Raw genomic sequence first — 110,722 nt, 5'->3', positions numbered from 1 at the left:
TGCCGTCGAAGGCGAGCGCCGGCGGGTAGGCGCTCTGCAGCGAGCTGGCCGACGCGGCCGGCCACTGCGAGCCGACGCCGTTGCGGGCGAGGTCGTCGGAGAAGGCGACGGCGACCTCGGCGCTCGCACGCGCGCCGCCGGCGGCCGTCGCGGCGACCTGCAGCGTGTCGCTGCCGCTCGTGCGGCCGGTGCCCTCGACCTGCAGCGCGACCTCGACGCTGCCGGCGGCCGGCAGCTCGACCTCCGGCTCGGCGAGCCTGACGGTCGCGCCGTCGGGCGTCGTCGCCGCGAGCGTCACCGTCAGCGGCCGCTGCAGCCGGTTGGCGAGCGCGACGGTGAGCGGGCGCGCGAGGCCGGGCACGACGGCGAGGCCGCGTGCGGTCGTCAGCTCGACGACCGGCTCGACCGCGACGGTCGTTGCCGCCTCGGCGGAGCCGCCGCGGTGGGCGAGCTCGGCGCGCAGCTCGGCGCGCTCGCCGGTCGTCGCGTCGGGCGGCGGGGCGATCGTCGTCGTCACGACGCGCGCGGCCCCTGGCGCGAGCGTTCCGAACGCCTCCTGGCGATCGCTCGCGCTCCAGCCCGCCGGGCCGGCGACCGTGACGGCGCCGTCGCGCGCGGGCAGCTGGCCGCGGTTGAGCAGCGCGACCCGCACCGTCAGCGGCTCGCCGGGATGGGCCGGGCCGTCGGCCTCGAGCCACGCGACGACCGTGTAGGCCTCCGTCAGCGCGCGGCCGAGGGCGTCGCCGGCCTCGCCGGCAGCCCGCGCGACGGCCGTGCGCACGTCGTCCGGAACGCGCTGCCGCTGGGCAGCCGCCTCCAGCCGGCCGGCGTGGGCCTGCGCGACCCTCGCCGTGGCGGCGCCGTTGCTCGTGTTCGGCCGCTCGGCGCGCGCCTGCACCAGCGCCCGGTCGACCGCGCCGAGCGGCGTCCGCGCGGCCGCGCCGAGCGCCGCCGCCTGGCCGGTCGTGATGCGGCCGTCGCGCCGCCACGCCTCCAGCCGCTCGATCAGCTCGGCGAGCGGGGCGCGCGCCTCCAGCAGCGGCTCCAGCTCCGGGCCGGCGAGCGTCAGCTCGCCGTCGACGACGCGGGCGACGACCTGCTCGCGGGGAGCGAGCGTGCGTCTGACCGTCCGCGCGGCGCCGGTCGCGGGCATGTAGGTGACGGTCGCCGCGACCGCTCTGTCGCTCGGGTTGCGCAGCAGCGCCCGCCGCTCGCCGTCCTGGCGGCCGCGCAGCGGGGCGGCCGATCTGACGAGGAAGCGGAGCGTCTGCCCGCGCGAGGCTGGCGCGTCGAGCGCGACCCGGAAGCGGGCCGTCTCTCCGTCGAGGAGGGCGTCCTGCTCGGGCACGGGCGCGCCCCGCTCGTCGCTCAGCTCCAGCGCCGCGGTCGCCGCTCCCGCCCAGCGCGCGGCGGCGAGCCGCACGCTGCCGTCCTCGGCGCGGGCGGCGAGTGCCGACCAGCCGGCCGGCGTCTCCAGCTGGCGGACGCTCGGCGCGAGCTGCGCGGTGCGCTGCCGATCGGCCAGCGGGTAGAGCGCCGCGCCGCGGTTGCCGCTGCCGGTGTCCTTCGACCCGGTGATCACGAGCTGGCGGTTGTCGCCGCCGACCGCGGAGGTGCGGATCCCCGCGCCGCCGCGGACGACGATCCCGAGCCGGTCGGCTGCGTTGACCCAGTCGCCGGGCAGGTCGCCGAGCGCCGGGGCGGCGCCCGCGGCGGTCCAGATCGGCCGCTCGCCGGTGAGGCCGGGGATCTCCTCCAGCGCGTAGGTGAAGGTCGCGCCGGTGCCGCGGTCGAGCAGCAGCGTCATGCCGTCGGGGAAGGCGGTCAGCGAGAAGCGGCGATCGCCGATCGAGCCGGCGGTCGAGAAGCGGTCCTCCTCGCAGGCGCAGGTGCGCTCCCCGACCGCTCCGCCGGCCGAGCCGAGCAGGTTGCGCGGCGCGTAGTAGCTGAAGATCGGGTCGTCGGGGTGGGCGTCGCCGTGCGGGACGACCAGCGCGAGCGGCCGCACCGGGTCCCACGACATCGAGACGAAGGCGCGGCCGAGCCGCGCGGCGACGAAGTCGGAGTAGGGGAACTGCTTGACGCCGGCCAGCCTCGCCCGCTCGGCCGCGTGCTCCTCGGCGCTCGGCTGCGGCGAGGGGCCGAACAGCGTGTGGTTCCACCACAGCTCGGCGAGCCGCTCGATCAGCATCGTCTCGTAGCCGATCTGTCTCTGGCCGAGCAGCGAGCCGCTGCCGTGGGTCGCCTGTCGGCGCGCGACCAGCTGCAGCGCGCGCGACTCGAGCACGGAGGCGTCGGCGCGCTTGAAGCGGGTCGAGAGGATCGAGAGGTAGGCGAGGTGCTGGTAGTCCTTGCTGATCCAGTCCTGCCCCGCGGTCAGCGCGAAGTCGCCGTCGTCGGTCGCGAGCCGGCCGAGGATCTGCTCCCAGACCGTCTCGGTGCGGAACGAGTACGCCTCCGGCAGCGGCCGGCCGGCGACGCCGTCGAAGATCGCCGCGACGCCGACCGTCTCGTGCGCGACCTGCTGGTAGATCGGGTTGAAGAACCCGTGGTTCTCCATCGTCAGGTCGGGATGGAGGTTGACCGATCTCATCCACTCGCTCAGCGGCAGCCCGTCGACGAGCTCGGAGGAGGTCGCGTCGGCTCTCGTGGAGGAGGCGTTGAGCGCGAGCCGCTTGGCGGTCTGGCGCCACGCGTCCGCGTTCGGGTCGTCGGGGAACATGATCGCGGCGAGCGCGGGGGTCGGCGCGTTCCAGCCGTTGTCCTCGGCGCCGGTGTCGCCCTCCTCGCCGGAGGCGATCGGCTTCGTGATGAGGATGTTCGCCTCCCCGGTCACGACTCTGCGCACGAGCGCTCTCGTGTCGGCGTCGAGCCGGTCCCACAGCCGATGGGCGGCGAAGGCCCACAGGTAGGTCTCCAGCGACGCCTGCCACGTGCCGCCGCCCCACCGTCTGTACGGCGCGCCGGAGAGGACGTTCGTCAGCGCCTCGTGGCGGATCGACTCGATCGTGCGCTCGATCATCGTCTCGCGCGGGACGCCGCCGAACTCCTGCTGGCCGGGTCGGCCGGCGAGCAGCGTGACGTAGGCGAACGCGATGCCGCCGGCGCCACGGGGCTGGGTGACGCCCGAGCCGACGGCGTCGTAGCGGCCGGTCGCCGGCTCGGCGAGGTCGGACGGGCGCCAGTAGCTCTCGGCATGCGGCACGAACCGCTCGAGCACGTCGAGCGCGAGCGCTCTCTTGGCGGCGTCGTCGAGCGCCGGCGATGCGGCGGCGGTGGCGGCGACCGGGACGGTCAGCGCGAGCGCGATCAGCGCAGCGAGCAGGGCGAGCAGCCTGCGGTGCATGGGTTCTCCTCCGGGGTCGACGGCATCGCCCGCGCGGTCGGCGCGGGACGGGTCGATGGCTGGAAACGTTTCCAGATCGTGGTCGTCGAGCCTATGTCGCTCATGCGCCAGCTGTCAAGCAGGTCGGACGGTGGTCGTATGCGAGCGGACCTGCTCGTTTGATGTCGTTTGGGACCTTGGCGCGAGCGACGTCGGCCGGGATTCCCCGTTACGATCCTGGGAACGGTTCCAGCACGACGTCGTGCCTGACGAGGAGGAAGAGATGGAGCGCTGTTGCTTCACGTTCACGCTGCGGCCCGGGATGGAGGAGGAGTACCGGCGCCGGCACGACGAGATCTGGCCCGAGATGGTCTCCGCGCTGAAGGCGTCGGGGATCTCCAACTACACGCTCTTCCGCCGCGGCCGCGAGGTCTACGCGTACGCCGAGTGCGAACCCGACGCGGCGACCGCCTTCGGCCGCATGGGCGAGACCGACGTCAACCGCCGCTGGTCGGAGTGGTTCGAGGACGTGATCGAGCAGCTGTCCGGCGACGACGGCGAGCTGCGCTGGGCCGAGCAGGTCTGGCATCTCGACTGAGCCCGGACCGTTCGCGAGCTGGCGGATTGACATGCCGCGCGCGAACAGGATACGGTTGTGGAAACGGTTCCAAGACCGAGCTGACGTCTCGAGGAGGAGGAGAGAAGAGGTGCCCATGAACGATCCCCACGTGCCTGCGCGCGTCCGCGACGCGGCCGACGACGGGCGCGGCGACGCATCGCCGGCGCCGCGCCGGCGGCCCCGTGGCCGCGCGACCACGATCGGCCGCCGCGCGCTGGCGCTCGGCGCCTGCGTCGCGCTCGGCGTCGGCGTCGCCGCCTGCGGCAGCAGCGACGACGACGGCGACGCGACCGGCACGGCCGCCGCGACCACCGCAGCGACGACCCCCGCCGAGACCCCGACCGCGCCGAGAGAGGGCATCGTCGAGTTCGAGACGCCCGAGCCCGGCAGCGGCAGAGGGCTGAAGCTCGGCTTCATCGCGCTCGGCGACTCGGTGCCGTTCTCCAAGCTGGTCACCGACGGCATGAAGAGAGCGGCGAAGGCGGCCGGCGCCGAGCTGGTCGTCTGCGACTCGCAGCTCGACGGCCAGAAGGCGCTCGACTGCGCGAAGAGCTTCAGAACGCAGGGCGTCGAGGGCTACCTCAACTTCCAGGTCGACCAGAAGCTGGCCGGCGCCGTCTGCGCCGCCGGCCCCGACGGCCCGGTGATCGCGGTCGACATCGTCCAGGAGCCCTGCCAGATCGCCTTCTCCGGCGCCGCCAACGAGTACGCCGGCTTCATCGCCGGCGAGGCGATGGGCAGATTCGCCAAGGAGAGATGGAACTGCGAGTACGACGCGTACGTGTCGCTCGAGTCGACCGCCTCCCCCGACGCCTCCGAGCAGCGGATGGGCGGCTACCGCAAGGGCTTCCAGTCGGTCTGCCCCGGCGAGCTGAAGAACGAGAAGGTGCTCGACGCCGACCGCACCGACACGGCCCGCACGAAGATGACCGACACGCTCACGACGCTGCCGGGCCAGGAGAAGATCATCGTCGTCGGCCTCAACGACGACGGCATCCTTGGCGCGATCGCGGCGGCGAAGACGGCCGGCCGCGAGGGCGACATCTACGTCTCCGGCCAGGGCGCCGACCCGTCGGCGTGGTGCGGCATCAAGACCAACCCCAACTGGATCGCCGACACCGGCTACTTCCCCGAGAGATATGGCGAGATCGGCATCCCGTACCTGATCAAGGCGGTCAAGGGCGAGAGAATCCCCGAGCAGCTGCTGGTCCCCCACGAGCTCGTGACGGCCGACAACGTCGACGAGCTGTACAGCCCGAGAGGCTGCTGAGCGCGATGGCCGTCCCCTTCCTGCTCCAGGCACGCGGGATCCGGAAGGCGTTCGGCGGCGTCGAGGTCCTCCACGGGGTGGACCTCGACGCGCCCGGCGGCTCCGTCCTCGCTCTCCTGGGCGAGAACGGGGCCGGCAAGTCGACGCTCGTGAAGATCGTCGCCGGCGACTACCAGCCCGACGCGGGCACGGTCACCGTCGGCGGCGACTCCTTCTCCGCGCTCACGCCGCTGACCGCGCGCGAGCACGGCATCCGCATGATCTTCCAGGAGCTGGCCGACGCGCCGACGCTGACGGTCGCCGAGAACATCTCGCTCGGCCGCTGGCCCAAGCGCGGCCCGTTCGTCCGCTGGGACGAGATCCGCCGCCGCGCGCGCGAGGTGCTCGACCAGCTCGGCGTCGAGCTCGACGTCGACGCGCCGGTCGGCTCGCTGCCGGTCGGCGAGCGCCAGATCGTCGAGATCGCGCGCGCCCTCTCCGACCGCGCGCGCTGCCTGATCCTCGACGAGCCGACCGCCGCGCTCTCGGCGCAGGAGACCGAGCGGCTGTTCGGCTTCGTGCGCCGCCTGCGCGAGCAGGGGACGGCGCTGATCTACATCACCCATCGCCTCGACGAGGTCTTCGAGATCTCCGACCGCGTCGCGGTGCTGCGCGACGGCGGCGTCGCGCTGGAGGGGCCGACGGCCGACTTCGGCCGCGGCGACCTCGTCGCCGCGATGGTCGGGCGCGACATCGGCGAGGTCGCGCGCCCGGCGCCGCCGGCGAGGGTCGCGCCCGAGCCGGTGCTGCGCTTCGACGGCGCCTCGGTCGACGGCGCCTTCGACGACGTCGCGCTCGACGTCCGCCCCGGCGAGGTCGTCGCGCTCTACGGCAAGCTCGGCTCGGGCACCGCCGAGGTCGCCGAGTCGGCCTTCGGGCTGCACCAGCTGAGCGGCGGCGCGATCGAGATCGCCGGCCGCAGCGTCCGCCTGCGCGACCCAGCCGACGCGATCGCCGCCGGCGTCGGGCTGCTGCCCTCCGACCGCCAGCGCGAGGGCGCCTTCCTGATCCGCTCGGTCGCCGAGAACCTGGCGGCGCCGTCGTGGTGGAGCATGCGCCGCGGCGGCCTGTTCATCTCCGACCGTCGCGAGGCCGACGCGTACGGCCGCTGGCACGAGGCGCTGAGGGTCCGCTCGCGCAACGACCCGGCGCAGCTGCTCGGGACGCTCTCGGGCGGCAACCAGCAGAAGGTCCTGCTCGGCCGCTGGCTGGAGCGGAGATCGCGCGTGCTGCTGCTGATCGAGCCGACGCGCGGCGTCGACGTCGGCGCTCGCCAGGAGATCTACCGGGCGATCCGCGAGCTGGCCGCCGGCGGCGTCGGCGTGCTGGTCGCCACGTCCGACTACGAAGAGGTCGTCCAGCTCGCCGACCGCGCCGTCGTGATGGCGCGCGGCCGCGTCGCGGCGCGCCTGGCCGACGACGAGATCACGACTCAGAGACTGACCGAGGAGGTGGGCGGGTGACCCCCGTCGGAACGACAGGCGGCACGGCCGCCGCGACCGAGAAGCCGGCGGCGCCGGGCGCCAGAGCGGGGGCCGGCGCAAACCTGGCGCGCCTGCCCGACATCGCGCCGCTGGTGATCCTGCTGCTGGCGCTCGGGATCTTCTTCTCGATCAAGTCGGAGTTCTTCCTCAACTACGACAACTTCCTCAACATCCTCACCGCGGCGGCGATCACCGGCATCATCGCCGCGCCGGCGACGCTGCTGATGGTCGCCGGCCAGTTCGACCTGTCGGTCGGCTCGGGCCTGACCTTCTGCGGCGTCCTGATGGCCTACGTCGCCGACAAGCAGGGGATCTTCGCCGGCATCGTCGCGGCGCTCGCCGGCGGCGTGCTGCTCGGCCTCGTCAACGGCACGCTCGTGACGGTGATCGGCGTCAACCCGTTGATCACGACGCTCGCCACGCTCGCCGCCTTCGCCGGCCTGGCCCGCGTGATCGCCGACGGGCAGACGCTTCCCGTCAACGGCTTCTCGTCGCTGGGGACCTCACGTCCGATCTTCGACATCCCGCTGCCCGTCATCATCTTCGCCGTCGTGGTCGTCGGCTTCTACGTCCTGATGCGCTACACGGTGATCGGCCGCTCGATGTACGCGATCGGCTCCAACCCGGTCGCCGCCCGCCTCACCGGCCTGCGCACCGGGCGGCTGATCTTCGCCGGCTTCCTGCTGTCGGGCCTGTTCGTCGCGCTCGCCGGCCTGATCAACGTCTCGCAGCTCAGCGCCGCCTCGACCCAGGCCGGCAACGGGCTGGAGCTGTCGGTCATCACCGCCGTCGTGCTCGGCGGTGCGAGCCTCGCCGGCGGCCGCGGCACGATCGTCGGCACGCTCTTCGGCCTGCTCGTGATCGCGACGCTCAACAACGGCCTGACGCTGCTGAGCGTCAACTCCTTCTGGCAGGACGTCGCCCGCGGCACGCTGCTCGCGCTCGCCGTCTCCTTCGACCAGCTGCGCCTGCGGCTGACGCGCGAATGAGCGGGATCCTCGCCAGAGGCTCGGATCCCGTCGGAAGAACTCGCCTGGCGGCTCGCTCTTCCTGGCGGGGAGCGGCCCGATGAGTGCCGTCGTCTCCGTCGAGGCGATCCCGGTCGCCTACCCCGAGCCCAACGACCACGGCGCCGAGCGCCACCTCTGCCTCGTGCGGATCCGCGACGCGGAGGGGCGGGTCGGCTGGGGCGAGGCGGTCACGATGTGGCCGGAGGCGTCGCGGGCGACCGTCGAGCTGGTGCGCGGCCTCGGCGAGCTGGTCGTCGGGCGCGACCCGGTCCAGGTCGAGGCGATCTGGCGCGACCTGCGCGCCCACGCCTGGTGGTACGGCGGCGCCGGGATCGCCTCCTTCGCGCTCGCCGCGATCGACATCGCGCTGTGGGACCTGCGCGGGAAGGCGCTCGGCCGCTCGCTGCTCGACCTGCTCGGCGGCCCCGCCCACGAGCGGCTGCCGGCGCTCGTCTCCTCGCACGCGACGCGCGCCTCGATCGAGGAGGGCGCCGCCGAGCTCGCCGGCTGGGTCGACGGCCGCGCCGAGGGCGCCAAGGTCGGCTTCGGCAAGCGCGGCGAGGCCAACCTCGGCTTCGACCACGCGCGCGACGTCGCCTTCGTCGCGGCGCTGCGCGAGGCGCTCGGCCCGCGTGCGCGGATCATGATCGACCTCGGCGTGAGGGTGCGCTGGACGGTCGCCGAGGCGGTCGCGCGCACGCGCGCCTTCGAGCAGCACGGGATCGACTGGATCGAGGAGCCGCTCGGCGCCGACGACCCGGCCGGCTACGCGACGCTGCGCGCCAAGACCGAGACGCTGATCGCCTACGGCGAGCGCGAGTGGAACGTGCGCGGGCTGGAGCGGATCATCGCGTCGGGGACCTGCGACGTCGCCGGGATCGACCCCGGCCGCGCCGAGGGGATCACCGGCTTCCGCGCCGCCGCGCGCAGCGCCGAGGCGGCCGGGACGCAGGTCAACGCCCACTCGTGGTCGAGCGCGATCGTCCACGCCGCAAGCCTCGCGCTGTCGTGGGCGACGCCGTGCGCCCGCCAGCTCGAGCTGAAGCCGCTGCCCAACCCGATGCAGCAGGAGCTGGCCGGCGACACCTTCGCCGCGCCGGCCGACGGCGCCTGGCCGCTGCCGAGCGACCCCGGCCTCGGCGTCGAGATCGACGAGACGGTCGTCGAGCGCTTCCGGCTCGACAGATGAGAGGAGCACCGTGAGGAGACTGCGTCTGGGGGTGATCGGCGCCGGCTCTTGGGCGCTGTCGTCCCATCTGCCCGCGTTCGCGCGCCGCGCCGACGAGCTCGAGTTCGCCGCCGTCGCCCGCCGCGGCCGCGAGCAGCTGGAGCTGGTCCGCGACCGCTACGGCTTTGCGGTCGCCAGCGAGGACTACCGCGACGTGCTCGACGCCGGCGTCGACGTCTGCCTGATCGCCAGCCCGACCGGCCTCCACCACGAGCACGCGAAGGCGGCGATGGAGGCCGGCGCGCATGTGCTGGTCGAGAAGCCGTTCACGATCGACCCGGCCGACGCCTGGGACCTGGTCGAGACCGGCGAGCGGCTCGGCCGCCACATCGTCGTCGCGTTCGGCTGGAACTGGAAGCCGATGGTGCGCGACCTGCACGCGCTCGTCGCGCGCCATGGGATCGGCGAGGTCGAGCAGGTCAGCGTCCAGATGGCCTCGGTCACGCGCGCGCTGCTCTCCAACACCGGCGCCTACCCCGACGCCGCGCCCGAGTCGGTCCCCGAGCAGGCGACGTGGACCGATCCGCGCCTCTCCGGCGGCGGCTACGCGCAGGCGCAGCTGACGCATGCGCTCGGCCTCGCGCTGCGGCTGACCGGCCTGCGCGGCGAGGCGGCCTTCGCGCTGATGAGCGCGCCGCTGCAGGCGCCGGTCGAGCTGCACGACGCGATCGCCGTCCGCTACGTCGGCGGCGCGATCGGAACCGTCTCCGGCGGCTCGACCCACGAGGGCGCCGGCGGCGACAAGCACCAGCTCGAGGTCCGCGCGATCGGCTCCAAGGGCCAGCTGCAGATCGACGTCGAGCGCGAGATCGCGTGGCTGTGGACCGACCGCGGCCAGGTCGACGTGAGACTGGACGTGCGCGACGGCGACGGCGCGTACGACTGCGAGGGCCCGCCGAACGCGCTGCTCGACCTCGCGCTCGGACGCGACGTCGAGAACCACTCGACCGGCGAGCTGGCGGCGCGGACGGTCGAGCTGCTCGACGCCGCCTACCGCAGCGCCCGCACGGGACGGCTGGAGGCGGTCGCGCCGCGGCCCGGGGCGTCCGCCCGCGGCGACGGCGGCGGCGGCGCGGGTGCGCGAACCGGCAGCGCGGAGCCGACGGCATGAGCTGGGACCTCGGCGCCGGGCTGGAGGGCCGCGGCGCGCTCGTCACCGGCGCCTGCGGCGCGATCGGCCGGCACGTCGCGGCGGCGCTCGCCGCCGCCGGCGCCCGCGTCGTCGCCGTCGACCTCGACGAGGCGGCGGTGCGCGCGGTGGTCGCCGGGCTCGACCAGCCCGAGCGCCATCACGCGCTCAGCGCCGACCTGCGCGACCTTGACGCGATCGACGCGCTCGTCGAGCGGGCGGTCGGCCGCGTCGGCCGGCTCGACGTGCTCGCCCACGTCGCCGGCGTGATCCGCCGCGTCGCGGAGCTGGAGGAGGTGACGCCGGCCGACTGGGAGCTGCAGGAGCAGGTCAACCTGCGCGCGACCTTCTTCCTCGGCCGCGCCTGCGCGCGGGCGATGCGGGCCCACGGCGAGGGCGGGGCGATCGTCAACTTCACCTCGCAGGGATGGCAGAGCGGCGGCTACGGCGGCTCGGCCGTCTACGCGGCGATGAAGGGCGGGGTCGTCTCGCTCTCGCGCGGCATGGCGCGCACCTACGCGGCCGACCGGATCCGCGTCAACTGCGTCGCGCCCGGCATGGTCGACTCGCCGATGCTGCGCAACGGCCTGCGCGAGGAGCAGGTCGACGGCTTCGTCGAGAAGATCCCGCTCGCGCGCTTCGCGCAGCCCAAGGAGCTGGCCGGCGCCGTCGTCTTCCTCGCCTCCCGCCACGCCAGCTACGTGACCGGCGCGACGCTCGACGTCAGCGGCGGCCTGCTGATGCACTGAGGTGTCGCGGCGCCGACGGCGGGCGCCGCCCCGGCGGGCGGCGTGCCCGCCGCGGCGCCGGCTCAGGCCGCGTCGGCCGGCGGCGCGCAGCTCGGGCGCGCGACGAACTCGGTCGGGAGCAGCACGACCTCGGGCTCGCGCGTCGTGCGCTTGCGGCCCTGGTCGTCCTCCTCCTGCGCCTCCAGCTGGCTGAGCAGCAGCTCGGCCGCGTGGCGTCCCAGCGCGCGCGTGTCGCGGCGCACGACGGCGATCGGCGGCTGGTAGAGCTGCGTCAGCGAGATCTCGTCGCAGCTGACGAGCGAGAGGTCGGCGCCGACGCGGAGGCCGCGCTGCTGGATCTCGGCGAGCGCGCCGTTGAGCAGCTGGTTGCCGCCGGCGACGATCGCGGTCGCCGGCTCGGCGGCGTCGAGCAGCGCCTGCGTCGCCGCGCGGCCGTGGCGCGGCTCCAGCTGGCCCTCGACGACGGTGTAGAGCGGCTGCAGGCCGCGCGCGGCGTAGGCGTCCTTGAGCCCCTCGAGGCGCTCGCGCGAGAAGCGCATCGGCTGGCCAAGGATCAGCCCGACGCGCCGGTGGCCGAGGTCGAGCAGGTGGCCGACGGCGTCGCGCATGCCGGTGCGGTGGTCGGAGAGGACCGAGCTGGCGCGCCTGCCCGCCTCGCCCCGCAGCTCGCGGTCGATCAGCACGATCGGCGTCGCGGCCGAGCTGAGCAGCGAGAAGGTCTGCGGGTCGTCCTCGGCGGCGAGCGAGAGCAGCAGACCGTCGACGCGCCGCTGCTGGAAGAGGCGGATGTGCGCGCTGTCGAGCGCCGGGTCGTTCTCGGAGTTGGTCAGCAGCATCGAGTAGCCCTTGGCGCGCAGGGCGGTCTCCGCGCCAAGGGCGATCTGCGACTGCAGCGGGTTGGAGATGTCGCTGACGACGAAGCCGACCGACCTCGTCTCCTTGCGCCGCAGCGACTGCGCCAGCATGTCCGGCTGGTAGCCGAGCGACTCGACCGCCGCCATGACGCGCTGGCGCATCGCGGGGCTCACGTCGGGATGGCCGGAGAGGACGCGCGAGACCGACGACATGGCCACGCCGGCCAGATCGGCTACTTCGCGCATGTTCGTCCGCTGCGGGGCCATCTGAGCGAGCGATGCTACGAGGTTCTGAGGCGGTAGCGGTCCACGTACTCCCAATCGAGCTCCCAGCCGAAGCCGGGCTCGGTCGGCAGCGCGATCGCGCCGTCGACGAGCGGCGGCCGGTTGGCGATCAGGTTCCACCAGATCGGGTCGCGATCGGGGTCGAAGCACTCGGCGTAGCCGCCGTGCGGGATCGAGGCGAGCAGGTGGCTGGAGACCTGCGGCTCCTCGTGGTGCCCCATCTGCACGTCGAAGGCGCGCGCCATGCCGGCGACGCGGCGCCACTCGGTCGGGCCGCCCGACCAGGAGGCGTCGAAGTTGCAGACGTCGATCGCGCCCTCGACCATCAGGTCGCGGCAGCCGCCGGCGGAGAACTCGCTCTGGCCGGCGCAGACGCGCACGCCCGCGACCATCCGCACGTCGCGCATCGCGCGCCGGTCGTTGTGCCATTGGCACGGCTCCTCGAACCACAGCAGGTCGTCGTCGGCGACCAACTGGGAGAAGGCGATCGCGTCCCTGACGCTCCAGCCCTGGTTGGCGTCGGCGGCGAGCACGAAGTCCGGGCCGGCGGCGGCGCGCGCCTCCTTGAAGCGCTTGGCGTCCTCGGCCGGGGTGAGGCCGCCGACCTTGAACTTCATCCCGGCCAGGCCGCGCTCGCGCAGCTCGGCGACCTGCTCGGCGACCGACAGCGGGCTGTCGTAGTAGCCGCCGATCGAGATCATCGGGATCGTGTCGCGGAAGCCGCCCCACAGCCGCCACAGCGGCTGCCCGAGCGCCTTGCCGATCGCGTCCCAGATCGCCGAGTCGACGCAGGCGCAGGCGACGAGGCCGAGGCGGCGGTCGCGCAGGATGTCGAAGGTCGCGGGCCGCGCCAGCTCCCAGCAGCGCTCGACGGCGAAGCCGTCCTGGCCCAGCAGCGAGGGGACGATCTCGCGGTGGATGATTGCGTCGATCTCGAGCAGGCCGGCGTCCTCGTCGCCGGCGTAGGCCTCGCCGACGATCCCCTCCTCGGTGTGGACGCGGGTGATGATCGTCGAGCGATGGGTCATCTGGTAGTGGCTGCCGCGGTAGACGCGGCCGAGCGGGACCCGGATCGGAATCGTCTCGACGTGGCTGATGGTGAGCTTCGGCGTCGCCTGGACGCCGGCCGGTGCTGTGGAAGACGACAACGGGCCGGTTCTCCTCGCAGAATAGACGGGTGGACATCGCTCCCGGGAACGTTTCCAGCCTAGCGGATAAAGATCTGGAATGCGAGCCGGTAAGGTTTCTGGAAACGATTGTAGAATCACCGTCGCGTGCCGCCCGGCATGCGGTCGTCCACGAGCGAACAAGACGAGAGGAGGGGAGCGATGAGGCTTGCCAGCGCAGACTTCACCTGGCCCGGGCTGCGGCCGGAGTTCGTCTTCGACCTGATCGCCGAGCTGGGGCTCGACGGCGTCTCGATGGCCTTCTACGGCGGCGAGGGCGGGACCCCGCGCACGCCGCAGCTGATCGCGCAGGACCCGGAGCGCTGGGGCGAGCGGGTCGCCGGCGAGCTGGCGCAGCGCGGCCTCGGCGCCGCCGACGCCTTCTGCGTGCTGAGCGCGCAGCTGGCGCCGCTGGCCGTCAACCATCCCGACCCGGCCGAGCGGGCCGCCGGCGACGCGCTGTTCGAGCCGTTCACCCGCTTCGCCAGGCGCGCCGGCTCGACCGGCATCACGCTGCTGCCGGGCCTCGTCTTCGGCGGCGAGCCGTGGAGCGACGCGCTGGAGCGCGCCGCCGAGGGGCTCAAGCGCCGCGTCGAGGTCGCGCGCGCCGCCGGGCTGCGCTGCTCGGTCGAGCCGCACATCGTCAGCACCCACCCCTACGCCGGCTCGGTGATCGACACCCCCGAGAAGGTCCACGCGCTGCTGGAGCGCGTGCCCGGGCTGGAGCTGACGCTCGACTACGGCCACTTCAACGTGCAGGGGATCCCCGATCGCGAGGTGGAGCCGCTGCTCGCCCACGCCCGCCACGTGCACGTCCGCGGCGGCGCGCGCGGGCTCGTGCAGACGAAGTTCGCCGACAACGTGACCGACGTCGGCCGGATCCTCGACGTGCTGGCGCGCGAGGGCTACGACGGCTGGGTCGAGATCGAGTACGTCCACGACGAGCGGCCCGGCTGCTCCGACTGCGACCCGATCCAGGAGATCCAGCGCTTCCGCGACTTCATCCGGGCGCACGAGCGTGCGGCCGGCCGCACCCAGGAGACGACATGACCGCGAAGACCGCAGGCGGCCAGGCGGCCGCCGCGACCCCGCCCGACCGCGACGCGCAGCTGGAGATGCTGCGCGCGATGCACGAGATCCGCTTCTTCGAGGACGCCTGCCACCGGCTGTTCGCGACCGGCGCGGTGCGGGGCACCACCCATCTCTGCCAGGGCCAGGAGGCCGTGGCGGTCGGCGCCTGCCACGCGCTGCGCCGCGAGGACCAGATGACCTGCACCTACCGCGGCCACGGCGCGGTGCTCGCGAAGGGCGCGCCGCTCGACCGGTCGTTCGGCGAGATCCTTGGCAAGGCGCCGGGGCTGTGCGGCGGCAAGGGCGGCTCGATGCACCTGACCGACGTCGAGGCCGGCGCGCTCGGCTCCTTCGCGATCGTCGGCGGTCACCTGCCGGTCTCGGTCGGCGTCGGCTTCGCGGCCAGATACCGCGGGACCGACGAGGTCAGCATCTGCTTCTTCGGCGACGGCTCGACCAACATCGGCGCCTTCCACGAGTCGCTCAACCTCGCGGCCGTCTGGAGGCTGCCGGTCCTGTTCGTGATCGAGAACAACCTCTACGGCGAGTACTCGCCGCTGTCGAGCACGACGCCGATCGAGGTGCTCGCCGACCGCGCCGCCTCCTACGGGATGCCGGGGATCCGGATCGACGGCAACGACGTGCTCGAGGTCCACGCGACGATCTCGGAGGCGGCCGCCCGCGCCCGCGCCGGCGAGGGGCCGACGTTGATCGAGGCGATGACCTACCGCCAGAAGGGCCACTCGCGCGCCGATCCGGCGAAGTACCGCCCCGAGGGCGAGCTGGAGGCGTGGCTGAAGCGCGACCCGATCGTCCTGCACGAGCGCGCGCTCGCCGAGGCCGGGGTCCCGCAGGAGCGGCTCGACGAGATCAGAGCGGCCGCAGAGCAGGCGGTCGAGGAGGCGCTCGAGCGCGCGCAGTCCTGGCCCGACCCCGACCCCGAGACCCGACTGGAGCACGTCTACGCATGACCGTCGTCACCTACAGACAGGCGATCACGCGCGGCATCGCCGACGCGCTGGCCGCCGACGATGACGTCTTCCTCTTCGGCGAGGACGTCGCCCGCGCCGGCGGCGCCTTCAAGACGACCGACGGGATCTGGGAGCGGTTCGGCGACGAGCGCGTGCTCGACACGCCGATCTCCGAGCAGGCGATCGTCGGGACCGCGATCGGCGCCGCGATCCGCGGGCTGCGGCCGCTGGCCGAGGTGATGTTCGCCGACTTCGCCGCCGTCTGCTTCGACGGGATCGTCAACGAGCTGGCCAAGTACCGCTACATGACCGGCGGCCAGGTCACCTGCCCGGTCACGATCCACATGGCCAACGGCGCCGGCACCGGCTTCGCCGCCCAGCACTCGCAGCCGGCGGAGAACTGGTTCCTCAACACGCCGGGCCTGAAGATCGTCGTGCCGGGGACGGCCGCCGACGCCTACGGGCTGATGCGCGCCGCCGTCGCCGACGACGACCCGGTCCTCTACTTCGAGCACAAGGGCCTGTTCGGGCGCAGAGAGGAGCTGCCCGACGACGCCCCGATCGTGCCGCTGGGCGTCGCCGAGACGGTCCGCGCCGGCGAGCACTGCACGGTCGTGGCGACGCAGCTGATGCGCCACCGCGCCGTCGAGGCGGCCGAGCTGCTCGAGCGCGAGGGGATCTCGGTCGAGGTGATCGATCCGCGCACGCTCGTGCCGTTCGACCACGACACCGTCCGCGCCTCGGTCGAGCGCACCAACCGGCTGGTCGTCGCGCAGGAGGGCAGTGCCGGCGGCTCGTGGGGCGGCACGCTGATCACCGCGCTGCTGCAGGAGGGCTTCGAGCTGCTCGACGCCCCGCCGCTGCTCGTCTGCTCGGAGGAGACGCCGGTCGCCTACGCGGCGGCGCTCGAGGCGGCGTGGCTGCCGAGCGTCGAGCGGATCGCCGACGGGATCCGGCGCACGGTCGCCTACTGAGGAGCTGCGATGCCCGATGTCGTGATGCCCCGCCTCTCCGACTCGATGGAGGAGGGCACGATCGTCAAGTGGTTGAAGGCCTCCGGCGAGGAGGTCGAGCGCGGCGAGGAGCTCGTCGAGATCGAGACCGACAAGGCGAACATGATCTACGAGGCCGATGCCTCGGGGACGCTGGAGATCGTCGCCGAGGAGGGCGCGACGCTGCCGATCGGCGAGACGATCGCGCTGATCGGCGCGGCCTCTCCGGCCGGCACGTCCAGCGCGGGGGCCGCGGTGCGCGAGACCGCGAACGCGGGAGCGGCGGCGCCGGATGGTGGCGCCGCTTCGGCCGGCGCGCCTGCGGCGGGTGGCGGCGCCGCTTCGGCCGGCGCGCCGGCGGCGGGCGGCGACGGCATCTCCGCCTCGCCGGTCGCGCGGCGGCTGGCGGCGGCGCGCGGCGTCGACCTCGCGGCCGTCGCGGGCAGCGGCCCGCGCGGGCGGATCGTGAAGGCCGACGTCGCCCGCGCCGCGGAGGGCGCCGCCGCGCCGCGCCTCGCCGTCGCGCCCGCCCCGCAGGCGACGCCTGAGCACGCGGCCGCGGCGGCCGCGGCGGCTGCCGCTCCGCCGGCCGCCGCCGCTCCGCCCGCCGCCGCTCCGCCGGCCGCCGCTTCCGAGCAGCCGGCGAAGGAGGTGCCGGGTCCGGTCGTCTCCGGCGATGCCGGTTCCGGCAAGGGTGAGGCGACGACGGTCGAGCTGACGCGGACGCAGCAGGTGATCGCGCGGCGGATGGCAGAGTCGAAGGCGACGATCCCGGATTACACGGTCACGACCGAGGTCGACATGGAGGCCGCGGTCGCGCTGCGCGAGCAGATGAAGGCGGCCGCGACCGAGAGCCGGCGGGCGCCGTCGTTCAACGACATGGTCGTGAAGGCGGCCGCGCTCGCGCTGCGCGACTACCCGAAGGCCAACGGCGGCTACAGGGACGGCAAGTGGGAGCTGTACTCGCGCGTGAACGTCGGGATCGCGGTCGCGACCGATGACGCGCTGATCGTGCCGACGATCTTCGACGCCGACAGAAAGGCGCTCGGCGAGATCTCCCGTGACGCGCGCGCGCTGGCCCAGCGGGTCCGCGCCGGCAAGATCACCCCGCCCGAGCTGTCGGGCGCGACCTTCACGGTCTCCAATCTCGGCATGTTCGGCACGACCGAGTTCACCGCGATCATCACCTCCGGCCAGGCGGGCATCTTGTCGGTCGGGGCGCTGCGCGACACCCCCGTCGTCAAGGACGGGCAGGTGGTGCCGGGCAAGCGGATGAGCATCACGATCGCCGCCGACCACCGCATCCTCAACGGCGCCGAAGCCGCCCAATTCGTCGCCCGCATCCGCGAACTGCTCGAAACCCCCTTCTCGCTGGCGCTCTGAGCGCCGGCGCCGCGGTCGCTACTCGGGCAGCCGCGCGGCGCGCATGTCGACGCGCTCGCCGCGGAAGGGGACGCCCTCGGCCTCCAGCAGCGCGCGCTGGCGGGCGCCCTTCGCGAGCGAGCCGTCGGCGCGCACGACGCGATGCCAGGGGACGTCGTCGCCGTCCGGCGGCAGCCGCGACAGGACGGTCCCGGTGAAGCGCGGCGCGCCGGGCGAGAGGTCGCCGTAGCTGCGCACGAACCCCTCCGGGATCGCGCGGACCCGTTCGAGCACGAGCTCGGCGCGTGGTCGGCCGTCGGTCATCGGCACAGGGTAGGCGCACGGTCGGCTGGGCACGCGAGCGGACCGGGCGAAAGATTCTCGATCAAGTCAGTCGAGAAGGTGTTACGATCGTCTGCGGATGGCAAATACTGCAAAACCGATCGGTAAAGTCATGAATCGAGGGATCGGGACCGGGAACGCCTCGACGGACGCGCGATCGACGTGGGAGCCGGCGGCAGGCGTCGCGACGGCTTCCGGCGCGGCGCCGTCGGTCATCGGACTCGCGACCCGCCTCGGCTGGCTCGACGGCGGTCCGCTCGCCGAACCGGTCCGCTGGCTGCGCGAGGAGGACAACGTGACCGCGCTGCACGGCCGCAGCGCCGGCCGCCCGACCCGGCTGGTCGGCCTCAGCTGGATCGACGGCTACCAGGGCGTGCTCGCGCTGCCAGACGCCGGGATCGGCGAGCCGGCGCAGCTGCACGGCCGCCGGCTGGCGCTGCCGCGCCGTGAGCCCGACCGCGCCGGCCCCGACGTCGCGCGGGCCGCCGCCTGCCGCGGCTTCGACGCAGCGACCGGGCTGGCCTGCCTCTTCGCCGACGAATACGAGCTGACCGACGTCGCGGTCGCGCCCGGCGAGGCGCCGTACGCGGCAGAGACGGCGGCGCTGCTGCGCGGCGAGGTCGACGCGATCTACGTCGCGGGCACGGCCGGGCGCGCGGTCGCGGAGCGGATCGGCGCGGTCGAGGTCGTCGATCTCGGCGCCCATCTCGATCCGGCCGTGCGCGTCAACGCGACGACGCCGCGCGCGATCACGGTCGACGAGAAGCTGCTGCGGCACGATCCCGAATGGGCCGTCGAGCTGCTCGCCGCGCTGCTGCGCGCCGGCGAGTGGGCCGAGCGCCAGCCGCGGGCGATCGCCGACGCCTACGGCGCGGGCGGGATCGAGCAGCAGTTCCACGTCGACCTCTCCGCGCACAAGCTGGCGGCGCTGGAGGCCCAGCACGGCTTCCTGCGGCACCACGGCTTCCTCGCCGACGGCGAGGTCGACATCGTCGCGTGGGTCGATCCCGCCCCGCTCGCCGCCGCGCGCGAGCTGGTCCTGAGCGAGCGGGCGTAGACGCGTCCGCGCCGCCCGAGCGCGGCGCCAACGCACGGGCCCGGAAAGCGGGAGAGCCGGGCCTCGCGGCCCGGCTCTCGCACGTCAGGGGGATGTCGCGGTTGCCGCCTTCTACCGCTCCCCCGGCAGCTTCACCGGGTACATGCCGACCGGTCTGCTGAGGTCGAGCGCCGTCTCGACGATCCGCCGCTGCTCGGCGGCGTGGGCGGCGGGGTAGCCCTCCGCCGTCGAGGCGCGCTCGGGGCGGCCGATGTAGCCGAACTTCAGGTCGCGCGGCAGGATCTGCATCAGGCGCGGCGACATGTGCGCGCGGGCGCCCATGTTGCGCGGCTCCTCCTGCAGCCACAGGACCTCTCTGAGGTTCGGGTATCTGCCGACCAGTTCGAGGATCTGCGCCTGCGGGAACGGGTAGAGCAGCTCGACCCGGCCGATCGCGACGCCCTCGTTGTCTCTGCGCGCCTCGCTGTTGACGAGGTCGTAATAGACCTTGCCGGTGCAGAGGATCAGCCGGGTCACCTTCTGCTCGTCGACACGCGGCTCCGCCAGCACCGGGTAGAACTGCGTGTCCGACAGGTGCTCGATGCGGTTGGTCGCCTGCGGCAGCCGCAGCAGCGACTTCGGCGTCATCACGATCAGCGGGCGCTGCTTGGCGATCTTCGCCTGGCGGCGCAGCAGGTGGAAGTACTGCGCCGGCGTCGACGGGTAGGCGACGCGGATGTTGCCCTCGGCCGCGAGCTGGAGGAAGCGCTCCAGGCGCGCGGAGGAGTGCTCCGGCCCCGAGCCCTCGTAGGCGTGCGGCAGCAGCAGCGTGAGGCGGCTGCTCTGGCCCCACTTCGCCAGGCCGGAGACGATGAACTGGTCGATGATCACCTGCGCGCCATTGGCGAAGTCGCCGAACTGCGCCTCCCACAGCACCAGCGACTCCGGCGCCTCCTGCGAGTAGCCGTACTCGAAGCCCATCGCCGCCATCTCCGACAGCGGGGAGTTGTGCAGCTCCATCGGCGCCAGCGCCTGCGGCAGGTGCTGGATCGGGCAGTACTCCTGGCCGGTCTTCGGGTCGTGCAGCACGAGGTGGCGCTGCGAGAAGGTGCCGCGCTCGGAGTCCTGCCCGGTCAGGCGGACCGGGGTGCCCTCCTGCAACAGCGACGCGAACGCGAGCTGCTCGGCGTGGGCCCAGGTGATGCCGCCCTCGCTGCCCATCGCCTCGCGGCGCTGCTCGAGCGAGCGAGCCAGCTTCGGATGGATGGTGAAGCCCTCCGGCACCCTCAGCAGCGACTCGTTCAGCTCGCGCAGGCGGTCGGCGTCGACGGCCGTCGCGACCTCCGGGGAGGGCGTGCGGTCGAGCTTGTACTCGCCGGTGCCGTGCTCGACCGAGCTGGCCGCGGCCAGGCGCGCCTTCAGCTCCTGGTGCTCCTCGGTCAGCTGCTGCCAGATCCCGTCGGTGATCGCGTCGACCTCGTCCTGGCTGACGACGCCGGCCTCGACGAGCTGCCTGCCGAACAGCTGCGGCAGCGTCGGGTGCTTTCTGACGACCTGGTACATCTCCGGCTGCGTGTAGGCCGGCTCGTCGGCCTCGTTGTGGCCGAAGCGGCGGTAGCCGATCAGGTCGATCACGACGTCGTGGCCGAACTCCTGGCGGTAGGCGTGCGCGAGGCGCACGGCCGTCACGCAGGCGGCGACGTCGTCGGCGTTGACGTGGATGATCGGCACGTCGAAGCCCTTCGCCATGTCCGACGCCCAGCGCGTGGAGCGCGAGTCGTCTGGATCGGTGGTGAAGCCGACCTGGTTGTTCTGGATGATGTGGATCGTGCCGCCGACGGTGTAGCCGTCGAGCGCCTGCAGGTTGAACGTCTCCGCCACGATGCCCTGCCCGGGGAAGGCGGCGTCGCCGTGGAGGACGATCGGCACGGCGGCGTTCGTGTCCTGGTGGGCGAGCGCCCCCTCGCGGGTCGTCTGCGCCGCGCGCGTCGCGCCGGTCGCGACCGGCCCGACGAACTCGAGATGCGACGGGTTGCTCTCCAGGCGGACGACGACCTCCTCGCCGCCGGCGACCTCGAACGAGCCGCGCGCGCCGTGGTGGTACTTGACGTCGCCGGTGCCGCCGTCGGGGATCGAGGTGATCACGTCGAGCGTCGTGACGCCCTCGAACTCGGCGAAGATCGAGCCGTAGGAGCGGCGCAGGTTGTGCGCCAGCACGTTCAGCCGGCCGCGGTGGGCCATGCCGATCACGACCTCGCGGCCGCCGCGCGTCGCCGCGAGGCGGACCAGCTCGTCGATCATCGGGACCGTCATGTCGAGGCCCTCGATCGAGAACTGCTTCTGGCCGAGGTACGCCTTGTGCATGAAGCGCTCGAAGGCGTCGACCGAGATCAGGCGTCTGAGCAGCGTCTTCTGCTCGTCGGCGGTGAGCGGCTTGCGGAAGGCGCCGGTCTCGATCTTCTCGCGCAGCCAGACGCGCTGGCGGTGCGAGGAGATGTGCTCGATCTCGTACGCGATCGTGCCGCAGTAGGTCTCGCGCAGGTGCGGCAGCGCGTCGGCGAAGGTCTCGCCCGGGACGCCCATCCGCATGATCCGCGCGGGCAGCCGCGCCATCAGCTCCGGCGTCAGGCCGAGCGGCTCCGGGTCGAGGCCCGAGTCGCCGACCGGCTCGGAGCCGAGCGGGTCCAGCCGCGCGGCGAGATGACCGTGGGTGCGGTGGGCCTTGACGAGCGAGACGGCGGCCTGGACCGCCTGCAGCAGCTCCTCGCTGGGCGCGGCGGCCGGGGCGGCCGTCGTCGCCGGCGCCGCGGCGGGCGCGGCGGCGAAGTTCGGCTGCGGGGCCGGCGGCAGCGCCGGCAGCGCGACGCCGAGGTCGGCGAAGACGCCCTCGTAGAAGCCGTCCTCGCCCTGCAGGTACTGCTCGATCCGCTGCAGGAAGCGACCGGACTCCGCGCCCTGGATGATGCGGTGGTCGTAGGTCGAGGTCATCGACATGACCTTCTCGGCGCCGATCAGCTCGCCGATCGCGCCGAGGCCGACCGGGTAGGCGATCGAGCCGGTCGCGACGATCGTGCCCTGGCCGACCATCAGCCGCGGCACCGAGGCGACGGTGCCGATCCCGCCCGGGTTGGTGAGCGTGATGTTGCCGCCGCTGAGGTCGTCGGCGGTGAGCGTGTTCGTGCGCGCCTTCTCGACGAGCGCGTTGTAGGCGTCGAGGAACTGCTTGAAGGTGAGCTTGTCGGCGCCTCTGATCACGGGGACCATCAGCGTGCGCGAGCCGTCCTTCTTCTCGACGTCGACGGCGAGGCCGAGGTTGACGCCGCCGTCGTCGACGCGATGGGGCTTGCCGTCGATCTCGGCGAAGTGATGCGCCATCACCGGCAGGTCCTCGCCCGCTCTCGCGATCGCGTACGCGATCAGGTGGGTGAAGGAGACCTTCACGCCGCCGGCCTTCAGCTGCTTGCGGCGGGCGTCGAGCGTCGTCACCGTGAGCGTGCGGAACGAGGTCGCCGTCGGGATCGAGCGCGACTCGTCCATGTATCTGGCGAGCATCGCCGCGCCGCCCTTGATGACGGTCGAGCCGGCCGGCTTGGCGGCGACGGCGCCGTTGGTCGAAGCCCCACCGTTCCTCGCCGCGTCGAGCACGTCCTCCTTGAGGACCTTGCCGGCGCGGCCGGAGCCGCTGACGCGGTCGAGCTGGACGCCGAGCGCGGCGGCCGCGCGGCGCGCGACCGGCGAGGCGTTGCCGCTCTGGTCGACCGCGCCCGCGGCGGGCGCGGAGGCGGCGGGAGCGGGGGCGGCGGGAGCGTCCGCGGAGGGCGCCGCGGCGGCGGCGCCGGAGGTCGTCATGCGCGCGAGCACCTGGCCGACGGTGACGGTGTCGCCGGCCGCGGCGAGCAGCTCGGTGACGGTGCCGGCGGCGGGGGCGGGGACCTCGGCGTCGACCTTGTCAGTCGAGATCTCGACGATCGTCTCGTCGGCGGCGATCTGGCCGCCGGCCTCGACGTGCCATTCGAGGATCACGCCCTCGTTGACCGACTCGCCCATCTGCGGCATGACGATGTCGAGCGTCCGCGCTTCGTCCGGCGGCGCCTCGGCGGCGGCGCCCGGAGGCGCGCCCGAGCCGTTCGCGGCCGCCGCGCCGTCGCCCGGGGCGATCTCGGCGAGGACGGCGCCGACGGTGACGGTGTCACCCTCGGCGGCGAGGATTCTCACGACGGTGCCAGAGGTAGGGGCCGGAACCTCAGCGTCGACCTTGTCGGTCGAGATCTCGACGAGCGTTTCGTCAGCTTCGATCGAGTCACCCTCAGCTTTGTGCCATTCGAGAACGGTGCCTTCCGCAACCGAATCGCCCATCTGGGGCATGACCACCTGGACTGTGGTGTCCACGGACATCTCGTTGTCTGACAATAGCGATTCGCCGCTGTCGACCATGCCCCGGTGATCGGCGCTGGATTAGGAAGATTTAACAGTGTCGGCGCGCCGTCGTCGGCGCTCCTCCCAGAGGAACCCGAGCGTGCCCGCAAAGGGCCCGAGGCCGCCGATCACGGCGACCACGACGGCGAGCCAGAACGGGATCGTGCGGCGGCGCGCGGCGACGATGCAGAGCAGTGACATCCCGATCCACAGCAGGCCGTGCGCCCAGCCGAGGACTCTCGTCGCGGTGGCGTTCTCGGGGCCGAGGAAGAAGTAGAGGACGCCGGCGTAGACCGCCGAGTGGACGAACGACAGGACCTCGAGGAAGCGGAAGCTCGGGAAGCGGTGCGCGCGTGCGCGCGCGGGCACGCGCGAGAGCGGATCGGCCGGCGCGAGCTTCATGCCAGCAGCGCCGCCATCCGGCGCACCGTCTCGTCGGCCTCGGGCGGCCACGCGGCGACGTCGGACGGCCACCACGCGTGGGCGTCGTGCTCGTCGTCGGGCACCGCCTCGGCGCCGTCGGGGAGCCAGGCGAGGCCGACGAGGAAGGCGAGCCCGTTGGGCGTGTCGGCGAGCGCCTCGACCGTCAGCCGCTCCGGCACGACCGACCACTCCTCCTCCAGCTCGCGCGTCATCGCCTCGACCGGCGACTCGCCGACCTCGACCGCGCCGCCGGCGCCGAGCGTCCAGCGGCCGGTCCACGAGGCGAGCCACGGCGCGCGCCGGCCGGCGAGCCAGCGGCCCTGCGCGTCGCGCACGACGAGCAGGACCGAGACGCTGCGCGTCGCGTGGCTGCCGACCAGCCGCAGCGACCAGCGCGCCGGCTGCAGCACGAGCTGCAGGCCGCCGTCGCGCTGCTCGAAGGAGGCGAGCCGGGCGGCCAGGCCGTCGTGGCTCGGCGAGCCGCGCTCGCGCAGCTTCGCGAGCGCCGCGTCGGCGGCGGCGTCGTCGGCCGCGTCGGGGACGAACGCGTCCTCGCGCCAGACGCACGTCACCTGGTCGGGCGTCCAGGGGCCGCGCGCGAGCATGTCGTGGGTGAGCGCCACGTCATGAAGGCTAACCGGCGCGCGCGGCGGGGGCGGGACGAGCGGCGTGCGGGGTTGGGTGAGCGGCGCGCGAGAGTGGGGGGAGCGATGCGCGAGAGCGGGGGAGCGATGCGCGAGGGCGGGCGAGCCGCGCGGGGGCGGGTGGCGTGCGGCCCGCGGGGCGACCGTAGACTCGCGCGATGGAGCGAGAGCGAAGCCACTGGGGCTGGGGCTGGGAGGACGAGGCGCTCGGGGAGCGCGAGCTGCGCGAGGCGGCCGCCGGGCTGACCGCGCACCTTGGCTTCGGCAGCGCCGAGCCGGAGGCGCCGGTGCCGCTGGCGGCCGTCGAGCTGCCGGCGCCGCGGCTGCCGCTGCCGGCCGCCGGGCGAGACGGCCTCTGGTCGGCCGATCTGCCGGCGCGCGTCCGTCACACCTACGGCCGCGCCTACCGCGACCTCGTGCGCGGCTTCCGCGGACGGTTCGAGCATCCGCCCGACCTCGTCGCCCGCCCGCGCGACGAGGCGGAGGTCGAGCAGGTGCTGGAGTGGGCGGCCGGCGCCGGCGCCGCCGTGATCCCGTTCGGTGGCGGCACGAGCGTCGTCGGCGGGGTCGAGCCGCGCGTCGGCGACCGCTGGGCCGGCGTCGTCTCGCTCGACCTGACGGCGCTGCGGCGGGTGCTGGAGGTCGACGACGTCTCGCTCGCGGCGCGGATCGAGGCCGGCGCGCTCGGCCCCGACCTGGAGGCGCAGCTCGCCCCACACGGCCTCACGCTGCGCCACTACCCGCAGTCGTTCCAGCTCTCGACGCTCGGCGGCTGGCTCGCGACCCGCGCCGGCGGCCACTTCGCGACGCTCCAGACCCACATCGACGACCTCGTCGAGTCGATTCGCGCGATCACGCCGACCGGCACGTGGGCGTCGCGGCGGCTGCCGGGCTCCGGCGCCGGGCCGAGCCCCGACCGGCTGCTGCTCGGCTCGGAGGGGACGCTCGGCGTGATCACCGAGGCGTGGGTGAGCGTGCGGCGCAAGCCGCTCCACCGCGCCGGACGCGCCGTCCGCTTCGCCGACTTCCGCGCCGGCGCGCAGGCCGTCCGCGCGCTGGCCCAGGCGGGGCTCCACCCGGAGAACTGCCGGCTCATCGACGCCCGCGAGGCGGCGCTGACCTTCGCCGGCGACGGCTCGGCGGCGCTGCTCGTGCTCGGCTTCGAGTCGGCTCACGAGCCGGTCGACGGCCGCCTCGCCAGCGCGCTCGCGCTCTGCCGCGAGGCCGGCGGCAGCTGGGAGGAGCGGGCCGAGGGCGCGCGCGGCGGCGCGGTCGGCAGCTGGCGCGAGGCCTTCCTGCGCGCGCCGTACGTGCGCGACGTGCTGGTCGCCGCGGGGGTGCTGTCGGAGACCTTCGAGACGGCGATCACGTGGGAGCGCTTCGACGGCTTCGTCGCGCGCGTGCGCGAGGCGGTCGCGGAGCGGGTGCGCGAGCGCTGCGGCGCGGGGATCGTCACCTGCCGCGTCACGCACGCCTATCCGGACGGCGCGGCGCCGTACTTCACCGTCGTCGCGCCGGCGCCGCGCGGGGAGGAGGTCGCCTGCTGGGACGAGATCAAGCGCGCCGCCGGCGAGGCGATCCTCGCCGCGGGCGGGACGATCACCCACCACCACGCCGTCGGGCGCGACCACCGTCCGTGGTACGACCGCCAGCGCCCCGACCCGTTCGCGGCGGCGCTCGCGGGCGCGAAGGCGGCGGTCGACCCCGACGGGCTGCTCAACCCGGGCGTGCTGCTCGACCCGCTCCCGTCGGGCACGGCCGCGGGGCGGACGGCGCCGCCGTCGCGGGCGCTCTAGCCTGGACGGCATGTCCGACCTGAAGATCGCGATCCTTGGCCCCGGCGGCGTCGGGGGCTTCCTCGCGGGCGCGCTCGCGCGCGCGGGAGACGGCGTTACCGTCGTCGCGCGCGAGTCGACCGCCGCGCTGATCGCCCGCGACGGCCTCCGCGTGCAGAGCGTCGTGCTCGGCGACATGGTCGCTCGTCCGGCCGCGACGGCGCGGCTCGCCGACGACGTCGACGTGCTCGTCGTCGCGACGAAGGCGGCCGGGCTCGACGACGCGCTCGCGCGCGTCGAGGGCGAGCCGGCGCTGGTCGTCCCGCTGCTCAACGGCCTCGACCACCTGCCGCGCCTGCGCGAGCGGTTCGGCACGCGCGCCGTCGCCGGCACGATCCGGATCGAGGCCGATCGGCCCAAGGCGGGGGTCGTCGTGCAGACGAGCCCCGGCGTCCGCGTCGACCTCGCCAGCGCCGATCCCGAGCGGCGCCCGGCGCTGGAGCGGTTCGCGGCGGCGCTGACGGCGGCCGGCGTCCCGGCGCGGGTCGAGGCGAGCGAGCCGCAGGTGCTGTGGAGCAAGCTGGTGCGACTGAACGCGCTCGCATGCACGACCAGCGCGTTCGACCTCCCGCTCGGCGAGATCCGCGCCGACGCCGAGAAGCGCGCGGAGCTGGTCGCCTGCGTGCGCGAGACGGCCGCCGTCGCGAACGCCGACGGCGCCGCGATCGACCCGGACGACACCGTCGCCGAGCTCGACGCCGCGCACGCCACGCTCGGCAGCTCGATGCGGCGCGACATCGCCGCCGGCCGCGTCCCGGAGCTCGACGCGATCCCCGGCGCCGTGATGCGGGCCGGCGCGCGCCTCGCCGTGCCGACGCCGGCGGTCGCCGCGCTGGCCGCGCGGATCGCCCGCCGCGCGGGCATTCCGGCGCCGTCCGTCGCGTGAGCGCGAGCGCGCGCGACGGTCGTTGTCAGCATGCGAACAACCGCCGTTGACCGACGGATCTGACCAGTCAAGGATCTCTCTCCGGTTCAGCATGCTGAATCTGAGAGCTTTGGCGCGCACTATTCAGTTGTGAACCTTCGGACCTTGGCCTTGCGGCCGAGGGGCGCGCGACCAAGCATGGGCGGCGATGACAGCCTCGCTGCCGCCGTCCTGTCCACCCTTGGTGCGTCGACCGTTCTTCCCCCAACGCTCGACGCGGTGCACTGCGCGCTCCCCCTTCCCTTCGCGTAGGCACGCTGGCTCGGCCGCTCCTCCCGCGGCGGCCGACGATCGCTAGCGAGGGCGGACGACATGGTGCGCGAGCGTCGCAGGGCGGCCCGGGCGGGCTGCGAGCCCACCTGGGACCGACTGTGGCGGCGGCGTGCGCACGGGGTCGCCCATGCGCACGCCGCCGCTGTCGTCGAACGAGCGACGACGTCGAGGGCCGGATGAGCGCGCCGATGCCATCCGAGCCGTCCGACGCGATCGACGCGCGCGTCGTCAAGGCGCTGTCGCACCCGACGCGCCGGCGGATCCTCGAGCTGCTGCAGGAGCGCGAGCTGGCGAGTCCGGTCGAGCTCGCGAACGAGCTCGCGATCCCGCTCGGGACCGTCAGCTACCACGTCAGACGGCTCGACCAGCTCGGCTTCATCGAGCTGGCGACGCGCACCCAGCGCCGCGGCGCGATCGAGCACCACTATCGCGCGCGGGCCGCGCTCGACCTGCCGCGCCGGCGTCGTCGGCGCGCGACCGGAGAGGGGCCCGCGGCGATCGTCCGCGAGGCGCTCGACGAGGCGCAGGGAGCGCTCGCGAGAGGCGGCTTCGACGCCGTCGAGGCGCGCGCCGACGCCCGCGCGCTCCTGCTCGACGAGGAGGGCTGCGCGCAGGCCCGGGCGCTGCTGCGGTCGTTCGAGCAGACGGTCGAGCGGATCGAGCGGCGCAGCCGGCGGCGACTCGCGCGCGGCGCCGACGGCAGCGCCCGCGACGCGGTCGCGCTCGTCGTGCTGTTCGGGCGCGACGGCTGAGCCGGGCGGCTCAGGCGGACGCGGCCTGCGCGTCCGCTCGCCTGGCCGGAGATCGCGGCGCGCAGTCAGGCCTGGCGGCGCCGCCATGCGGCGGCGCCGTCGCCGTCAGCCAGCTCCCGCGCTCAGAAGGAGCGGCGCTCGACGCTGCCGCCGCCGACCGTCGTCGTCGCGACCGCGTCGACGACCTCCTCCTCGGCCTCTTCCAGCTCGCCGTCGTGCTGGCCGTCGCAGAGGACGCGGAAGTTGCCGGTCACGCCGCTGTCGGCGTGGATCGTGATGCCCGGCAGGACCTCCTCGCCCTCCTCGAAGCCAAGGCGCTCGAGGTCGAAGTGGGCGAGTCCGATCCCGTACGCGTTGTGGGTCGGGTTCTCGCGGTCGTGAGCGGCGATCGCCTGGGCGAAGCGCTCGAGGTTCTTGGCGATCTTGCTCGTGTCAGCCATGCCTGCCTGGCAGGGTAGCGCGCGCCCGCGGCGGCGTCAGCCCGCCCGCTCGATGATCTCGATCCGGTAGCCGTCGGGGTCGCGCACGAAGCAGAGGCGCGAGCCGCCCGCGCGCACGCGGTACGGCGGCTTCTCGGGCTTGATCCCCTGCTCGGCGAGGCGGGCGAGCGTCGCGTCGAGGTCGGGCGCCGTGATCGCGATGTGGCCGTAGCCGTCGCCGATCTCGTACGGCTCCGTGCGGCCGATGTTGTACGTCAGCTCCAGGCGCGGGCCGTCGCCGTCGTCGCCTGGGATGTTCATGAAGACGTTGATCGCCTCGTCGCGGATCGGCTGCCGGCGGACCTCCTCGAAGCCGAGCGCCTCGTAGAAGGCGACCGACCGCTCGATCTCGAGGATGCGATAGCAGGTGTGGATCAGGGGCATGGGCCGCAGGGTAGCGCCGCGGCCGCCGCGCGACCGTCGCCCGGCAGCGCGGTGGGGCGCACTAAGCTCGTCCCCATGATCCTCGAGCGCACGATGTCCGACGACTTCCTGACCAACACGTACCTGATCGCCGACGGGCCGGACGGGTCGGCGGCGCTGATCGACGCCGGCGGGAGACTCGGGCCGCTGCTCGACACGATCGAGCGCGAGCGCCTCACGCTGACCGCGATCCTCCTGACCCACCATCACGGCGACCACGTCGTCGAGCTCGACGACGTGCTCGCGCGCTTCCCCGGCACGCCGGTGCTGATCCACGCGCTCGAGCGCGAGCTGGTGCCGCAGGCGACCGGCGAGATCGTGCCCGGCGAGGCGATCTCGGTCGGCGGCCTCAGGGTCGACCCGATCCACACGCCCGGCCACACCGCCGGGATGGTCTCGCTGCTGGTCTCCGACGGCAGCGAGCAGCTCCTCTTCACCGGCGACACGCTCTTCAAGGGCTCGGTCGGCGGCGTCCGCGGACCCGGCCACACGACCTACGGCGACATCAAGACGTCGATCATGGAGAGACTGCTGACGCTGCCGCCCGAGACGCCCGTCCATCCCGGCCACACCGAGCCGACGACGGTCGGCCGCGAGCTGGAGGAGAACAGATTCGTGCGGATCTGGCGCGGGCTCGATCCGGAGGGCTCACAGCAGTGCACGGCGCTCGGCGAGCCGGCGACGCTGATCCTGCTCGGCGACGACTACGACGGCGGCCACAAGGCGTGGGTCCGCTGGCCCGACGGGAGCGACGACATCGTGCCCGGCTCGCGGGTCGAGGTCTCGCGCTAGCACCAGCTCGCCACGTCGCGCGCCCGCCTAAGATCGAAGGGGATGGCGCGCGACAGAATGCCCACATCCCGCGTCGGTCGCACCGCGCGGATCGGCAGACTCGCGGCCGGCCAGGCGATGCGGCAGGCCGCCACGCACGCCGCCAACGTCGGGCGCTCGAGAGAGGGCGCCCAGGCGGCGCTGGAGAAGCGCCACGTCGAGGCGGCCGAGCAGATCGTCACCGCGCTCGGCTCGATGAAGGGCGCGGCGATGAAGCTCGGCCAGGTGATGTCGTTCCTCGACGTCGGCCTCGTCCCCGAGGAGTACCGCGAGGAGTTCCAGGCGAAGCTCGCCAAGCTCCGCGACGCCGCCCCGAAGGTCTCCTTCAAGGAGATGCGCAAGGTGATCGAGGAGGAGCTCGACGACCCGCTGGAGGAGGTCTTCAGCCGCTTCGACGAGGAGCCGATCGCGGCCGCCTCGATCGGGCAGGTCTACCGCGCACGGCTCCACGACGGGCGCGAGGTCGCCGTCAAGGTCCAGTACCCGGGCGTCGCCGCGGCGGTCCGCGCCGACATGTCGAACCTCGGGCTGATCATGCGGCTGATCAAGCGGCTCGCGCCCGGCATCGACGCGAAGGGCGTCGCCGAGGAGATCCGCCTGCGGATCGACGAGGAGCTCGACTACGAGCTGGAGGCGCAGAACCAGCGCTCGCTGGCGCGGATCTTCCGCGGCCATCCCTTCATCGTCGTCCCCGACGTCGTGACGCGGCTGTCGCGCGAGCGCGTGATCGTGATGGAGTACGTCGAGGGGACCGGCTTCGAGGAGCTGAAGACGCGCTCGCAGGAGGAGCGCAACCGCCTCGGCGAGGTCGTCTTCCGCTTCTTCATGGGCTGCCTCTACCGCCACCACCAATTCTCCGGCGACCCCCATCCCGGCAACTTCCTGCTGCAGGAGGACGGCAGAGTCGCCTTCCTCGACTTCGGCCTCTTCAAGCGGATGGCGCCCGAGGCGGTCGAGTTCGAGCTCGCCTGCCAGCGGGCCGTCGCCGAGGACGACGCGGAGCGGCTGCACGAGCTGCTCGGCGGCTCGGGCTTCCTCCCGCACCCGGAGAAGGTCGACCCCGACGTTGTCATGTCGTACGTGATCGACTCGATCTGGTGGTACACGCTCGACGAGGAGGTCCAGCTGACGCCCGAGATCGCGACCCGCATCGCGATCGAGTCGGCCGACATGCGCTCGTCGCACTTCCGCGAGATGCGCCACCAGGACATACGGCCCGAGCACCTCTTCGGGCGCCGCATGGAGATGCTGACGCTGGCGGTGCTGTCGCAGCTGCGCGCGCGCGGCAACTGGTACCGGGTAGCGCGCGAGTGGATGTACGGCGACGACGCCGTCACCGAGCTGGGACGCGAGGAGGAGGCGTTCTATGCCTCGCGGGCCGGTCGGGCGTGAGCGCGGCGCTCCTGCGCGCGCGTCCGAGGCCGCGGCGGCGGGGGCGGCGAACGACCGCGTCGCGGGGGCGGCGGCGGGGCCGGGTGGCGCGCAGCTCGGGGCGTCGGCCGCCGACCGGCAGGCGCCGGGCGACGGCGGTCGGGAGCGAGCGGGCGGCGCACCGCTCGACCCGGGCGCGGCGGGCGGGCGGCGCGGGCAGCTGCGGGCTCTGCTGCGGCTCGGTGGGCTCGGGCTGTTCGTCGTCGTCCTCTTCCTCGTCGCCGCGTCGCTGTTCGGGCTCTCGTCGGAGGGCGTGCGCGACGCGGTCGACGGGTTCGGGCCGCTCGCGCCGGTCGTCTTCGTCGCCTTCTCGGCGTCGCTGACGGTCGCGTGCGTCCCCGGGCCGCTGCTCGCGGGCGCGGCGGGGCTGCTGTTCGGCACGGCGCTGGGGACGCCGACGGCGATCGTCTCCGCGACGCTCGGCGCGACGGTCGCCGCCGCGATCTCGCGCCGCTTCGGCGCCGGCGCGCTCGACGAGCTGTCGGGCAGACGGGTCAGCGCGCTGCAGGACTGGATCGCCGCGCGCGGCTTCCTCGCCGTCCTCTACGCGCGGATCCTGCCCGCGGTCCCGTACAGCCTCGTCAACTACGCCGCCGGCCTGACCCGGGTGCCGTTGGCGATCTTCGCCGCTGCGACCGCGCTCGGCTGCGCCCCGCGCGCCTTCGCCTACGTCGCGCTCGGCGGCAGCCTCGACGACCTTGGCTCCCCCGAGGCGCTCGTCGCCTTCGCCGTGCTCGTCGGCATGGCCCTCGTCGGCCTGGCCTTCGCCGCCCGCGACGTCAGGTCGGCCCGGGCCGCACGACGCGGGGCGTGAGGTGGGCCGTCCGCGGCCGGCGCGGCCTCACCGCTGGGCGACGCTGGCGACCAGCGGCACGAGCTGCGCGGCGACCTCGCGCGGGCGATCGACCACGTCGAGGTAGGTGAAGCGCAGCACGGTCCAGCCGGCCGCGGTCAGTGTGTTGCCCTTCTCGCGGTCGCGCTGGAAGGCGCGGCGGTGGCGGTGCCAGGTCCACGAGTCCAACTCGACCGCGACGCGCTCTCGCGGCCAGACGGCGTCGACCTCGACTCCCTCGATCCAGTGGTTGAGCTTCGGGCGGGGCAGGCCCGCATCGCGGACGAGCGCGGCGAACCGGCGCTCCATCGTCGAGCGGTCGTGCTCGACCCCGTGTGCCGCGTGGTCGGCGAGCACCGCGCGCAGGCTGGCGTGGCCCGACCCGGTGCGATTGCGAGTCCGCTCGATCGCCCGCTCCAGCGACCGCATGTCGAGCAGCAGCAACCGCTCGGCCTCGCTCAACGCCTTCGCGAGATGGTCAGCCGGCACGACCGCCGCGAGGTCGACCAGCGTCCGGGCGAGCGACGTCACCGGGATGCCGTCGATCTCGGTCACGTCCTCGTCGGTCAGCACCGTCGTGCGATGGACGGCGATCCGCGGACCGCCCGTCACGCCGCGGCGGGTCGTCGTCACGTCGGAGCGAGCGTGGCCGCCGGGCCGCAGCCCGTGCAGCCAGGCCGCGTCGCGGTGGCTGGCGACCGCGCCCGGCCCGACCGCCAGCACCGCCGCGAGCGTGTGCGCCCGCGGCCGCAGCTGTCGATGCCCGACGACGTAGACCCCGCGGTGGAGGCGGGTCAGGCGGCCGCGCTCGATCCGGTCGCGCACCATCGTCGGCGTCAGGCCGATCGCCCCCAACTGCCGCCGTGCCACCACTCCCCACTGTGAATTCGCCAGTTCCGTGAGGGCCACATCTGGATGAGCGCAGGGTTTTGGGTCTGTGGGACCCAAAACCCTGCGGGGTTCGGCGGGGACGGTCGGCGGCGGCACCGGGTGAGGGTGCCACGGGTAGCGCGCGGCGCTACGCGCGTCTGCGCCTAAACGGTCTCGACCTGGAACAGGGAGGTGGTGCCGGGCTTGCCGGAGGGGAGGCCGGCGGTGATGCCGATGCGGTCGCCGGGCTTGACCCAGCCGAGCTCGACGGCGCGGCGGCCGGCGTCGCGGATCAGCTCCTCGGTCACCTCGTGACGGCGCATCGAGGCGGCCTCGACGCCCCACATCAGGCCGCAGCGGCGGACCGTCTCCTTGCCCGGGGAGAGGGCGTAGATCGGGACGTTCGGGCGATGGGCCGATATCAGGCGCGCCGAGCGGCCCGACAGCGTCGGGACCACCAGCGCGGCGAGGCCCAGCTCGCGCGCCGCCTCGCAGGCCGAGTGGGCGACCGTGTAGGCGGGATCGCGCGCGTCGCGACGGACGCGCTGCTCGTTCCAGATCTCGTACGGCAGCTCGCGCTCGGTCCGCTCGGCGATCATCGCCATCGTTCTGACGACCAGCTCGGGGTGGTTGCCGACGGCCGTCTCCTGGGAGAGCATCACGGCGTCGGTGCCGTCGAAGATCGCGTTGGCGACGTCGGTGACCTCCGCGCGCGTCGGACGCGTCGAGGTGATCATCGAGTCGAGCATCTGCGTCGCGGTGATCGCGGGGCGCGCGAGGCGGCCGGCGATTCTCAGCAGCTGCTTCTGCACGACCGGCACGTCCTCGATCGGCAGCTCGATGCCGAGGTCGCCGCGGGCGACCATCAGGCAGTCGGCGGCGCGGATGATCTCGACCGCGTTCTCGACAGCCTGCGGCTTCTCGATCTTCGCGATCAGCGGAAGCCTGGTGTGCCTCCGGACTTCGACGACGTCGGAGGGCTCGCGCACGAACGAGAGCGCGACGAGGTCGACGCCGATCGACTCCCCGAACGCGAGCAGCTCGAGGTCGCGCTCGGGGACGGCCGGCAGCCCTCTCGTCGAGCCGGGGATGTTCAGGCCCTGGCGGGAGGCGACTGGGCCGCCCGTCTCGATCACGGTGTCGACCTCGCCGGAGCCGTCGCGCACGCCGCTGACCTTGAGGCGGATGCGGCCGTCGGCGAGGTAGACGACGTCGCCGCTCTCGACCGCGTCGGGCAGACCGCCCCAGGAGACGGCGATCGAGTCGACGTCGCCCTCTTCCTCGCTGCCGCAGCGCAGCGTCAGCGGATCGCCGACGCGCAGGTCGACGTGGCCGCCTCTCAGCGTTCCGATCCGCAGCTTCGGGCCGGGCAGGTCCTGGAGGATCGCGACCTGGCGGCCGGCGCGGCCGGCGGCCTGGCGGATCAGCTCGACGTTCTCCTGGTGCTCCTCTCTGGAGCCGTGCGAGAAGTTGAGGCGGGCGACGTCCAGGCCCGCCTCCACCATGCGGACGAGGACCTCAGGGTCACGGGAGGCGGGACCGATGGTTCCGACGATCTTCGTACGACGCACGAGCATCACGGTAGCGGGTGGGCAGGGCGCTTCCGGCTCTCGTCCTGTGAAACCCGACGCCGTTTCCGACGAGTGGGGGGTCGGCCGTCGCCGATGCGGGTGGTCCCGCCCGCCGGCCGGGCCGCCCGAGCGGTCTTCCGCCATCCGGCCAAGGCATCCACGCGGTTGACGCGGCGAAGCAGAGGGAACAGGATGCTGGATCGAGTTCAACATGCAGAACGATCCGTGCTGACGATCCGCGACTGCGACGTGCTGGTGGAGCCGGGCGACCTGCGCGAGCGGGTCGACCTCGCGATCGCCGACGGGCGGGTCGCGGCGATCGCGCCCGTGGGGGATCGGGGGCGCGGCGCGGGCGGCGCGGGCGGCGCGGCGGGCGGTGGCGCGAGCGAGAGGGGCGGCGCGGCGCGCGAGGCGGGCGGCGGGGCGAGCCAGGCGGGCGGTGGCGCGGCGGGCGAGGGGCGCGCCGGTACGGGTGGGGCGGGCGGCGGCGTGGGCGAGGGGCGCGCCGGTACGGGTGGGGCGGGCGGCGGCGTGGGCGAGGGGCGCGCCGGTACGGGTGGGGCGGGCGGCGTCGCGGGCGAGGGGCGCGTGATCGACGGGCGTGGGCTGCTGGCGATCCCGGGGCTCGTCAACGCGCACACGCACTCGCCGGAGAACTGCCTGCGCGGCGCCGGCGAGGGGCTGGCGCTGGAGCCGTGGCTGTGCGCGATGTTCGCGATCGGCGGCGAGTACGACGCCGAGGCGCACGAGGTCTGCGCGCTCGCCGGCGCCGCCGAGATGCTGCGCTCCGGCACGACCGGCGTGATCGACCACCTGTGGATGACGCCGCCGTCGGCGGCCGCGCTCGACGGCGCGATGCGCGGCTACGAGCGCTCCGGGATGCGCGCCGCGGTCGCGCCGCTGATGGAGGACGTCGACGTCACCGACCGGCTCGCGGCGCGGCTCGGTCTCGACGTGAGCGCCGGCCTCGTCACGACGCTCCAGCACGTCCTCTCCGCGCGCGAGCAGCTCGACCTGCTCGCCGACGCCTTCGCGCGCTGGCACGGGGCGGCCGGCGGGCGGCTGCGGGTCCTCGCCGGTCCTGGCGGCGTCCAATGGGCCTCCAAGGAGCTGCTGCTCGGCGCCGCCGAGCTGGCGCGGGCGCACGACAGCGGCGTCCACATCCATCTGCTCGAGACGCGGGTGCAGGCGGCCGCCTGCCGCGAGGCGTTCGGCATGAGCGGGCTGCGGCGGCTCGCCGCGCTCGGGCTCCTCGACGCGCGGCTGTCGCTCCCGCACGGCGTCTGGATCGACGGCGACGACGTCGCGGCGATCGCGGCGGGCGGCGCGACGGTCGTCCACAACCCGGCTGCCAACACCCGCCTCGGCAGCGGCCGCGCACCGGTGCCGGAGCTGCTCGCCGCGGGCGCCCACGTCGCGCTCGGCACCGACGGCTCGGCTTCCTCCGACAATCAGCTGCTGTGGCACCAGCTGAAGCTCGCGGCGCTGATCCACAACGACGGCGACGCCGACCGCTGGGTGACGGCGGCGCAGGCGCTGACGATGGCGACGACCGCCGGCGCCCGCGCGATGGCCCGCGGGGCGGGGGAGCGCGACGACGGCCTCGGCACGCTGCGCGTCGGCGCGCCGGCCGACCTCGCGCTGCTCGACCGACGCGCGCCCGGCCTCTCCGGGGCGGTCGAGCCGGAGGCGGCGCTGGTGCTGTCCGAGGACGGCCGCGCCGTCCGCCACGTCTTCGTCGCCGGCGAGCAGGTCGTCGCCGACGGCCGCTGCCTGACGATCGACGAGGCGGAGGTCGGCGCGCGGCTCGCCGAGCTGTCCGCGCGGCGCACCGCCGCGGCCCGCTCGCTGCCGCCGGCCGCCGAGCGGGCGGTCGCGCAGATGCACGCGCTGCGGGCCGCGGTGGGGAGCGGCGCGAAGGTGCGGAGCGGCGCGGCGGGTGCGAGCGGCGCGGCTGGCGGGAGCGGGAGCGGCGCGGTGGGCGGGAGCGGCGCGGCTGGCGGGAGCGGCGCGGCGGGTGGGAGCGGCGCGGTGGGCGGGAGCGGCGCGGCTGGCGGGAGCGGCGCGGCCCGCGGTGCCGCTCGCCGCCGGCACCCTTGACGGCCGTCGCGCCGATCGCCTACGCTGGGCACGAGTTCAGAGAAAGAAACCGAGTTCAGTGTGTTGACCAAGCAGTTCACCGTGCAGGATCCGCTCGAGACCGAGCAGCTGGGGTCGGTTCCCCTCGCCGACCCGGCCGACGTCCAGCGGATCGTCGACGCCGCGCGCGCCGCTCAGGGCGCGTGGGCGCGGACGACCCTCGCGGAGCGCGCCGACCGGATCGAGGCGGCGGCCGGCGCGCTCCGCGACGAGGTCGAGGAGCTCGGCGATCTGCTGTCGCGTGAGTCGGGCAAGCCGCTCGCGCAGGCGCGGTTCGAGATCGGCGCCTCGATCGGCCTGCTCGCGGACAACGCCCGCGTCGGCCGCCGCTGGGAGGGTCGCGTGCTGCCGACCGAGGGCCTCGCCGGCACCGCCCGCGACCTCGCCTTCACGCGCCGCGAGCCGCTCGGTGTGATCGCCGCGATCCTCCCGTTCAACTTCCCCGTCGAGCTGTTCGTCGAGAAGGCGGCCGCCGCGCTCGTCGGCGGCAACGCGGTCGTGACGAAGGCGCCGCTGGAGGCGCCGCTCGTCGTCGCCCGCTTCCACCGCGCGCTGCTGGAGGCCGGCGTCCCGGCCGACGTCGCGCCGCTGCTCCACGGCGACCGCGACGTCGGCGCCGCGCTCGCGACCGCGCGCGGCGTCGACGCGATCTCGCTGACCGGCTCGACCGCCGCCGGCGTCGCCGTCGCGCAGGCGGCCGCGCCGACGCTGCGGCGGCTCCACCTCGAGCTGGGCGGCAACAACGCAGCGCTCGTGCTCGAGGACGCCGACCTCGACCTCGTCACCGAGGAGCTGGCCTACGGCCGCCTGCTGATGAACGGCCAGGCCTGCTCGGCGAGCAAGCGCGTGATCGTCGATCCCAGCCTCCACGACGAGCTGGTCGACCGGCTCGCCGCCGTCGTCGACCGCCAGGTCCTCGGCCCCTCGACCGACCCGGCGACGACCGTCGGCCCGCTGATCCACGCCGCCGCCGCACGGCGCGTCGCCGAGCAGGTCGAGCGCGCGGTCGCCGAGGGCGCGACGCCCGTCCGCGGCGGCGACGGCGCGGGCGAGGGAGCGCTCCTGCCCCCGGCGCTGCTCGCCTCCGTCCCCGCCGGCGCCGCGATCGCGACCGACGACGAGATCTTCGGCCCGGTCTTCGCGCTGATCAGAGCCGACGACGTCCAGCAGGCGATCGCGCTCGCCAACGCCTCCTCGTTCGGGCTGATGGCGAGCGTCTTCAGCCGCGACGTCCAGCTTGCGATGGCGGCGGCGGAGCGTCTGCAGGCCGGCGGCGTCGTGATCAACGGCACCGACAACTACCGCCCGCCGATCATCCCCTTCGGCGGCGTGAAGCTGTCCGGCGGCGGGCGGGAGGGGCTCGGCTACACGATCGACGAGCTGACGCGCGAGAAGACGATCGTCCTGCGCCGCTTCCGGCGCGACCTGCCCGGCGAGGAGGCGATCGCATGAGCGTGGGAGCGGCCGGTGGAAGAGCGAACGGCGAGCGCTACCGGGTCCCCGCCGTCCTGCACGCCGCCTCGATCCTCGACGCGATCGCGAGAGCGCCCGACGGCCTCACCCACACCGAGCTGGTACGCGAGCTGGAGCTGTCGAAGTCGAGCGCCCACAACCTGCTGACGACGCTGGAGTCGCTCGGCTGGGTCCGCCGCGACCCGCGCGGCCGCGCCTACCGCCTCGGCGGCGGCCTCGTGCGGCTCGGCGCCTTCGCGGTCCGCCAGGTCGACGCGCTCGCGCTCGCGACCGAGCGGACCCACGAGATCGCCGGCGAGCACGGCCTCACCGTCATCGCAGCCCAGCCGCTGGAGCGGGGCGTCGTCGAGGTGATGTCGGTCGCCTACCCGGAGGACGTCCACGTCGGGATCGCGCTCGGCACCCGCTACGGGTGGTTCGACGGCGCCGTCGGCAAGTGCCTGCTGGCGCTCGAGGAGCCGGCCGACGCCGAGCGCCTCGTGCGCGCGCGGGCGCGCGAGATCCCGGCCCACACCGAGCGGACGCTGACCGACCCCGAGGCGCTGCTCGCCGACGTCGAGCACGTCCGCTCGGCCGGCTACGGCGTCAGCATCGGCGAATACCGGCACAACAACGCCGTCGCGGTCCCCGTCCGCGACGCGGAGGGGAAGCTGGCCGCTGTCCTGATCGCGATCGGCTTCCCCGACCAGCTCACCCGCGAGGCGATCCCGTCGATCGGCCACGTCCTGCGGGACGTCGCGGACGCGATCACCGCCGAGTGCGGCGGTGGTCGCGCGCCCGCCGGACGAGATGCGCAGGACCCCCAGAACGTCGCCGACCCGGCGGCCAAGGAGTAGCTGCAGATGACCGAACCCCGCGAAGTCGACCTGAAGATCGTCGGCGGCACCGTGGTCACCCCGACCGGCACGCGCCGGGCCGGGATCGCGATCGACGGCGGCAGGATCGTCGCGATCGCGGAGGACTCGCTGCTGCCGCCGGCGCGCGAGACGCACGACGCGACCGGGCTTCACGTCATCCCGGGCCTGGTCGACACCGAGGCCCACCCCGGCTGCTACGTGCCGCTGCGCGACGACCTCGCGACCGAGTCGATCGCGGCCGTCACCGCCGGCGTGACGACGTGGGGCATCCACGCGCCGCAGCCGCGGATGGGCGATCCCGACTTCGTCGAGTACGTGCAGAAGGAGGACGTCGGCTCCTTCCACGACGTGATCGACCACTTCACCGACGCGGTCGAGGCCGACGCGGCGGTCGACGTCTTCGCCACCTACATGGTCGAGACCGACCAGCACGCGCGTGAGATCCCCGAGTACGCCAAGGACCACGGCGTCACCTCGTTCAAGCTCTACCTCCAGGCGATGAGCCCGGAGGCCGAGCCGAACTGGCCCGGCCGCCGCGCCGGCCTCGGCGCCGGCTTCGACGACGGGGTCGTCTACCAGGTGATGGAGAGAACGGCAGAGCTCGGCTACCCGGGCGTCGTCGCGATGCACTGCGAGAACTGGGAGATCGCGCGGATCTTCGACGAGCGGCTGAGAGCGCAGGGCCGCACCGACTGGGCGACCTGGTCGGATCGCTCGCCGCACTTCCTGGAGGCGCAGCACCTGCGTCAGTACGGCCACTTCGCCGAGTACCTTGGCTGCCCGATCTACGTCCAGCACGCGACGACGCCGGAGACCTACCGCGAGATCCTCGACCTGCGCGGCAAGGGCGTCACCTGCTACGCGCAGACCGGTCCGCACTGGCTCCACTTCGGCAAGGAGGAGCGCAACGCCTGGCGGATCAACGTGCCGCTGCGCTCGCGCGCGAACAACCCCAACATCTGGAGAGCGCTGCGCGAGGGCGTCATCAACGCGGTCGGCTCCGACCACGTCGTGATCTGGGGCGACAGCTCCTACGAGAACTGTTACAACGAGAACATCTGGGAGCTGCGGACCGGCTTCACCTCGCGCGTCGAGATGCTGCTGCCGGTGATGCTGGAGGGCGTCCACCGCGGCGAGCTGACGCTCGACCGGATGGTGAAGGTCGCCTGCGAGAACCCGGCGAAGATCTTCGGCGTCTGGGGCCGCAAGGGCGCGCTCGACGTCGGCTTCGACGCCGACGTGGTGCTGGTCGACCTCGACAGAGTCGTCCACGTGCAGAACTCGATGGTGCAGACGCGCTCGGGCTGGACGGTGCTCGACGGCAGAACGATCCACGGCTGGAGCGTCGCCACCTACCTGCGCGGCAAGCGGATGTCGAAGTGGGAGGAGGGCGCGCCGAAGGCCGAGTTCGTCGGCGACGCCGACGGCAGATACCTGCGCCGCGTCCCCGGCGGCCAGCCGACGCCGCACCAGCTCGAGGAGGTGGTGTGAGCGTGGCGGTCTGGGACGACGTGCTGCCGGAGGAGGACCGCCTCGTCTTCGAGGCGGCCGGGTGGGGCAAGGAGGTCGGCTTCGGCGCCCGTCCCGTCCTGCTCGTCGTCGATGTGATCTACAACTTCGTCGGCGACCGGCCCGAGCCGATCCTCGAGTCGATCAAGAAGTGGCGCTACTCGTGCGGCGAGCGCGGCTGGGAGGGCGTCGGGCAGCTCCAGCGGCTGATCGCCGCCGCGCGCGAGCGCGAGGTCCCGATCGTCTACACGGGGATGGACCGCCGGCCCGACGGCTTCGACCAGGGCGCGTGGAACTGGAAGAGCCACCGCGCCGCCGAGGCGAGCGACATCAGAGGCTCGCTCGGCAACGAGATCGTCGCCGAGGTCGCGCCGCGGCCGCAGGACATCTTCTTCGTGAAGGACAAGCCGAGCGCCTTCCACGGCACCCACCTGCTCGACTACCTGATCTACCTCGGCGCCGACACGGTGATCACGACCGGCACGACGACGAGCGGCTGCGTCCGCGCCAGCGCGGTCGACGCGGCGCAGTACAACTTCCGCTCGATCGTGCCGGAGGAGTGCGTCTGGGATCGCTCGACGATCTCCCACAAGGTCAACCTGCTCGACATCCAGATGAAGTACGGCGACGTGAAGGCGACCGACGAGGTGATCGCCTACTTCCGGTCGCTGCCCCAGCGCCCGTGCGGCGACCGCACGCCGACGGGCAAGCCCAACACCGACCAGGAGGTGCCGGCCGCGTGAGCGCCCCGGAGCATCCGCAGGTCGACGGGCTCGAGATCCGCAAGGTGATCACGCTCGTCGACGACACGTTCAGCGACGGCGCGCCGGCCGACGGCGCGCCGCTGCGCAAGGTCGCCACGGCGGTCGTGTTCAAGAACCCCTACGCCGGCAGGCCGCACAGCGACGACCTCTCGCTGATCGTCGACGCCAGCGACAGGCTCGGCGCGCTGATCGGCGCCCGCTGCGCCGAGGCCGCCGGCGGCCCGGTCGAGAGCCACGGCAAGGCGGTCGTCGTCGGCACGGCCGGCGAGGGCGAGCACGGCAACGCCGCGAAGACGACCCGCTTCGGCGACCCGTTCCGGGAGGCGTTCGGCGGCGGGCGGGCGTGGCTGCCCTCGACGACGAAGCGGGCCGCCCCGGGCTGCTCGATCGACGTGCCGCTCTGCTTCAAGGACGAGATCTGGGTCCGCTCGCACTACGACACGATCACGGTCGCGATCCCCGACGCGCCGGCGCCCGACGAGATCGTCCTGGTCGGCGCGGTCGCGACCCGCGGGCGGCTCAACGCGCGCCTCGGCGGCGTCTCGAAGGAGGAGGCGCAGGCGCGGCTGGCGGAGGAGGAGTCGCGATGATGGTCGGCCCCGCGCCGCGCTCCTACGAGCTGCTCGCGGAGGAGGTCGTCGTGCCCGCCTGCGAGGCGCGCGCCGTCGAGGTGCGCGCCGGGCAGATCCTCCAGATCGTCGACCTCGAGGGCCAGCAGGTCGGCGACCTGATCGCCTACCGGCTCGCCGACCCGAGCGAGGTCTTCAGCGCCGGCCACACCGTCTCGGCGCTGACGAGACTGGTCCCGCAGGTCGGCGACGAGCTGTTCTCCAACCACCGCCGGCCGCTCTTCCGGATCCTCCACGACGACGTCGGCTCGCACGACCTGATCGTCCCCTGCTGCGACCCCGAGCGCTACTCGCGCGACTACAACGTCCACGACCACGCCTCCTGCCTCGCGTCGCTGGAGCGGGCGGTCGCGGCGAGCGGGCGGTCGTGGCCGGTGCGCGGCGAGACGGCCTGGAACGTCTTCATGAACAACAGACACGAGGGGGGACGGGTCGTCACGTACGAGCCGCCCCACCAGGCCGGCGCCGCGATCGACCTCGAGGTGCTCGACGACTTGCTCGTCGTGCTGTCGGCCTGCCCGCAGGACCTCAGCCCCTGCAACGCCTACGAGCCGACCTCGATGGCGCTGCGGGTGTGGGAGCCCGAGTGATCGTGCGATCCGGCGGCCTGCGGCCTTGGATCGCATTGGAAGAACTCGCCCGCGGGGCTCGTTCTTCCGTGTGGGCGGTCGTCCGATGACGTCGGCGGTCGATGCCGCGGCGGTCGCCGAAGCCGCGCGCGTGATCGCGGGCGCGGGGCTGGTCGAGGCGTTCGGCCACGTCTCCGCGCGCGTCGACGGCGGCTTCCTGCTGACCTCGACGGCGCCGCTGGGCACGCAGACGGCGCCGTCGATCCACCGGCTCGCCGACGACGGCACGGTCGTCGCGGCCGGGACGTCGGGCGCGGGCGTGCCGCTGGAGGCGCCGCTGCACGCGGCGATCTACGCGGCACGCCCCGACGTCGGCGCGATCTGCCGCACCCACTCGGCCGCCGCGGTCGCGTGGGGCCTCCGCGTCGCCGCGCCGCCGCTGCTCCACGGCCTCGGCGGGCTCGCCGGCGAGGTGACGGCATGGGGCGGCGACAGCGACCTCGTCGTCACCGCCGCGCAGGGTGCCGCCGTCGCCGCGGCGCTCGGCGCCGCCGACTGCCTGCTCGTGCGCGCGAACGGGAACGTCGCGACCGGCGCGACGGTCGAGCAGGCGACGGTGCGCGCCTGGTTCCTGGAGGAGCGGGCGCGCGTCGCCCTGGAGGCCGGCCCGGAGGCCTCGCCGCTCACCGACGTCCAAGCGCGAGCCCGTCACTACGCCGCCGAGGAGGCGCGGGCGTGGCGCTGGCTGCAGGAGAGCCATGCCTGACGTGATCGTGATCGGCGCCGGCCACAACGGCCTCGTCTGCGCCTGCTACCTCGCCCGCGCCGGGCTCGACGTGCTCGTGCTCGAGCAGTCGGACACCGTCGGCGGCTGCATCGACACGCGCGACCTGCCCGACGGCCGCGGCCGGCTGGAGCTGGGCGCCTACGAGCACGGCGGCATCCGCGGCAGCGGGGTCGCCGCCGACCTCGAGCTGGAGAGCCGCCACGGCCTGCGCTTCCACCTGCGCGACGAGGTGACGCTCGGCCCCGCCGACGACGGCGCGCGGATCGCCTTCCACAACGGCCTGGAGGAGACGCTGGAGCTGCTGCGGCCGGTCGTCGGCACGGCCGAGACCGAGGCGTACCGCCGCTTCACCGCCTGGGCGACCGCCGGCATGAACCTCGTCGGCGCGCTCGACGCCGGCCCGCCGCCGTCGTTCGGCCAGCTCGCCGCCGCCGCGCAGGCGACGCTCGGCGCCGATGCCGGGCCGTTCATGCAGACGCTGCTCGGCTCGGCCTCGACGGTCCTGCGCGCGACCTTCGAGGACGAGCGGCTGATGGCGCCGATGGCGCACTGGGCGGCGCATTCGCAGCAGTCGCCGCTCGACCCCGGCACCGGCGGCGGCGGGCTGATGCTGGCGGCCTTCCACGGCGCGCCCGCGGCCCGCCCCGCCGGCGGCTCGCGCGCCACCGTCGAGGCGCTCGTGCGCTGCCTGGAGGCGGCCGGCGGGCGGGTGGCGCTGAACTCCGGCGTCGAGTCGGTCGAGGTCTCCGGCGGGCGCGCGACCGCCGTCGTCGCCGGCGGCGACCGGCACGTCGCGGCGAAGGGGATCGTCTCGGCGATCGACGCGCGGCGGCTGCTCGGACCCGGGGGTCTCGTCGCTCCCGAGCACGTGCCCGAGCGGCTGAAGAGAGAGCTGAGACGGATCCACTCCGGCCGCCGCAACGTCTCGGAGCTGAAGGTCGACGCCGTGATCGACGCGCCGCCGGCGGTCAAGCCGGCCGGCTTCGACCGCGCCTTCATGCTGTCGGCGAACACGATCAGCGACATCGAGCGCGCCTTCGCGAGCGTCCAGCTCGGCCAGCTCGCCGAGCGCCCGCCGGTGATGATCGCCTTCCCGTCGGTGCTGGAGGAGGGCTGGGCGCCGCCGGGCAGGGCGGTCGCGTGGGTCTCGACCTTCGTGCCGTGGCAGCCGGCCGACGGGCCGTGGGACGAGCGCAAGCTCGAAGCGGCCGCCGACCACGCCTGGGGGATCGCCGAGCGAGCGCTCGGCCAGCCGATCGGCGTCGTCGAGCGGCGCGTCACCGGACCAGTCGCCTGGGTCGCCCGCCACGGCAACGCCAACGCCAACCCCAACCACATCGAGATGAGCATCGACCAGCTGCTCGGGTTCCGCCCGAGCCCCTCGCTGTCCGGCTACCGGACGCCGATCGACGGCCTCTTCCTGACCGGCGCGGGGACCCATCCCGGCGGCGGGATCACCGGCGTCCCCGGCCGCAACGCGGCGCGGGTCGCGCTCGACGCGATCGGCGGCGGGTCGACCGGGGCGCGCGTCGCCCGGCGCGCCCGCGAGCGGGCCGCGCTCGTGCGCGACGCGTGGAAGGCGACCCGCGCGCTGCGGAGGGCCGGCTGATGCCCGGCGCGCTCCCCGGCGCCGGCGGCGGCGACGCCGGGGTCGACCCGCTCGCGCTGCTGACCGCCTACCAGCACTCCGCCGTGCTCGCGAGCGCCGTCGTGAGCGGCGTCGCCGACGCGCTCGCGGAGGGGGTCGACGGCTCCCACGGCCCCGACGCGCTCGGCGCCGGGCGGACCGTCGAGGAGGTCGCCGCCTCCGCCGGCACCGACCCGCGCGCGACGCGGATCCTGCTCTCAGCGCTCGTCGCGATCGGTCTCGCGACGCGCGCCGACGGGCTGAACGCCGGCGCGCCGGTCGACGCCGCGACCCGCTTCGCGCTCAGCGAGGCCGGCGCGACGCTGGCGAGCGACCATCCGCAGACGCTCGCCTGGATCGTCCGCAAGGAGTGGTTCTTCTACGGCGTCTGGAACGAGCTGCCGGCGGCGCTGGAGGACGGCAGAGCGCGGATCGCGCCGTGGCGCGACCGCCTGCGCGACGACCGCTCGACCGCGTTCGGCTTCCTGCGCGCGCTCGACGACCTCGCCGCGCGCTTCGGCGGCGAGCTGGCGGAGATGGCGGCCGCGGCGCTGCCGGCGCGCGGCGACGGCGGTCCGCTGCGGCTGCTGGACGTCGGCGGCGCCTCCGGCTCGCATGCGGCGCGGCTGGCGGCGCTGCGGCCCGACGTGCGGCCGACCGTCCTCGACCTGCCGGAGATCGCGCCGCTGGTCAGCGAGCGCCACGGCGGCCTCCCGTTCGAGGCCGGCGACCTCGCCGCTCCGCGCTTCGGCCGGCCGGAGGGGGAGACGTGGGAGGTCGTCCTGCTCGCCAACATCCTCCACGACCACACGCCGGCGCAGAACGAGCGGCTCGTGCGCGAGGCGGCCGGCCTGCTCGCCCCGGGCGGCACGCTGCTCCTGTACGAGTGGATCCCGAACCCCGACACGGACGCGCCCGACCTGCCGCTGTTCGCGGTGATGATGATGGTCGAGAACGACGGCGGCGACGCGTACTCGGAGGCCGAGCACCGCGCCTGGCTGGAGCGCGCCGGCCTCGGTGAGATCGACCTCGTGCGCGGCTTCGGCCCGATCGCCGTGCTCAGCGCGCGGAAGCCGGGCTGACCGGTCGGCGCGGCCCGGACGTGGGAGCTGCGTCGATCTGCCTACCGCAGCGGTAGGCAGATCGACGCAGCTCGTGGCGCTGCGGTGCGGCGCCGACGTCGTGGGTCGAGCAGGTCGAGCGTCGCGTGCTCGTCGGACGATCTAGGCCGTGCGGGCGGGCCGCACGCCGGCTGCTGCTCAGGTCCAGTCGGCGACGAGCGGGACGTGGTCGGAGGGCTTGGAGCCCTTCCGGTAGTCGCGCTCGATCCCGACGCGGGTGAGGCGGTCGGCGATCGCGGGCGTCGCGAGGATCAGGTCGATCCGCAGCCCGAGGCCGCGGTGGAAGTGGCCCTGGCGGTAGTCCCACCAGGTGAAGCCGACGTCGTCGGGGTGGAGGCGGCGGAAGGCGTCGACGAGGCCGGCGGCGACGACGCCCTGCAGCGCGTCGCGCTCCGGCGCGCTCGTGTGGGTCGAGCCGACGAAGGCGGCCGGGTCGTAGACGTCGACGTCGGCCGGCGCGACGTTCATGTCGCCGGCGACGACCAGCTCCGGCGCCTCGGCGGCCGCGCGCAGCTCGCCGACGCGGCGCGCCATCGCCTCCAGGAAGACGAGCTTCTGCGCGTACCACTCGCTGTCCAGCTCGCGGCCGTTGGGGACGTAGACGCTCGCGACGCGCAGCTCGCCGCCGACGGTCGCCTCGATCCAGCGCGCCTCGTCCTCGACGACCTCGCCGGGCAGGCCGCTCGTCACGTCGGCGAGACCCAGCTCCGCGCGCGCGACGATCGCGACGCCGGCCCAGCGCCCGGCGCTGTGGTCGGCCGCGACGTAGCCGGCCTCAGCCAGCTCGGCGTGCGGAAAGGCCTCGGCCTCGCATTTCGTCTCCTGCAGCAGCAGCACGTCGGGCCGGTGCTCGCCGAGGAACTCGAGCACGCGCGGCAGCCGCGCTCTCAGCGAGTTGACGTTCCAGGTGACCAGGCGCACCGGCGGGAGGCTATCGGTCGGCGTCGGCCGGGCGCCCGGTCGGCGGCGGGCCGGACGCGGAGGGCGGCGCGGGCGCCGGCCGGTCGCCGGAGGGGCCGGCCGCCGAGCGGCCGGCGGCGAGCGGGTTGTCGAGCGCGAAGATCCGCATCGGGCGGCCGAAGCTGCAGGTCGCGTCGCGCAGCGGCTCCATCCCGAGCTTGCGCATGACGGCGATCGAGGCGGCGTTGGCCGGCCGCACGAAGGCGACCAGCCGTGCGAGCCGCAACCTCGCGAAGGCGTGGTCGCGCACCGCGAGCGCGCCCTCGGTCGCGAGGCCGCGGCCCCAGAACCGTCGCGCCAGCCGCCAGCCGATCTCGACGTCGCCCGGGCGCACGCCCGGCTGCCCGGCGCGCGCGACGCCGACGAAGCCGGCGAGCTCGCCCGAGTCGCGCAGCACCGCGGCGCGCAGGCCGTAGCCATGGCGCTCCCAGTGCTCGGCGAAGCGGGTCAGCTGCGCGGCCGCCTGCGCGCGGGTCAGCGGCTCGCCGGCGCCGATGTGGCGCATCACGTCGGGGTCTGCGCAGAGGGCGGCGTAGGCGTCGAGGTCGGCGGCGTCGTCGCGCCACGGGCGCAGCTCCAGCCGCGCGGTGAGCAGCGGGGCGGCGAGGCTGGAGGGGAACGCGCCGGCGCTCCCGCCGGCGTCGGCGCCCGCGCTCGCGCCGGCCGCGCGCGCCGTCCCGAGGACGCGGCCGCCCGCGCCGAGGACGCGGCCGCTGTCGCGCGCGGCGCCCATCAGTACGCCGTCGATCGGGAGCGCGGCCGCGGGACCGCCTTGTAGGCGGGGCCGCCGCCTCTCGTCCACAGCAGCTGGTCGACGTCGCGGGCGGTCAGGTCGGGGCGGGCGGCGGCGATCAGCTCGGCGACGTGGATCGCGCCCGCTCGCATCTCGACCTCCTCGGGGCTGTCGTGGGCGATCAGCTCGCCGGCCTCGATCCGCACGACCAGCGCGGGCTCGAAGCGGAGGATCCCGTCGAGCCGCAGCACGTGCGGGATCAGGTTGTCGGCGAACAGCGTCAGCCGGTCGAGGTCGGCGAAGTCGGCGACGCCCGCGAAGGCGAGGTCGGAGGCGGCGACCTGCGCGCGCTTGAAGAGCGGGACCTCACGGCCGCCGTACGGCGAGCGGTCGGCGAAGCACTCCCACGTCGCGAGCAGCTCGACGAGCGCGGCGGCGCTGTCGCCGGCCTGCTCGACCGGTCCGAGGAAGCGGCCGCCGTGGTCGTCCTCGATCCGCGCGCCGAGGTCGTTGAGCGAGCGCGCGAACAGGTCCATCAGCTCGTGCTCGGGATCCTGGCCGAGCGTCGCCGCGACCTCCGCCGCGGTCAGCTCGCGCAGCGCGCCGGCGCTCCAGGCGCCGTGCTCGGCAAAGCGGTCGCGCAGCCCGTGGGCGACGGTGAAGTAGCCGGAGCGGCCGTCGCGCTTGCGGATCGTCGGGAACCAGCCGGAGCCGAAGTTGATCGCGTCGAGCGTGAGGAAGAAGGCGGCGCGCAGCTCGGCCGGGCCGTCGAGCAGGTGGGCGTCGGGGTCGATCCCCGGGAAGCGCTCGCGCGGCGGCAGCGCCTCCGCGTACGCGGCGACCGCGTCCTGCTCGACGACGACGCGGGTCGCCTGCCCGGCGACCCAGGCGGCGCCGTCGCGGATCTCGTCGACCAGGGCCACGGCGGCGGAGGGTAGCGGGCGCGGCGGGCGATGCACGCGGACCGGCCCGACGGCACGACCGGTGCGGCGCGATCCGGCACGGCCAGCCGCCACGCAGCCGACGCCGGGCCGCGCCCGGCCGCCGCTCAGCCGGCCGCGAGCGCCGGCGCGGCGGCGGCCTCGTGCGCGAGCAGCCAGCGCTTCACGTCGAGGCCGTAGAGGAAGCCGCCGAGCGCGCCGCCGGTCCGCGTCACGCGGTGGCAGGGGACGAACAGGGCCGTCGGGTTGCGCGCGCAGGCGCTGCCGGCGGCGCGGATCGCGCGCGGGCGCTCGCAGCGGGCGGCGAGCTGGCCGTAGGTCTCCGGCGCGCCGGCCGGGATCGCCCGCAGCTCGCTCCAGGCGAGCCGCAGGAACGGCGTCCCCGTCGCGGCGACGGGGATCGCGTCGATCGCGGCGAGGTCGCCGCCGACGTAGGCGGCGACCGCGTCGGTGACGGCGCCCAGCTCGTCGCGTCGCTCCAACGACCCGTCGGCGAGCGCGGCGGCGAGCCGCGGCAGGCGGTCGGGGCCGATCGCGTCGAGCAGGCGCTCGGCGTCGGGCGCCCAGCCGCTGGCGACGACGGCGCCGTCGCCGTCGACGACGACGGTGAACGGGCCGGGGGGAGTGGGGACGGTCGCGGTCGCGAGGGTCATCTTCTCGCTCCTTCGTTGGCGTGGTTCGAGCGGGCCAGCACGGCCCACAGGTGAAGTGCGGCGTAGGCGCGCCACGGGCGCCAGCGCTCCGACAGCGCCGCCGCGGCGCGCGCGTCGTGGGGCTGGTCGAGCTTGGCGAGCGCGTGGCGGATGCCGAGGTCGGAGGCGGGGAAGGCGTCGGGGTCGCCGAGCGCGCGCATCGCGACGTACTCGGCCGTCCACGGCCCGATCCCCGGCAGCTCCACGAGCTGTCGCCGGACCTCGTCGCGATCGGCGCCCGGGTCGAGCACGATCTCGCCGCCGGCGAGCGCCGCGCAGAGTCCGACGAGCGCCCGCCCGCGCGCCCGCGGCATCGGCAGCTGCTCGGGGTCGAGCGCCGCGATCGCCGCCGCGGACGGGAAGGCGTGGGTCAGCGACGCCTCCTGCGCCGCGGCCCACGTCGGCAGTGCCTCGGCGGCTCCCCCCGCGGCCTGCGCCGGCGCGCAGCTCGTCAGCGCCTCGGCGAGCGGGGCGCCGTGCTCGGCGGCCAGCCGCGCGGCGATCGTGCGCGCGCCGCCGACCGAGACCTGCTGCCCGAGCACCGCCCGGACGGCCAGCTCGGCGCCGTCGGCGGCGCCGGGGACGCGCATCCCGGGCGTCGCCCGCACCAGCGGCGCCAGCAGCGGGTCGGCGGCGAGCGCCGCGTCGGTCGCGATCGGGTCGGCGTCGAGGTCGAGCAGCCGCCGGCAGCGCTGGACGGCGGCGCCGAGGTCGCGCAGGTCGGCGAGCCGCAGCGTGCAGTCGACGTGCTCGGCGCGCGGGGTGAGCGCGGCGATCCCGAGGCCGTGCGGCAGCGACAGCACGCGGCGGTAGGTCGCCGCCTCCGGCTCGTAGGACTCGACGCCGGGCACGGCCCTCAGCCCGAGGAAGCCGAGCAGCCCCGCGGCGTCGAGCGGCGGGCGGTGGCGCAGCCGCAGCGTGATCGCGCCGGTCGCCGGGCCGCCGTCCGTCCGGCCGCTGCCGTTCGCGCCGCCGCTGCCGGTCGCGGGATCGCCCGCCCCCCGGCCGTCGCCGGACCCGCTCCCTCTCCGCGCGCCCGCCGATCCGTCGCGATGTGCGCTGCGCAGCCGCAGCTCGCTCGGCGTCGTCGCGAAGACCGCTCTGACGCTCTCGTTGAACTGGCGGATGCTCGGGAAGCCGGCGGCGAAGGCGATCTCGGTGAACGGCAGCGCCGTCGTCTCGATCAGCAGGCGCGCGGTGTGGGCGCGCTGCGCGCGGGCGATCGCGAGCGGGCCGGCGCCCAGCTCGGAGACGAGCAGCCGGTTGAGGTGGCGCTCGCTGTAGCCGAGCCGCCGCGCGAGCCCGCCGACCCCGTCGCGGTCGACGACGCCGTCGGAGATCAGCCGCATCGCGCGGCCGGTCAGGTCGGCTCGCACGTTCCACTCGGGCGAGCCGGGCGACGCGTCCGGCCGGCAGCGCTTGCAGGCGCGGAAGCCGGCCCGCTGCGCCGCCGCGGCGGTCGGCAGGAAACGGACGTTCTCACGCCGCGGCGTGACCGCCGGGCAGCTCGGCCGGCAGTAGATCCCGGTCGAGGTGACGGCGGTCACGAACCACCCGTCGAAGCGCCCGTCCTTCGAGCTGACGGCCCGGTAGCACTGTTCGAAGTCCTCGACCACGACGTCGATGATGGCGGGCCCGGCCGCCCGGCACTAGTGGTTTTCGGACATGGTGGTCGGCGGGCCAGGCCCGGCCCCGCTTCAGGGCCACCCCGGGCGCCCGTCCAGCGCCTCCCCGCTCAGGCCGCCGGGAAGACCAGCGCCCAGATCCCGTCACGCAGCTCGTGCTCCAGCGTGGAGGGATCGTCGTCCAGGAAGCGCAGCTCGCCGAACGCGGTGACCGCCGTGTGGTACTCGCCCCGCTCGCCGCACGGGTGGAAGGCCGCCGGGTCGGTCAGGCCGTGCTCGGCGAGCAGCGCCCGCCCGGCGCGCCGCCCGAGGAAGCCGGCGCGGTAGACGTCGTCGCGCATCCCCGACACCGTCGCCACGATCCCCGCCGCGTCGAGGTCGTCGAGCAGCGCGAGCGGGTCGGGCTCGTCGGCCAGCGGCGTCTCCAGCGCCAGCCCGGCGGCGCCCAGCGCCGCCGGCAGCCACGGCCAAGCGGCGGGGGTGATGTCGCCGGTCACCACGCGCGTGACCCCCTCGGCGGCGAGCCGCGCGAACGCCGCCCGGTACGACGCCTCCCAGTCGGGCAGCGCGATCGGCACCCGCTCGTGCGCCAGCCCGAGCGCCCGCGCCTGTCGCTCCATCAGCCACAGCGGGTGACAGCGGAACGCCGCCTCGCCGTCGGCCGGCACGAACGTCACCAGCCGCGTGGCGGGATCGCCGAGCGCCCCGCTGCGCAGCCCCGCCGCGAAGCAGTCCTTGCCGCCGCTCCAGAGGACGGCGGCGCTCACGCGCCCGTGAACCGCCCGTCGACCTGGATCTCGACGCCGTCGGCGGTCAGGCGGCCGCCGTCGCGGAGGTCGCAGATCAGGTCCCAGTGGACGGCCGACTCGTTGACGCCGCCGGTCTCGGGATACGAGCGGCCGAGCGCGAGGTGGACGGTGCCGCCGATCTTCTCGTCGAAGAGGATCGCGCCGATCGGGCGGGTGATGCCGAAGTTGGTGCCGATCCCGAGCTCGCCGAGGCGGCGGGCGCCGGCGTCGGTCGCGAGCGTGCGGTCGAGGTACTCCTGGCCGCGGGCGGCGCGGGCGCCGACGACCTCGCCGTCGCGGAAGGTCAGCTCGACCCGCTCGACGTCGACGCCACCCGGCGAGGAGGGCACCGTGAAGCGGATCGTGCCGTTGGCGGAGGCCTCGTGCGGGCCGGTGAAGACCTCGCCGCTGGGCATGTTGCGTCTGCCGTCGGAGTTGGCCCACGTGCGGCCGCGGACGTCGAGCAGCAGGTCGGTGCCGTCGGCCTCGATCCGGACCTGGCGAGCATCCCTCAGCCGCTCGATCAGCTCGGCCTGGAAGGCGCCCAGCTCGCGCCAGGCGGCCGCCGGGTCGGGCCGGTCGAGGAAGAGCGCGCCGCGCACGAAGGCCCCGAAGGCGTCGAGGTCCATGCCCGCCTGCTGGGCGCCGGCCTGCGTCGGCCACAGCGTCCCGCACCAGCGCTTGCGCAGCCGCAGCTCGCCGAGCGGCGCGCGGGCGCGGGTCGCGCGCGACAGCCGCTCCGGGTCGACGCCGGCGAGCGCGCGCGTGTTCTCCGGCGCCTGGATCGTGAGGAAGGCGTCGGCCTGCTCGACCTCGGCGCGGGCGATCGACGGGTAGCCGTCGAGCTGCGCGTCGCGGGCGAGCGCGTAGAAGTCGGCGTCGACCCCGGGCAGCGACGGCCGCAGCAGCGGCCACGCCTCGCGCGCGAGGATCGCGCGCTGCAGCGAGCGCAGCAGCGGCGCGGCGAGCGTCGTCGAGCGCACGAGCACCTGCTGGCCGGGCCGCACGTCGAGGCAGTACGCGGTCAGCAGCTCGGCCATCGCGTCGGTGTCGGCGTCAGTCCAGCGCATGCGGCCACCTCCGGGCCTGCGAGATCGAGCCTCCGGCGCGCGCTCGCGACGGAGGCCGTGCGGGCGCGAGCGCTGCCACCGTCAGGGCGCTCTCATGTCGGGGAACCACTCGGCGAGGTGCTCGCGCAGCGTGTCGCGGATCCAGCGCCGCTCGTCCTGCGAGGCGAAGCGGTAGCGCGCGAGCAGCTCCTTCTGCTTCTCGATCGGCACGTCGTGGATCGTCCAGCGCACCGCGAGCCGCTCGAACAGGAACTCGACGGCGCGCTGCCAGGCGTCCTCCTGCGAGAGCGGAGAGCCGCCGACGACCTCGGCGTACTGGCGCCGCGTCGCCGGCGTCAGCGCGCCGCGCAGGGTCAGCACGTTCCCGTCGGGATCGGCGTAGTCGGTGGTCGGCGCGACCAGTCTCTCGGCTCTGTCGCGCTGGCGGCTGCGGCGGCCCATCGCCGAACAGGCTACTGCGCCGCCGCGCGCTCCAGCTGGTCCGCGACGTCGCCGGTCAGCGGCTCGCCGTGGCCGCACCAGGCGGTCGCGGGCCGCAGCGCGGCGAGCTTGCGCATGCTCGCGCGCGCGTCGTCGGTGCTGTGGTTGAACGCTTCGTGCGGCACGCGCAGGGCGCCCGGGACGCCGGTCTGCGGGTCGAGCGTGTAGAAGCAGTCGCTGACGAGCGCGAGCCGGTCGGACGCGCGCCACAGCCCGATCAGCCCGGGCGCGTGGCCGGGCAGGTGGACGACCTCGAAGCCGGCGACCTCGTCGCCCTCCTCGACGGTGCCGGCGACCTCCAGCGGCCCGCCGTCCCAGATCGGCAGCAGCCGCCCGAGCAGCACGCGGCCGTGGGCGTCGAGCTTGCGCTTGTCGAGATAGTGGGCGCCGCCGTCGCCCTCGGCGTCGGCGCGCTCGAGCGGATGGCAGAAGACCTCGGCGTCGAGGCCGGCCGCCGCGCCGCGGTGGTCGGCGTGGGAGTGGCCGAGCACGATCCGTCTGATCCCGCCCATCCGCGCGCCGGTCGCGGCGAGCGCGTCGGTCATCGCCTTGACGCCGGCGTCGAACATCACGACGCCGCCGTCGTGCTCGAGCAGGTAGACGTTCATCACCTTGCGCGGCAGCCCGCCGCGCACGAGCCAGACGCCGTCGGCGATCCGCTCCGGCGCGTTTGCCGCGAGCATCCGCGCCACGCGCGTGCGGCCGTTGACGAGCGCGGCGAGCCCGCGCTCCTGGCCGGAGTCCCTCGGCGGCAGCACGCCGAGCTGGCGGGCGACGTCCATCCCGTCGAGGTAGGCGTCGTTGCCGGCGATCAGGCCGTCCTCGACGCGCACGACGTCGACCGCCTCGAAGCTGACGCGGGCGCCGTTGGGCTCGAACCGCTGGAAGCGGCCGGGCCCGGCGAAGGTCGCGGTCATCCGCCACCGGACCGCGCAGCGCTCGGCGTCGGCGGTCGTCGAGAGGATCTCGACCGCGAGGTCGGGGAAGGCGGCGAACAGCTCGCCGAAGTACGCGCGCACGCCGTCGGGCGCGACGAGGTCGGCTTGGCCGTGGAGGCGGTCTATCCCGCCCGGCTGCCAGCAGGCGGCCATCGCCTCGGGGTCGCGCGCGGCGACCGCCGCGAAGTATCTGCGCGCGACCGCCTCGGTCGCGGCGGCGGCCTCAGCTCTCCTCGCTGACCCCATGCTCTCTCCTCGCTCGGGCGTCTCGCCGGCCGCTCGCGCGCTCGCGGCGGCCCGACTGGCTGGACGGCCAGCCTATCCGGTCGTGACGATCCGGATCGTCACTCGGCGGTTGAGCGCACGGCCCGCGAGCGTGTCGTTGGAGGCGGCCGGCCGCGAGACGCCGGCGTTGCGGACCTCGACCCGTCGCGGCCGCGCCGCGCCGCGGCCGGGGAGCAGGAGGCGCGCGACGACGCGGGCGCGGCGCTCGGCGAGGCGGCGGTTGATGCGCCGGTCGCCCGAGCTGTCGGCGTGGCCGACGACGCGCAGCAGCCGGGCGCCGCGGACCTGCCCGCGCAGCCGCTGCAACCGCGCGCGGTCGCGTGCCGACGGCGTCGTGCAGCCGGCGCAGAAGCGGATCGTCGCGGTCGTGACGACCCGTCTGGCGCGCGGCCGTCTCGGCGCCGCTCTGCCGGGCGCGCTCGGCCGCGGTCTTGACACCGCGCCGCCCGGCCCCGGCACGTTCGGTCCCGGCTGTCCCGTCGCGGGCTCGCCCGGCCCGGGCTGCCCCGGTCCCGGCTCGCCCGGCCCCGGATGCCCCGGCCCCGGATGCCCCGGCCCCGGCTCGCCCGGCCCGGGCTGCCCCGGCCCCGGTTCCCCGGGCCCCGGCTGCCCCGGCCCGGGTTCGCCCGGTCCAGGTTCGACCGGCCCCGGCTCGCCCGGTCCCGGCTCCCCGGGCCCAGGCCCGCCCGGCCCCGGCTCCTCCGGCCGGTCGTCCAGCACCTCCCAGCGGTGCTCCGCGGTCGGCGAGAGCGCGCCGTCGGCGGCCCGCTGGCGGACCGACAGCACGTGCGGGCCGACGTCGAGCCCGGCGTAGGTGCGGGGCGAGACACAGGCCGACCAGGCGCCGTCGTCGAGGCGGCAGTCGAAGGTCGCATCGGCCTCGCCCGCGAACGTGAACGTCGCGGTGCGGGCTCTCGTCGTCGCCGGCGGGCCGCTCAGCGACGGCGCGGACAGCGCCGGTCGCACGATCTCGGTCGGCGCCGAACGGAGCGTCGTCGTCCCGGCGGCGTTGGTCGCCGTCGCGGTCGCCCGCAGCCGCCGGCCGACGTCGTCGGCGCCGAGCGTCACGGTCGCCGCGGTCGCGCCGTCGATCGGGGCGCATCCGCTCCCGGCGTCGCAGCGCTCCCACTGCCATGCGACCGCGTCGGCGTCGGGCGACCACGGCCCGGCGGTCGCGATCAGCGTCTCGCCGGCGCGGGCGCGGCCGGCGACCGACGGCGCCGGCCCGGCCGGCGTCGCGAACGGCAGCGTCACCGTCTGCGTCCCCGGGGCGACCAGGTTCTGACTGGCGCCTTCGGAGAAGGCGACCGAGAAGCTGCGCGGTGCGGTCGCCGCCGGATCGTCGAGCAGCGGGACGGTGATCGTCCGGGTGGTCTCGAGGTCGTCGAAGTAGAGCGGCTCGTTGTACACCGCCGTGTAGTCGCGCCCGGCCTGCGCCGTCCCGTCGACGGTGCTCCACCGCAGCAGCGCGCGGCGTCCGCTGCCGGCGTCGGTCCGTCTGACCGTGATGCGGGCGAGGGCCCCGTCGACCTCGACCGCGGCGGAGAAGCGCATCCAGTCGAGCGTCGGGCCATGGCAGGCGACGTAGAGGTCGCCGTCGCGTTCCACGATGTCGTACGGCCCGCCCTGGCAGGCGGCGATCGCGTCCGGGATGCTGCCGTCGGAGAAGCCGGCGCGCGCGGTGGAGGCGGCGACGGCGCAGAGCAGGACGGCGAGCGGGAGCGTGGGGAGCAGGCGCAGGCGGGAACGCATGAGGCGGCGCACCATGACCGCCATGGCGCCGACGCGCCATCGTGGAATCCATGCATCGGCGCTAGCGTGCTTCGTGGAAGCCCCGATGTTCCAGTTCGACGAGCACGATCCCGCGCATGCGCCCGGCCCCGTCCACCCCGACGCCGCCGCGCGCGTCCACGCCCTGCCCGGCGGGCGCGCGGCGGCGCTCGCGCTCGCCGGCCGGCTCGAGGAGCTGACGGCGCGCCAGCTCGCCGCGCTCGCGCGCGAGCTGCCCGAGTGGACGGTCGAGCGGCCCGACCTGCGCGAGCCGGAGGAGGCGATCGCACGCGGCAGCCTGCGCGACCAGCTGGAGACGCTGCGGGCCGGCGACCCGCTGCCGCAGACCTGCCCGCCGTGGGATCGCGAGCTGGCGCGGCTGGCCGTCAGCGTCGCCGCGCCGCTGGGCCCGCTGATCACGACCTATCGGACCGGCTCGGCGCTGCTGCTCGACGCCTGGATGGAGGAGGTCGAGCGGCTCGACCCCGCGCGCGACCAGCGGCTGGCGCTGCTGCGGGCCGGCTCGCGCTTCTTCAGCTCCTACGCCGGCTGCCTCTCGAAGCTGATGATCGTCGCCTACCGCGACGAGCGCGAGAACGCCCGCCGCGGCGAGCGGCAGCGGCGGGCCGAGATCGTGCAGGCGCTGCTCGCCGACCCGCAGGCCGACGCCGGCGGCCTCGGCCACGAGCTCGACGGCCACCACCACCTCGCGCTCGTCGCGTGGGGCGACGACGCCGCGGCAGCCGTCACGGCGCTCGCGCGCGAGCTCGACCGCGCGCCGCTGCTGGTCGAGCAGGCGGAGGGGACGTGGTGGGCGTGGCTGAGCGGGCCGCGACCGCTCGACCGCGCGCTCGCACGCGAGCGGCTCGCCGCGTGGCGGCCGCCGCCCGGCACCCGCGTCGCGCTCGGCGGCGAGCAGCCGGGCCGCGAGGGCTTCCGCGGCTCCCACCGCGAGGCGCGCGACGCGCACCGCGCCGCGGTCCGCCGCGACGAGCCGGTGACGCGCTACGCCGACGTCGCGCTCGAGCTGCTGGCGAGCGCCGACGAGGCCGCCGCCCGCCGCTTCGTCGCCGCCGAGCTGGGCGCGCTCGACGACGGCCGGCCCGGCGGCCGGGCCGTCGTGCTGCGCGAGACGCTCGCCGCGTGGTTCGCGACGGGCCACAACGCCGCGGCGACCGCCCGCGCCCTCGGCGTCCACGAGCAGACGGTCGTCAACCGCCTGCGCGCGGTCGAGCAGGCGACCGGCAGCCCGGTCGCGTCGCGGCGCGCCGAGCTGGAGACGGCGCTGCGGCTGCGCCGGCATCTGGAGCGTCGGCGCGCCGACGGCGTCGCGGCGCTGCCGTCGCCGCCCGGCTGAGCGGGTGGCGCGTCGGCGCGCGCATGCCTCGCGCCACGCGACCGCCCCGCTCGCCTATATGGTGGGCCGAGCATGTCCGAACCGGTGCGCAAGCGGGAGCTGGGTCGCGGCGAGCGCGTGCTGGCGGGGCTGTGGCGCCTGCGCCTGCCCCTGCCATGGCCCGGCGTGCCGCATTGCAACGCCTGGGCGATCAGAGCCGGCGACGGGATCGTGCTGGTCGACTGCGGCATGCACGAGGAGGGCTCGATCGAGCAGCTCGAGCGGGCGATGTCGATGGTCGGCCTGGCGATCGAGGACGTGCGGCTGCTCGTCTGCACCCACGCCCACATCGACCACTACGGGCAGGCGGCGACGATCGTCGACCGCACCGGCTGCGAGCTGTGGATGCATCCCAGCTACGAGCACGCGACGCGCTCGTTCGAGGATCCCGAGCAGGCCTTCCAGCGGCGGCTGGAGATCGGCCGCACCAGCGGCGTGCCGGAGCTGGTGCTGCGCCGCTACGCCGAGATCGCGAAGGAGCAGAAGCCGGGCATCGCACGCGTGGTCGCTCCCGACCTGGCGCTGCTGCCGGGGATCGAGATAGAGACCGACCTCGGCTTCTGGCGCGTGATCGAGACCCCGGGTCACGCCCCCTCGCACGTCTGCCTCTTTCAGCCCGAGCGCCGCATCCTGATCTCCGGCGACCACCTGCTCGGCCGCATCTCGCTCTACTTCGACTACGGCTGGACGCCCGACCCGGTCGGCGAGTTCCTGCGCTCGCTCGACGCGATCGAGGCGCTCGACCCGCTGCCCCGCCTCTGCCTCGCCGGCCACGCCCGGCCCTTCACCGACGTCGAGGCGCACATCGAGGCCAACCGCGAGCTGGTCGCCCAGCGCGTCGCCGCCGCGGCGGTCGCGATCGAGGGCGCGCCGCTGACGGCCTACGAGGTCGTCCCCTACATCCACGGGGAGGACTCGCTCCACGCCGCGGCGTGGCTGCTGTCGGAGACGCTCTGCTACCTGCGCCACCTGGAGGCGATCGGGGCGGCCCGGCGCGAGCCCGGCGATCCCGAGCGTTGGGTCGCGGTATGACCGCCCCCGTCGGCGGCGCGGCGCTCGACACCCTCTTCCAGACGATGCGCGCCTTCTACCGCAAGGAGGCGCCCGCGGCGCCCGGCGGCGCGGCGGTCGAGCTCGACGGCCTGTCGGCGTTCGTCGCCCCCGGGGCGCCGACCCAGTCGATCCTCAACTGCGTCATCTACGACGAGCTGGCGGCGCTGGAGGAGGCGCTCGGCGAGCTGGCGGCCGTCTACCGCGACGCCGGCGTCACGCACTGGATGGTGTGGACGCGGCCCGGCGACGAGGAGGGGCCGCGGCTGCTGAAGGCCGCCGGCCACCTGCTCGAGTACGAGCCGATGGCGATGGCGCTCGAGCTCGACGCGCTGCGCGCGCCCGGCGACGGCCCGCCGTTCCGGCTCGACCGCGATCCCCATCCGGTCGAGATCACGACGCTCAACGAGCGCGCCAACGGCGAGCTGCCCGGCACCTTCGGCACCGCCTTCACCGGCCTGCGCGAGCCCGGCTTCCACCGCTACGTCGCCGAGCTCGACGGCCGTCCGGCCGCCTGCCTCGTGACCTTCGACGACGGCGACAACTGCATGGTCCAGTGGGTCGCGACCGACCCCGTCGCGCAGCGGCGCCGGCTCGCCGGGCGGCTCCTGCACGCCGCGCTGCTCGACGCGCGCGAGCGCGGGATGCGGACCTCGACGCTGGAGTCGAGCTACGAGGGGCAGCGCCTCTACGAGGGACTTGGCTACGCGCCGCTGGGGCGGCTCGGGATGTGGCTCTGCGGGGATCCGCCGCCCGAGCTGTCCTAGACTGCTTCTCCCATGCGCATCGACGAGATCATCGCCGCCGGCGGGGAGCCGGTCTTCTCCTTCGAGTTCTTCCCGCCCAAGAGCGAGGAAGGGGAGGCGAGACTGTTCGCGGCGCTCGAGGCGCTGCGGCCGCTGGAGCCGGCGTTCGTCTCGGTCACCTGGGGCGCGGGCGGCTCGACGCGCACGAAGACGATCGAGATCGTCTCGAGAATCCGCGACAACCACGACCTCGAGGCGATGGCGCACTTCACCTGCGTCGGCGCCACCCGCGACGACCTGCACACCGCGCTGAAGCAGATGCGCGCGGCCGGGATCCAGAACGTGCTGGCGCTGCGCGGCGACCCGCCGAAGGGCGAGACGACCTTCAGACCGACCGAGGACGGCCTCGCCTACGCGAGCGACCTCACGCGGCTCGTCGCCGAGGGCTACCCGGAGATGTGCCTCGTCGGCGCCTGCTATCCGGAGGTCCACACCGAGGCGACCGACCGCGAGAGCGACCTGCGCCACCTGAAGGAGAAGGTCGACGCCGGCGCGCGCGTGCTGATCACGCAGCTGTTCTTCGACAACGCCCACTACTACCGCTTCGTCGAGGATGCGCGGGCGGTCGGAATCGACGTGCCGATCGTCCCCGGGATCATGCCGATCATCTCCGCCGCGGGCGTCAAGCGGATGACCGCGCTCGGCGGCTCGACGATCCCGCCGGCGCTGCTGGAGGCGCTGGAGGCGCGCGCCGACGACGAGGAGGCGGTCGCCGAGCTGGGCGTCGCCTACGCGACGCTCCAGTGCGCCGAGCTGCTGGCCAACGGCGCGCCCGGGATCCACTTCTACACGATCAACCGCTCGCCGGCGACACGCGCGATCCTGTCGGCGCTGCGGCTGCAGCGGCCGTGGGAGAAGGGCGCCGGCGCCGAGCCGGCCCTGAAGGTCGCGGCCGGCTGACGGCCGGCCGCCGCGCCTGGTCGCGCGACGGCTGGCCGGCAGCGTGCGAAGCGGTCAGCCGCCGACGCCCGCCAGCGTCGGAACGCACGGCGGCGTTCTGGCGTTGGCCGGGTCGAGCGCGTTCAACGTCATCCGCAGCGCCCGGCGGTCGTACGCGATGCCGAGGTGCTCGGTGAAGTTGACGATGCAGCCGCTCTGGAGCGTGATGTTGGTCGCGCCTCTGAGGAAGGCGTTGGTGTACGGCGTCACGACCTCGTCGTAGATCGACGCGATCACGGTGTAGTCGACGCCGGCTATCGTGTCGCCGCCGGCGTCGAGCGTTCTGTTCATCCACGAGCCGGCGCGCTGGTCCTCGAGCGCGGGCGCGCCCGCGGAGAGGATGCCCGAGACGCCGGGGATGAATCTCCCGAGCGTCGAGAGGCCGAGCAGCGTCGTGCCGTGGTTGGAGGGCGCGAGCCCGACGAGCGTGTGGACGCGCGCCGGCGCGGTCGGGTCGAACTTGAGGTACCAGCGGGGCATCATCCCGCCCTGCGAGTGGCCGACGATGTCAACCTCTCTCGCGCCGGTCGCGCTCAGCACTCTGTCGACGAACCCGGCCAGCTCGATCGCCGAGTCGGGGATGCTGCTGAGGCCCTTGAACGGCCCCGGGAGATGCTCCCCGTAGTTGAGCGCGAAGACGCACCAGCCGTTGTTCTTCAGCAGCGGCGACAGCGCGCCCCAGTTGATGCGCTTGTTCTCGACCGTGCCGTGGACGAGCACCACCGGGCGCGGATGCGCGGCGCTCGGTCTGCACGACCAGTCGTTGGAGCCGGCCGGATCGGCGTTCGGCGCGAAGGTCCCGGCCGCGAGCGCGGTCGGGAAGTTGTAGACGACCGGCAGGTCGGCGCGGGCCGACTGGGCCGTGAGCGCCGCGACGAGCGCGACCAGCGCCGCGAGCACGGCGATGCGCGCGCGACGGACCGCCGTCGCGCGTGACGAGTTGGACATCCCCTTCCTTCCTGTTGAGTGAGCAGCGGGCTCCCCGGTACCCGGGGTCCAGCAGAACACGACCGTTCAGCAGGAATCAAGTGTCATGACCGAATTCGGACACCAAGGGCGCCGACGCCTCGGCCATCGGTCCACTGGACGTCAGCGCTCGGCCTTGCAGGGGGAGAGCGACGCGGGCGCTCAGCCCCGCCGCTCAATCCCGGCCGCTCAGCCCCCGGCGTCGTCGACGCCGCCGTCGCGCGGCGGCGGCTCGACTCTCAGCGCGTGCGCGACGAGCGTGCGGCCGTCGCGCTCGTAGCGGATGTCGACCGTGTGGTGGGCGCGGTAGGTCCCTATGCCCCAGGCGCCCCAGAACCAGCGCCAGAACCCGAGTCTGCCCTCCTGCGCCAGCGGCCGCTCGAACAGCAGCAGCCGATCGGCGACCTCGTAGTCGTCGCCCGCGCGCTGCAGCACGCCGTTCACGTAGACCTCGAACGGCGGCTCCAGGTCCGGCGGCAGGTGAACACGCCAACGCTCCATCCCGGGCGTATTATCACCGCTGCCGACGCCTCCATGCGACTGCCCCCCACGCAAGCAGCACGGCGACGCCCGCCGCGCTGACGAGCAGGCCGGTCCGGAGTCCGGGGACGACATAGCTCCATCTGACCTCATGTCTGCCGGGCGGAACGACGACGGCGCGGAGAACGAAATCGGCACGGACCGCTCTCGCCGCCACCCCGTCGATCGTCACCTTCCATCCCGGCGCCCACGCGTCGTCGATCAAGACCAGCGCGCGCGAATCGGTCTCGGTCTGCAGCGTGACGTGCGCGTTGCCCTCGTCGACGACCCGCGCGGTGCCGCTGCTGGCGAGCTCGGTCGCGGAGCGATCTCCGCCGACGTCGTCGGCACCGACCACGATCGTCGTGCGCGGGTCGAAGGCTGGGTCGAGGACGGCGGCGAACTCCTCGTCCTCGTCGGCCGCAAGCACGACCCTCCTCGCGACGAGGGCACGCGGCGCGACGAGCTCGTTGCGATAGACGGTCGCGTCGTTGCCGTCGTAGACCTTGCGCAGCAGTGAGCCTCTCTCCTCGTGGAGCGCGGTTCCCGGCCGGGTGACGACATGTCCGGCGCCGAGCATCCCGAGCACTCGGGTCGACTCCGGGCTGATGCCGGCGAGGTCGAACGGTGCCCAGCCCTCCTGGGCGGTGTTGAGCACGCTCCACAGACGGAAGAAGCGCAGGCTCGGTTGCGGCGCGTCGTAGCCGCGGACGTCCCGCAGGCCGTAGTGGGTCGACCAGTCGCTCGCGAGCGTGTACTCGGTGCCCACTATCCGGCTCTCGTCAGCGTATCTCTGAAGGTATGCGATCGCCGGCGTGCGGGGCGGGATCACCTTCTCCTCCGGGCCGATCGGCTGGTAGCCGGACGCGAACGTGACCATGTCGACCGCCGCGAGCGCGACGATCGCCGCGCCGACGAGCATCGGCCTGCGTCGGCGCTGGAACGCCAGCCAGATGGCAGTCAGGGCTGCGGCCAGCAGCCCCCAGCGAAGCACGCTCGCCAGCGCGAGCGAGCCTGTCGTGTCGGCGGCGAAGCGGTCGGTCATCCGGCGCAAGGCTCGTCCGAGATCGCCGCCTGCGAGATCCGCGTCGCCGATCGTCGCGACCACCGCGAGGGCGGAGAGGCAGAGCACGCTCCACGCTTGCACGCGGTGCTTTCCCTTCAGGAGACGATCGAGGCCGAACGCGGCGAGGATCGCGACGCCGAGCAGGAACCACAGCAGCAGGCGCTGGTTCTGCACGTGGTCGAAGAGCGGCAGCGCGTTGACCGCATCGCGAACCGGTGCGACGTCGAACGCGACCGCGAGCCCGACGGCGCCCAGGGCGACGAACGGCGCTTTTCGGCGCCACCCGTCGGGGGAGATCAGCGCCGCCATCCCGAGGATCGCGGCGATGGCGCCGGCGTAGAGCGCCCGCTCGTTGTAGTTGCCCGGCCCGGCTATGACGCCCTCGCTCGGGCGTCCCCACCAATCCGGCAGCAGGATCGCCCGCAGTGCGTCGGCCGACAGCGTCGAGCCGGGCATGCCGCTCGCGCCGCCGCGCCGCGCGACTTCGCCGGCGGTGCCGCTCGCGGCGAGCTGGGCAGGCAGCAGCACCACGGCGGCCGCGAGCGTGCCGGCGCCGAGGGCCGCGCCGACCGTCGCGATCCGGACGAGCCTGTCGCGACGTGCGAACTCGCGCTCCGCGATCAGCCGGACGGCCGCGTAGAGGAAGGTGAACGCCAGCACGTGGAGCTGCGTGCCGGGGTGGCCGCTGAGTTGGGTGACCGCGACGACCGCACCGAGGAGCGGTCCGTCCGCCGGCCGGCCGCGGCGGACGATCCGCTCCGTCAGCCACAGCAGCCATGGGAGCATCGCCGCCGCCGAGACGTGGGCGCCGTGACTGAGCCAGACGACGTTGAACGAGCAGAGCGCGAACGCGACCCCCGCGAGCATCCCCGCCCAGAATCCGAGTCGCAGCTCGCGTGCGAGCAGATACGTGCCGAAGCCGGCGAGCCACAGCTTGGCCGCCGCCGCGACGCCGAGCCCGTAGTTCAGGGTGAGGATCCACAGCGGGAGGCTGAAGGGGCTGAGCCATGCGACCGACGCGTTCGCCCACAACGGGGTTCCGGCGAAGGCGTGCGGGTTCCAGGCCGGGAACGTTCCGGCGTGCAGGAGCTCGCGAGCGAGGCCGTCCCATGGCAGGTACGACATCGGCACGTCGCTCAGCAGGAGGTTGTCGTATTGGTGCAGGTCGGGTGGCGCCGCGGCGGCCCAAGGGGCGAACGCGTAGAGGAGCGCCGCGGGCGTGAGGACGCCGCCGCCGACGAGGGCCGGCCAGAGATAGACGAGGACGAGCAGCGAGAAGCAGGCCGCGGCCGTCGCGGTCTGATGCTCGGCGAGCGTGTCGACGGTGCGTTGAAGGCGGGGTGCGACCGAGCGACTGAGCGGACGTGCGCGCACGTCGGCCGCCGCACGTTCCCCCGGACGTGCGCGAGAAGCCATTGCGCTTAACTACCAGAATTCAAGAAGAAGCTGTCAGAAATAAAGTCGCGTCGCGATGCGCGTTCGTCCGGGAGCCGCGTGACCGGACCGGCCGGTGGCCGGCGTACCCTCTTGCGATGCGTCGTGACGAGCACCTCGACATCGCGTACACGATCCGGCGCTCCGACCGGGCCCGGCGCGTGCGCGTGCGGGTCGACGCCGCCGAGGGGGTGGAGGTCGTGCTGCCGCGCCGCGCGCCCGAGCGCGAGGCGGCGGCCGCGATCAGGCAGCTGCGGCCCTGGATCGAGCGGCGGATCGCGGAGCTCGAGCAGGCGCGCGCCGCCGTCGCCGCGCGCGGCGCGACCGTGCCGTACCTCGGCCGCCCGCTGCGGCTCGCCGCCGAGCCCGGCCGTGCGCGCGTCCACCGGCGCGGCGACACGCTGCTGGTCCCCGCCGGCGACCACCGCGACGCGCTCGAGCGCTGGTACCGCCGCCGCGCCCACGAGGAGATCGCGCCGCGCCTCGACCGCGCGACGGCGCAGGCCGGCACCGCGTACACGAAGCTGACGATCCGCGGGCAGAGAACGCGCTGGGCGAGCTGCTCCAGCAGGGGCGCGATGAGCTTCAACTGGCGGCTGCTGCTGGCGCCCGAGCCGGTCGTCGACTACGTCGTCTGGCACGAGGTCTGCCACCTCGAGGTGATGGACCACTCGCCGCGCTTCTGGGCGCTGCTCGCCAGCCGCTGGCCCGACTACCGCGCCCACGCCGACTGGCTGCGCCGCAACGGCGGGACGCTGGTGCTGTGAGCGAAGGCGGCCGGGAGGGCGCGCCGGGCACGCGCTCCGCGGGTGCGGCCGCCGCACGCGAGCGGGGCCGGTTCGCCGTCGTCGGCCATGTCGAGTGGCTCGACCTCGCCGTCGTCGATCATCTGCCGCGCGCGGGCGAGATCGTGACGGCGACCGACCACCTCGAGGCGGCCGCCGGCGGCGGCGCCGTCGCGGCCGTGCAGCTGCGCCGGCTCGCCGGGCACGCCGACTTCTACAGCGTCGTCGGCGACGACGCGCTCGGCGCGCGGGCGGCGGCCGAGCTGCGCGGGGCGCTCGGCGTCGCGCTGCACGCCGTCCCGCGGCCCGGTCGTGGCCAGCGGCGCGCCTTCACGCACGTCGACGCCTCCGCCGAGCGCACGATCACCGTGCTCGGCGAGCGGCTCGTCCCGCGCGGCGAGGAGCCGCTGCCGTGGGAAGAGCTGGCGGCGGCCGACGCCGTCTACTGGACCGGCGGCGACGCCGCCGCGGCCGCCGCCGCGCGGCGCGCGCGGGTGCTGGTCGCGACCGGCCGCGCGCCCAAGGGCCTGATCGCCGCCGGCGTGAGGCCCGACGTCGTCGTCGCCAGCGCGAGCGACCGCAAGGAGCTGGCCGGCGCCGAGGCGCTGCCGGAACGCCCGCGCTGGCTGGTGCTGACCGACGGCGCGCGCGGCGGGCGGTGGGAGGGAGCCGACGGCAGCGTCGGGCGATGGGAACCGGCGACGCCGCCCGGCCCGCTCGTCGACGCCTACGGCTGCGGCGACTCGTTCGCGGCCGGGCTGACCTACGGCCTCGGCGCCGGCCTCCCGCTCCCCGACGCGCTCGCGCTCGCCGCCCGCTGCGGCGCCTGGTGCGCGACCGGCCGCGGCCCCTACGGCCGCCAGCTCACCGGCGCGGAGCTGTAGCGCGCCGCGCGAGAGCCCCCGCCCCGCCGCTCACCCCCGGCCGTCGGCCAGCGCCCGCCGCAGCGCGGTCGTGGCGGTCTCGTCGTCGCGCCGCTCGACGACCTTGCGGCTGGCGCGGCCGGTCCACGCCTCGGTCGAGCCGTCGCCGCGCACGTCGACGCCGGCGCGGACGCGCGGGAGGAACCGCTCCGGTCCGCTCAGCTCGGCGCGCGCGACGACCTGCTCGGCGGGGGAGAACCTGCGCGTCTTGACGTCGATCGTCTCGCGTCGCGGCCTCAGCGACAGGTGCGCGACCCGCTGCTCGAGCTCGTCGAGGGCGGCGTCGAGCGAGTCGAAGCGGGCCCGCTCGACGCGCGGCCCGGTCCGCACGGTCAGGCGGTAGCGGTCTGCCATCTGCGCGAGCCTATCCGGGAGGCGCCCGCGGGCGCACCGGCGAAGCGGGCCGCTACGCCGCGTTCAGCTCGTACAGCAGCTCGCCGGCGCCGTCGGACCAGGTCGCCTCGGCGAGACGGCGGGAGATCCGTCTCAGCACCGCCCGCACGGCGGTGTTCTCGTGCAGGACGGTCGCGGAGAAGTGGCGGATGCCGCGCTCGACGGCCGCGTCGGCGAGCGCCTCGGCGATCGCGGAGCCGAGGCCGATCCCCTGGAAGGCGTCGGCGACGACGATCGCGAACTCGGCCGTGTCGGGCCGGTCTCTGAGCCGTATGAAGCGGCCGACGCCGAGCGTCGCGTCGGGGTAGGCGTCGGCGACCGCGACGAGCGCGACGTGGTCCTCGCCGTCGACCTCGGTCAGGTAGCGGAGCTCGGCCGCGCTCAGCCGCGGCTTCGGCATCAGGTAGCGCAGCCGCTGGGTCTCGGCCGACATCAGCGCGTGGCCGGCGGCGAGGCGCTCCTTGTCGTCGGGACGTATCGGGCGGATCTCGATCGAGAGGCCGTCGTACAGCTCGGGGGACATCGCTTCGTCAGCGTACGAACCGTCCCGCCTTTCGTCTGTGGTGGCGATCACACGTTCGGCTCACGGCGCGCGGCCGCGTGCCCGTGCGCCGCGCCGGCCAGCCGCGCCGGGCCCCCGGAACGCGAAGCGCCGGCCCAAGGGCCGGCGCTCGTGAGGCGTTCGTCAGGAGGCGGAGCCGCTCAGCGCTGCGCCATCGGGACGTAGTCGCGCTGGCGACCGCCCGTGTAGATCTGACGCGGACGCGCGATCTTCTGCTCCTTGTCGTCGATCATCTCCAGCCACTGCGCTATCCAGCCGGAGGTGCGGCCGATCGCGAACAGGACCGGGAACATCTCGACCGGCATGCCGAGCGCCTCGTAGATGAGGCCGGAGTAGAAGTCGACGTTCGGGTACAGCTTGCGCGAGACGAAGTACTCGTCCTCGAGCGCGATCTTCTCCAGCTCGAGCGCGACGTCGAGGTACGGGTTGGTGCCCGTCACCTCGAACACGTCCATCGTCGCTCTCTTGATGATTCTCGCGCGCGGGTCGTAGTTCTTGTAGACGCGGTGGCCGAAGCCCATCAGCCGCTCGTTGCCGGCCTTCACGCCCTCGACGAACTCGGGGATCCTGTCGACGGTTCTGATTCGCCGCAGCATCCGCAGGACCGCCTCGTTGGCGCCGCCGTGGAGCGGGCCGTAGAGCGCGCCGACGCCGGCCGCGATCGCCGAGTACGGGTCGACCTGCGAGGAGCCGACCGAGCGCACGGCGCTGGTCGAGCAGTTCTGCTCGTGGTCGGCGTGGAGGATGAAGAGGACGTCGAGCGCCTTCTCCAGCCGCGGGTCGGGCTGGTACTTCAGCTCGGCGATCTTGTAGACCATGCTGAGGAAGTTGCCCGCGTAGCTGAGGTCGTTGTCGGGATAGACGTACGGCATCCCGCGGTTGTGGCGATAGGCGAAGGCGGCCAGCGTCGGCATCTTCGCGATCAGCCGCACGATCTGGGCGTAGCGGATCTCCGCGTCCTTGATCTGCGTCGCCTCGGGATAGAAGGTCGACAGCGCGCCCACCGACGCCAGCAGCATCCCCATCGGGTGCGCGTCGTAGCGGAAGCCCTGCATGAACTCCTTCACGTTCTCGTGCACGAACGTGTGGATCGTGACCTCGTGGGTCCACGTGTCGAGCTGGGCCTGCGTCGGCAGCTCGCCGTGGACCAGCAGGTAGGCGACCTCGAGGTAGCTCGACTGCTCGGCGAGCTGCTCGATCGGGTACCCGCGGTACTCGAGGATGCCTCTGTCGCCGTCGATGTAGGTGATCGCCGAACGACACGACGCGGTGTTCATGAACGCCGGGTCGTAGGTCATCAGGCCGAAGTCGTCGTCGTTGACCTTGATCTGGCGGAGGTCGATGCTGCGGATCGTCTCGTCCTCGATCGGGATCTCGTACTGACGACCCGTACGGTTGTCCGTGATCGAGAGCGTGTTGCTGGCCTGGGCTACGCCGCCAGTGGCGCCCTGCCCCGTGGTGTCCGTGCTCATGGCTCTCCCTGGAAAAGCTTTTGTCTCGTTTCGCACTCGTTTTACCGGATCGGGCCGCTCGGCCCTTTCCCGGCACGTGAACGCTGGTTGGGAAACGCACGCGCCCGAGCGGGCGCGCGAGCGCGAAACGCGGCGGCGCGCCGCTCAGTTGGCGGTGACGATCGCCATCGCGATCGTGACGCCGACGAGCACCGCGGTGCCGGCCAGCACCGTGCGCGCGACGCCCTCGCCGTCGGCGAAGGCCGGCCGCAGCACGCCGATGCCGCCGACGAGGACGGCCCACGCGGCGAGCACCGCGCCGGCGACGTAGAAGGGCGTCTGAGAGCCGTGATCGGCGGCACCCTCGGCCGCGAAGACCAGAAAGGCGAGCATGGCGCGAGCCTAACCGATCGCGCCGGCCGCGGGGGAGAGTTGTGCGGCGGGCGGCCGCGGGACGGGACCGGCGCGCCGGCGGAGGGGGCGAGAGGTGCGCGCGCGGTCGCTCCGCGCGCGCACGTCTATCCGTATGACGCGCTACGCGGCGCGCGTCGGCGGCGGGGAGCCGTAGCGGCTCTCGGTCGCCTCCCGCTGGCCCTGGTAGTGGCTGCCGAGATCGGCGCTGCCGTACGGGCGCACCGCCGGCTTGTCGAGCGTCATGAACGACAGCTGGGCTATCAGCACGCCGGGGTAGAGCTTGATCGGCACGCGCGTGAGGTTGTTCAGCTCCAGCGTCAGCGTGCCGTTCCAGCCCGGGTCGCAGAAGCCGGCGGTCGCGTGGACGATCAGTCCGAGGCGGCCGAGCGAGGACTTGCCCTCGATCCGCGCGACGATGTCGGGCGGCAGCTCGACCCATTCGAGCGTGCGGCCGAGGGCGAACTCGCCGGGGTGGATGACGAACGAGTCGCCCTCGGCGATCCGGACCTCCTCGGTCAGGTTCTCCGGCGGCCGTCTGAGGTCGATCGACGTCACGCGGTGGTTGTGGAACACCCGGAAGGTGTCGCCGAGGCGAAGGTCGACGCTCGCCGGCTGGACGAGCGCGGGGTCCCAGGGGTCGATCTTGATGCGGCCCTCCTCGACGAGGCGGGTGATCGTCCCGTCGGAGAGGACCGAGGTCGCGGTCGGCGTCATGCCGGCGAAGTGTGCCAGCACCGGCGGATGCGCGCTGCCGCGGGGCGGCGCGCGGCGCGCGGGCGCGCGCCGATCAGTGCTCGCGCAGCCGCTCGTGCCCGCCGACGGCGGTGCGCGTGCGCGCCGGCGCGTCGGGGAGCGGGTCGCCGTGCGGTCCGCGCCGGCGCGGCCAGCGCGGGAAGGGCGGACGAGGGTGGCGCGGGTCGCGGACATGGCGCACCTTCGAGCCGCCGTCGCCGCCCTGGGCGCCGTCCTCGCCCTCGGGCACCTGGCGGATCGCCCACCAGACGAGCCACAGCAAGAGCCCGATCGGGATCTTGAGGACCAGCATCAGCCACACGAAGCCCCATCCCATGGAGCTTCCGATGCTACCCCCTGCCGTGCCCGGCGTCACGCCGCATTGCGGACCGCTGACCGCCGCCAGATCGTGTAGTCAAGATGCACGAAACGGTGCCACCACTGCCGGTTTGGGCAGTTGAGATTGACGTGTTCAGCGATACTGTTTATTCTTGCTTCACGCAATGGGCCGTACGAACGAGGGAGAGGTCTCGGGCATGAACATCGCGTCACGTGGAGCGTCCATGGCGGTCGACTGGGAGCAGCGCGTCGACTTCGCGCGGCTGCGCTCGGATCGCCTGACGCGCGCCAAGGCGGCGCTGGAGGCCTCCGAGCTGGGGGCGGTCCTCCTGTTCGACCAGAACAACATCCGCTACGTCACCTCGACCCACATCGGCGAGTGGGCGCGCGACAAGAGCGCCCGCTGCGTCCTGCTGCCGCGCAACGGCGACCCGGTCCTGTGGGACTTCGGCTCGGCTGCCAAGCACCACCAGCTGTACGCACCGTGGCTGCCGGAGAGCAGCTGGCAGGCCGGCGTCACCTCGATGCGCGGCGCGATGCCGCGCGAGAGCGGCGTCCCGGACCTGCTCGCCGGCCACATCTACGACGTGCTCGACGACCACGGCCTGCTCGACAAGCCGGTCGGCATCGACCTGACCGACATGGAGACGCTCGCCTCGCTCGCCCGCCGCGGGATCGAGACCGGCGACGCCGCGCCGGTGATGCAGAGCGCCCGCAAGATCAAGACCGCCGACGAGATCGCGCTGCTCGACCAGGCGGCCGGCATCGTCGACGCCGTCTACCAGCGGATCTACGAGACGCTCAGACCGGGCGTGCGCGAGCACGAGATCGTCGCCGACGCGCAGCGGATGCTGTTCGAGCTCGGCTCCGAGCAGGTCGAGGCGATCAACGCCGTCTCCGGCGACCGCTGCAGCCCGCACCCGCACGTCTTCTCCGACCGTCTGCTGCGCCCCGGCGACCAGGCCTTCTTCGACATCATCCACTCGTTCATGGGCTACCGGACGTGCTACTACCGCACGTTCTCGGTCGGCTCGACCAACCAGCAGCAGATCGACGCCTACAAGCAGTGCCGCGAGTGGCTCGACGACGCGATCGCGCTCGTCCGCCCCGGCGTCACGACCGACAAGATCGCCGAGGTCTGGCCGACCGCGCAGGAGCTCGGCTTCCCGAGCGAGGAGTCGTGCTTCGGCCTCCAGTTCGGCCACGGCATCGGCGTCGGCCTCTACGAGGCGCCGATGATCTCGCGCCTCAACTCCTTCGAGGATCCGATCGAGATCGAGGAGGGGATGGTCTTCGCGCTGGAGACCTACTGCGCCACCAGAGACGGCACCGGGGCGGCCCGGATCGAAGAGGAGATCGTCGTCACCGCCGACGGTCCCCAGATCATCACCCGCTTCCCGGCGGAGGAGCTGCTCGTCTGCGGCAAGCAGTACGTCCGCGGCGCCGACCTCGTCGGCGACCGGGTGGAGGTGTGAGCATGGCTGCCACGCGCAAGGACGGCGCCGCCGTGACCGAGCTGAGCGGCCCCGCCCAGCACGGCGTCGAGCTCTACCGGCGGATGCTCGTCGTGCGCCGCTTCGAGGAGGCGGTCCAGTCGCTGTTTCAGAAGGGCGAGGTCCACGGCACGACCCACCTGTACGTCGGCGAGGAGGCCGGCGCGGTCGGCGTCGCCGACGTGCTGCGGCCCCACGACCGGGTCGCCGGCACCTACCGCGGCCACGGCCACGCGCTGGCGCTCGGCGTCGACCCGCAGGCGCTGCTCGACGAGATGCTCGGCCGCGAGACCGGCGTCTGCGGCGGCCGCGCCGGCTCGATGAACGTGATCGACCTCGGCAACCGCCTGATCGGCTGCTTCGGGATCATCGGCGGCTCGATCTCGGCCGCGACCGGCGCCGCGCTGGCGCTGAGACAGCAGGGCGACGGCGTCGCGGTCGCCTTCTTCGGCGAGGGCACGACCAACCACGGGTACTTCCACGAGTGCCTCAACTTCGCCGCCGTCCTGAGACTGCCGGTGCTGTTCGTCTGCGAGAACAACCGCTACGGCGAGTTCACCCCGTTCGAGGACGTGACGGCCGGCGAGATCGCCGCCCGCCCGCAGACGCTCGGGATCCCGACCGAGACGGTCGACGGGATGGACGTGTGGGCCGTGCGCGAGGCGGCGGAGGCCGCTGTCGAGCGCGCCCGCGCCGGCGAGGGGCCGCAGTTCATCCAGTCGATGACGTACCGCTTCGTCGGCCACTCGCGCTCCGATCCGGGCAGGTACCGCAAGCCGGGCGAGCTGGAGGAGTGGAAGCAGCGCGACCCGCTGAAGGTCGCGCGCGAGAAGCTGGCCGCGGCGTTCGGCGTCGACGGCGCCGTCGTCGACGGAGTCGACGCCGAGGTCGAGGCGCAGTTCGAGGCGATCGTCGAGCGGTCGCTCGCCGCCCCATACCCCGACCCCGTGCGCGACGCGGCGCGCGAGTTCGCCCCGACGACGTCATGAGCGCGACCGAGCAGGCGGCCGCGATCGTCGAGGTCCCGCTGCCGCGCCTCTCCGACTCGATGGAGGAGGGCACGATCGTCACGTGGCTGGCCGCCGACGGCGAGGCCGTGACGCGCGGCCAGGAGATCGTCGAGGTCGAGACCGACAAGGCGACGATGCCCTACGAGGCCGAGGTCGACGGCATCCTCCACATCGCCGTGCAGGAGGGCGAGACCGCCGCGGTCGGCGCGATCATCGCCCGCATCGCCCCGGAGGGCGTGGCCGTCGAGGCGGCGGCGCCCGCTCCCGCGCCGGCTCCCGTGCCCGCCGCGCCGGCCCCCGCGCCGGCCGCGCCTGTTCGCGAGAACGGGAGACGGGTCTCGGCCTCGCCGCTGGCGCGGCGGATCGCGCGCGAGCTGGGGATCGACCTCGCCGCGCTGGTCGGCAGCGGGCCGAACGGACGGGTCGTCAAGCGCGACGTGCTGGCGGCGCAGCCGGCCGTGCTCGCGAGCGGCGCGCCGCTCGCGCCCGTCGGCAGCGCACCGGCCGCCCCGGCGAACGGCACGCCCGCGCCGGCCGCCGCGTCCGCGCAAGCGAGCCCGGCCGCCGACGCCGCCAAGGGCGCGGTCGAGCGGATCGCGCTCAGCCGCGTGCAGCAGACGATCGCCAAGCGGATGGCCGAGGCGAAGCAGGCGCCGGAGTTCGTGCTCGACGCCGAGGTCGACATGTCGGCGGCGATCGCGCTGCGCGAGCGGTTCAAGCAGCTGCTCGCAGGCGGCGAGAGGAAGCCGCCGTCGCTCGGCGACTTCGCGATCAAGGCCGCGGCGCTGGCGCTGCGCGAGCACCCGCGCGCCAACGGCGCCTTCGCCGGCGACGCCGTGGAGCTGTACGGACGGGTCAACGTCGGCGTCGCCGTCGCGGCGCCCGACGCGCTGCTCGTGCCGACCGTCTTCGACGCCGACGTCCGCTCGCTCGGGCAGATCGCCGCCGACGTGCGGCGGCTGGCCGCGGCCGGGCGCGCCGGGAGGCTGACGCCGCAGGAGATGAGCGGCGCGACCTTCACCGTCTCCAACCTCGGCATGTTCGGCGTCGACGCCTTCACCGCCGTGCTCAACCCGCCGCAGGCGGCGATCCTCGCCGTCGGCGCGATCAGGGAGCGGGCGGTCGGCCGCGACGGCGCGCTCGTGCTGGCGCCGACGATGGTGGCGCGCCTCACCTGCGACCACCGCATCCTCAACGGCGCCGACGGCGCCGCCCTGCTCGCGCGCATCCGCGAGCTGCTCGAGACGCCGGAGCTGCTGGCGCTGTGAGCCCGTACGCAACCACCGCCGGCCGCCGCCACGCCGGCGCGCAGAGCACTTCACTCGGAATGAAGGGGTCCATCGATGGCTGACAAGCTGGAGTTCCGCCGCGCGATCCGCGACGCGCTCGACGAGGAGCTGGCGCGCGACGAGCGGGTCGTCTTCTTCGGCGAGGACGTCGCCAAGCCGGGCGGCGTCTTCGCCGCCACGCCCGGGCTCTACGACGCCCACGGCGAGGCGCGCGTCTTCGACACGCCGATCTCGGAGCTGGCGATCACCGGCGCCGCGTTCGGCGCGGCCGTCTGCGGCCTGCGCCCCGTGATCGAGATCATGTTCGCCGACTTCCTGCCGCTCGCGATGGACGGCATGGTCAACCAGGCGGCGAAGTACTGGTACCTCTCCAACGAGCAGGCGCCGGCGCCGATCGTCGTCCGGTCCGCCTACGGCGCCGGCGGCCGCTTCGGCGCGATCCACTCCCAGTCCCCGGTCGCCTGGTTCCAGAACGTGCCGGGGCTGAAGATCGTCGCGCCGAGCACGCCGGCCGACGCGAAGGCGCTGCTGAAGGCGGCGATCCGCGACGACAACCCGGTCCTCTTCCTCGAGCACAAGCGGCTCTACTCGCTCAAGGGCGACGCTCCGACCGAGGAGGTCACGACGATCGGCGAGGCGAAGGTCGTGCGCGCGGGCGGCGACCTGACGATCGCGGCGGTCGCGACGAGCGTCCACCACGCGCTCGCCGCCGCCGAGACGCTCGCCGCCAAGGGCCTGGAGGCCGAGGTCGTCGACCTGCGCTCGCTGCGCCCGCTCGACGTGCCGGCGGTCGTCGCCTCGGTGACGAAGACCAACCGCCTGCTCGTCGTCGAGGAGGGGCCGCTGACCGGCGGCTGGGCCGGCGAGCTGGTCGCGCAGGTCTCCGAGCACGCGCTCGGGGAGCTGGACGACGTCTGGCGGCTGGCGACCGACGACCTGCCGACGCCGTACAGCCCGCCGCTGGAGGACGACTTCCTGCCCGGCACCGAGGCGATCGTCGCGAGCGTGCGCGAGCGGCTCGGCGTCGCCGCCGGCGCGTAGGAGGCGGGAGCGGTGGAGCAGCGGCCGGCCGTGAGCGACGGCGTGCAGCAGCAGCGGCCGGCGGCCGGCGGGGAAGGCGCCGTCGTCGCACCCGTCCGCTTCGGGATCCTCTCGACCGCGGCGATCGCCGAGCACCTGGTCGGCCCGCTGCGCGACTCCCCGCTGACCGAGCCGGTCGCCGTCGCCAGCTGGCGACGGCGACCGCGCCGCGGAGTGGGCTGCCCGCCACGGCCTGCCCGTCGCCCACGGCTCCTACGAGGCGCTGCTCGCCGACGAGCGGGTCGAGGCCGTCTACGTCCCGCTGCCCAACGGCCTCCACGGCGAGTGGACGCGGCGGGCGCTCGAGGCCGGGAAGCACGTGCTGTGCGAGAAGCCGCTGACGGCGACCGCCGACGAGGCGCAGGAGCTGTTCGCGCTCGCCGCCGACCGCGGGCTCGTGCTGGCCGAGGCGGCGATGTACCGCCACCACCCGCAGACCGCGCTGCTGCGGCAGGTCGTCGCCGAGCGGCTCGGACCGCTGCGCGCGCTCCACGCCGCCTTCCACTACCCGATCGACGGGCTCGACGGGGACGTGCGGGCCCGCCCGGAGCTGGCGGGCGGCGCCCTGCGCGACCTCGGCCTCTACTGCGTCAGCGCGCTCAACCTGCTGGCCGGCGGCGAGCCGGAGGAGGCGGTCGGCCGCGCGCGGCTCCATCGCGGCGGCGTCGACGTCGCCTTCGGCGGCCTGCTCTCCTACGCCGGCGGCGTGACGGCGTCGTTTCACTGCTCGATGGACAGCGCGCTGGCGCTCCACCTGACCGTGACCGGCGAGCACGGCACGCTGACGGTCCCGAACCCGTTCCAGCCCGGCCGCCCGTCGATCTGGGCGCCGCGCCGCTGCCCGGCGGAGGCGACGCTGTCGACCGCCGCCGGCGAGGAGCGGATCGAGCTGCCCGGCGGCGACCCGTACCTGTCCGAGGTCGAGGACGTCGCCCGCGCGATCCGCGGCGCGGGCGGCTTCACGATCCCGGCGGCGGAGACGATCGGGGTCCTGCGGACGATCGACCGCCTGCTGGCGAGCGCCGGCGTCGCGACCGCGCCTCCCGCGCCTCCCGCGCCTCCCGCGTCGGCCGCCACGGCCTGAGGCGCGGCGGTGCGGCGCGGCTGCCGCGGCCGGCCGCGGCAGCTCAGTGGTTCGTCGTGCGGGGGTCGCCGCCGCGTCCGACGACGACCCAGATCGCGATCGCGGGGACGTCGCCGGCGTTGAAGAGGCGATGCGGCGTCGAGGAGTCGAACGAGATCGAGTCGCCGGCCTCCAGCTCGTGCGTCTCGAAGCCGACGGTGACGCCGAGCGTCCCCTCGATCACGGTCCCGTACTCGTGGCCGCTGTGGCGCATCAGGGCGTTCTCGGGCGTCGATTCGCTGCCGACGTCGTAGGTCGTGCGCAGGAACTCGACGTCGGTGTTCGGCTCGGAGGTGAGCAGGTCCCAGCGGACGCCGGAGCCGAGCGACAGCGACTGCTGGCCCTCGCGGCGCTGGACGTATCCGGGGCCGCGGGCCGCGTGCGGCTCGGCGCCGTCGACGGGCCGGGCGGCGGCAGGGGCGCCGCCGAACAGCTCGTCGAGCGAGATCCCGAGCGCGGAGGTGATCGAGTAGAGCGTGTTGACCGACGGCATCACGCGCTCGCGTTCGATCTGGCTGATCATGCTCGCCGACACGTCGAGCTGACGGCTCAGCTCGCGGACGCCGATGCCCTTGCGCTCGCGCTCCGCGCGCAGGCGCGCGCCGAAGCCGGGTGCCGCGGCAGCGCCGCCGTTCTCTCTCACGATCCCCCTCGACATGACTGCTGAGTGTACGGCCTCGGTAGAACGGATGTACAGCTTTGTTCAGTCCGGATTACAAGATATGGCGCACGTTCCGCCAATTCCCCGGTCGCCGTGCGGCCTTTCGTTTACTATAACTGCACACTTTGGGCGTGAGAGGAGCGACGCGATGACGAGCAGCGAGAACGGGCGGACGGCGGCGCGCGAGGCGGTGTCGGCATGACCGCCGTCGCTTTCCTCGGCCTCGGGCGGATGGGCGCGCCGATGGCGGCGCGGATCGCCGCCGCCGGCCACGAGCTGCGCGTCTGGAACCGCACGCCGCGCCCGCAGCTGACGCCCGCCGGCGCGACCGCCGCCGCGACGCCGGCCGAGGCGGTCGACGGCGCCGAGGTCGCGATCACGATGGTCGCCGACGCGGCCGCGCTCGACGCGATCCTCGACGGGCCGGGCGGCCTGCTCGCCGGCGCCGCCCCCGGCACCGTGCTGGTCGACATGTCGACGATCGGGCCGGAGGCCGCGCGCGCCGTCGCCGCCCGTGCCGAGGGCGCCGGCCTCTCCTTCCTCGACGCGCCGGTCTCCGGCAGCGTCCCGGCCGCGACCGACGGCACGCTCGTCGCGATGGTCGGAGGCGAGGCGGCCGCGCTCGAGCGGGCGCGGCCGGCGCTCGCCGCGATGACGCGCGAGCAGCTCCACCTTGGCGGCACGGGCGCCGGCGCGGCGATGAAGGTCGCGCTCAACCTGATGCTGGCCGTCGTCAACCAGTCGGTCGCCGAGACGCTCGCGCTCGCCGAGGGCGCCGGGATCGACCGCGCCGCCGCCTACGACGTGCTCGCCGGCGGCGCGCTGGCGGCGCCGTACGTCCACTACAAGCGGGCGGCGTTCACCGATCCCGAGCACGCGCCGGTCGCCTTCTCGGTCGAGCTGATGCGCAAGGACGTCGGCCTCGGGCTGGAGCTGGCGCAGGCCGGCGGCGTCGACGCCGGCGCCGGCGAGGCGGCCGCGGCGCTGCTCGACCGGGCGCTCGCCTCCGGCCTCGGCGACCGCGACGTCGCGAGCGTGCTGGAGCTGCTGTCGCCGGCCGCGCGCGGATGAGCCGCGCGCGCCCGGAGCTCAGCCCGCGCCGTTGCGGCCGGTGATGAACCAGATCGCCTCGGCCGGCTGCTCGCCGATCGCCCACAGCCGATGGGGGACGTCGGAACTGAACGAGATCGAGTCGCCGGCGCGCAGCTCGTGGTGCTCGTCGCCGAGCGTCACGCCGAGGCGGCCGCTCAGCACGACGCCGCGCTCGGTCCCCTCGTGGCGGATCAGCTGGTCGGGCTCGCACGACTGGCTGCCGACCGGATAGGTGACGTGGAGGAACTCGGTGCCCGGCTCGTAGCCGGTCAGCAGCTCCCAGCGGACGCCCGAGGCGAGCGTGATCACGCCGCGCTCCGCGCGCGGGAAGACCCTTCCCGTCGGCGCCGCCAGCGTCGCGGCCGCGGCCGGCCGCTCGCCGTCCTGCACGACGGCGTCGAGGCGGACCAGCGCCGGGTGCTCGCCGGACTCGCTCGTCTGCGCGAAGACGTCGTCCATCGACAGCCCGAGCTCGCTCGTGAGCGTGTACAGCGTGCCGACCGAAGGCATCACCTGGCCGCGCTCGATCTGCGAGACGGCGCTCGGCGAGAGGCCGATCCGCTTCGCCAGCTCGCGCAGCGAGAGGCCTTGGCGCTCGCGCTCCGAGCGCAGCCGCTCGCCGACCGACGCGACGAGCCTGTCTGTGGTCGGGCCGGCGCGGCGGTCGGCCCCGCGGCCCACGTCCAAACTCCCTCCCATGGTGGTCGACGAGCGTACAGCAACACCACACGAGAAGCGATGCTGTACGGGGATCTGGGTGCATTTCCCTGTAGGAATCGGGGTTCTCTACTTCTCGTGCGCCAGCTTCTGTCCATTTCTGCTTGACAATGTGAAGGGTGGGAATTAGCTTGCCGGGGCGAGTCGGCGCGCGGCATCCCCTGGAGCAGGCGCCCCGCGGCCGGCTCCCAGCTGTCCAAGCATCGATCTGGGAGAGAGAGAACGTGCTGCGCACCAACCTCGAGGGCAAGCTCACGCTCATCACCGGCGCCGCGACCGGCATCGGCCGCGCCGCGGCGCTCGGATTCGCCGCCGAGGGAGCGCAGCTGGCGCTGGTCGACCGCGATGCCGACGCGCTCGCGCAGACCGCCGAGGAGGCGCGCGCCCAGGGCGTCGAGGTCGCGACCGCGACCGCCGACCTCGGAACGGCCGCCGGCATCGACGAGGCGCTCACGACGCTGCTCGGCGACGGCACCGCTCCCGACGTGCTCGTCAACAACGTCGGCGCCGGCTCGGTCCGCACCTTCGACGACCTCAGCGACGACGACTGGCACGCGACCTTCGAGCTCAACTTCTTCAGCTACCTGCGCACGATCCGCGCGGTGCTCCCCGGGATGCGGGCGCGCGGCACGGGCGCGATCGTCAACAACGCCTCCGACCTCGCCCGCCAGCCGGAGGCCAACCCGGTCGACTACGCGGCCTCGAAGGCCGCCGTGCTCGCGCTGACCAAGTCGCTGGCGCGCTCGGAGGGGCCGGCGATCCGCATCAACGCGGTCGCCCCCGGTCCGATCTGGACCCCCTTCTGGACGAAGCCCGGCGGCTTCGCCGACACGCTCGCCGAGGTCCACGGCCTGCCGCCGCAGGAGGCGGTCGAGCACGAGATGAAGCTGCGCCAGCTCCCGCTCGAGCGGCTCGGCACGGCTGAGGAGGTCGCCAACGTGATCGTCTTCCTCGCCTCCGACCTGGCCGCGTTCGTGACGTCGAGCGTGTGGGGCGTCGACGGGGGCAGCGTGCGCGCGATCGTGTGATCAGCGCGCACACTTGTAAAGCATGCATGCACGAATAGCGCAGTTTTGAGCGCTATTGCTTGACAATTCACGGCAAGCGTGTAGCATTACTAGACATGACCGTCGGAGGAGAGAACGCGGTGGTGGATCCGTCGAAGGCCGCCCCGGCCGGCAAGCCGCTCGTGCGCGCGAGCGGCGTCACGAAGAGCTACGGCGGCGTCCAGGCGCTGGTCCGGGCCGACCTCGAGCTGATGGGCGGCGAGATCCACGCGCTGCTCGGCGAGAACGGCGCCGGCAAGAGCACGCTGGTGAAGGTGATCGCCGGCCGCGAGCAGGCCGACGGCGGCGAGCTCGAGATCGCAGGCGGCCATGCCGACGTCAGCGTCGTGTACCAGGAGCTGACGATCGTGCCGGCGCTGTCGGTGCTCGACAACGTCTTCCTCGGCCATCCGACGGTCAAGCAGCTGATGCGCCGCCGCTCGCTGCGGCCCCGCGCGCGGCAGTACCTCGACGCGCTCGGGCTCGAGCACGTCGACCTCGACCGGCCGGCCGGCGAGCTGCCGCTCGCCGAGCGCCAGCTGGTCGAGATCGTCCGCGCGACGGCGCGCGAGTGCCGCACCGTGATCCTCGACGAGCCGACCGCGACGCTCTCCGACGTCGAGATCGAGCGCGTCTTCGCCGCCGCGCGCCGGCTGCGCGACGACGGCTGCGCGGTCGTCTGGATCTCGCACCGGCTCAAGGAGGTCTTCGAGCTGGCGGACAAGGTGACCGTGATGCGCAACGGCGCGCACGTCTCGACCGACCCCGCCAGCGCGCTGACGACCGACGAGCTGGTCGCGCGGATGATCGGCAGCAGAGCGCTGCAGGAGCGCGAGCGCGTCGCCCGCGTCCACGCCTCCGGCACCGGGTCGGCGCGCGTGAGACTGGAGCGGCTGGCGCTGCCCGGCCGCTTCGCGCCGCTCGACCTCGAGCTGGCCGCCGGCGAGATCGTCGGCATCACCGGTCAGATCGGCTCCGGCGCCGACTGGGTCACCAAGACCGTCGCCGGCCTCGGCCGCGACCGCGCCGGCCGCGTCGTCGTCGACGGCAGGGAGGTCGCCAAGCCCGGCGTCCGCGAGGCGCTCGCCCACGGCATCTCCTACGTCTCCGGCGACCGCGCGAAGGACGGCGTCTTCCTCGACGTGACCGTCGAGCGCAACATCTCCTCGATGGTGCTCGGCGAGGTCGCCCCCGGCGGCGTCCTGCAGCGCGGCAAGGAGCGCTCGCTCGGCGAGCGGCTCGGCAGGCTGATGGCGATCGACCGGCGCCGGCTCGGATCGCGCGCCGGCGAGCTCTCGGGCGGCAACCAGCAGAAGGTGTCGCTGGCGAAGTCGATCGCGCCCGGGCCGAAGCTGCTCGTGCTCAACGAGCCGACCCGCGGCGTCGACGTCGGCGCCCGCGCCGAGATCTACGACCACCTGCGCAAGCTCGCCGACGACGGCGCCGCGGTGCTGCTGTTCTCGACCGACCTCGTCGAGATCATCGAGGCCTGCGACCGCGTCGTGACGATGTTCCGCGGTCGCGTCGTGCGGACCGCCGACGTCGAGGGCCTGGACGAGCAGGCGATCCTGCGCGACATCCTGCACCCGCAGGAGGAGGAGGTGGCGGCATGAGCCCGCTGCAGACGAGGCGGCCGGCGCTCGCCGACGGCGGCGCCGCCGCGGCCGCCGACACGCGCGTGAGCGAGCAGCAGGGCTTCGCCGCCTGGCTGCGCGAGCGCGACATGCAGACGCTCGCGATCCGCGGCGCCGCGCTCGTGATCCTGCTCTACGCCTGCGTCGCCGTCGACGGCTTCGGCACGGTCGACAACGTCAAGTCGCTGCTGCAGTCGGTCGCGCTGATCGGCATCGCCGCGGTCGGCACCGCGTTCGTGACGATCTCGGGCAACTACTTCATGCTCTCGGTCGGCGCGACGACGGCCGTCTCGACGATCGTCTTCGCGAAGGCGCTGTCGCTCGGACTGCCGCTCGCCCTCGTCGTCACGCTCGGCGCCGGCGCGATCGCGGGGCTCGTCCAGGGCGCCGCGGTCGGCCTGCTCAACACCAACCCGATCGTCACCACGATCGCGGCGGCCTCGCTGATCCTCGGCGTCGGGCAGATCGTCTCCGGCGGCCTGACCGTCAACGCCGACAGCACCAGCGCCGACGTGCTCAACAACACGATCGTCGACGTGCTGCCGGTGCGCGTGCTGATCTTCTTCGCCGTCGCGCTCGTCGCCCACTGGGTGATGCAGAAGACCCGCTTCGGACGCGAGGTGCGGCTGACCGGCTCCAACCGCGAGGCGGCCGAGCTGGCCGGCCTGCGCGTGCGGCGCGTGATCGTGCTCGCGTTCGTGCTCGCCGCGACGGCGGCCGCGCTCAGCGGCGCGCTGCTCGCCGCCGAGGCCTCGCAGGGCAACCTCAGACTGGGCGCGACCTTCGACTTCGACGTGATCGCGGCCGTGCTCGTCGGCGGCGTGCTCGTCACCGGCGGCCGCGGCTCGATCATCGACGCCGCCTTCGGCGCCGTCTTCATCGGAATGGTCGGGAACATCCTGATCGTCTCCGGCCAGCCCTACGAACTGCAACTCGTCGCCAAGGGCGCCATCGTGATCCTCTCGATCGCGCTCGCCGCGCTTGCCTCCCGGAGGCGTCGATGAACATCGCCAAGCTCGCGCGCGACAACCGCGCGTCCCTGCTGCGGATCGCGCTGCTGCTCGCGCTGGTCCTCTACTTCAGCGCCAACCGCGCCGGCTTCCTCGACACGGGGAACCTCTTCAGCCTGATGCAGGCGTTCGCGCTGCTCGGCCTCGTCGCCTTCGGCCTGTCGGTGACGATGATCGCCGGAGAGTTCGACCTGTCGGTCGGCGCGATGGTCGCCGTCGCCGGCATCATCGCGATCAAGGCCGGCGGCTCGGGCGCCGCGGCCGGCCTCGCCGTGGCGGTCGCCTTCGGCCTCGGCGTCGGGATCCTCAACGGGCTGCTGACGGTCGGTCTCGGCGTCTCGTCGCTGGTCGTCACCGTCGGGACGCAGATCATGCTGACCGGCCTCGCGTACGGCCTCGCCGGCGGGCAGACCGTCTCCTACGAGAACTTCCAGGTCGCCGCCGACGTCGACCAGGTGATCGCCACGATCTTCTCGCCGCGCTCGCTGGTCGCGATCGCCGCCGGCGTGCTGGTCTGGCTGCTGCTGCGCTGCACGCGCCTCGGCCGCGACATCATCGCGACGGGCAGCTCGCGCGAGGCGGCGGCGGCCGCCGGCGCGCGGACCCGCACCGCGGTCGTCGTCTCGTTCGCGATCTCCGGCACCTTCGCCGCGCTCGCCGGCGCGCTGCTCGCCTTCTCGCTGCTGAGCGCCGCCCCGACCACCGGCGGCGACCTGCTGCTGCAGGCGGTCTCGGCCGCGATCCTTGGCGGCGTCGCGCTCGCCGGCGGGATCGGCGGGATGGCCGGCGTCGCCGTCGGCGCGCTGACGCTCACCGCGCTCAACAACGGCCTCAGCTTCATCGGCGCATCCGACGCCGCGATCTCGATCTCCAACGGCCTGCTGCTGCTCGCCGTGGTGACGATCAGCGCGGGCGGGCCGGCCCGCCTGGCCGAGCTCGTACGAGCACGGATCCGGCGCCCTGCCACGAGCTGAGGCGCCGGCTCGCCCGGCCCACCGCGCACACGCCGCTTCCCCCCGTCAAACACACGAGGAGTGACATGTTCCACCTGGAGGAGGGGGTGACCCGCAGGGTCGCCCGATCGCTGCTTGCCCTGACGACCGCCGCCGTCGTCACGTTCGGAGTCGCCGCCTGCGGCTCGTCGGATGACTCGTCCGGCTCCTCGGGCGGAAGCGACGGCGGCGGCGCCGCCGCCGTCCAGACGTCCGACGACGTCAGCGGCAAGAAGGTCATCCTGCTCACCGTCACGCCGCAGTGCGACTACTGCGCCCGCGCGACGAGAGCGTTCGAGGAGACGGCCAAGAGAGCCGGCCTCGTCGTCGAGAAGAAGATCACCAACTACGACGCCGCCGAGCAGGCCGACCAGGTCAACCAGGCGATCGCCCAGAGACCGGACGCGATCGCCTACTGGCCCGCCGACGCGACCGCGTCGATCCCGTCGCTGAACCGCATGAAGGCGGCGAGAGTCCCGGTCATCGTCACCAACTCCTCGCCCGGCGAGAGATACAGCGACCTCTTCAACGCCTTCACCGGCCCCAACGACACGCGCCTGGGCGAGCTGGCGGCCGAGGGCCTGATCAGAGGCCTCGAGGAGAAGAACGGCAGAGCCGAGGGCAACATCTTCGTCGTCGGCGGCCAGCCCGGCTCGCCGCCGGCGATCCAGCGCCTGGAGGGCTTCGAGAGAACGCTCGCCGAGAGAGCGCCCGGCATCAGAATCGTCGGCAACCAGCCCGGCAACTGGGACCAGACGCAGGCGACGACCGCCGCCGACGGCCTCTTCACCGCCAACGCCGGCAAGAACATCGTCGGCGTCTACGCCCAGGCCGACAACATGGCCGCGGGCGTGATCGTCTCCGCCAAGCGCAAGGGGCTGGACCCGAGAAGACTCGTGATCGTCGGCGGCAACTGCCAGCCGGAGGGCCTGCGCAACATCAGAAGCGGCGAGCAGTACTCGTCGGTGCTGCAGTCGCCGCTCGACGACGGCCGCCTGGCGGCCGAGGCGGTCGTCAACGTGCTGTCCGGCAGAGACCAGGAGCACAACGACTACCTGCCGGCCGAGGTGATCGTCAGAGAGAACCTCGCCACCTGCGCGGAGGGCGTCGGCTGATGATCGTCCGCTCGCGCAGAAACGTCCCCGAGGACGTCGCCATCACGGCCCAGGAGGGCTGGGAGGGCATGCACATCTGGTGGCTGATCGACAAGGAGCAGACCGGCACCTCCGGCGTCGTGCTCAACACCGTCGACTTCCCGCCGCAGAAGGCGCACGAGGTCCACAGACACGACAACGCGGCGGAGTACTTCTACGTCGTCAGAGGCTCCGGCCTGTCGATGTCCGACGGCGACCCCGTCCGCCTGAACGAGGGCGACGTGGCGATCTACCCGCCGAACGAGTGGCACGGCTTCTACAACGACACCGACGAGGTCTGCGAGGTCGTGACCTTCTGGACCGGCGTCGACCGCTACGCCGACCTCGGCTACGAGGGCCTGCCCGACTGGAGAAGAACGCTGGAGGGCCACATCTAAATGAGCACCACGGAGACGGCGGCGGTCGACGACCGCCGCCTTCCCGGCCAGCTGCCGGCGACGGTCGTCGTGACCGGGACCGGCGGCGACGGCCTCGGCGCCGTGTCGGCGAAGCTGCTCGCCGCCGCCGGCACGCGCGTGATCGGCGTCGACCTCGCGGAGGTCGCCGAATACGACAACTACACGCACGTGCGGGGCGACGTGACGGTGCAGGAGACGTGGGACCGCGTCCTCGCCGCGCTCGACGCCGCCGGGGAGACGGGCCGCCTCGGCCTGATGACCTCGGCCGCCTACCTCGAGGTCGGCACCGTGCTCGACCTCGACCTCGACGTCTGGCGCAAGACCTACGAGATCAACGTGATCGGCACCGTCCTCGGGATGAAGGCGCTGCTGCCGCGGATGATCGCCGCCAGAGACGGCTCGATCGTCACGATCGCGTCGATCGACGCGCTCCACGCCGAGCAGCAGCTGGTCTCCTACTGCGCCTCCAAGGCGGCGGTGCTGCAGCTGTCGCGGACGGCCGCGCTCGACCACGCGCGCGACGGCGTCAACGTCAACTGCGTGCTGCCCGGTCCGATGCGCGCCGGCCTCTTCGAGCGCCACATGTCCTCGGCGGCCGACCCGGAGCAGTTCCTCGCGACGCGCGCCAACCGCCAGCCGTTCGGCGAGATCCCGCGTCCGGAGGAGGTCGCGAAGGTCGCGCTCTTCCTGCTCTCCGACGCGGCGAAGGGAATGACCGGCGCCCAGGTGACCGCCGACGCCGGCCTCACCACCGGCTTCGACTTCCGCACCGGCGCGGAGGGCTCCTCCGCCTGAGCTTCGCGGCCAGGGGTTCGCGCGACGAAAAGGGCGGGCGCCGCGAGGCGCCCGCCCTTTTCTCGTTGCACGGGCCCCTGCCCGCCACTCGGTCGCGCTCCGGGCCGGCGGGGCCCGGAGCGCGTGAAGCTCAGCGGCTCAGTCGAGCACCATCCCGCCGTCGACCTGGATCGCCTGGCCGGTCATGTAGTCGGAGTCCTTGGAGGCGAGGAACGACGCGACGCCGGCGAGGTCCTGCGGCTTGGAGAGGCGGCCGAGCAGGATGCCCTCGCCGAACTCCTCCAGCGCCTGGCCGGGGCGCTCGGTCAGTCTGTGCTCGCGGAACTCGGAGTCGAGCTGCTCCCACAGCTCCGTCTGCACGACGCCCGGGCCGAAGGCGTTGACGGTGATGCCGTGCTCGGCGAGGCCGCGCGCGGCCGCCTGCGTCAGCGCCACGACGCCGAACTTCGAGTAGCAGTAGGCGGCGAACAGCGGGAAGCCCTGCTTGCCGGCCATCGAGTGGGTGTTGACGATCTTGCCGCCGCCGCCCTGCGCGATGAACTGCTTGGCCGCCTCCTGAGTGCCGATCAGCACGCCGAGGCCGTTGACCCGCTGGATCTTCATGAACTCGTCCTCGGTCGCCTCGAGGAGCGGCTTCGTCTGCGAGATGCCGGCGTTGTTGAAGATCACGTCGAGGCGGCCGAAGCGCTCGACCGTCTTGGCGATCGCGTCCGCCACGGCGGCGCGGTCGGAGACATCGGCGCCGATGCCGAGGCCGCGGCCGTCGAGGCCGGCTGCGACCCGCTCGGCGGCCTCGCCGTTGAGGTCGACGACCGTGACGTCGGCGCCGTCGGCGGCGAGCCGCTGCGCGATCGCGGCGCCGATGCCGCGGCCCGCGCCGGTGATGAGGCAGGTCTTGCCGTCGAGTCGTCCGCTCATATGTCTCCTCCGGGGATCGTGTGCAGCAGACAGATACAACTGTTCAGTGTATGTTACCGGGCGTGATGCGCTACGGGACGATCCACAGCTTCGAATCCCTTCCGGGCGAGCCGAATGGGCACGTCGGCGTCTATCGCCACGGCCTCGACCAGATCGTCCGCTCTGAACAGCTCGGCTTCACATACGTCAACATCACCGAGCACCACGCGACCGACGACGGCTACTGCCCGGCGCTGATGCCGGTGCTCGCCGCCGTCGCGATGCGGACGACGACGCTGCGGCTGTCGACCGGGATGCTGATCCTGCCGCTGCACAACCCGGTGCGGATCGCCGAGGAGGCGGCCGTCGTCGACGTGCTGAGCGGCGGGCGGCTCACGCTCGGCGTCGCCGCCGGCTACCGCGAGCTCGAGTTCGAGGTGATGGAGTCCGACTACCGCAGACGCGGCAGGCGCTTCCGCGAGTCGCTCGAGGTGCTGCTGGCGGCCTGGAGCGGCGAGCCGTTCTCCTACGACGGCGAGACGATCTCCCTGCCCGAGATCGTCGTGCGGCCGACGCCGCTCCAGCGACCCCATCCGCCGCTGTGGCTCGGCGGCGGGTCGGACCCCGCGCTGCGGCGGGCAGTCGCCTACGGCGCGCCGCTCTTCCCCGGCGCGACGACGCCGCTGCCCGCGGTGCGGGAGCTGTGGGAGCGCTACCGCGGCTTCGCCGCCGACGCCGGCAGGGAGCCGGCCGGCTTCGTGCTGCCGCGGCTCGCCTACGTCGGCGAGAGCGTCGAGAGCGCCCGCGCCGTCGCGCTGCCCGCGATCGCGGCGATGTTCGACCGCTACGTGACGTACGGGAACCCGCCCGAGGTGCGCGAGGCGCTCGACGACTGGGCGCTGCTCGACGAGTACGTGCTCGTCGGCGACGCCGAGACGGTCGCAGCGCGCGTGGGGGAGCTGGAGGCGCTCGGCGTCACCGACCTGCTGCTGCAGTTCGCGATCCCGTCGCTGGACCCGGCGCAGGCGATGGCGAGCATGGAGCGCTTCGCCGCCGCGGTCGAGCTGACGCCCGCTTGAGCCCGGCCGCGCCGTCCGCCGCGGCCGGCCGCTCCGCGCTCGCGCTCGGGCTGCTGTCGCTGGGGCTCGGCGGCTTCGCGATCGGCGTCGGCGAGTTCGTGCCGATGGGGCTGCTGCCCGAGATCGCCGACAGCCTCGGCACCTCGATCACGCAGGCCGGCCACGTCGTCAGCGCCTACGCGCTCGGCGTCGTCGTCGGCGCGCCGGTGCTCGCGATCGCCGGCGCGCGGCTGCCGCGGCGCGGCCTGTTGATCTGGCTGATGGTCGCCTTCGCCGCCGGGAACCTGCTCAGCGCGGCGGCGCCGAGCTATCCGACGCTGGTCGCGTCGCGCTTCCTCGCCGGCGTCCCGCACGGCGCCTTCTTCGGCGTCGCCGCGCTGGTCGCCGCCGCGGCCGCCGGGCCGACGCGGCGGGCGTGGGCGGTCTCGCGCGTGATGCTGGGGCTGAGCGTCGCGACGGTCGTCGGCGTGCCGGCGGCGACCTGGCTGGGGCAGGCGACCGGCTGGCGCAGCGCCTTCCTGTTCGTCGCCGCGATCGCGCTCGCCGCCGTCGCCGCGATGGCGCGGGCGCTCGGCCCCGAGGCGGCGGTCCGCGGCGCCGACGTCCGCACCGAGCTCGGGGCACTGCGGCGGCCGCTCGTGTGGCTGACGCTCGCGGTCGGCGCGATCGGGCTCGGCGGCCTGTTCGCCGTCTACGGCTACATCAAGCCGACGCTGACCGAGCATGCCGGCATGTCCGCTGGCGCCGTGCCGCTGGTGCTGGCCGTCTGGGGGCTGGGGATGGTCGCGGCCAACCTCGTCAGCGGGCCGCTGTTCGACCGCGCGCTCGTGCGCTCGCTCTACCTCACGCTCGTCGTCTTCACCGCCACGCTCGTGCTGTTCACGGTCCTGTCGGCCCACCCGCTGACCGCGGCGGTCGGCGTCTTCCTGCTCGGGATCGGCTTCGCGCTCGGGCCGGGGCTGCAGACGCGGCTGATGGACGTCGCGGGCGACGCGCAGACGCTCGCGGCCGCGCTCCACCACGCCGCCTTCAACACCGCCAACGCGCTCGGCCCCTGGCTCGCCGGAATCGCGATCGCGCACGACGCCGGCTGGACCGCGCCGGCGTGGATCGGCGTCGGGCTGGCGCTGCTCGGGCTGGTGCTGCTGACCGCGTCGGTGGTCGTCGAGCGGCGGCAGCGCCCCCGCTGAGCGCGCGGCGCGGCGCGGCGCGCGCCATGCGCCCCCTGCGGCGCGGCCGTCCCGCCCGTCCGCGAGCCGGCGAGCCGGGTCCGCGCGACCGCGCGGGCCCGGGCCGGTCTACGCCCGCAGCGCGACCGGCGCGTCGACGAAGTGCGTGATCTTCTGCAGCTCGCCGACGCGGGCGGTGATCTCGTCGCGCGTCAGGCGCGAGACGCGCTCGGTGCCGAACTCCTCGACGTTGTAGGAGGCGATCGCCGTGCCGTACGCCATCGCGCGGCAGAGCGTCTGGTGGGAGAGGTCCTCGCCCTGGTGGGCGGCGAGGTAGCCGACGAAGCCGCCGGCGAACGAGTCGCCCGCGCCGGTCGGGTCGTTGACCGTCTCCAGCGGGTAGGCGGGGAGGCCGAAGAAGCCCTCGTCGGTCAGCAGCGCCGCGCCGTATTCGCCCTGCTTGGCGACGACGACCTTCGGGCCGAGCGCGCGGATCTCGCGCGCCGCCTGGACGAGGTTGGCCTTGCCGGTCAGCTGGCGGATCTCCGCGTCGTTGAGGAGCACGCAGTCGACCGTCTCGATCGTCTTGATCAGCGAGTCGCGCGCCGTCTCGATCCACAGGTTCATCGAGTCGAGCGCGACGAATCTCGCGTTCGACTGCTCGCGCACGCCGCGCTGGACGTCCGGCTGGATGTTGGCGAGGAACAGCACCTCGCTGTCCTTGCTCGCCTGCGACAGCTTCGGCTCGAAGGTCCCGAAGACGCCGAGGCGGGTGTCGTCGGTGTGCGCGGTGTTGAGGTCGTACTCGTAGTGCGCGCGCCAGAAGAAGGTCTCGCCGCCGGGCACGTGCTCGACGTCGTCGGTGTTCGTCCCGCGGGTCCGCAGGACCGCGTACTCGGCGTCGCCGAAGTCGTCGCCGACCGGTCCGACGACGCGCACGTCGGTGAAGAACGAGGAGGCGAGGGAGAAGTGGACGGCGGCGCCGCCGAGCATCTTCTCGCGCGAGCCGAAGGGCGTGGTGACGGCGTCGAACGCGATCGAGCCGACGACGGTGAGGGACATGAGAAGGTGCGGTCTTTCGGTCGGGATCAGGGCCGAGGCGGCCGCGCCGGGCGCGTGCCGCGGAGCGCTAAGCGTATCGGCGGCCATCCGATCGGGCCTCGACTAGCCTGCGACGCCATGCGCGCGATCCAGCAGCTGGAGTTCGGCGGACCGGAGGTGCTGCGCCTCGTCGAGCTGCCCAGACCGGTGCCGGGCGAGGGCGAGGTGCTGATCGAGGTCAGCCGCGCCGGTCTCAACTTCGCCGACACGCACACGCGCGCCAACCAGTACGTCGCGAAGGCGTCGCTGCCGCTCGTCCCGGGCGTCGAGGTCGCCGGCACGCGCGTCGACACCGGCGAGCGCGTGATCGCGCTCTGCGGCGAGGGCGGCTACGCCGAGTACGCGACCGCGCGCGCCGACCGCACCTTCCCGATCCCCGACGGGATCGACGACGGCACGGCGCTCGCGCTGCTGATCCAGGGCCTGACCGCGTGGCACCTGCACCGGACCGCCGGGCGCGTGCAGCCGCGGGAGACGGTCGTCGTCCACTCGGCGGCCGGCGGGACCGGCTCGCTCGCGACCCAGCTCGGGAAGCTGCTCGGCGCCGGCCGCGTGATCGCGACCGCCTCCAGCGAGGAGAAGCGGGCGCTGGCGCTGGAGCTGGGCGCCGACGTCGCGATCGACGGCGCGCCGGAGGGGCTGACCGAGCGGCTGCTGGAGGCCAACGGCGGCAGCGCGGTCGACGTCGTCTTCGACATGGCCGGGGGCGCCGTCTTCGACGCCTCCTTCGCCGCGCTCGCGCCGTTCGGCCGGATCGTCGCGTACGGGATCGCGACGCGCGAGCAGAACGAGCTGCGCACCGGCAGGCTGCTGAAGAGCTCGCGCACGGTCGCCGGCTTCTGGTTCAACCACTGCCTCGAGCGGCCCGAGATGGTCGCCGCGGCGCTCGACGACCTCTTCGCGCGCGCCGCCCGCGGCGAGCTGCGGGTCGTCGTCGGCGCCACCTACCCGCTCGCGGATGCGGCGCGGGCGCAGACCGACCTGGCGCAGCGGCGGACGACCGGCAAGCTGCTGCTCGACCCCCGCGCGTGAGACCCCTACGTGCCCTACCGCACAGCCTTGCGCGCGTGACACGTCTAATCTGAGAGCAACGTGACTACATTCGCCGAACTCGGCCTTTCCGCGCCGGTGCTCGAAGCCCTGCGCGACGTCGGCTACGAGAACCCCAGCCCCATCCAAGAGCAGTCGATCCCCGCCCTGCTGGAGGGGCGGGACATGATCGGGCAGGCGCAGACGGGCTCCGGCAAGACCGCGGCGTTCGGCCTCCCGCTGATCGAGTACGTCGACCCGGCCGACAGAGACGTCCAGGCGCTCGTGCTGACGCCGACGCGCGAGCTCTGCATCCAGGTGACGCAGGCGCTGCGCTCCTACGGCGCGCGCAAGGGCGTCGACGTCGTCGCCGTCTTCGGCGGCGCGCCGATCCGCTCCCAGCAGGCCCAGCTGCGCGCCGGCGGCCACGTCGTCGTCGGCACCGTCGGCCGCGTGAAGGACCTGATCTCGCGCCACTCGCTGATGCTGACCGGCTGCCGCTTCGTCGTGCTCGACGAGGCCGACGAGATGCTCGACCTCGGCTTCCTCGAGGACGTCGAGAAGATCATCGCGCTGACCCCCGGCAGCCGCCAGACGGCGCTCTTCAGCGCGACGATGCCGCCGGAGATCAGAAAGCTCTCGCAGCGCTACCTCTACGACCCGGCGCACGTGAAGGTGAGAGCGAAGACGCTGACCGTCGACACGGTCGAGCAGTTCTCGCTCGAGGTCGCCCCGCGCGACAAGGCCGACGCGCTCGTGAGAGTGCTGCAGGCCGAGCGGCCCGACCAGGCGATCGTCTTCGTCCGCACGAAGATCCGCTGCGACCAGCTCTACCGCACGATGCGCGACCGCGGCATGAACGTGAAGGCGCTCCACGGCGACATGAGCCAGGGCGCGCGCGACGGCGTCATGCTCGGCTTCAAGGGCGGGCGCGTGCCGATCCTCGTCGCGACCGACGTCGCCGCCCGCGGCCTCGACATCTCGTCGGTGACCCACGTGATCAACTTCGACGTGCCGACCTCGCCCGACGTCTACGTCCACCGCATCGGCCGCACCGGCCGCATCGGCCGCTCGGGCCGCGCGATCACCTTCTTCGAGCCGAAGCAGAAGCGCGACATCGAGGCGATCGAGCGCCACACCTCCACGCCGATGGCGCCGTGGACCGAGGGCGCCAGAGTCGGCACCCTGAAGGTCGAGGTCAAGCCCAAGCGCCACGAGTCCAAGCCGCACGACGAGGCGGTCACGACCAACGGCGACCGCGCCGCGCGCGACGGCCGGCCCGGCGAGCGGACCCGCCTCGTGATCGCGGGCGGCCTCGACGACGGGATCGAGCCGAAGGACCTGATCCACGCGATCACCTCAGCCGCCGGCATCGACGGCGAGAAGGTCCGCAACGTGCGCGTGCTGAGCCGCTTCGCCTTCCTCGACGTGCCGGCCGCCGACGCCGCCCGCGTCGTCGACCGCGTCGACGGCACCGACGTCGACGGCCACCGCCTCCGCCTCGAGCCGGTCCGCGAGTAGCGGGCCGGCCGTGGCCAGCCGCGCGCCGCGGCGGCCCGCTGAGCAACCGACGGGCGTGCGCCATCCGGGCGCGCGCCTACCTGCTTCCTCCGCTCGCCGCTCCCGCTAGGCGGCGAGCATCTCGACGGTCGTCGTCGGCGGCGGCACCGGATCGCCGTCCGCCTCCAGCCCCTCGATGTGGAAGGGGATGCCGACCTCCATCTGGGCGACGATCTCCTCGACGGTTCTGGCGAGGCCGTAGCAGCCGGGGAGATCGGGGACGTGGGCGCCGCAGTTTCGCTCCCCCTCCTCGATCAGGACGGCATAGCCGAGGACCTCGACGTAGTGCTCTCGGATCTGCTCCATTCAAACCTCCCAGCCGGCCTGCCGGCGGATGCTCTTCAACATCTTCGGAGGGACGTCGTCGCCGGGGCGGCCTGGCACCGTCACCTTGCCCGGCTTCGTCGGATGCTTCAACTGCCGATGGCTGCCCCGGATCGTCACGACCACCCACCCGTCCCGTCTCAGCTGCTTGAGGATCTCACGGTACTTCATCCGCCCAGCGTTCGCGAGCGCGACGCTGAATTGGACGGATGCGTGTGGGAATTTACAGTGAATTTGTGGTGTCGTCACGAACGGCGCGCTCGGCTGCGCAGACGCGCGCCCGGCGGCCCGATCGCTTAGCCTCGGCGGCATGCCGAGACGGAGCGCCGGGATCGTCCTCCACCGCCGCGGCGCCGACGGCGCGGCAGAGGTGCTGCTCGTCCATCCGGGCGGGCCGTTCTGGGCGCGGAAGGACGCCGGCGCGTGGTCGATCCCGAAGGGCGAGCACGGCGACGACGAGGAGCCGCTGGCGGCGGCGCGGCGCGAGTTCGCGGAGGAGCTGGGAGTGGAGCTGCCCGACGACGGCGGCGCCGACGCGGTGCGGCCGCTCGGCGAGGTGAGGCAGAAGGGCGGCAAGCGCGTCACCGCGTGGGCGGTCGCGGGCGACCTCGACCCCGCCGCGATCGTCTCCAACACCTTCGAGTTGGAGTGGCCGCCGCGCTCGGGCCGACGCCAGGCCTTCCCGGAGGTCGACCGCGCCGGCTGGTTCGAGCTCGCGCAGGCGCGCGAGAAGCTGCTGCCGGCCCAGCTGCCGTTCCTCGACCGGCTCGAAGCGCTGCTGGGCGGCTGACGGCCGGCCGGCGGCGCGGGTCGCTAGGGTCGGGTCCAGGACCCACCACCCGTCCGCCCCCATCCCCCGGAGGAGCCCCATGTCCAAGGCCACGCTGCACACCACGCACGGCGCGATCGAGATCGAGTTCTTCGACGACGACGCCCCCAAGACGGTCGAGAACTTCCGCAGACTCGCCGCCGACGGCTTCTACGACGGGCTCACCTTCCACCGCGTCATCAAGGACTTCATGATCCAGGGCGGCTGCCCGCTCGGCACCGGCACCGGCGGCCCCGGCTACACCTTCGAGGACGAGATCAACGACCACAAGGTCGTCCGCGGGGCGCTCGCGATGGCGAACGCCGGCCCGAACACGAACGGCTCGCAGTTCTTCCTCGTGACGACCGACGCGGCGCCGTGGCTCGACGGCAGACACACCGTCTTCGGCAAGGTCGTCGACGGCATGGAGGCGGTCGACGCGATCGAGGGCAGCGAGACCGACGCGCGCGATCGCCCGGTCGAGCCGGCCGGCATCGACAGAGTCGAGCTCAGCTAGCAGCAGCGGGAACGTCCGCCGGCGCGTCGAAACTGACGCCGATGCAGCAGAGGACGCGCCGCACCCCGCTCGTCGCCGCCTGCGCGCTCGCCGTCGCGGCGGCGGTCGCGGTGAGGGGTGCGGGCGCGCCCGGCGCGCCCGCGGCCGCAGCGACGAGCGGGTCGGTGACCGCGGCGCCGGCGCCCGCCGCGCGCCCGCTCCCGCCCGCCCCGCGCCCGCTCGCGCCCGCCGCGCGCCCCGCCACCGCGCACTTCACCGCCGCTGCCACCGCCCGGCGCGGCAAGCCGCGCCCGAAGCGCTCGACCGCCGTCGGCGTCGGCGCGCGCGAGTTCCGCCTGTCGGTCTACCGGCCGCGCGTGCGGGTCGGCGAGGTCCGCTTCAACCTGACCAACTACGGCGAGGACGCCCACGACCTCGTCGTCCGCGACCGGCGCGGCCGGATCCGCGGCCGCACGCCCGAGGTGAGACCGGGCGGCCGCGCGGTCCTGTCGATCCGGCTCGGCCGCGGCGGCTATCGGCTCAGCTGCGACGTCGCCGACCACGCGCGCCGCGGCATGCGCGCGACGCTGAAGGTCGTGCGCTGATGGCGAGACGGCGCCGCGCGCCGCGCAGGAGAGCCGCGAGACGCAAGGCCGCGAGCCGGCCGTCGCGCAACCGCGGCGGCTGGACGGAGGCCCACGTCCACCGCCTCTTCTGGCGCGCCGGCTTCGGCGCCACGGCCGCGGAGGCGCGCAGATGGGCCCGGCGCGGGCGCGCCGCGACGCTCGACTGGATCGTCGACGGCCCGCCCGGCGGCACGCGCCTGACCGGCCCGGCGCCGCGCGTCGACGGACGGCCGCTCGACCCCGTCAACGAGTGGGGCCACGACGTGCTGTGGTGGCTGGACCGGATGGTCCGCGGCAACCGGCCGCTGGTCGAGAAGATGACGCTCTTCTGGCACGACCACTTCGCGACGGCCGAGCAGGACACGCCGCTGATGCTGGCCCAGAACCGCCTCTTCCGCCGCCACGCGCTCGGCGCCTTCCGGCCGCTGCTGCGCGACGTCACGCGCGACCCGGCGATGCAGCTGTGGCTGTCGCTGGCCGACTCGACGAAGGAGCACCCGAACGAGAACTACGCGCGCGAGCTGATGGAGCTGTTCACGCTCGGCAGGGGCTACACCGAGCGCGACGTGCGCGAGGCGTCGCGCGCGCTCACGGGCTTCCGCTCGAAGTGGGGCCGCAACGGCCTGGAGTGGATCAGATACGACTCCGAGCGGCACGACGGCGGCGTCAAGCAGATCCTCGGCAGACAGGGACGGTTCGGCGTCGACGACGTGCTCGACCTCGTCTGCGACCACCCCCGCCACGCGCCGTTCCTGGTCGAGAAGCTGTGGCGCTTCTTCGTCGCGACGCCGCCGAGCGCCGCGACCGTGCGCGGCCTCGCGCGCACCTACCGCCGCTCGGGCCTGCGGATCAAGCCGGTCGTGCGGCAGATCCTCGAGCACCCGGCGCTCTACCGCGACCTCGGCGACGGCGACCTCGTCAAGTGGCCGGTCGTCTACGTCGCCGGCGCGCTGCGCACCACCGGCACCCCGATCACCCACGACTACCCGGTGTGGCTGCTGCCGTCGATGGGTCAGCAGCTGTTCCGCCCGCCCTCGGTCGCCGGCTGGGATTGGGGCGCGGAGTGGATGTCGTCGAACGCGATGCGCCAGCGGTTCGCGTTCGCCAACTACCTCGTCGCGTACGGCTCGCCGAGGGTCCGCAAGGGCGCCTACAAGGCGACCCTGCCGCCGCAGCGGGCGGTCGAGCTGGCGATCGCCGCCGTCGGCTCGCCGCCGGTCTCGGCGCAGACGCGCCGCGCGCTGACGAGATTGGCGCGCCGCTGGTTCGACGACATCCCGCGCTCGTGGCGCGCGGAGGCCGACTGGCGCGCCGAGTCGCTGCAGCAGACGCTGCGCCACCTGCTGATCGCCCGCCCGGAGGCGCAGCTCTGCTGATGGCCCGCTCCGTCCACAGGGGCTGCGACGACTTCCGCCAGACGAGCGCGGCGACGCGCGAGCGGTGGCTGCGCGAGGGCGGCGCCCGCCTCACCCGCCGCCAGCTCGTCGGCGCCGGCCTCGGCGGCGCGCTGGCGATCTGGACCCAGCGCGCGATGGGGCCGGCGGCGGTGCTCGAGGCGGCCGCGGCGCAGGCGGCCGGCGCGCCCGGCGCGCCGGTGCTCGTGACGGTCTTCCTGCCCGGCGGCGCCGACCTGCTCGACACGCTGATCCCGGTCGGCGACTACGGCCGCTACGCCGACCTGCGTCCCGGCACGAAGATCGCCGACCCGCCGCTGCTGGGCGCGACCGGCCTCGCGATCCACCCGGCGTTGACGGAGGGCGTCGGCGGCGGCGTGAAGGGCCTGTTCGACGCCGGCAAGGTCGGCTTCCTGCCGGGGATCGACTACGCCAACCCCGACCTCTCGCACTTCCACTCCCGCCACTTCTGGGAGACCGGCCTGATCACCGATCGCGCCGCCCCCGGCTGGCTCGGCCGCTGGCTCGACCGCCACGGCTCGCGCGACAACCCGCTGCAGGGGCTGACGCTCGGCTCGACGCTGTCGCCGGTGCTGGCGACGGCGAGCGCGCCGGTCGCGGCGCTGGAGTCGCCGCGCGAGGTCGCGCTCGACATCTGGGGGCTGGAGGACAAGGTGCGCGGCCGGATGCTGGCGGCGTGGGAGGAGCTCTCCCGCGGCCGCGACCGCCGCGCCGGCCCGGCCGCGGTGCGCGACGCGGCGCGCCTGGCCAAGCGCGTCGGCGATCGGCTCGCGCCGTACGCCGAGCACGACGGCGTCGACCCGCTCGCGCCGCCGGTGCCCTACCCGGAGGACGACCGCTTCGGCGAGCGGCTGTCGCGGCTGGCGGCGCTGATCGCGCAGCCGCTCGGCGTGCGCGTCGCGGCGGTCCAGGCCGACGGCGAGTACGACACCCACGACAACCAGCCCGACGACCTCGCGAGCGCGTTCGGATCGCTGTCGCGCTCGCTCGCCGCCTTCCAGGCCGACCTGGAGGCGCGCGGCGTCGCCGACCGCGTGCTGACGCTCGTCTGGTCGGAGTTCGGCCGCCGGCCGAAGGGCAACGAGTCGGCCGGCACCGACCACGGCGCCGGCGGCATCGCGTGGGTCCAGGGGACGCGCGCAGCGCCCGGCATCCTGACCGACTACCCGAGCCTCACGCAGCTCGACCGCGACGACAACCTGCGCGTGACGGTCGACTTCCGCACGGTCTACGCGTCGCTGCTCGAGAGCTGGCTGAAGACCGGCGCCGACGAGGTGATCCCCCGCGCCGGCGCCTTCGGCCGCCTGACGCTCGCGCGCTGAGCACTGGCCAGCTGGCCAGTCGACGGCCTTCGCTCCGGTAGGGTGGAGCGCAGAGGACGAGCGACCGCACCGAGAAGGAGTGGGACATGGCGAGTGTCGAGCAGGCGCCGGCGGCCGAGCAGAACGGCACCGGCATCCCGGTCGAGAACCCGGCGACGGGACAGACGATCACGACGGTTCCGACGCTGTCGGCCGACGAGGTGAAGGCGCTCGTCGCCAGAGCGCGCGCGGCGCAGCCGGCGTGGGACGCGATCGGCTTCGAGGAGCGCGGCCGCGTGCTGCGGCGGGCGCAGAAGTGGGTCACCGACAACGCCGACCGGATCATCGAGACGATCGTCTCGGAGACCGGCAAGACCTACGAGGACGCCCAGCTCGCCGAGATCATGTACGCCGCCGCCGCCTTCGGCTTCTGGGCCAAGGAGGCGCCGAAGTTCCTCGCGGACGAGCCGATGAAGTCGGCCAATCCGCTCGTCAAGGGCAAGCGGCTGGTCGTCCGCTACGCGCCGGTCGGCGTCGTCGGCGTGATCGGCCCGTGGAACTTCCCGCTCACGAACTCCTTCGGCGACTGCATCCCGGCGCTCGCGGCCGGCAACGCGGTGATCCTCAAGCCGAGCGAGGTGACGCCGCTGACCTCGCTGCTGATGGCCGAGGGCCTGCGCGCCTGCGGCCTGCCCGACGGCGTCTTCCAGGTCGCCACCGGCGACGGCGCGACCGGCGCCGCGCTGATCGACGAGGTCGACTTCATCATGTTCACCGGCTCGACCAAGACCGGCAGGAAGGTGATGGAGCGGGCGGCGCGGACGCTGACGCCGGTCGGCCTCGAGCTCGGCGGCAAGGACCCGATGATCGTGCTCGCCGACGCCGACCTCGAGCGCGCCGCCAACGCCGCCGCCTACTACTCGATGAACAACGGCGGCCAGGTCTGCATCTCGATCGAGCGGGTCTACGTCGAGGCGCCGGTCTACGACCAGTTCGTCGCGAAGGTGACCGACAAGGTGAGGGCGCTGCGCCAGGGCCGCTCGTCCGGTCCCGGCTCCGTCGACGTCGGCGCCGTCACCTTCCCGCCGCAGCTCGACATCATCGACGCGCACGTCAGAGACGCCGTCGACAAGGGTGCGCGCGTGCTGACCGGCGGCAGAGCGGCCGCCGGACCGGGGATGTTCTACGAGCCGACCGTGCTCGTCGACGTCGACCACACGATGTCGTGCATGACCGAGGAGACCTTCGGCCCGACGCTGCCGATCATGAAGGTCGGCGACGCCGAGGAGGCGCTGCGGCTCGCCAACGACTCGCCGTACGGCCTGCAGGCCTCGGTGTGGACGAAGGACACCCGCCGCGGCGAGGCGCTCGCCCGGCGCGTCGAGGCCGGCGCCGTCTGCGTCAACGACGCGCAGGTCAACTACACGGCGCTGGAGCTGCCGATGGGCGGCTGGAAGACCTCCGGCCTCGGCACCCGCCACGGCGCCGCCGGCATCCGCAAGTACACCAAGCAGCAGACGCTGCTGGTCACCCGGCTGGCGGGCAAGAGAGACCCGCACATGTTCCCGTACAGCAGGCGGGTGACGGGGCTGATCGGGAAGCTGACGAAGCTGCTGTACGGGCGCGGCAAGCGCGACTGAGCACGCGGGGCGGGGCGCGCCCGCGACGGGCGCGCCCGGAGCCGGCTCAGCGCAGCCGCTTCAGCTGCACGTAGCCGCTCCATCTGACCGACTCCGCGCTCCCGGAGTGGTTCCACTTCGCGGCGATCTTCACCGGCAGTCTCGTCTGGCGGCCGCGCCGCACCTTCAGCAGGCTCGACAGCTTGTAGGTGCGCAGCAGGGCTCTCGGCTGCGTCTGCGGGATCGACCATTCCAGCGCGTCCGCCGGGCATCTGATCCCCGGCGCGACGAGCTGCCAGTTGACGTGCATCTGCTGCCCTCTGAACGCGACGACGATCGGCAGGCTCTCCGGCGCCCACGCCCCCTCGGCCTCCATCGAGCAGTCGTCGACGCCGGTCAGCGTCGTGATCTTCGCGTCGCTGAGCCCGTTGTACTCGAGGCCTCTGATCACGACCGTGGTCGGCAGCCTGCGCTTCGCAGGCGGCGGGATCACGAGCGCGGCGTCATTGTCGACCGAGGTCTCGTAGCGGGCGATCCCCCTGTAGTCGTAGACGGTCTCACCCTCGTCGTAGCGCGAGGTGCGCTCGCCTCTGATGTCGACTCTGAGCACCTCGAAGCGGGCGGTGGCGGCCGGCTTGGGCTTGGCGGGCTTCTTCTTGGCGGCGGGTGCCGCGGCGGGGATCAGCAGCGGCAGCGCGGCGAGCGCGGCCGCGGCCGCGAGGCGGTGGCGTCGGAACATGCGGAGGACGATCGGGCAGATGCCGCGAACGCGCGACCGCAGTTGGTGGGATGCGGCTCCGACCTTCGACGGAGGCGCGCTCCGCCGCGCGGAGCCGTGCCGGCGTGGGCGGGGGACGCGGTCAGCGGCGGACGCAGGCGGGGATCTCGAGCGTCCGCCAGGCGGCGTTGGCCTCGTTGAGGACCGGCGCGAGCTGCGCCTGGAGCGCCGCGAAGGCGTCGATCACGTCCTCGCCGCCGGCGATCGCTCTCGTCGTGTCGTCGATCAGCCTCACCTCTTGACGGGTCAGCGCGACGGCGCGCTCGTAGCGGTCGCGCAGCTGCTCGGGCGCCTTCAGCGCGGCCAGTCTCGCGCTCGCCGGGCGCAGCTGCGCGAGCCCCTCTCTGAGGAAGCGCTCGCCGCCGCTGGGGGCGTTGGGCACGGCGACTCTGTCGGTCACCGCGTTGGCGCTCGCGCAGATCTCGCCCGCCTGGCTGCGCAGCTCGTCAGCGCTGAGGCTGCCGTCACCGCAGCCGCGCACCAGCAGGACGAGCACGATCAGCGCGACGACCGCGCCGATCGCGATCCGTGCGCCTGGGGAGAGGACCGGTCTTCTCTGCGGGGCGGGACGGCGGCGACGGTCCTCGGCGGCACGGCGGGTCGACATGGCCGGCTGATGCTAGTCGGTCGCCCGGCGCCGGGACCCGTGGCGCCGGGCGCCCCGCTGGCGCCGGCGAGCGGGCCGTCTCCGGCGGACGCGCCGAAGCGACCGGCGCCGCGGACGGCGCCGGTCGCGGGGGGACGCGGAAGGTCAGGCTGCGGTGAGGAGGTTGCGGCTGTCGACGATCGCGTCGAAGCCGCCGAGCTCGAGGTGGGCGGGGTCGCCGACGAGGCCGACGACGGCGGCGCCGGTGGTCAGCTCGGTCGCGGTCAGCAGCTTCGCGAGGCGGTGGCGGCGCCGGCGGGCGACGTTCGTCTCGCTCCACGACCAGGCCGGATCGCCGGCCTCGATCAGCACGGTCACATGATGCGGATGGTGTGCGGCGGCGGAGGCGACGAGCTCCTCGTCATGTCCCTCCGGCCCGGCGATCAGAAGGATCTCGGTCATCATGTCCGCCAGTCTTCTCGGCGGCCGTTAAGCCGCCATAACGGGTTCGGAACGGTTCGCTCAAGCATCGGTGACGACTTTCTTAACCACCGTCGAGGCCGTGAGTTGCGGCGTTCGGCACCGCTTTCCTGTTCGACGCGCAGAGCGCCGCCCCGCGGGCGATCAGCGGGGCGGCGCGAACGTCACTTGACGACGATCGACTCGGTCATCGCGACCGGGTGCAGCGCGCAGAAGATGCGGTAGGTGCCGCGCTTGGTGAAGCGCTGCGAGAAGCTGCCTCTGTCCTTGTTGTCCGAGCCGAAGCCGATCGGGCCGGAGGCGAGCGTGACGTTGTGGATCTCGCCTCTGTCGCGGAACCGCCACGTCAGTCTCGCGCCCTTCTTGAGCGCGATGTTCGGGCGCGAGAAGGCGAAGCGGCGGATGTCGACCGTCGCGCCGTTGCGCAGCGCGACCCGTCTGCCGGGCGGCGCCTTGATCGTCACCGCTCTGCCGGTGTCGGGATCGATCCCGGTCAGCGGGACGGTGAAGCGCGGCGGGGCGCTGCGGCCGGCCGGCCGCTTCGAGTACGTGATGTCGCCCGGGAGCGCGCCGCACGGGTCGGTGACGGCCTCGTCGGGCGCGACGTAGGCGAGCGCGATCCCCATCACGCGCGTGTGCGGCAGCGAGCCCTCGTAGTTGGAGGTCAGCGCCAGCGTCGAGCCGGCCGTGACCGGGATGCCGGTCGGCGTCTGCATCGCCGTGACGTCGATCGGGCCGGGCTCGTGGAGGATCGGCCGGACGTTGTAGAAGGGGTGTCTGCGCGAGCCCCACGTCGGCAGGAAGCGCGCCACCTCGCGGTTCTCGCAGGTCGGCTGCGTCACCGTCAGGCTCTGGCCGCCGCCGTGGACGTGGCCGAGGCCCGCGACCAGCCGGCCCGACTCGCGGACGGTGAACTCCGAGCTGCGTCTGTGGACGGTGCCCGGCCGGCCGTTGCCGGGGACGTTGTAGATCGGGTCGACGGCGCAGTTTGCGACGTCGAGCCAGTAGGGCGTCACCGCCTTCAGCGGCTGCTCGGTCTCGACCGTCATCTCGTACTGCACGTACGCCTCGTCGGGCTGCTGCCGGTGGTTCATCAGCATCCAGACCATGAACCACGTGTCTCTGCTGGAGACGCGGTAGCCGTAGCCGGGCGGCAGGTGCATCTCGGCCCGCTCCTCGCCGGCGGCGTAGAAGCGCTCGGCCAGCGCCGGCAGCGTGTCGCGCGAGTTCCACAGCGTGAACTGGCCGCAGGTGCGGTCCATGCGCGGATCGCCGGGGCCGCCCATGTTCAGGAAGACGACGTGGTGGAGCATGATGCGCGAGATCGGCAGCGGCTTGCCGGCTCTGTCGACGACGTTCACCTTCATGTCGGTGATGTAGCCGTCGACGCCGGCGTTGGGGACGCCGACGGTCGTGTTCTGCTTGACCTCGTAGCCGCCGATTCTGATCGGGCCGAAGGTCTTCTTGACCGTCTGGGTGGCGGCCGAGGCCGACGCGGCCGCCAGCAGCGTCAGCGCGAGCGCCAGCGCGAGGATGCGAACCGACCGTCTGCGTGCCACAGCTCCACCTCTCTCGGGGACCGTCTCTCGACAGGCGAGGATACGGGCGCGGCGACGCCCGTTGCAAACGCCTCCGTTCAGAGCGCGACGGCCCGTGCCGCCGCGGAGGGGCGGGGCGGTCCCCGCGACCGGCTAGCCTGAGCTGGCATGCCCGAGCTGCCCGAGGTCGAGATCACCGCCCGCCTGATCGGCGAGGCGGTCGCCGGCGCCCGCGTCGAGTCGACGCTCGCGCCCGGCGTCAACGCGCTGAAGACCTTCGACCCGCCGCTGCACGCGCTCGACGGCTCGACGTTGACCGGCGTCTCGCGGCGCGGGAAGCAGCTGGTCGTCGAGAGCGACGCCGGCCTCGTGCTGCTGATCCACTTGATGTCGGCCGGCCGCCTGCAGCTCTATGACAGACGGGCGGGCCTGCGCGACAGAACCTCGCGCGTGCTGGTCCGGCTCGACGACGGCCGCGAGCTGCGGCTGCGCGAGTTCGGCACCAAGCAGCGCGCGTGGGCGAAGCTGCTGCGCGCGGAGGAGCTCGACGCCGAGGAGTCGGTCGCGTCGCTCGGCCCGGAGGCGTGGCCCGACCCGCCGCCGTTCCTGCCGCTGCTGGCGCAGCCGCGGCCGCTGCACACGCTGCTGCGCGACCAGCGCACGATCGCCGGCATCGGCCGCTCGTGGGTCGACGAGATCCTGTGGGAGGCGAGGCTGTCGCCGTTCAAGCGCGGCAGAGACCTCTCGGAGGAGGAGGCGGAGCGCCTGCGCGCGGCGACCGTCGCGATCCTTGGCGGCGCGCTCGAGGTCTACGAGCGGAGACTGTCGCTGCCGCTGAGAGACAGACTGCCGCTGCCGCTGCGGGTCCACCGCCACGAGGGCAGCCCGTGCCCGCGCTGCGGCGAGGAGCTGAAGGCCGTCCACTACGAGGACTACGTGATCGCCTACTGCCCGCGCGAGCAGACCGGCGGGAGAGCGCTGAAGGACCGCCGCTTGTCGCGGCTGCTGAAGTAGCGGGCGCCCGGCCGCCGCGCCCGCGGCCGTCTCGTATCCTCCGCCCTCGACGATCCGCGAAGACCGAAAGGCACCCATGATCGAGACCGGCGAGAAGGCTCCGCAGTTCACGCTTCCCGACCAGGACGGCAACGACGTCAGCCTGTCCGACCTCGCGGGCAAGACGGTCGTCCTCTACTTCTATCCGAAGGCCGAGAGGAAGGGTTGAAAAAGAAGTAACCTGGCTTGCGCCGCCAGCGCTGGCCACACTCTTCCGTCTCGGCGTCGAGACAGCCGGCAACCGCTCCGACGCTGCGCGTACGCTCCATCGCATGGAGACCAACCGCTGCTGTGCTGCTTGCTGCGACGACGAGGCTGTCGTCGGGGAGGAACTCTGCGACGCGCACCTGACGCTCGTCACCGCGTTCGCTCGCTGGGTGGAGAACGGGGACGCGGTCATGTCTTTCGATCGGTGCCGGGCGATCTGGTGGGAGAACATCCACGGCGCCAGACTCGGCCGCACGATCCTCTGACGGCGTCTCGTACAGGTAGCCGACGCCCGGTCGGCTCGGGCCGGTCGGTCTGAGCCACCCGCAGGCCCGCAGCTCCTTCAGGCCGGCCTTGGCCGCTTCGAGGTCCAGGTTGCACCAGCCGGCCGCGAACAAGGCGGTGTACGGGATCGTCTCGTCGTCGTCTCGCAGCGCGGCCAGCAGCCGGAAGCCGGCGGCCAGCTCCATCGCCGTCACGGAAACGCCCTGCGGCAGTCTGCCCGCGATCGTCACCGGTTCGAAGCCGGCCTGATGCCACAGCCGCCTCAGCCACCGTGCGGCAGTCGGGCCACGCATCTCGTCGTCGGCGACATGCCTCCCCGTCGTGACGGTCGCGAACAGCCGAGCGAGCGACAGGTTCGCGCCACATCCCCGGCACCGATACCGGAACGCTCCGCTCGCAGACCGGAAGACCGTGGCGGACGGGTGTGCATCGTCGTGGCCAGGCAGCAGACACGCGAAGTCGCGCTGACGCTCACCAGCAGGATCAAGAGCATCGGGGCGACCCATCGATCGGAGTGCTGCTGCGACCGCCATCGCGCTTCTGGTCAGCGCTTCGTCGGACCCCGTCTCTCTAGACGTTCTACTAGGACCATTGGTCCTAGTAGTGAGGGGTGAGGTCGAAGCCCACTCGGGCAGCGGTGCAAGCTCGGCCCGGTCGAGACCGAGTGGCCACTCGTAGGTATGGCCGTCCACGACGCTCGGCGGGGCGACGACGTACGAGCCAGTGCCCCGGACCTCGCCCCACGCGGTCTTCGCGACCCCGGCGTGGCGGCCGGCGAAGTAGAGGTGGAATCCGCGCCGGGTGCGGACGGTCGGTGTGGGCGGGTGGTGGTGGTCGAAGCGGCTGGGGTCGTCAACGTCGACCACGACCATGCCGTCCGTGACGACGATCCCGACGTTCGTTCTCGGGTCGTGCTCGAACCACGCCGTGATCTCGGGGACGCTCGCGCGACGGTCGGTGAGACCACCCCATCCGGCGGTGCCGTCGTACACAGCGTTGAGCACCCGGAAGTTCGGCGTCTTGCTGCCGGCCGCCAACGGGATCAGCCAGAAGCCGCGCTGGTGAAGCTCCAGCGCGGTGTTGACACCCGTCATGGCTGTCGCTCCAGCCGCTCGGCCAGGATGCGGCGGGCGGCTCGGTCGAGCACTCGCTGAGCATCAGCGCGCGCTGTCGGGGTGAGAGCTGGTGCTGGTTCTGCTGGGCCGTCGTCGTCGCTGCTGGACGACGAAGAGCGGGTGACGCGACGTCGGGGAGCCGGCCGTCCGGCTCCTCGTGGTCGTGACGAAGTTCGGGCCGCTCTGGTTGCGCGCGCTCCACGTCTCGTGCCGCCGCGCATGACGGCTGCCTCCCACGATCGCGGATCGATGCTCGCCCGCTGCATGCACTGCCGTTGGAGCCGACGAAGCTCCGGATCGCCAGCGATGTCTGCGACCGCCTCGGCGATCAGCACGTCGTCGCCGGGGTGAGAGTTGCTGTGCTGCTCGGCGACAAGCGCCTGGTGCTGCATCGGTACTGCTCCTCAGTGTTCGTCCCAGACCGCTCGGTCCCCGTGAGGGCTGGGTTACCGGAGACCGTAGCCGGCATGCCGGACACATGAAGAAACCCGCCCCGACACTGAGGAGAGCGGGGCGGGCTTCGACACAAGGAGACGACGCAGGATCGTCTGGCACAGCGAGCAGGAGAAGGTTGGGGACCGACCCGCTCGCTGCTGACTGTACCCAGCTCGCCGGATGTAGACGGAGGGCGCCGCCCTCTGATCCGCGGCGACGCCCTCCTGCCGTACGACACGATCGAGGCTACGCGGCGCGTCGGTCGGGACGGCGAACCTGGCCATATCTCGGAGCAGTGTTTGTTGTTGTGGGCAGGTTCGATTGGCTCGACGTCTGAACCGGCACTTGGTCCTACGATTTTCGCCTCCGCGCAGCTCCTCTAGCTCGATCTCGACGTCGTTGAACTAACGTGGCCAGGAGTCGTGAATTGTGGTCAGGTTCTCGCCGTGTCTCAGCGCCGAGACGCACAGAGGGTTGTCCGTCCAGCCGCACGGCGACGATCCCGGCCATGAGCATGACTGTGCCTGTCGAGGCGGCCCGTGTGTGCCGTGTCTGCGGCGAGACGAAGCCGCTGGACCAATTCCCCACCAGCCGTCGGTCGGCCGGTGGTCGTGAGCGGCGGTGCGGAGCGTGCAATGCGCCTACGGGAGAGCGCACCGGCCAAGAGCGCCGGCCGCGATCGACAAGCGGTGCTCGTGGTGCGGCGAGACGAAGGCGATCGAGGAGTTCACCGCCAGCCGAGGCTACGTGCGCTCCGAATGCAAACCGTGCACCGCAGCGTGGGCACGCGACCGATACCGCGTCGAGCAGCGCCGGGATCGGCTCGCCGAGCGGGGCGTGTCGCCCGACGATCTGCTGCTCGTGGAGTAGCGGCGAGCCATAGCCGGCCGCGGCTACAGCAGGCCGCCGATCGTGCCCAGCACAAGTCCGATGAGGACGAGCACGAGTCCGATCCCTTGGCGCTGGAGCGAGGGTCGGAGAATGGCTTTCCGCCTCATCTCTTCTCGAGCGCGCTCGGCCTGGAGTTCGGCCTTCATGCGTGCGTCATCCCGTTGGGACTGTTCCGTGATCTCGCGCATGGTTCGGTCGACGGCGGTGTTGAGGTCTCGACCCCACTGCATCTCGTCCTCAATGCTCACTCGACGGCGCACATGCTCTCGCGCTGGCACGCTGTAACCGGCCGGGCTGGCACCGAACCCGGCCCGGTTTGCGTGTCCGTCGCGGTGTTCCAAGCGCCTTCTCGCCCAGGGCAGGGCAACCCCGAACTCATGGCTACGGATCAGCGCAAGTTCGTAGAACGCGATGCCGATGCCGGTCGCCTCGCACAGTCCCCCGGCGACGACCAGGATGGTCGCGGGATCGGCCATCGCGCCGCCTACTCGTCCTGCTGTGCTTCCAGTTCGGCGACAGCCATGCGCAGAAGGCGGAGGGCGGTGTCGTCCTCTGTGGCGCACAGCATGCGGGCAGCTTCCACGGCGAAGATCGTCGCGGGCCGCGTCTCGAAGTTGCAGGTCCCGATGTAGAACCTGCCGTTGTCCTCCTCGTCGTCCCAGCGCTGCATGTAGTCGGTTGCCTCGGCTTCGAGGTCGAGTTCTTCCTCTGGGACGGTGATGTTGCCGAGACCGTCGCTCGGCGCCATTGGCCGGTAGTGCGCCTCGCTGGCCAGCCGCCCGTACGTGGCGATGATCTGCTGGATGGTGTCCTGTCGCGGCATGTCTCTCCTCCTCGGGGGAAGGCATCCTGAAGGGCGCCGCCGCCCAGCGTCAAGCGAGAAACGTGCCGGGCATGGCGCGCTGCTGTCTCACGCCCAATCGCCGCTGACGGTCAGCCCTGGCCGACTGGCGTCAGATGCACCGGGCCGAACGCCGAGTCCATCTCGTTCGCCAGCGCCCGGCCGTGGAGGCTCGCCAGCCCGAGGCGTGCGCGGGCGACCGGGCCGATGCCGACCTGCTCGCAGAGGCGGAGGAAGACGATCGTCGCCTCACGCTCGATCTTCACGGCCGGGTGCTCCTTGATTTGGCCAGCAGCACCGAGGGCGAAGTGCCCATCTTCGGTCACTACACGCTGAGCCTGGCGGGCTCGGGCGTACTGGGTGCAGAGCAGCTCCAACACGACCTTGTCGATCCGGTCGACCATCCCGATGCTCGCGAGCTGCGGGACGACTTCCCGCCAGAACTCCTGCGCGTCCTTCGGCAGGTGCTCGGGCGGGTCGACCAGCTCCTCGGGCATCGGACGACCCGACACCAGCATCACCGGCTGGGTGCGTCTGCCGACGTTGCCCTCGCGGAGCTTGACCTCAACGCTCTTCGGGCGGCGACCTCTCATCACGACCAGTCTCGCAGCTTCACAGGCGTTTTCGCTGTATTTCGCAGCGCCGTGAGGCGAGGTGGGGGTGAATGGGAGAGGTCCGCCGGCTGGGGGTGATGGGGGTGGGTCTACTCGGACAGCGATGGGATCAGTTCGTCAAGCAGCGCACCCTGGGCGTCCTCGATCGCGCCGAGCGTGTCGTTCATGTTCAGGAAGTCGGAGTACTCGTAGTCCCAGCGTTCCTGGTCGAGCCGTGCCCGTGCTTCTGCGAGCTTGAGCCATGCGTCGTCGGTCATGTGCCGGGCGAGCAGCGCCAGGTCTTCGGCGCGGATCCTGAGTGGCAGCTCTTCGGCGTGTCGTTCTGCACGGTTGCCGGGGTCTCCCGCTTCGGTTCTCATGAGCTCAAGCAGCAGCGCGCTACGCCGGAGTTCTTCGCTGAGCACCTTCGCCGCGCCGAGTGCCATCCGTCGTTCGCCTCGGGCTTCTTCTTCGCGGCGCGCCTCGTGCAGTGCTCTCTCTTCCGCTGCCTGTCTGCTCTGGAGCGCGGTGAGCGTGTTCCGGTTCATGCGGCCGGCAACGAGAACACCGATCAGCCCGCCCGCGAACGTCAGCACGGGGAGCAGCACGTCGCGGACCTCGATCGCGGAGTAGACGGGCGGCAGCATGCGCGGAGCGTATGGGGAGATGCAAGCGGGTGGGGCAGGGCGGCTTGCTGGACGGAGCGGGGTCGGGCCGGAACTGCGATCCCGCATGCGGCGGTTGGCGTAGGCTCGCGCCTCCTACGACCGGAGGAGCTGCCATGGGCACGGGACCAACCGTCGCGGAATACATCGCGGAGATGGAGAAGGACGCAGGGAAGCTGTTGGCCACGGTTGAAGAGGCCGCGAGACACCTGGCTGCTGGGGACGAGCAGTGGGCGTGCAACGCGATCTCGTTGGCTGCGAAGGACCTCAGTCGGGTTGCTGATGAGCGCGACAACCTCATGGAGAGATTCGCTGCGCGTGGCGTCTCGCCGGGCTTGTAGACGTCGGCATGCGATCGGTCGGGCGCTACCTGGTTCGGCTTGGGCGACCTCTTTCCCTCGCGGGCGACGTCCAGACGGTCGTGCAGTGGGTCGTCGCTGCGATCGCGTTGATCGCAAGCCCGACGATTCTCGGTGTCGCGGTCGGGCCTGCGTGGGCGCTTGCGGGCGTGCTTGGTGTGCTGCTCGTGTTGTCGGTGCTGGCCGGGCTGGCTCTGCAACGGGAGAGCGACCATCGTGGCGTGGCGAGCGTGGTCGAGGCCGAGCTGGTGGCGGCATGGGAAGAGCTGAACGTTGCGACGTCGCGGCCCGGCGTGTTCGCGTGGCAGCGGGGCATAGCCGAGATGGAGGATTGGACCAGACGGACGGCTGAGTACATTCGGCTCGCGTTGGGGCCGGCGGCGGCGGGCAGATTCACGAACCCGAACGCATGGTTCAGCAGCCCGAGAGACGCCCGCGAGAGCGTTGCGAACATGCTGCTGGCACTCGCAGGAAGCGTCGATGAGCGGGAGATCCGGGCTGGAGTGGGAGAGCTTGCGAGAGCCGCAGCGATCCGGCGCGACAACGCCTTGCGCAGACTGGTGGAAGCCGAACGGCCACAGGACAGATGGTGGGGATGAGATCTCCCCGCTAGGGATGCCGCGTCAGTCGATCGCGGCGAGGAGCTGTGCCGGCGGGACGCCGAGTGCCCCGGTGTTCTTTGAGGAGCGTGCCGGCGGTCAGTGCATGCGCTCGCCGTCGTTGAGAAGCTCGACCATGTAGCGGACGGCGAATCCGAAGATCCAGGTGCGGAGCAGGTCTTCGCTGTTGACGTGCTCCCAGCTGCGGCGGTCGCCTGACTCATCGATGATCGTGGCGGCCAGGACGCACCGCTGGGCAGCGAGTGTGCGGATAGCGCCCCCGAGACCAGGAACGCGCCACAGGAACGCCGCTGAGTCGTCAGGGTCGGCGTCGAGGGTTTCGGCGGATGCGATTTGAGCTGCCGCTTCGGTGATCGTGAGGTCCATGCCGGGGCCGCCAAACTCAGGATCTTCGGCCCATTCTTGGAAGACGTGCAGGAAGTCGAGATCGGCTTCGCGTGCGCTGTTGTAGCCCTCGAACTCAAGCATGCGGACGTTGAAGCCCATACGCGCGATCGTCTGGCCCACGAGAAGGGCATCGGGCTGCACGTCGTCGGGGTCGCGCCCTTGAACGTTGAGCACCCCGAGCAGGCCGATTTGCAGAATGCTCAGGACTTCGTCGGGAGGTGGCGCGAGTTCTTCGAACATTGCGGCAGCCTTGTCCGCGATCTCGTGCGCGATTCGCTGTGCCTCGTCATGGGGGATGACGACGAAATCCTCCCCGAGGTCGGGCGAAGTCGTTGCCAACTTCTCGGCATCGGCGTCGTCATAGGGCGCTTCCTTGAACGGGTAGTCGACATTCTCGAACGGGTCAAGCGTCCCAGCACCAATCTCAGCTACCGCTTGGTCGACGGACAGACCGGCCTCACGGAGGTTGCGCCCGAGGACGGGTTCGCTGAAGTTCTGCCGCGCGAAGGCCATGAAGCCGGCCGTTTGCTCCTGGAGCACCGGTCCGGGATTGACACCGGCATGCACTGCCTCGGCAAGATCGGCGCACATCAGAAGGCCGTCGTGGACGAACGCCTCACTGTTGGGCGACTTCATGCCACGCTCTACGAGCCGTTCTACGACAGCCACGTCGGCACGGATGATCGCTCCGCGCTTGTTGACGGCGCGCATGCCGAACTTGACCTTCCGGCCACATCCACAGAAACACTGAGCCACGAGAACGTCCTCCTTGTCGCACCCGGTACGCGAAGCGTCGTGAGTC

Annotated in this window: 106 protein-coding genes and 2 pseudogenes (1 of these 108 only partly in view); 62 read left to right on the top strand and 46 right to left on the bottom strand. The window is 73.5% G+C overall.

All coding sequences use genetic code 11. From position 1 onward, the window contains the following. On the bottom strand, positions 1–3,346 hold the 5' portion of the coding sequence (locus BDZ31_RS14250; RefSeq protein ID WP_183342994.1) for a discoidin domain-containing protein. Its footprint begins 341 nt before the window's first position; 3,346 of the gene's 3,687 nt are visible here — the first part of the coding sequence; the start codon lies at positions 3,344–3,346; its stop codon lies off the left edge, out of view. Between the two features lie 262 nt (positions 3,347–3,608). On the opposite strand from BDZ31_RS14250, the gene BDZ31_RS14245 reads away from it, so the two are divergent. From BDZ31_RS14245 to BDZ31_RS14215, 7 genes are all read left to right on the top strand, one after another. Then, positions 3,609–3,923 (top strand): L-rhamnose mutarotase, encoded by a 315-nt coding sequence (locus tag BDZ31_RS14245; protein ID WP_183342993.1) that lies wholly within the window; start codon positions 3,609–3,611, stop codon positions 3,921–3,923. Between the two features lie 115 nt (positions 3,924–4,038). Next, a complete protein-coding gene (locus tag BDZ31_RS14240; protein ID WP_221243059.1) occupies positions 4,039–5,214 on the top strand; it encodes a sugar ABC transporter substrate-binding protein in 1,176 nt (391 codons plus the stop codon). 5 nt (positions 5,215–5,219) lie between these two features. Further along, positions 5,220–6,716, top strand: a complete 1,497-nt coding sequence (locus BDZ31_RS14235) for a sugar ABC transporter ATP-binding protein (protein WP_183342991.1) — start codon at positions 5,220–5,222, stop codon at positions 6,714–6,716. Next, the gene (locus BDZ31_RS14230; protein ID WP_183342990.1) at positions 6,713–7,726 is read left to right on the top strand and encodes an ABC transporter permease subunit; all 1,014 of its coding nucleotides are present in this window, start codon (positions 6,713–6,715) and stop codon (positions 7,724–7,726) included. The genes BDZ31_RS14235 and BDZ31_RS14230 overlap by 4 nt, the downstream gene beginning before the upstream one ends. A gap of 79 nt (positions 7,727–7,805) precedes the next feature. Next, entirely contained in the window at positions 7,806–8,936 is a 1,131-nt protein-coding gene (locus tag BDZ31_RS14225) for a mandelate racemase/muconate lactonizing enzyme family protein (protein ID WP_183342989.1), read from the top strand. A 10-nt stretch (positions 8,937–8,946) separates the two neighbouring features. Beyond that, positions 8,947–10,086 (top strand): Gfo/Idh/MocA family oxidoreductase, encoded by a 1,140-nt coding sequence (locus BDZ31_RS14220; RefSeq protein ID WP_183342988.1) that lies wholly within the window; start codon positions 8,947–8,949, stop codon positions 10,084–10,086. Continuing rightward, entirely contained in the window at positions 10,083–10,853 is a 771-nt protein-coding gene (locus BDZ31_RS14215) for an SDR family NAD(P)-dependent oxidoreductase (RefSeq protein ID WP_183342987.1), read from the top strand. Before BDZ31_RS14220 ends, BDZ31_RS14215 begins: the two co-directional genes overlap by 4 nt. Before the next feature lie 62 nt (positions 10,854–10,915). Here BDZ31_RS14215 and BDZ31_RS14210 read toward each other — a convergent pair whose 3' ends face one another. Together BDZ31_RS14210 and BDZ31_RS14205 are read right to left on the bottom strand one after the other, a co-directional pair. Next, positions 10,916–11,953 (bottom strand): LacI family DNA-binding transcriptional regulator, encoded by a 1,038-nt coding sequence (locus BDZ31_RS14210; RefSeq protein ID WP_281381707.1) that lies wholly within the window; start codon positions 11,951–11,953, stop codon positions 10,916–10,918. Positions 11,954–11,988: 35 nt separating this feature from the next. Further along, the gene (locus BDZ31_RS14205; RefSeq protein ID WP_183342986.1) at positions 11,989–13,140 is read right to left on the bottom strand and encodes a mandelate racemase/muconate lactonizing enzyme family protein; all 1,152 of its coding nucleotides are present in this window, start codon (positions 13,138–13,140) and stop codon (positions 11,989–11,991) included. Between the two features lie 180 nt (positions 13,141–13,320). Between BDZ31_RS14205 and BDZ31_RS14200 the strand changes: the two genes are divergently transcribed. From BDZ31_RS14200 to BDZ31_RS14185, 4 genes are read left to right on the top strand one after another with little or no spacing between them, the layout of a single operon-like run. Continuing rightward, entirely contained in the window at positions 13,321–14,208 is an 888-nt protein-coding gene (locus BDZ31_RS14200) for a sugar phosphate isomerase/epimerase family protein (protein WP_183342985.1), read from the top strand. Beyond that, a complete protein-coding gene (locus tag BDZ31_RS14195) occupies positions 14,205–15,200 on the top strand; it encodes a thiamine pyrophosphate-dependent dehydrogenase E1 component subunit alpha (RefSeq protein ID WP_183342984.1) in 996 nt (331 codons plus the stop codon). Before BDZ31_RS14200 ends, BDZ31_RS14195 begins: the two co-directional genes overlap by 4 nt. Beyond that, on the top strand, positions 15,197–16,174 hold the full coding sequence (locus BDZ31_RS14190) for an alpha-ketoacid dehydrogenase subunit beta (protein WP_183342983.1): 978 nt from the start codon (positions 15,197–15,199) through the stop codon (positions 16,172–16,174). Before BDZ31_RS14195 ends, BDZ31_RS14190 begins: the two co-directional genes overlap by 4 nt. A gap of 9 nt (positions 16,175–16,183) precedes the next feature. Then, the gene (locus BDZ31_RS14185; RefSeq protein WP_183342982.1) at positions 16,184–17,575 is read left to right on the top strand and encodes a dihydrolipoamide acetyltransferase family protein; all 1,392 of its coding nucleotides are present in this window, start codon (positions 16,184–16,186) and stop codon (positions 17,573–17,575) included. An 18-nt stretch (positions 17,576–17,593) separates the two neighbouring features. Here BDZ31_RS14185 and BDZ31_RS14180 read toward each other — a convergent pair whose 3' ends face one another. Further along, positions 17,594–17,878, bottom strand: a complete 285-nt coding sequence (locus BDZ31_RS14180) for an MGMT family protein (RefSeq protein ID WP_183342981.1) — start codon at positions 17,876–17,878, stop codon at positions 17,594–17,596. A 130-nt stretch (positions 17,879–18,008) separates the two neighbouring features. Here BDZ31_RS14180 and BDZ31_RS14175 point away from each other — a divergent pair, with 130 nt between their 5' ends. Beyond that, positions 18,009–18,953 (top strand): type 2 periplasmic-binding domain-containing protein, encoded by a 945-nt coding sequence (locus BDZ31_RS14175; RefSeq protein ID WP_183342980.1) that lies wholly within the window; start codon positions 18,009–18,011, stop codon positions 18,951–18,953. Between the two features lie 111 nt (positions 18,954–19,064). Here the strand turns inward: BDZ31_RS14175 and BDZ31_RS14170 are convergent, their stop codons facing one another. From BDZ31_RS14170 to BDZ31_RS14160, 3 genes are all read right to left on the bottom strand, one after another. Further along, a complete protein-coding gene (locus tag BDZ31_RS14170; RefSeq protein ID WP_281381706.1) occupies positions 19,065–23,297 on the bottom strand; it encodes a multifunctional oxoglutarate decarboxylase/oxoglutarate dehydrogenase thiamine pyrophosphate-binding subunit/dihydrolipoyllysine-residue succinyltransferase subunit in 4,233 nt (1,410 codons plus the stop codon). A gap of 90 nt (positions 23,298–23,387) precedes the next feature. Further along, complete coding sequence (locus tag BDZ31_RS14165) at positions 23,388–23,750, bottom strand: hypothetical protein (protein ID WP_183342978.1); 363 nt, start codon at positions 23,748–23,750, stop codon at positions 23,388–23,390. Further along, on the bottom strand, positions 23,747–24,394 hold the full coding sequence (locus BDZ31_RS14160) for an NUDIX hydrolase (protein ID WP_343075588.1): 648 nt from the start codon (positions 24,392–24,394) through the stop codon (positions 23,747–23,749). Before BDZ31_RS14160 ends, BDZ31_RS14165 begins: the two co-directional genes overlap by 4 nt. Positions 24,395–24,573: 179 nt before the next feature. Between BDZ31_RS14160 and BDZ31_RS14155 the strand changes: the two genes are divergently transcribed. The 3 genes from BDZ31_RS14155 to BDZ31_RS14145 all read left to right on the top strand — a co-directional run bounded on the left by BDZ31_RS14155 (position 24,574) and on the right by BDZ31_RS14145 (position 28,200). Continuing rightward, positions 24,574–26,211 (top strand): FAD-binding oxidoreductase, encoded by a 1,638-nt coding sequence (locus BDZ31_RS14155; protein WP_183342977.1) that lies wholly within the window; start codon positions 24,574–24,576, stop codon positions 26,209–26,211. Between the two features lie 10 nt (positions 26,212–26,221). Then, positions 26,222–27,136 (top strand): ketopantoate reductase family protein, encoded by a 915-nt coding sequence (locus tag BDZ31_RS14150; protein WP_183342976.1) that lies wholly within the window; start codon positions 26,222–26,224, stop codon positions 27,134–27,136. Positions 27,137–27,636: 500 nt separating this feature from the next. Further along, entirely contained in the window at positions 27,637–28,200 is a 564-nt protein-coding gene (locus tag BDZ31_RS14145) for an ArsR/SmtB family transcription factor (protein WP_183342975.1), read from the top strand. 122 nt (positions 28,201–28,322) lie between these two features. On the opposite strand, the gene BDZ31_RS14140 is transcribed toward BDZ31_RS14145, so the two are convergent. Together BDZ31_RS14140 and BDZ31_RS14135 are read right to left on the bottom strand one after the other, a co-directional pair. Next, positions 28,323–28,640, bottom strand: coding sequence for a hypothetical protein (locus tag BDZ31_RS14140; RefSeq protein ID WP_183342974.1), 318 nt, complete (start codon positions 28,638–28,640; stop codon positions 28,323–28,325). A 36-nt stretch (positions 28,641–28,676) separates the two neighbouring features. Then, entirely contained in the window at positions 28,677–29,063 is a 387-nt protein-coding gene (locus tag BDZ31_RS14135; RefSeq protein WP_183342973.1) for a VOC family protein, read from the bottom strand. Positions 29,064–29,138: 75 nt separating this feature from the next. On the opposite strand from BDZ31_RS14135, the gene BDZ31_RS14130 reads away from it, so the two are divergent. The 3 genes from BDZ31_RS14130 to BDZ31_RS14120 are packed head-to-tail and all read left to right on the top strand — an operon-like array spanning position 29,139 to position 32,178. Next, a complete protein-coding gene (locus BDZ31_RS14130) occupies positions 29,139–29,894 on the top strand; it encodes an MBL fold metallo-hydrolase (RefSeq protein WP_183342972.1) in 756 nt (251 codons plus the stop codon). Positions 29,895–29,936: 42 nt separating this feature from the next. Continuing rightward, on the top strand, positions 29,937–31,325 hold the full coding sequence (locus BDZ31_RS14125; protein ID WP_183342971.1) for an ABC1 kinase family protein: 1,389 nt from the start codon (positions 29,937–29,939) through the stop codon (positions 31,323–31,325). Next, the gene (locus BDZ31_RS14120) at positions 31,300–32,178 is read left to right on the top strand and encodes a TVP38/TMEM64 family protein (RefSeq protein WP_183342970.1); all 879 of its coding nucleotides are present in this window, start codon (positions 31,300–31,302) and stop codon (positions 32,176–32,178) included. The genes BDZ31_RS14125 and BDZ31_RS14120 overlap by 26 nt, the downstream gene beginning before the upstream one ends. Positions 32,179–32,205: 27 nt before the next feature. Here BDZ31_RS14120 and BDZ31_RS14115 read toward each other — a convergent pair whose 3' ends face one another. Continuing rightward, complete coding sequence (locus BDZ31_RS14115) at positions 32,206–33,105, bottom strand: type IV toxin-antitoxin system AbiEi family antitoxin domain-containing protein (RefSeq protein WP_343075587.1); 900 nt, start codon at positions 33,103–33,105, stop codon at positions 32,206–32,208. Between the two features lie 125 nt (positions 33,106–33,230). Next, on the bottom strand, positions 33,231–34,643 hold the full coding sequence (pyk, locus tag BDZ31_RS14110) for a pyruvate kinase (protein ID WP_221243058.1): 1,413 nt from the start codon (positions 34,641–34,643) through the stop codon (positions 33,231–33,233). 219 nt (positions 34,644–34,862) lie between these two features. On the opposite strand from pyk, the gene BDZ31_RS14105 reads away from it, so the two are divergent. The 10 genes from BDZ31_RS14105 to BDZ31_RS14060 all read left to right on the top strand — a co-directional run bounded on the left by BDZ31_RS14105 (position 34,863) and on the right by BDZ31_RS14060 (position 46,073). Beyond that, positions 34,863–36,737 (top strand): amidohydrolase family protein, encoded by a 1,875-nt coding sequence (locus tag BDZ31_RS14105; protein WP_343075586.1) that lies wholly within the window; start codon positions 34,863–34,865, stop codon positions 36,735–36,737. 60 nt (positions 36,738–36,797) lie between these two features. Further along, positions 36,798–38,228 carry an aldehyde dehydrogenase family protein gene (locus BDZ31_RS14100; protein WP_183342966.1) on the top strand — a complete coding sequence of 477 codons (1,431 nt, stop codon included), beginning with the start codon at positions 36,798–36,800 and terminating at the stop codon, positions 38,226–38,228. After that, on the top strand, positions 38,225–39,085 hold the full coding sequence (locus tag BDZ31_RS14095) for an IclR family transcriptional regulator (RefSeq protein ID WP_183342965.1): 861 nt from the start codon (positions 38,225–38,227) through the stop codon (positions 39,083–39,085). Before BDZ31_RS14100 ends, BDZ31_RS14095 begins: the two co-directional genes overlap by 4 nt. Positions 39,086–39,091: 6 nt before the next feature. After that, positions 39,092–40,597 (top strand): dihydroorotase, encoded by a 1,506-nt coding sequence (locus BDZ31_RS14090; protein WP_183342964.1) that lies wholly within the window; start codon positions 39,092–39,094, stop codon positions 40,595–40,597. 2 nt (positions 40,598–40,599) lie between these two features. Further along, positions 40,600–41,358 carry an isochorismatase family protein gene (locus BDZ31_RS14085; protein ID WP_183343061.1) on the top strand — a complete coding sequence of 253 codons (759 nt, stop codon included), beginning with the start codon at positions 40,600–40,602 and terminating at the stop codon, positions 41,356–41,358. Continuing rightward, positions 41,355–41,969, top strand: coding sequence for an amino acid synthesis family protein (locus BDZ31_RS14080; RefSeq protein WP_183342963.1), 615 nt, complete (start codon positions 41,355–41,357; stop codon positions 41,967–41,969). Before BDZ31_RS14085 ends, BDZ31_RS14080 begins: the two co-directional genes overlap by 4 nt. Continuing rightward, positions 41,966–42,598 (top strand): DUF1989 domain-containing protein, encoded by a 633-nt coding sequence (locus BDZ31_RS14075; RefSeq protein ID WP_183342962.1) that lies wholly within the window; start codon positions 41,966–41,968, stop codon positions 42,596–42,598. The genes BDZ31_RS14080 and BDZ31_RS14075 overlap by 4 nt, the downstream gene beginning before the upstream one ends. 85 nt (positions 42,599–42,683) lie before the next feature. Further along, positions 42,684–43,343 (top strand): class II aldolase/adducin family protein, encoded by a 660-nt coding sequence (locus tag BDZ31_RS14070; protein ID WP_183342961.1) that lies wholly within the window; start codon positions 42,684–42,686, stop codon positions 43,341–43,343. Beyond that, complete coding sequence (locus tag BDZ31_RS14065) at positions 43,336–44,973, top strand: phytoene desaturase family protein (protein ID WP_183342960.1); 1,638 nt, start codon at positions 43,336–43,338, stop codon at positions 44,971–44,973. Before BDZ31_RS14070 ends, BDZ31_RS14065 begins: the two co-directional genes overlap by 8 nt. Then, complete coding sequence (locus BDZ31_RS14060) at positions 44,973–46,073, top strand: methyltransferase (protein WP_183342959.1); 1,101 nt, start codon at positions 44,973–44,975, stop codon at positions 46,071–46,073. Before BDZ31_RS14065 ends, BDZ31_RS14060 begins: the two co-directional genes overlap by 1 nt. A 177-nt stretch (positions 46,074–46,250) precedes the next feature. On the opposite strand, the gene BDZ31_RS14055 is transcribed toward BDZ31_RS14060, so the two are convergent. From BDZ31_RS14055 to BDZ31_RS14010, 10 genes are all read right to left on the bottom strand, one after another. Beyond that, the gene (locus tag BDZ31_RS14055) at positions 46,251–47,033 is read right to left on the bottom strand and encodes an exodeoxyribonuclease III (protein ID WP_183342958.1); all 783 of its coding nucleotides are present in this window, start codon (positions 47,031–47,033) and stop codon (positions 46,251–46,253) included. Positions 47,034–47,043: 10 nt separating this feature from the next. After that, entirely contained in the window at positions 47,044–47,805 is a 762-nt protein-coding gene (locus tag BDZ31_RS14050) for a GNAT family N-acetyltransferase (RefSeq protein WP_183342957.1), read from the bottom strand. After that, positions 47,805–48,728, bottom strand: a complete 924-nt coding sequence (locus BDZ31_RS14045; RefSeq protein ID WP_183342956.1) for a queuosine salvage family protein — start codon at positions 48,726–48,728, stop codon at positions 47,805–47,807. Before BDZ31_RS14045 ends, BDZ31_RS14050 begins: the two co-directional genes overlap by 1 nt. Positions 48,729–48,853: 125 nt before the next feature. Further along, complete coding sequence (locus BDZ31_RS14040) at positions 48,854–49,399, bottom strand: methylated-DNA--[protein]-cysteine S-methyltransferase (RefSeq protein ID WP_183342955.1); 546 nt, start codon at positions 49,397–49,399, stop codon at positions 48,854–48,856. Then, a complete protein-coding gene (locus tag BDZ31_RS14035) occupies positions 49,396–51,054 on the bottom strand; it encodes an AlkA N-terminal domain-containing protein (protein ID WP_183342954.1) in 1,659 nt (552 codons plus the stop codon). The genes BDZ31_RS14040 and BDZ31_RS14035 overlap by 4 nt, the downstream gene beginning before the upstream one ends. 119 nt (positions 51,055–51,173) lie before the next feature. Continuing rightward, entirely contained in the window at positions 51,174–51,830 is a 657-nt protein-coding gene (locus BDZ31_RS14030; RefSeq protein WP_183342953.1) for a Dph6-related ATP pyrophosphatase, read from the bottom strand. Beyond that, positions 51,827–52,921 (bottom strand): aminopeptidase, encoded by a 1,095-nt coding sequence (locus tag BDZ31_RS14025; protein ID WP_246345156.1) that lies wholly within the window; start codon positions 52,919–52,921, stop codon positions 51,827–51,829. The genes BDZ31_RS14030 and BDZ31_RS14025 overlap by 4 nt, the downstream gene beginning before the upstream one ends. A gap of 81 nt (positions 52,922–53,002) precedes the next feature. Then, positions 53,003–53,362 (bottom strand): hypothetical protein, encoded by a 360-nt coding sequence (locus BDZ31_RS14020; RefSeq protein ID WP_183342952.1) that lies wholly within the window; start codon positions 53,360–53,362, stop codon positions 53,003–53,005. 11 nt (positions 53,363–53,373) lie between these two features. Then, positions 53,374–54,585, bottom strand: coding sequence for a nuclear transport factor 2 family protein (locus tag BDZ31_RS14015; protein WP_183342951.1), 1,212 nt, complete (start codon positions 54,583–54,585; stop codon positions 53,374–53,376). A 72-nt stretch (positions 54,586–54,657) separates the two neighbouring features. Continuing rightward, positions 54,658–56,376 carry a Calx-beta domain-containing protein gene (locus tag BDZ31_RS14010; RefSeq protein WP_183342950.1) on the bottom strand — a complete coding sequence of 573 codons (1,719 nt, stop codon included), beginning with the start codon at positions 56,374–56,376 and terminating at the stop codon, positions 54,658–54,660. Between the two features lie 73 nt (positions 56,377–56,449). On the opposite strand from BDZ31_RS14010, the gene BDZ31_RS26020 reads away from it, so the two are divergent. The 4 genes from BDZ31_RS26020 (at position 56,450) to metF (ending at position 60,546) form a co-directional block, all read left to right on the top strand. After that, a complete protein-coding gene (locus BDZ31_RS26020; RefSeq protein WP_183342949.1) occupies positions 56,450–57,751 on the top strand; it encodes a helix-turn-helix domain-containing protein in 1,302 nt (433 codons plus the stop codon). Positions 57,752–57,823: 72 nt separating this feature from the next. Further along, the gene (locus BDZ31_RS14000) at positions 57,824–58,822 is read left to right on the top strand and encodes an MBL fold metallo-hydrolase (protein WP_183342948.1); all 999 of its coding nucleotides are present in this window, start codon (positions 57,824–57,826) and stop codon (positions 58,820–58,822) included. Continuing rightward, the gene (locus tag BDZ31_RS13995) at positions 58,819–59,607 is read left to right on the top strand and encodes a GNAT family N-acetyltransferase (protein ID WP_183342947.1); all 789 of its coding nucleotides are present in this window, start codon (positions 58,819–58,821) and stop codon (positions 59,605–59,607) included. Before BDZ31_RS14000 ends, BDZ31_RS13995 begins: the two co-directional genes overlap by 4 nt. 12 nt (positions 59,608–59,619) lie before the next feature. Further along, positions 59,620–60,546: a methylenetetrahydrofolate reductase [NAD(P)H] gene (gene metF, locus BDZ31_RS13990; protein WP_183342946.1), complete on the top strand. Its 927-nt coding sequence runs from the start codon at positions 59,620–59,622 to the stop codon at positions 60,544–60,546. Between the two features lie 54 nt (positions 60,547–60,600). Here metF and BDZ31_RS13985 read toward each other — a convergent pair whose 3' ends face one another. From BDZ31_RS13985 to BDZ31_RS13975, 3 genes are all read right to left on the bottom strand, one after another. Beyond that, on the bottom strand, positions 60,601–61,533 hold the full coding sequence (locus tag BDZ31_RS13985) for an esterase/lipase family protein (RefSeq protein ID WP_183342945.1): 933 nt from the start codon (positions 61,531–61,533) through the stop codon (positions 60,601–60,603). Between the two features lie 207 nt (positions 61,534–61,740). Beyond that, complete coding sequence (locus BDZ31_RS13980) at positions 61,741–62,052, bottom strand: hypothetical protein (RefSeq protein WP_183342944.1); 312 nt, start codon at positions 62,050–62,052, stop codon at positions 61,741–61,743. A 13-nt stretch (positions 62,053–62,065) separates the two neighbouring features. Next, positions 62,066–64,552, bottom strand: coding sequence for a glycosyltransferase family protein (locus tag BDZ31_RS13975; protein WP_183342943.1), 2,487 nt, complete (start codon positions 64,550–64,552; stop codon positions 62,066–62,068). A gap of 116 nt (positions 64,553–64,668) precedes the next feature. Here BDZ31_RS13975 and BDZ31_RS13970 point away from each other — a divergent pair, with 116 nt between their 5' ends. Further along, on the top strand, positions 64,669–65,337 hold the full coding sequence (locus BDZ31_RS13970; RefSeq protein ID WP_183342942.1) for a M48 family metallopeptidase: 669 nt from the start codon (positions 64,669–64,671) through the stop codon (positions 65,335–65,337). Further along, positions 65,334–66,239, top strand: coding sequence for a PfkB family carbohydrate kinase (locus BDZ31_RS13965; protein WP_183342941.1), 906 nt, complete (start codon positions 65,334–65,336; stop codon positions 66,237–66,239). Before BDZ31_RS13970 ends, BDZ31_RS13965 begins: the two co-directional genes overlap by 4 nt. 30 nt (positions 66,240–66,269) lie before the next feature. On the opposite strand, the gene BDZ31_RS13960 is transcribed toward BDZ31_RS13965, so the two are convergent. From BDZ31_RS13960 to BDZ31_RS13935, 6 genes are all read right to left on the bottom strand, one after another. Further along, the gene (locus BDZ31_RS13960; protein WP_183342940.1) at positions 66,270–66,632 is read right to left on the bottom strand and encodes a hypothetical protein; all 363 of its coding nucleotides are present in this window, start codon (positions 66,630–66,632) and stop codon (positions 66,270–66,272) included. A 52-nt stretch (positions 66,633–66,684) separates the two neighbouring features. Next, on the bottom strand, positions 66,685–67,194 hold the full coding sequence (locus tag BDZ31_RS13955) for a GNAT family N-acetyltransferase (protein ID WP_183342939.1): 510 nt from the start codon (positions 67,192–67,194) through the stop codon (positions 66,685–66,687). Positions 67,195–67,373: 179 nt separating this feature from the next. Then, positions 67,374–68,705, bottom strand: coding sequence for a citrate synthase (locus BDZ31_RS13950; RefSeq protein ID WP_183342938.1), 1,332 nt, complete (start codon positions 68,703–68,705; stop codon positions 67,374–67,376). A gap of 144 nt (positions 68,706–68,849) precedes the next feature. Next, positions 68,850–69,077, bottom strand: coding sequence for a hypothetical protein (locus BDZ31_RS13945; protein ID WP_183342937.1), 228 nt, complete (start codon positions 69,075–69,077; stop codon positions 68,850–68,852). Positions 69,078–69,218: 141 nt separating this feature from the next. Next, positions 69,219–69,812, bottom strand: coding sequence for a dCTP deaminase (gene dcd / locus BDZ31_RS13940; RefSeq protein ID WP_183342936.1), 594 nt, complete (start codon positions 69,810–69,812; stop codon positions 69,219–69,221). 73 nt (positions 69,813–69,885) lie between these two features. Further along, positions 69,886–70,167 carry a hypothetical protein gene (locus BDZ31_RS13935; RefSeq protein ID WP_183342935.1) on the bottom strand — a complete coding sequence of 94 codons (282 nt, stop codon included), beginning with the start codon at positions 70,165–70,167 and terminating at the stop codon, positions 69,886–69,888. A gap of 226 nt (positions 70,168–70,393) precedes the next feature. Here BDZ31_RS13935 and BDZ31_RS13930 point away from each other — a divergent pair, with 226 nt between their 5' ends. The 6 genes and pseudogenes from BDZ31_RS13930 to BDZ31_RS13910 all read left to right on the top strand — a co-directional run bounded on the left by BDZ31_RS13930 (position 70,394) and on the right by BDZ31_RS13910 (position 76,125). Then, positions 70,394–71,644: a M24 family metallopeptidase gene (locus BDZ31_RS13930; protein ID WP_221243057.1), complete on the top strand. Its 1,251-nt coding sequence runs from the start codon at positions 70,394–70,396 to the stop codon at positions 71,642–71,644. Positions 71,645–71,646: 2 nt separating this feature from the next. Then, positions 71,647–72,651 (top strand): thiamine pyrophosphate-dependent dehydrogenase E1 component subunit alpha, encoded by a 1,005-nt coding sequence (locus BDZ31_RS13925; protein WP_183342932.1) that lies wholly within the window; start codon positions 71,647–71,649, stop codon positions 72,649–72,651. Next, complete coding sequence (locus tag BDZ31_RS13920; RefSeq protein WP_221243056.1) at positions 72,648–73,940, top strand: dihydrolipoamide acetyltransferase family protein; 1,293 nt, start codon at positions 72,648–72,650, stop codon at positions 73,938–73,940. Before BDZ31_RS13925 ends, BDZ31_RS13920 begins: the two co-directional genes overlap by 4 nt. A gap of 75 nt (positions 73,941–74,015) precedes the next feature. Then, positions 74,016–75,002 (top strand): alpha-ketoacid dehydrogenase subunit beta, encoded by a 987-nt coding sequence (locus BDZ31_RS13915; RefSeq protein ID WP_183342930.1) that lies wholly within the window; start codon positions 74,016–74,018, stop codon positions 75,000–75,002. 214 nt (positions 75,003–75,216) lie between these two features. After that, positions 75,217–75,435, top strand: a pseudogene (locus BDZ31_RS26015) (Gfo/Idh/MocA family protein); the annotation flags it as partial. A gap of 21 nt (positions 75,436–75,456) precedes the next feature. Continuing rightward, a complete protein-coding gene (locus tag BDZ31_RS13910; RefSeq protein ID WP_343075593.1) occupies positions 75,457–76,125 on the top strand; it encodes a Gfo/Idh/MocA family protein in 669 nt (222 codons plus the stop codon). Between the two features lie 43 nt (positions 76,126–76,168). Here the strand turns inward: BDZ31_RS13910 and BDZ31_RS13905 are convergent, their stop codons facing one another. Then, positions 76,169–76,822 (bottom strand): cupin domain-containing protein, encoded by a 654-nt coding sequence (locus BDZ31_RS13905; protein WP_183342929.1) that lies wholly within the window; start codon positions 76,820–76,822, stop codon positions 76,169–76,171. Positions 76,823–77,023: 201 nt separating this feature from the next. Between BDZ31_RS13905 and BDZ31_RS13900 the strand changes: the two genes are divergently transcribed. Further along, positions 77,024–77,896 carry an NAD(P)-dependent oxidoreductase gene (locus tag BDZ31_RS13900; RefSeq protein ID WP_183342927.1) on the top strand — a complete coding sequence of 291 codons (873 nt, stop codon included), beginning with the start codon at positions 77,024–77,026 and terminating at the stop codon, positions 77,894–77,896. 18 nt (positions 77,897–77,914) lie between these two features. Here the strand turns inward: BDZ31_RS13900 and BDZ31_RS13895 are convergent, their stop codons facing one another. Next, a complete protein-coding gene (locus BDZ31_RS13895) occupies positions 77,915–78,598 on the bottom strand; it encodes a helix-turn-helix domain-containing protein (RefSeq protein ID WP_183342926.1) in 684 nt (227 codons plus the stop codon). A 263-nt stretch (positions 78,599–78,861) separates the two neighbouring features. Between BDZ31_RS13895 and BDZ31_RS13890 the strand changes: the two genes are divergently transcribed. From BDZ31_RS13890 to BDZ31_RS13860, 7 genes are all read left to right on the top strand, one after another. Then, positions 78,862–79,662: an SDR family NAD(P)-dependent oxidoreductase gene (locus tag BDZ31_RS13890; protein ID WP_183343057.1), complete on the top strand. Its 801-nt coding sequence runs from the start codon at positions 78,862–78,864 to the stop codon at positions 79,660–79,662. Positions 79,663–79,757: 95 nt separating this feature from the next. Next, entirely contained in the window at positions 79,758–81,293 is a 1,536-nt protein-coding gene (locus BDZ31_RS13885; RefSeq protein WP_183342925.1) for a sugar ABC transporter ATP-binding protein, read from the top strand. After that, complete coding sequence (locus BDZ31_RS13880) at positions 81,290–82,318, top strand: ABC transporter permease (RefSeq protein ID WP_183342924.1); 1,029 nt, start codon at positions 81,290–81,292, stop codon at positions 82,316–82,318. Before BDZ31_RS13885 ends, BDZ31_RS13880 begins: the two co-directional genes overlap by 4 nt. Continuing rightward, the gene (locus BDZ31_RS13875; protein ID WP_183342923.1) at positions 82,315–83,298 is read left to right on the top strand and encodes an ABC transporter permease; all 984 of its coding nucleotides are present in this window, start codon (positions 82,315–82,317) and stop codon (positions 83,296–83,298) included. The genes BDZ31_RS13880 and BDZ31_RS13875 overlap by 4 nt, the downstream gene beginning before the upstream one ends. A gap of 65 nt (positions 83,299–83,363) precedes the next feature. Continuing rightward, positions 83,364–84,431, top strand: a complete 1,068-nt coding sequence (locus BDZ31_RS13870; protein ID WP_183342922.1) for a sugar ABC transporter substrate-binding protein — start codon at positions 83,364–83,366, stop codon at positions 84,429–84,431. After that, positions 84,431–84,847, top strand: a complete 417-nt coding sequence (locus BDZ31_RS13865; RefSeq protein ID WP_183342921.1) for a cupin domain-containing protein — start codon at positions 84,431–84,433, stop codon at positions 84,845–84,847. The genes BDZ31_RS13870 and BDZ31_RS13865 overlap by 1 nt, the downstream gene beginning before the upstream one ends. Continuing rightward, complete coding sequence (locus BDZ31_RS13860; protein ID WP_183342920.1) at positions 84,848–85,663, top strand: SDR family NAD(P)-dependent oxidoreductase; 816 nt, start codon at positions 84,848–84,850, stop codon at positions 85,661–85,663. It abuts the gene before it with no gap. Between the two features lie 138 nt (positions 85,664–85,801). Here the strand turns inward: BDZ31_RS13860 and BDZ31_RS13855 are convergent, their stop codons facing one another. Then, positions 85,802–86,581, bottom strand: coding sequence for a glucose 1-dehydrogenase (locus BDZ31_RS13855; RefSeq protein ID WP_183342919.1), 780 nt, complete (start codon positions 86,579–86,581; stop codon positions 85,802–85,804). A 65-nt stretch (positions 86,582–86,646) separates the two neighbouring features. On the opposite strand from BDZ31_RS13855, the gene BDZ31_RS13850 reads away from it, so the two are divergent. Further along, positions 86,647–87,639, top strand: coding sequence for an LLM class flavin-dependent oxidoreductase (locus BDZ31_RS13850; protein ID WP_183342918.1), 993 nt, complete (start codon positions 86,647–86,649; stop codon positions 87,637–87,639). Further along, entirely contained in the window at positions 87,636–88,829 is a 1,194-nt protein-coding gene (locus BDZ31_RS13845) for an MFS transporter (protein ID WP_221243054.1), read from the top strand. Before BDZ31_RS13850 ends, BDZ31_RS13845 begins: the two co-directional genes overlap by 4 nt. Before the next feature lie 108 nt (positions 88,830–88,937). Here BDZ31_RS13845 and BDZ31_RS13840 read toward each other — a convergent pair whose 3' ends face one another. Continuing rightward, complete coding sequence (locus tag BDZ31_RS13840) at positions 88,938–89,870, bottom strand: PfkB family carbohydrate kinase (RefSeq protein WP_183342917.1); 933 nt, start codon at positions 89,868–89,870, stop codon at positions 88,938–88,940. Positions 89,871–89,987: 117 nt separating this feature from the next. On the opposite strand from BDZ31_RS13840, the gene BDZ31_RS13835 reads away from it, so the two are divergent. Both BDZ31_RS13835 and BDZ31_RS13830 read left to right on the top strand, forming a co-directional pair. Then, complete coding sequence (locus BDZ31_RS13835; protein ID WP_183342916.1) at positions 89,988–90,941, top strand: quinone oxidoreductase family protein; 954 nt, start codon at positions 89,988–89,990, stop codon at positions 90,939–90,941. Between the two features lie 60 nt (positions 90,942–91,001). Next, a complete protein-coding gene (locus BDZ31_RS13830) occupies positions 91,002–92,459 on the top strand; it encodes a DEAD/DEAH box helicase (RefSeq protein WP_183342915.1) in 1,458 nt (485 codons plus the stop codon). Positions 92,460–92,564: 105 nt separating this feature from the next. Here the strand turns inward: BDZ31_RS13830 and BDZ31_RS13825 are convergent, their stop codons facing one another. Both BDZ31_RS13825 and BDZ31_RS13820 read right to left on the bottom strand, forming a co-directional pair. Continuing rightward, positions 92,565–92,804: a type II toxin-antitoxin system HicB family antitoxin gene (locus BDZ31_RS13825; protein WP_183342914.1), complete on the bottom strand. Its 240-nt coding sequence runs from the start codon at positions 92,802–92,804 to the stop codon at positions 92,565–92,567. Continuing rightward, positions 92,805–92,993, bottom strand: a complete 189-nt coding sequence (locus tag BDZ31_RS13820) for a type II toxin-antitoxin system HicA family toxin (protein WP_183342913.1) — start codon at positions 92,991–92,993, stop codon at positions 92,805–92,807. 139 nt (positions 92,994–93,132) lie between these two features. On the opposite strand from BDZ31_RS13820, the gene BDZ31_RS13815 reads away from it, so the two are divergent. From BDZ31_RS13815 to BDZ31_RS13790, 6 genes are all read left to right on the top strand, one after another. Beyond that, a complete protein-coding gene (locus tag BDZ31_RS13815) occupies positions 93,133–93,612 on the top strand; it encodes an NUDIX hydrolase (RefSeq protein ID WP_183342912.1) in 480 nt (159 codons plus the stop codon). 79 nt (positions 93,613–93,691) lie between these two features. Then, positions 93,692–94,147, top strand: a complete 456-nt coding sequence (locus BDZ31_RS13810) for a peptidylprolyl isomerase (protein ID WP_183342911.1) — start codon at positions 93,692–93,694, stop codon at positions 94,145–94,147. Between the two features lie 41 nt (positions 94,148–94,188). Beyond that, positions 94,189–94,731, top strand: coding sequence for a hypothetical protein (locus tag BDZ31_RS13805; RefSeq protein WP_183342910.1), 543 nt, complete (start codon positions 94,189–94,191; stop codon positions 94,729–94,731). After that, the gene (locus tag BDZ31_RS13800; protein WP_183342909.1) at positions 94,731–96,128 is read left to right on the top strand and encodes a DUF1800 domain-containing protein; all 1,398 of its coding nucleotides are present in this window, start codon (positions 94,731–94,733) and stop codon (positions 96,126–96,128) included. Before BDZ31_RS13805 ends, BDZ31_RS13800 begins: the two co-directional genes overlap by 1 nt. Further along, on the top strand, positions 96,128–97,489 hold the full coding sequence (locus BDZ31_RS13795) for a DUF1501 domain-containing protein (RefSeq protein WP_183342908.1): 1,362 nt from the start codon (positions 96,128–96,130) through the stop codon (positions 97,487–97,489). Before BDZ31_RS13800 ends, BDZ31_RS13795 begins: the two co-directional genes overlap by 1 nt. Before the next feature lie 86 nt (positions 97,490–97,575). Continuing rightward, complete coding sequence (locus tag BDZ31_RS13790; RefSeq protein ID WP_183342907.1) at positions 97,576–99,108, top strand: succinic semialdehyde dehydrogenase; 1,533 nt, start codon at positions 97,576–97,578, stop codon at positions 99,106–99,108. A gap of 46 nt (positions 99,109–99,154) precedes the next feature. On the opposite strand, the gene BDZ31_RS13785 is transcribed toward BDZ31_RS13790, so the two are convergent. The 4 genes from BDZ31_RS13785 to BDZ31_RS13770 form a co-directional block, all read right to left on the bottom strand. After that, positions 99,155–99,826 carry a peptidase associated/transthyretin-like domain-containing protein gene (locus BDZ31_RS13785; protein ID WP_183342906.1) on the bottom strand — a complete coding sequence of 224 codons (672 nt, stop codon included), beginning with the start codon at positions 99,824–99,826 and terminating at the stop codon, positions 99,155–99,157. A 121-nt stretch (positions 99,827–99,947) separates the two neighbouring features. Continuing rightward, the gene (locus BDZ31_RS13780) at positions 99,948–100,472 is read right to left on the bottom strand and encodes a hypothetical protein (protein WP_183342905.1); all 525 of its coding nucleotides are present in this window, start codon (positions 100,470–100,472) and stop codon (positions 99,948–99,950) included. Between the two features lie 144 nt (positions 100,473–100,616). Beyond that, positions 100,617–100,913, bottom strand: coding sequence for a hypothetical protein (locus BDZ31_RS13775; protein WP_183342904.1), 297 nt, complete (start codon positions 100,911–100,913; stop codon positions 100,617–100,619). A gap of 182 nt (positions 100,914–101,095) precedes the next feature. Next, complete coding sequence (locus BDZ31_RS13770) at positions 101,096–102,490, bottom strand: plastocyanin/azurin family copper-binding protein (RefSeq protein ID WP_183342903.1); 1,395 nt, start codon at positions 102,488–102,490, stop codon at positions 101,096–101,098. 147 nt (positions 102,491–102,637) lie between these two features. On the opposite strand from BDZ31_RS13770, the gene BDZ31_RS13765 reads away from it, so the two are divergent. Both BDZ31_RS13765 and BDZ31_RS26235 read left to right on the top strand, forming a co-directional pair. Continuing rightward, positions 102,638–103,483 carry a DNA-formamidopyrimidine glycosylase family protein gene (locus BDZ31_RS13765; protein ID WP_183342902.1) on the top strand — a complete coding sequence of 282 codons (846 nt, stop codon included), beginning with the start codon at positions 102,638–102,640 and terminating at the stop codon, positions 103,481–103,483. Between the two features lie 76 nt (positions 103,484–103,559). Then, a pseudogene (locus BDZ31_RS26235) lies at positions 103,560–103,628 on the top strand (peroxiredoxin); the annotation flags it as partial. On the opposite strand, the gene BDZ31_RS13755 reads toward BDZ31_RS26235, so the two are convergent. The 5 genes from BDZ31_RS13755 to BDZ31_RS13735 form a co-directional block, all read right to left on the bottom strand. Then, the gene (locus BDZ31_RS13755; protein WP_183342901.1) at positions 103,621–105,108 is read right to left on the bottom strand and encodes a bifunctional DNA primase/polymerase; all 1,488 of its coding nucleotides are present in this window, start codon (positions 105,106–105,108) and stop codon (positions 103,621–103,623) included. The pseudogene BDZ31_RS26235 and the gene BDZ31_RS13755 sit on opposite strands and share 8 nt — an antisense overlap. Positions 105,109–106,457: 1,349 nt before the next feature. Then, on the bottom strand, positions 106,458–106,931 hold the full coding sequence (locus BDZ31_RS13750) for a hypothetical protein (RefSeq protein ID WP_183342900.1): 474 nt from the start codon (positions 106,929–106,931) through the stop codon (positions 106,458–106,460). 8 nt (positions 106,932–106,939) lie between these two features. After that, the gene (locus tag BDZ31_RS13745; RefSeq protein ID WP_183342899.1) at positions 106,940–107,278 is read right to left on the bottom strand and encodes a hypothetical protein; all 339 of its coding nucleotides are present in this window, start codon (positions 107,276–107,278) and stop codon (positions 106,940–106,942) included. A gap of 110 nt (positions 107,279–107,388) precedes the next feature. Beyond that, positions 107,389–107,793, bottom strand: coding sequence for a phage terminase small subunit P27 family (locus BDZ31_RS13740; protein WP_183342898.1), 405 nt, complete (start codon positions 107,791–107,793; stop codon positions 107,389–107,391). A 206-nt stretch (positions 107,794–107,999) separates the two neighbouring features. Then, on the bottom strand, positions 108,000–108,536 hold the full coding sequence (locus tag BDZ31_RS13735; protein WP_183342897.1) for a hypothetical protein: 537 nt from the start codon (positions 108,534–108,536) through the stop codon (positions 108,000–108,002). A 134-nt stretch (positions 108,537–108,670) separates the two neighbouring features. Here BDZ31_RS13735 and BDZ31_RS13730 point away from each other — a divergent pair, with 134 nt between their 5' ends. Continuing rightward, entirely contained in the window at positions 108,671–108,895 is a 225-nt protein-coding gene (locus BDZ31_RS13730) for a hypothetical protein (RefSeq protein WP_183342896.1), read from the top strand. 8 nt (positions 108,896–108,903) lie between these two features. Then, the gene (locus BDZ31_RS13725) at positions 108,904–109,512 is read left to right on the top strand and encodes a hypothetical protein (protein WP_221243053.1); all 609 of its coding nucleotides are present in this window, start codon (positions 108,904–108,906) and stop codon (positions 109,510–109,512) included. A gap of 99 nt (positions 109,513–109,611) precedes the next feature. Here BDZ31_RS13725 and BDZ31_RS13720 read toward each other — a convergent pair whose 3' ends face one another. Continuing rightward, positions 109,612–110,631 carry a hypothetical protein gene (locus BDZ31_RS13720; protein ID WP_183342894.1) on the bottom strand — a complete coding sequence of 340 codons (1,020 nt, stop codon included), beginning with the start codon at positions 110,629–110,631 and terminating at the stop codon, positions 109,612–109,614. Between the last annotated feature and the right edge of the window lie 91 nt (positions 110,632–110,722).

Source organism: Conexibacter arvalis (assembly GCF_014199525.1).
GTDB lineage: Bacteria > Actinomycetota > Thermoleophilia > Solirubrobacterales > Solirubrobacteraceae > Conexibacter > Conexibacter arvalis.
The sequence above is the reverse complement of the archived record's forward strand: the minus strand, read 5'-3'. Positions and strand labels throughout refer to the sequence as shown.

Coding starts and splice junctions, on each gene's coding strand:
- BDZ31_RS14245 (WP_183342993.1), top strand. CDS start 3,609: ATGGAGCGCTGTTGCTTCACGTTCACGCTGCGGCCCGGGATGGAGGAG.
- BDZ31_RS14240 (WP_221243059.1), top strand. CDS start 4,039: ATGAACGATCCCCACGTGCCTGCGCGCGTCCGCGACGCGGCCGACGAC.
- BDZ31_RS14235 (WP_183342991.1), top strand. CDS start 5,220: ATGGCCGTCCCCTTCCTGCTCCAGGCACGCGGGATCCGGAAGGCGTTC.
- BDZ31_RS14225 (WP_183342989.1), top strand. CDS start 7,806: ATGAGTGCCGTCGTCTCCGTCGAGGCGATCCCGGTCGCCTACCCCGAG.
- BDZ31_RS14215 (WP_183342987.1), top strand. CDS start 10,083: ATGAGCTGGGACCTCGGCGCCGGGCTGGAGGGCCGCGGCGCGCTCGTC.
- BDZ31_RS14210 (WP_281381707.1), bottom strand. CDS start 11,953: ATGCGCGAAGTAGCCGATCTGGCCGGCGTGGCCATGTCGTCGGTCTCG.
- BDZ31_RS14200 (WP_183342985.1), top strand. CDS start 13,321: ATGAGGCTTGCCAGCGCAGACTTCACCTGGCCCGGGCTGCGGCCGGAG.
- BDZ31_RS14195 (WP_183342984.1), top strand. CDS start 14,205: ATGACCGCGAAGACCGCAGGCGGCCAGGCGGCCGCCGCGACCCCGCCC.
- BDZ31_RS14190 (WP_183342983.1), top strand. CDS start 15,197: ATGACCGTCGTCACCTACAGACAGGCGATCACGCGCGGCATCGCCGAC.
- BDZ31_RS14185 (WP_183342982.1), top strand. CDS start 16,184: ATGCCCGATGTCGTGATGCCCCGCCTCTCCGACTCGATGGAGGAGGGC.
- BDZ31_RS14180 (WP_183342981.1), bottom strand. CDS start 17,878: ATGACCGACGGCCGACCACGCGCCGAGCTCGTGCTCGAACGGGTCCGC.
- BDZ31_RS14175 (WP_183342980.1), top strand. CDS start 18,009: ATGAATCGAGGGATCGGGACCGGGAACGCCTCGACGGACGCGCGATCG.
- BDZ31_RS14170 (WP_281381706.1), bottom strand. CDS start 23,297: ATGCCCCAGATGGGCGATTCGGTTGCGGAAGGCACCGTTCTCGAATGG.
- BDZ31_RS14165 (WP_183342978.1), bottom strand. CDS start 23,750: ATGAAGCTCGCGCCGGCCGATCCGCTCTCGCGCGTGCCCGCGCGCGCA.
- BDZ31_RS14155 (WP_183342977.1), top strand. CDS start 24,574: ATGGAGCGAGAGCGAAGCCACTGGGGCTGGGGCTGGGAGGACGAGGCG.
- BDZ31_RS14150 (WP_183342976.1), top strand. CDS start 26,222: ATGTCCGACCTGAAGATCGCGATCCTTGGCCCCGGCGGCGTCGGGGGC.
- BDZ31_RS14145 (WP_183342975.1), top strand. CDS start 27,637: ATGCCATCCGAGCCGTCCGACGCGATCGACGCGCGCGTCGTCAAGGCG.
- BDZ31_RS14140 (WP_183342974.1), bottom strand. CDS start 28,640: ATGGCTGACACGAGCAAGATCGCCAAGAACCTCGAGCGCTTCGCCCAG.
- BDZ31_RS14135 (WP_183342973.1), bottom strand. CDS start 29,063: ATGCCCCTGATCCACACCTGCTATCGCATCCTCGAGATCGAGCGGTCG.
- BDZ31_RS14130 (WP_183342972.1), top strand. CDS start 29,139: ATGATCCTCGAGCGCACGATGTCCGACGACTTCCTGACCAACACGTAC.
- BDZ31_RS14125 (WP_183342971.1), top strand. CDS start 29,937: ATGGCGCGCGACAGAATGCCCACATCCCGCGTCGGTCGCACCGCGCGG.
- BDZ31_RS14120 (WP_183342970.1), top strand. CDS start 31,300: ATGCCTCGCGGGCCGGTCGGGCGTGAGCGCGGCGCTCCTGCGCGCGCG.
- pyk (WP_221243058.1), bottom strand. CDS start 34,643: ATGCTCGTGCGTCGTACGAAGATCGTCGGAACCATCGGTCCCGCCTCC.
- BDZ31_RS14095 (WP_183342965.1), top strand. CDS start 38,225: ATGAGCGTGGGAGCGGCCGGTGGAAGAGCGAACGGCGAGCGCTACCGG.
- BDZ31_RS14090 (WP_183342964.1), top strand. CDS start 39,092: ATGACCGAACCCCGCGAAGTCGACCTGAAGATCGTCGGCGGCACCGTG.
- BDZ31_RS14075 (WP_183342962.1), top strand. CDS start 41,966: ATGATGGTCGGCCCCGCGCCGCGCTCCTACGAGCTGCTCGCGGAGGAG.
- BDZ31_RS14070 (WP_183342961.1), top strand. CDS start 42,684: ATGACGTCGGCGGTCGATGCCGCGGCGGTCGCCGAAGCCGCGCGCGTG.
- BDZ31_RS14065 (WP_183342960.1), top strand. CDS start 43,336: ATGCCTGACGTGATCGTGATCGGCGCCGGCCACAACGGCCTCGTCTGC.
- BDZ31_RS14060 (WP_183342959.1), top strand. CDS start 44,973: ATGCCCGGCGCGCTCCCCGGCGCCGGCGGCGGCGACGCCGGGGTCGAC.
- BDZ31_RS14050 (WP_183342957.1), bottom strand. CDS start 47,805: ATGGGCGCCGCGCGCGACAGCGGCCGCGTCCTCGGCGCGGGCGGCCGC.
- BDZ31_RS14040 (WP_183342955.1), bottom strand. CDS start 49,399: ATGACCCTCGCGACCGCGACCGTCCCCACTCCCCCCGGCCCGTTCACC.
- BDZ31_RS14025 (WP_246345156.1), bottom strand. CDS start 52,921: ATGCGCTGGACTGACGCCGACACCGACGCGATGGCCGAGCTGCTGACC.
- BDZ31_RS14020 (WP_183342952.1), bottom strand. CDS start 53,362: ATGGGCCGCCGCAGCCGCCAGCGCGACAGAGCCGAGAGACTGGTCGCG.
- BDZ31_RS14015 (WP_183342951.1), bottom strand. CDS start 54,585: ATGGGGTCAGCGAGGAGAGCTGAGGCCGCCGCCGCGACCGAGGCGGTC.
- BDZ31_RS14010 (WP_183342950.1), bottom strand. CDS start 56,376: ATGCGTTCCCGCCTGCGCCTGCTCCCCACGCTCCCGCTCGCCGTCCTG.
- BDZ31_RS14000 (WP_183342948.1), top strand. CDS start 57,824: ATGTCCGAACCGGTGCGCAAGCGGGAGCTGGGTCGCGGCGAGCGCGTG.
- BDZ31_RS13995 (WP_183342947.1), top strand. CDS start 58,819: ATGACCGCCCCCGTCGGCGGCGCGGCGCTCGACACCCTCTTCCAGACG.
- metF (WP_183342946.1), top strand. CDS start 59,620: ATGCGCATCGACGAGATCATCGCCGCCGGCGGGGAGCCGGTCTTCTCC.
- BDZ31_RS13985 (WP_183342945.1), bottom strand. CDS start 61,533: ATGTCCAACTCGTCACGCGCGACGGCGGTCCGTCGCGCGCGCATCGCC.
- BDZ31_RS13980 (WP_183342944.1), bottom strand. CDS start 62,052: ATGGAGCGTTGGCGTGTTCACCTGCCGCCGGACCTGGAGCCGCCGTTC.
- BDZ31_RS13975 (WP_183342943.1), bottom strand. CDS start 64,552: ATGGCTTCTCGCGCACGTCCGGGGGAACGTGCGGCGGCCGACGTGCGC.
- BDZ31_RS13970 (WP_183342942.1), top strand. CDS start 64,669: ATGCGTCGTGACGAGCACCTCGACATCGCGTACACGATCCGGCGCTCC.
- BDZ31_RS13960 (WP_183342940.1), bottom strand. CDS start 66,632: ATGGCAGACCGCTACCGCCTGACCGTGCGGACCGGGCCGCGCGTCGAG.
- BDZ31_RS13955 (WP_183342939.1), bottom strand. CDS start 67,194: ATGTCCCCCGAGCTGTACGACGGCCTCTCGATCGAGATCCGCCCGATA.
- BDZ31_RS13950 (WP_183342938.1), bottom strand. CDS start 68,705: ATGAGCACGGACACCACGGGGCAGGGCGCCACTGGCGGCGTAGCCCAG.
- BDZ31_RS13945 (WP_183342937.1), bottom strand. CDS start 69,077: ATGCTCGCCTTTCTGGTCTTCGCGGCCGAGGGTGCCGCCGATCACGGC.
- dcd (WP_183342936.1), bottom strand. CDS start 69,812: ATGACGCCGACCGCGACCTCGGTCCTCTCCGACGGGACGATCACCCGC.
- BDZ31_RS13935 (WP_183342935.1), bottom strand. CDS start 70,167: ATGGGATGGGGCTTCGTGTGGCTGATGCTGGTCCTCAAGATCCCGATC.
- BDZ31_RS13930 (WP_221243057.1), top strand. CDS start 70,394: ATGGCGGTCGACTGGGAGCAGCGCGTCGACTTCGCGCGGCTGCGCTCG.
- BDZ31_RS13925 (WP_183342932.1), top strand. CDS start 71,647: ATGGCTGCCACGCGCAAGGACGGCGCCGCCGTGACCGAGCTGAGCGGC.
- BDZ31_RS13920 (WP_221243056.1), top strand. CDS start 72,648: ATGAGCGCGACCGAGCAGGCGGCCGCGATCGTCGAGGTCCCGCTGCCG.
- BDZ31_RS13915 (WP_183342930.1), top strand. CDS start 74,016: ATGGCTGACAAGCTGGAGTTCCGCCGCGCGATCCGCGACGCGCTCGAC.
- BDZ31_RS13910 (WP_343075593.1), top strand. CDS start 75,457: ATGTACCGCCACCACCCGCAGACCGCGCTGCTGCGGCAGGTCGTCGCC.
- BDZ31_RS13905 (WP_183342929.1), bottom strand. CDS start 76,822: ATGTCGAGGGGGATCGTGAGAGAGAACGGCGGCGCTGCCGCGGCACCC.
- BDZ31_RS13900 (WP_183342927.1), top strand. CDS start 77,024: ATGACCGCCGTCGCTTTCCTCGGCCTCGGGCGGATGGGCGCGCCGATG.
- BDZ31_RS13885 (WP_183342925.1), top strand. CDS start 79,758: ATGACCGTCGGAGGAGAGAACGCGGTGGTGGATCCGTCGAAGGCCGCC.
- BDZ31_RS13880 (WP_183342924.1), top strand. CDS start 81,290: ATGAGCCCGCTGCAGACGAGGCGGCCGGCGCTCGCCGACGGCGGCGCC.
- BDZ31_RS13875 (WP_183342923.1), top strand. CDS start 82,315: ATGAACATCGCCAAGCTCGCGCGCGACAACCGCGCGTCCCTGCTGCGG.
- BDZ31_RS13870 (WP_183342922.1), top strand. CDS start 83,364: ATGTTCCACCTGGAGGAGGGGGTGACCCGCAGGGTCGCCCGATCGCTG.
- BDZ31_RS13865 (WP_183342921.1), top strand. CDS start 84,431: ATGATCGTCCGCTCGCGCAGAAACGTCCCCGAGGACGTCGCCATCACG.
- BDZ31_RS13860 (WP_183342920.1), top strand. CDS start 84,848: ATGAGCACCACGGAGACGGCGGCGGTCGACGACCGCCGCCTTCCCGGC.
- BDZ31_RS13855 (WP_183342919.1), bottom strand. CDS start 86,581: ATGAGCGGACGACTCGACGGCAAGACCTGCCTCATCACCGGCGCGGGC.
- BDZ31_RS13850 (WP_183342918.1), top strand. CDS start 86,647: ATGCGCTACGGGACGATCCACAGCTTCGAATCCCTTCCGGGCGAGCCG.
- BDZ31_RS13840 (WP_183342917.1), bottom strand. CDS start 89,870: ATGTCCCTCACCGTCGTCGGCTCGATCGCGTTCGACGCCGTCACCACG.
- BDZ31_RS13835 (WP_183342916.1), top strand. CDS start 89,988: ATGCGCGCGATCCAGCAGCTGGAGTTCGGCGGACCGGAGGTGCTGCGC.
- BDZ31_RS13825 (WP_183342914.1), bottom strand. CDS start 92,804: ATGGAGCAGATCCGAGAGCACTACGTCGAGGTCCTCGGCTATGCCGTC.
- BDZ31_RS13820 (WP_183342913.1), bottom strand. CDS start 92,993: ATGAAGTACCGTGAGATCCTCAAGCAGCTGAGACGGGACGGGTGGGTG.
- BDZ31_RS13815 (WP_183342912.1), top strand. CDS start 93,133: ATGCCGAGACGGAGCGCCGGGATCGTCCTCCACCGCCGCGGCGCCGAC.
- BDZ31_RS13810 (WP_183342911.1), top strand. CDS start 93,692: ATGTCCAAGGCCACGCTGCACACCACGCACGGCGCGATCGAGATCGAG.
- BDZ31_RS13805 (WP_183342910.1), top strand. CDS start 94,189: ATGCAGCAGAGGACGCGCCGCACCCCGCTCGTCGCCGCCTGCGCGCTC.
- BDZ31_RS13800 (WP_183342909.1), top strand. CDS start 94,731: ATGGCGAGACGGCGCCGCGCGCCGCGCAGGAGAGCCGCGAGACGCAAG.
- BDZ31_RS13795 (WP_183342908.1), top strand. CDS start 96,128: ATGGCCCGCTCCGTCCACAGGGGCTGCGACGACTTCCGCCAGACGAGC.
- BDZ31_RS13790 (WP_183342907.1), top strand. CDS start 97,576: ATGGCGAGTGTCGAGCAGGCGCCGGCGGCCGAGCAGAACGGCACCGGC.
- BDZ31_RS13785 (WP_183342906.1), bottom strand. CDS start 99,826: ATGTTCCGACGCCACCGCCTCGCGGCCGCGGCCGCGCTCGCCGCGCTG.
- BDZ31_RS13780 (WP_183342905.1), bottom strand. CDS start 100,472: ATGTCGACCCGCCGTGCCGCCGAGGACCGTCGCCGCCGTCCCGCCCCG.
- BDZ31_RS13775 (WP_183342904.1), bottom strand. CDS start 100,913: ATGACCGAGATCCTTCTGATCGCCGGGCCGGAGGGACATGACGAGGAG.
- BDZ31_RS13765 (WP_183342902.1), top strand. CDS start 102,638: ATGCCCGAGCTGCCCGAGGTCGAGATCACCGCCCGCCTGATCGGCGAG.
- BDZ31_RS13755 (WP_183342901.1), bottom strand. CDS start 105,108: ATGACGGGTGTCAACACCGCGCTGGAGCTTCACCAGCGCGGCTTCTGG.
- BDZ31_RS13750 (WP_183342900.1), bottom strand. CDS start 106,931: ATGGCCGATCCCGCGACCATCCTGGTCGTCGCCGGGGGACTGTGCGAG.
- BDZ31_RS13745 (WP_183342899.1), bottom strand. CDS start 107,278: ATGCCGCGACAGGACACCATCCAGCAGATCATCGCCACGTACGGGCGG.
- BDZ31_RS13740 (WP_183342898.1), bottom strand. CDS start 107,793: ATGCCCGAGGAGCTGGTCGACCCGCCCGAGCACCTGCCGAAGGACGCG.
- BDZ31_RS13735 (WP_183342897.1), bottom strand. CDS start 108,536: ATGCTGCCGCCCGTCTACTCCGCGATCGAGGTCCGCGACGTGCTGCTC.
- BDZ31_RS13730 (WP_183342896.1), top strand. CDS start 108,671: ATGGGCACGGGACCAACCGTCGCGGAATACATCGCGGAGATGGAGAAG.
- BDZ31_RS13725 (WP_221243053.1), top strand. CDS start 108,904: ATGCGATCGGTCGGGCGCTACCTGGTTCGGCTTGGGCGACCTCTTTCC.
- BDZ31_RS13720 (WP_183342894.1), bottom strand. CDS start 110,631: ATGCGCGCCGTCAACAAGCGCGGAGCGATCATCCGTGCCGACGTGGCT.